At 66.6% G+C, this 81,240-nt stretch carries 79 protein-coding genes and 1 tRNA gene (1 of these 80 cut by a window edge); 38 read left to right on the top strand and 42 right to left on the bottom strand.

The features are described from left to right. Positions 1–484: PadR family transcriptional regulator (locus HTS88_RS08505; RefSeq protein WP_174177329.1), on the top strand; the 484-nt coding region annotated here is incomplete at its 5' end. A 45-nt stretch (positions 485–529) separates the two neighbouring features. Here the strand turns inward: HTS88_RS08505 and HTS88_RS08500 are convergent. The 3 genes from HTS88_RS08500 to HTS88_RS08490 all read right to left on the bottom strand — a co-directional run bounded on the left by HTS88_RS08500 (position 530) and on the right by HTS88_RS08490 (position 3,364). Next, positions 530–1,870: an ammonium transporter gene (locus tag HTS88_RS08500; RefSeq protein ID WP_174177327.1), complete on the bottom strand. Its 1,341-nt coding sequence runs from the start codon at positions 1,868–1,870 to the stop codon at positions 530–532. Between the two features lie 439 nt (positions 1,871–2,309). Then, positions 2,310–3,104, bottom strand: coding sequence for a carbon-nitrogen hydrolase family protein (locus HTS88_RS08495; RefSeq protein WP_174177325.1), 795 nt, complete (start codon positions 3,102–3,104; stop codon positions 2,310–2,312). A gap of 23 nt (positions 3,105–3,127) precedes the next feature. After that, positions 3,128–3,364 (bottom strand): DUF2630 family protein, encoded by a 237-nt coding sequence (locus HTS88_RS08490; protein ID WP_174177323.1) that lies wholly within the window; start codon positions 3,362–3,364, stop codon positions 3,128–3,130. 57 nt (positions 3,365–3,421) lie between these two features. Between HTS88_RS08490 and HTS88_RS08485 the strand changes: the two genes are divergently transcribed. Further along, positions 3,422–3,820, top strand: coding sequence for a DUF3592 domain-containing protein (locus HTS88_RS08485; RefSeq protein WP_174177321.1), 399 nt, complete (start codon positions 3,422–3,424; stop codon positions 3,818–3,820). A gap of 20 nt (positions 3,821–3,840) precedes the next feature. Here the strand turns inward: HTS88_RS08485 and HTS88_RS08480 are convergent, their stop codons facing one another. Genes HTS88_RS08480 through HTS88_RS08470 form a run of 3 tightly spaced genes read right to left on the bottom strand, consistent with a single transcriptional unit; the run spans position 3,841 to position 4,913 of the window. Next, positions 3,841–4,179: a DUF202 domain-containing protein gene (locus tag HTS88_RS08480; protein ID WP_174177319.1), complete on the bottom strand. Its 339-nt coding sequence runs from the start codon at positions 4,177–4,179 to the stop codon at positions 3,841–3,843. A 3-nt stretch (positions 4,180–4,182) separates the two neighbouring features. Further along, a complete protein-coding gene (locus HTS88_RS08475) occupies positions 4,183–4,587 on the bottom strand; it encodes a DUF202 domain-containing protein (protein ID WP_174177317.1) in 405 nt (134 codons plus the stop codon). A gap of 56 nt (positions 4,588–4,643) precedes the next feature. Beyond that, on the bottom strand, positions 4,644–4,913 hold the full coding sequence (locus HTS88_RS08470; protein WP_281359023.1) for a YnfA family protein: 270 nt from the start codon (positions 4,911–4,913) through the stop codon (positions 4,644–4,646). Here HTS88_RS08470 and HTS88_RS08465 point away from each other — a divergent pair. The 5 genes from HTS88_RS08465 (at position 4,889) to HTS88_RS08445 (ending at position 9,851) form a co-directional block, all read left to right on the top strand. Continuing rightward, positions 4,889–5,920 carry an LLM class flavin-dependent oxidoreductase gene (locus tag HTS88_RS08465; protein WP_174177315.1) on the top strand — a complete coding sequence of 344 codons (1,032 nt, stop codon included), beginning with the start codon at positions 4,889–4,891 and terminating at the stop codon, positions 5,918–5,920. The two genes, HTS88_RS08470 and HTS88_RS08465, sit on opposite strands and share 25 nt — an antisense overlap. A gap of 225 nt (positions 5,921–6,145) precedes the next feature. Then, the gene (locus HTS88_RS08460; protein ID WP_141002268.1) at positions 6,146–7,243 is read left to right on the top strand and encodes a ferredoxin reductase; all 1,098 of its coding nucleotides are present in this window, start codon (positions 6,146–6,148) and stop codon (positions 7,241–7,243) included. A gap of 13 nt (positions 7,244–7,256) precedes the next feature. Continuing rightward, positions 7,257–8,444: a fatty acid desaturase family protein gene (locus HTS88_RS08455; RefSeq protein ID WP_174177313.1), complete on the top strand. Its 1,188-nt coding sequence runs from the start codon at positions 7,257–7,259 to the stop codon at positions 8,442–8,444. Between the two features lie 239 nt (positions 8,445–8,683). Beyond that, a complete protein-coding gene (locus HTS88_RS08450) occupies positions 8,684–8,881 on the top strand; it encodes a hypothetical protein (RefSeq protein WP_174177311.1) in 198 nt (65 codons plus the stop codon). A gap of 133 nt (positions 8,882–9,014) precedes the next feature. Beyond that, positions 9,015–9,851: an alpha/beta fold hydrolase gene (locus HTS88_RS08445; protein ID WP_174177309.1), complete on the top strand. Its 837-nt coding sequence runs from the start codon at positions 9,015–9,017 to the stop codon at positions 9,849–9,851. Between the two features lie 174 nt (positions 9,852–10,025). On the opposite strand, the gene HTS88_RS08440 is transcribed toward HTS88_RS08445, so the two are convergent. From HTS88_RS08440 to HTS88_RS08415, 6 genes are all read right to left on the bottom strand, one after another. Then, entirely contained in the window at positions 10,026–11,645 is a 1,620-nt protein-coding gene (locus HTS88_RS08440; RefSeq protein WP_174177306.1) for a carbohydrate-binding domain-containing protein, read from the bottom strand. Between the two features lie 38 nt (positions 11,646–11,683). After that, entirely contained in the window at positions 11,684–12,472 is a 789-nt protein-coding gene (locus HTS88_RS08435) for a polyphosphate polymerase domain-containing protein (RefSeq protein WP_174177304.1), read from the bottom strand. Continuing rightward, complete coding sequence (locus HTS88_RS08430) at positions 12,469–13,137, bottom strand: DUF4956 domain-containing protein (protein WP_174177302.1); 669 nt, start codon at positions 13,135–13,137, stop codon at positions 12,469–12,471. The genes HTS88_RS08435 and HTS88_RS08430 overlap by 4 nt, the downstream gene beginning before the upstream one ends. Positions 13,138–13,212: 75 nt before the next feature. Next, positions 13,213–14,325 carry a GtrA family protein gene (locus HTS88_RS08425; RefSeq protein ID WP_174177300.1) on the bottom strand — a complete coding sequence of 371 codons (1,113 nt, stop codon included), beginning with the start codon at positions 14,323–14,325 and terminating at the stop codon, positions 13,213–13,215. 9 nt (positions 14,326–14,334) lie between these two features. Beyond that, positions 14,335–15,318 (bottom strand): phosphodiester glycosidase family protein, encoded by a 984-nt coding sequence (locus HTS88_RS08420; protein ID WP_174177298.1) that lies wholly within the window; start codon positions 15,316–15,318, stop codon positions 14,335–14,337. Between the two features lie 64 nt (positions 15,319–15,382). Beyond that, the gene (locus tag HTS88_RS08415) at positions 15,383–16,126 is read right to left on the bottom strand and encodes a GAF and ANTAR domain-containing protein (protein ID WP_174177296.1); all 744 of its coding nucleotides are present in this window, start codon (positions 16,124–16,126) and stop codon (positions 15,383–15,385) included. A gap of 300 nt (positions 16,127–16,426) precedes the next feature. Here HTS88_RS08415 and HTS88_RS08410 point away from each other — a divergent pair, with 300 nt between their 5' ends. Next, positions 16,427–17,020 carry an adenylate kinase gene (locus tag HTS88_RS08410; RefSeq protein ID WP_174177294.1) on the top strand — a complete coding sequence of 198 codons (594 nt, stop codon included), beginning with the start codon at positions 16,427–16,429 and terminating at the stop codon, positions 17,018–17,020. 34 nt (positions 17,021–17,054) lie between these two features. After that, complete coding sequence (locus HTS88_RS08405; protein WP_174177292.1) at positions 17,055–17,927, top strand: NAD-dependent epimerase/dehydratase family protein; 873 nt, start codon at positions 17,055–17,057, stop codon at positions 17,925–17,927. A gap of 3 nt (positions 17,928–17,930) precedes the next feature. Here the strand turns inward: HTS88_RS08405 and HTS88_RS08400 are convergent, their stop codons facing one another. Beyond that, a complete protein-coding gene (locus tag HTS88_RS08400; RefSeq protein ID WP_174177290.1) occupies positions 17,931–19,052 on the bottom strand; it encodes a DNA alkylation repair protein in 1,122 nt (373 codons plus the stop codon). 78 nt (positions 19,053–19,130) lie between these two features. Between HTS88_RS08400 and HTS88_RS08395 the strand changes: the two genes are divergently transcribed. After that, positions 19,131–19,931 (top strand): phosphatase PAP2 family protein, encoded by an 801-nt coding sequence (locus tag HTS88_RS08395; RefSeq protein WP_174177289.1) that lies wholly within the window; start codon positions 19,131–19,133, stop codon positions 19,929–19,931. A gap of 32 nt (positions 19,932–19,963) precedes the next feature. Here the strand turns inward: HTS88_RS08395 and HTS88_RS08390 are convergent, their stop codons facing one another. Further along, positions 19,964–20,284, bottom strand: coding sequence for a MerR family transcriptional regulator (locus HTS88_RS08390; RefSeq protein ID WP_174177288.1), 321 nt, complete (start codon positions 20,282–20,284; stop codon positions 19,964–19,966). Positions 20,285–20,420: 136 nt separating this feature from the next. On the opposite strand from HTS88_RS08390, the gene HTS88_RS08385 reads away from it, so the two are divergent. The 3 genes from HTS88_RS08385 to HTS88_RS08375 all read left to right on the top strand — a co-directional run bounded on the left by HTS88_RS08385 (position 20,421) and on the right by HTS88_RS08375 (position 21,751). Continuing rightward, on the top strand, positions 20,421–20,846 hold the full coding sequence (locus HTS88_RS08385; RefSeq protein WP_174177346.1) for an Hsp20/alpha crystallin family protein: 426 nt from the start codon (positions 20,421–20,423) through the stop codon (positions 20,844–20,846). A gap of 109 nt (positions 20,847–20,955) precedes the next feature. Continuing rightward, positions 20,956–21,279, top strand: coding sequence for a J domain-containing protein (locus HTS88_RS08380; RefSeq protein WP_174177287.1), 324 nt, complete (start codon positions 20,956–20,958; stop codon positions 21,277–21,279). A gap of 94 nt (positions 21,280–21,373) precedes the next feature. Further along, the gene (locus tag HTS88_RS08375; protein ID WP_174177286.1) at positions 21,374–21,751 is read left to right on the top strand and encodes a hypothetical protein; all 378 of its coding nucleotides are present in this window, start codon (positions 21,374–21,376) and stop codon (positions 21,749–21,751) included. 28 nt (positions 21,752–21,779) lie between these two features. Here HTS88_RS08375 and HTS88_RS08370 read toward each other — a convergent pair whose 3' ends face one another. Then, positions 21,780–23,189: an AAA family ATPase gene (locus HTS88_RS08370; protein WP_174177285.1), complete on the bottom strand. Its 1,410-nt coding sequence runs from the start codon at positions 23,187–23,189 to the stop codon at positions 21,780–21,782. A 147-nt stretch (positions 23,190–23,336) separates the two neighbouring features. Between HTS88_RS08370 and HTS88_RS08365 the strand changes: the two genes are divergently transcribed. After that, the gene (locus tag HTS88_RS08365) at positions 23,337–24,914 is read left to right on the top strand and encodes a glycoside hydrolase family 1 protein (RefSeq protein ID WP_174177284.1); all 1,578 of its coding nucleotides are present in this window, start codon (positions 23,337–23,339) and stop codon (positions 24,912–24,914) included. On the opposite strand, the gene HTS88_RS08360 is transcribed toward HTS88_RS08365, so the two are convergent. Both HTS88_RS08360 and HTS88_RS08355 read right to left on the bottom strand, forming a co-directional pair. Beyond that, positions 24,911–26,011 carry an App1 family protein phosphatidate phosphatase gene (locus tag HTS88_RS08360; protein ID WP_174177283.1) on the bottom strand — a complete coding sequence of 367 codons (1,101 nt, stop codon included), beginning with the start codon at positions 26,009–26,011 and terminating at the stop codon, positions 24,911–24,913. The genes HTS88_RS08365 and HTS88_RS08360 overlap by 4 nt on opposite strands. Positions 26,012–26,076: 65 nt before the next feature. Continuing rightward, positions 26,077–26,808 carry a DUF72 domain-containing protein gene (locus tag HTS88_RS08355; protein ID WP_174177281.1) on the bottom strand — a complete coding sequence of 244 codons (732 nt, stop codon included), beginning with the start codon at positions 26,806–26,808 and terminating at the stop codon, positions 26,077–26,079. 61 nt (positions 26,809–26,869) lie between these two features. On the opposite strand from HTS88_RS08355, the gene HTS88_RS08350 reads away from it, so the two are divergent. The 3 genes from HTS88_RS08350 (at position 26,870) to HTS88_RS08340 (ending at position 29,798) form a co-directional block, all read left to right on the top strand. After that, entirely contained in the window at positions 26,870–28,720 is a 1,851-nt protein-coding gene (locus HTS88_RS08350) for a glycoside hydrolase family 15 protein (protein ID WP_174177279.1), read from the top strand. Between the two features lie 68 nt (positions 28,721–28,788). Continuing rightward, the gene (locus HTS88_RS08345; protein WP_174177277.1) at positions 28,789–29,079 is read left to right on the top strand and encodes a hypothetical protein; all 291 of its coding nucleotides are present in this window, start codon (positions 28,789–28,791) and stop codon (positions 29,077–29,079) included. Further along, positions 29,079–29,798 (top strand): HAD family hydrolase, encoded by a 720-nt coding sequence (locus HTS88_RS08340; protein ID WP_174177275.1) that lies wholly within the window; start codon positions 29,079–29,081, stop codon positions 29,796–29,798. The genes HTS88_RS08345 and HTS88_RS08340 overlap by 1 nt, the downstream gene beginning before the upstream one ends. 55 nt (positions 29,799–29,853) lie before the next feature. Here the strand turns inward: HTS88_RS08340 and HTS88_RS08335 are convergent, their stop codons facing one another. Next, a complete protein-coding gene (locus tag HTS88_RS08335) occupies positions 29,854–30,102 on the bottom strand; it encodes a hypothetical protein (RefSeq protein WP_174177272.1) in 249 nt (82 codons plus the stop codon). A gap of 169 nt (positions 30,103–30,271) precedes the next feature. Here HTS88_RS08335 and HTS88_RS08330 point away from each other — a divergent pair, with 169 nt between their 5' ends. After that, positions 30,272–31,453, top strand: coding sequence for a zinc-dependent alcohol dehydrogenase (locus HTS88_RS08330; RefSeq protein WP_174177270.1), 1,182 nt, complete (start codon positions 30,272–30,274; stop codon positions 31,451–31,453). Between the two features lie 27 nt (positions 31,454–31,480). On the opposite strand, the gene HTS88_RS08325 is transcribed toward HTS88_RS08330, so the two are convergent. The 5 genes from HTS88_RS08325 to HTS88_RS08305 form a co-directional block, all read right to left on the bottom strand. After that, positions 31,481–32,626: a serine hydrolase domain-containing protein gene (locus HTS88_RS08325; RefSeq protein ID WP_174177268.1), complete on the bottom strand. Its 1,146-nt coding sequence runs from the start codon at positions 32,624–32,626 to the stop codon at positions 31,481–31,483. Positions 32,627–32,713: 87 nt separating this feature from the next. Continuing rightward, entirely contained in the window at positions 32,714–33,526 is an 813-nt protein-coding gene (locus HTS88_RS08320; RefSeq protein ID WP_174177266.1) for a bifunctional allantoicase/(S)-ureidoglycine aminohydrolase, read from the bottom strand. Between the two features lie 16 nt (positions 33,527–33,542). Continuing rightward, on the bottom strand, positions 33,543–34,820 hold the full coding sequence (locus HTS88_RS08315) for a DUF6986 family protein (protein ID WP_174177264.1): 1,278 nt from the start codon (positions 34,818–34,820) through the stop codon (positions 33,543–33,545). 3 nt (positions 34,821–34,823) lie between these two features. Further along, a complete protein-coding gene (aceB, locus tag HTS88_RS08310; RefSeq protein WP_174177262.1) occupies positions 34,824–36,422 on the bottom strand; it encodes a malate synthase A in 1,599 nt (532 codons plus the stop codon). Positions 36,423–36,461: 39 nt separating this feature from the next. Beyond that, a complete protein-coding gene (locus HTS88_RS08305) occupies positions 36,462–37,910 on the bottom strand; it encodes an NAD-dependent malic enzyme (protein ID WP_174177260.1) in 1,449 nt (482 codons plus the stop codon). 210 nt (positions 37,911–38,120) lie between these two features. Here HTS88_RS08305 and HTS88_RS08300 point away from each other — a divergent pair, with 210 nt between their 5' ends. Next, positions 38,121–38,876 carry an IclR family transcriptional regulator gene (locus HTS88_RS08300; RefSeq protein ID WP_104189556.1) on the top strand — a complete coding sequence of 252 codons (756 nt, stop codon included), beginning with the start codon at positions 38,121–38,123 and terminating at the stop codon, positions 38,874–38,876. Between the two features lie 108 nt (positions 38,877–38,984). Here the strand turns inward: HTS88_RS08300 and HTS88_RS08295 are convergent, their stop codons facing one another. Further along, positions 38,985–40,496 (bottom strand): nucleobase:cation symporter-2 family protein, encoded by a 1,512-nt coding sequence (locus HTS88_RS08295; RefSeq protein ID WP_174177258.1) that lies wholly within the window; start codon positions 40,494–40,496, stop codon positions 38,985–38,987. A gap of 182 nt (positions 40,497–40,678) precedes the next feature. Then, positions 40,679–41,587 carry a factor-independent urate hydroxylase gene (gene pucL, locus HTS88_RS08290; protein ID WP_174177256.1) on the bottom strand — a complete coding sequence of 303 codons (909 nt, stop codon included), beginning with the start codon at positions 41,585–41,587 and terminating at the stop codon, positions 40,679–40,681. Between the two features lie 359 nt (positions 41,588–41,946). On the opposite strand from pucL, the gene HTS88_RS08285 reads away from it, so the two are divergent. Continuing rightward, positions 41,947–42,135 carry a hypothetical protein gene (locus tag HTS88_RS08285; protein ID WP_174177254.1) on the top strand — a complete coding sequence of 63 codons (189 nt, stop codon included), beginning with the start codon at positions 41,947–41,949 and terminating at the stop codon, positions 42,133–42,135. Here the strand turns inward: HTS88_RS08285 and HTS88_RS08280 are convergent. After that, positions 42,132–43,499: an 8-oxoguanine deaminase gene (locus tag HTS88_RS08280; protein ID WP_174177252.1), complete on the bottom strand. Its 1,368-nt coding sequence runs from the start codon at positions 43,497–43,499 to the stop codon at positions 42,132–42,134. The genes HTS88_RS08285 and HTS88_RS08280 overlap by 4 nt on opposite strands. Before the next feature lie 402 nt (positions 43,500–43,901). On the opposite strand from HTS88_RS08280, the gene HTS88_RS08275 reads away from it, so the two are divergent. From HTS88_RS08275 to HTS88_RS08245, 7 genes are all read left to right on the top strand, one after another. Then, complete coding sequence (locus HTS88_RS08275) at positions 43,902–44,396, top strand: nucleoside deaminase (RefSeq protein WP_174177249.1); 495 nt, start codon at positions 43,902–43,904, stop codon at positions 44,394–44,396. A gap of 15 nt (positions 44,397–44,411) precedes the next feature. Next, the gene (locus HTS88_RS08270) at positions 44,412–45,932 is read left to right on the top strand and encodes an NCS2 family permease (RefSeq protein WP_174177247.1); all 1,521 of its coding nucleotides are present in this window, start codon (positions 44,412–44,414) and stop codon (positions 45,930–45,932) included. 161 nt (positions 45,933–46,093) lie between these two features. Further along, a complete protein-coding gene (locus HTS88_RS08265) occupies positions 46,094–47,335 on the top strand; it encodes an XdhC family protein (protein WP_174177245.1) in 1,242 nt (413 codons plus the stop codon). Further along, positions 47,326–48,246, top strand: a complete 921-nt coding sequence (locus tag HTS88_RS08260; RefSeq protein ID WP_174177243.1) for an FAD binding domain-containing protein — start codon at positions 47,326–47,328, stop codon at positions 48,244–48,246. The genes HTS88_RS08265 and HTS88_RS08260 overlap by 10 nt, the downstream gene beginning before the upstream one ends. Before the next feature lie 3 nt (positions 48,247–48,249). Next, on the top strand, positions 48,250–51,081 hold the full coding sequence (locus HTS88_RS08255) for a molybdopterin cofactor-binding domain-containing protein (RefSeq protein WP_174177241.1): 2,832 nt from the start codon (positions 48,250–48,252) through the stop codon (positions 51,079–51,081). A gap of 76 nt (positions 51,082–51,157) precedes the next feature. Further along, on the top strand, positions 51,158–52,138 hold the full coding sequence (locus tag HTS88_RS08250) for an aldo/keto reductase (RefSeq protein ID WP_174177239.1): 981 nt from the start codon (positions 51,158–51,160) through the stop codon (positions 52,136–52,138). 21 nt (positions 52,139–52,159) lie between these two features. Then, positions 52,160–52,828, top strand: a complete 669-nt coding sequence (locus HTS88_RS08245) for a uracil-DNA glycosylase (protein WP_174177237.1) — start codon at positions 52,160–52,162, stop codon at positions 52,826–52,828. Here HTS88_RS08245 and nboR read toward each other — a convergent pair. Both nboR and HTS88_RS08235 read right to left on the bottom strand, forming a co-directional pair. Continuing rightward, on the bottom strand, positions 52,825–53,454 hold the full coding sequence (nboR, locus tag HTS88_RS08240; RefSeq protein WP_174177235.1) for a nicotine blue oxidoreductase: 630 nt from the start codon (positions 53,452–53,454) through the stop codon (positions 52,825–52,827). The two genes, HTS88_RS08245 and nboR, sit on opposite strands and share 4 nt — an antisense overlap. 24 nt (positions 53,455–53,478) lie before the next feature. Then, the gene (locus HTS88_RS08235) at positions 53,479–55,269 is read right to left on the bottom strand and encodes a transketolase-like TK C-terminal-containing protein (protein WP_343044904.1); all 1,791 of its coding nucleotides are present in this window, start codon (positions 55,267–55,269) and stop codon (positions 53,479–53,481) included. A gap of 54 nt (positions 55,270–55,323) precedes the next feature. On the opposite strand from HTS88_RS08235, the gene HTS88_RS08230 reads away from it, so the two are divergent. The 3 genes from HTS88_RS08230 to HTS88_RS08220 are packed head-to-tail and all read left to right on the top strand — an operon-like array spanning position 55,324 to position 58,383. Beyond that, positions 55,324–56,844, top strand: coding sequence for an NCS1 family nucleobase:cation symporter-1 (locus HTS88_RS08230; RefSeq protein WP_174177233.1), 1,521 nt, complete (start codon positions 55,324–55,326; stop codon positions 56,842–56,844). 10 nt (positions 56,845–56,854) lie between these two features. Next, a complete protein-coding gene (locus HTS88_RS08225) occupies positions 56,855–57,598 on the top strand; it encodes an aspartate/glutamate racemase family protein (protein ID WP_174177231.1) in 744 nt (247 codons plus the stop codon). 23 nt (positions 57,599–57,621) lie between these two features. Further along, positions 57,622–58,383 carry an SDR family oxidoreductase gene (locus tag HTS88_RS08220; RefSeq protein ID WP_174177229.1) on the top strand — a complete coding sequence of 254 codons (762 nt, stop codon included), beginning with the start codon at positions 57,622–57,624 and terminating at the stop codon, positions 58,381–58,383. A 28-nt stretch (positions 58,384–58,411) separates the two neighbouring features. Here HTS88_RS08220 and HTS88_RS08215 read toward each other — a convergent pair whose 3' ends face one another. After that, positions 58,412–58,789, bottom strand: coding sequence for a sterol carrier family protein (locus HTS88_RS08215; protein ID WP_174177227.1), 378 nt, complete (start codon positions 58,787–58,789; stop codon positions 58,412–58,414). A 122-nt stretch (positions 58,790–58,911) separates the two neighbouring features. On the opposite strand from HTS88_RS08215, the gene HTS88_RS08210 reads away from it, so the two are divergent. Further along, entirely contained in the window at positions 58,912–59,283 is a 372-nt protein-coding gene (locus HTS88_RS08210) for a VOC family protein (protein ID WP_174177225.1), read from the top strand. A 48-nt stretch (positions 59,284–59,331) separates the two neighbouring features. Here the strand turns inward: HTS88_RS08210 and HTS88_RS08205 are convergent, their stop codons facing one another. Continuing rightward, the gene (locus HTS88_RS08205; RefSeq protein WP_174177223.1) at positions 59,332–60,348 is read right to left on the bottom strand and encodes an asparaginase; all 1,017 of its coding nucleotides are present in this window, start codon (positions 60,346–60,348) and stop codon (positions 59,332–59,334) included. 36 nt (positions 60,349–60,384) lie between these two features. Continuing rightward, on the bottom strand, positions 60,385–61,992 hold the full coding sequence (locus tag HTS88_RS08200; protein ID WP_174177221.1) for a molybdopterin-dependent oxidoreductase: 1,608 nt from the start codon (positions 61,990–61,992) through the stop codon (positions 60,385–60,387). 111 nt (positions 61,993–62,103) lie between these two features. Between HTS88_RS08200 and purD the strand changes: the two genes are divergently transcribed. Together purD and HTS88_RS08190 are read left to right on the top strand one after the other, a co-directional pair. Further along, positions 62,104–63,420: a phosphoribosylamine--glycine ligase gene (purD, locus tag HTS88_RS08195; RefSeq protein WP_174177219.1), complete on the top strand. Its 1,317-nt coding sequence runs from the start codon at positions 62,104–62,106 to the stop codon at positions 63,418–63,420. Between the two features lies 1 nt (position 63,421). Beyond that, the gene (locus tag HTS88_RS08190) at positions 63,422–64,360 is read left to right on the top strand and encodes a phosphoribosylaminoimidazolesuccinocarboxamide synthase (protein WP_174177217.1); all 939 of its coding nucleotides are present in this window, start codon (positions 63,422–63,424) and stop codon (positions 64,358–64,360) included. Between the two features lie 35 nt (positions 64,361–64,395). Here the strand turns inward: HTS88_RS08190 and HTS88_RS08185 are convergent, their stop codons facing one another. Continuing rightward, on the bottom strand, positions 64,396–65,661 hold the full coding sequence (locus HTS88_RS08185) for a helix-turn-helix domain-containing protein (RefSeq protein WP_174177215.1): 1,266 nt from the start codon (positions 65,659–65,661) through the stop codon (positions 64,396–64,398). 133 nt (positions 65,662–65,794) lie between these two features. On the opposite strand from HTS88_RS08185, the gene HTS88_RS08180 reads away from it, so the two are divergent. Beyond that, entirely contained in the window at positions 65,795–66,010 is a 216-nt protein-coding gene (locus HTS88_RS08180; protein ID WP_174177214.1) for a hypothetical protein, read from the top strand. 104 nt (positions 66,011–66,114) lie between these two features. On the opposite strand, the gene HTS88_RS08175 is transcribed toward HTS88_RS08180, so the two are convergent. The 5 genes from HTS88_RS08175 to HTS88_RS08155 all read right to left on the bottom strand — a co-directional run bounded on the left by HTS88_RS08175 (position 66,115) and on the right by HTS88_RS08155 (position 73,334). Further along, positions 66,115–66,191 (bottom strand) — tRNA-Pro (locus HTS88_RS08175). A gap of 55 nt (positions 66,192–66,246) precedes the next feature. Continuing rightward, the gene (locus HTS88_RS08170; RefSeq protein ID WP_174177212.1) at positions 66,247–68,073 is read right to left on the bottom strand and encodes an ABC transporter ATP-binding protein; all 1,827 of its coding nucleotides are present in this window, start codon (positions 68,071–68,073) and stop codon (positions 66,247–66,249) included. After that, the gene (locus HTS88_RS08165) at positions 68,070–69,890 is read right to left on the bottom strand and encodes an ABC transporter ATP-binding protein (protein WP_174177210.1); all 1,821 of its coding nucleotides are present in this window, start codon (positions 69,888–69,890) and stop codon (positions 68,070–68,072) included. The genes HTS88_RS08170 and HTS88_RS08165 overlap by 4 nt, the downstream gene beginning before the upstream one ends. Positions 69,891–70,043: 153 nt before the next feature. Continuing rightward, on the bottom strand, positions 70,044–70,991 hold the full coding sequence (locus HTS88_RS08160; RefSeq protein ID WP_174177208.1) for a metallophosphoesterase: 948 nt from the start codon (positions 70,989–70,991) through the stop codon (positions 70,044–70,046). A gap of 6 nt (positions 70,992–70,997) precedes the next feature. Next, the gene (locus HTS88_RS08155; protein WP_174177206.1) at positions 70,998–73,334 is read right to left on the bottom strand and encodes a transglycosylase domain-containing protein; all 2,337 of its coding nucleotides are present in this window, start codon (positions 73,332–73,334) and stop codon (positions 70,998–71,000) included. Positions 73,335–73,371: 37 nt separating this feature from the next. Between HTS88_RS08155 and sp36 the strand changes: the two genes are divergently transcribed. Genes sp36 through HTS88_RS08140 form a run of 3 tightly spaced genes read left to right on the top strand, consistent with a single transcriptional unit; the run spans position 73,372 to position 74,989 of the window. Then, positions 73,372–73,527 carry a Sp36 family protein gene (sp36, locus tag HTS88_RS08150; RefSeq protein ID WP_003797879.1) on the top strand — a complete coding sequence of 52 codons (156 nt, stop codon included), beginning with the start codon at positions 73,372–73,374 and terminating at the stop codon, positions 73,525–73,527. Position 73,528: 1 nt separating this feature from the next. Next, positions 73,529–74,062, top strand: a complete 534-nt coding sequence (locus HTS88_RS08145; protein ID WP_174177204.1) for a RidA family protein — start codon at positions 73,529–73,531, stop codon at positions 74,060–74,062. Between the two features lie 15 nt (positions 74,063–74,077). Then, the gene (locus HTS88_RS08140) at positions 74,078–74,989 is read left to right on the top strand and encodes an NUDIX hydrolase (RefSeq protein ID WP_174177202.1); all 912 of its coding nucleotides are present in this window, start codon (positions 74,078–74,080) and stop codon (positions 74,987–74,989) included. Here HTS88_RS08140 and HTS88_RS08135 read toward each other — a convergent pair. Next, positions 74,986–75,174, bottom strand: a complete 189-nt coding sequence (locus HTS88_RS08135; protein WP_174177200.1) for a hypothetical protein — start codon at positions 75,172–75,174, stop codon at positions 74,986–74,988. The two genes, HTS88_RS08140 and HTS88_RS08135, sit on opposite strands and share 4 nt — an antisense overlap. 271 nt (positions 75,175–75,445) lie before the next feature. Beyond that, on the bottom strand, positions 75,446–76,123 hold the full coding sequence (locus tag HTS88_RS08130; RefSeq protein ID WP_013602309.1) for a Crp/Fnr family transcriptional regulator: 678 nt from the start codon (positions 76,121–76,123) through the stop codon (positions 75,446–75,448). A 263-nt stretch (positions 76,124–76,386) separates the two neighbouring features. Here HTS88_RS08130 and HTS88_RS08125 point away from each other — a divergent pair, with 263 nt between their 5' ends. Beyond that, the gene (locus HTS88_RS08125; RefSeq protein WP_174177198.1) at positions 76,387–77,571 is read left to right on the top strand and encodes a MarP family serine protease; all 1,185 of its coding nucleotides are present in this window, start codon (positions 76,387–76,389) and stop codon (positions 77,569–77,571) included. Positions 77,572–77,574: 3 nt separating this feature from the next. On the opposite strand, the gene aroQ is transcribed toward HTS88_RS08125, so the two are convergent. The 3 genes from aroQ to HTS88_RS08110 form a co-directional block, all read right to left on the bottom strand. Further along, the gene (gene aroQ / locus HTS88_RS08120) at positions 77,575–78,036 is read right to left on the bottom strand and encodes a type II 3-dehydroquinate dehydratase (protein ID WP_174177190.1); all 462 of its coding nucleotides are present in this window, start codon (positions 78,034–78,036) and stop codon (positions 77,575–77,577) included. A 122-nt stretch (positions 78,037–78,158) separates the two neighbouring features. Continuing rightward, positions 78,159–80,351: an alpha-galactosidase gene (locus HTS88_RS08115; protein WP_174177188.1), complete on the bottom strand. Its 2,193-nt coding sequence runs from the start codon at positions 80,349–80,351 to the stop codon at positions 78,159–78,161. Positions 80,352–80,521: 170 nt separating this feature from the next. Further along, positions 80,522–81,240: the 3' portion of an ABC transporter substrate-binding protein gene (locus HTS88_RS08110; RefSeq protein WP_174177186.1), read on the bottom strand. The gene runs 625 nt beyond the window's last position; the window shows 719 of its 1,344 coding nt (coding positions 626–1,344); its start codon lies off the right edge, out of view — the gene reads right to left on this strand; its stop codon occupies positions 80,522–80,524.

The raw sequence follows: 81,240 nt of genomic DNA, 5'->3' as shown, positions 1-81,240 counted from the left end.
CGCGCCGGGCTTTGGCCCCGGGTTCGGTCCAGGGTTTGGCCGTGGCCCACGGCGGGCGAGCAGGGGGGATGTCCGGGCAGCTATCCTCTCGCTCCTGGCCGAGGCGCCTTCCAACGGTTACGGATTGATCAAGACGATTGCCGAAAGGACGGAGGGCGCGTGGCGGCCCAGTCCCGGATCCATCTACCCCACGCTGCAGCAACTCGTTGACGAGGACCTGATCTCAGCCCTCAGCGAGGGCCGCGGGACGGAGTTCACGCTCACGGACCAGGGCCGGGCCTATGTGGCCGAGCACGGTGAAGAAATGGACAATGCCTGGAATGCCGGGCCGGACAGCTCCGACCGTGAGTTCCACCAGAGCATCGGCAAACTGATGGGAGCCATCCATCAGTTCCGCAGTGGTGTCAGCGAGGAGCAGCGCGCCGCAGCCATCGAAAAAATGGATGAGACCCGGCGGGCGCTGTACAAAATCCTGGCGGACTGACGCGGCGCTTAGTGCACGACGTTCCGGCCCTTACCGCCGCGCCGGTCAGGCAAAGGAGTCTTCTTTAGTCCGCGTGGCGCTCTTGCTGGGCCGGTCGGCGGCAGCTGCCACCCCCGCCGCGGGGGAGGGGGAGGCGGGATGCAGCGGATTGAAGCCCGCGCCGATTTCCCCGAACGCGTAGGCGCTCTCAGCGTGTTCAGCCAGATCCACGCCAGCGGTTTCCGCCTCAAGGCTGACCCGGAACCCGATGGTCTTGTTGATGGCGCGGCCAATGACAAAGGTTCCTGCGCCGGAGAGCAGCAGGGTGATCACCACAGCCGCCGTCTGGGCAATCAGTTGCTGCGCACCGCCGCCGTAGAAGAGTCCGCCGCCCTGGCCATCCACCGGAAGGGCGATGAAGCCGAGGGCAAGGGTGCCGATGAGTCCGGCGCCAAGGTGCACGCCCACAACGTCCAGCGAGTCGTCCAGGCCGAAGCGGTACTTCAGGTCAACGAAGACGGCGCAGGCGGCTCCGGCCACGAAGCCCAGGCCGATAGCGGCCACCGGGCTGATGTTGGCGCAGGACGGCGTGATGGCCACAAGCCCGGCAACCACACCCGAGGCGGCACCGAGGGACGTCGGATGCCCGTGGCGGATCTTTTCGGTGACCAGCCAGCTCAGCATCGCCGCGGCGGGAGTCACCAGGGTGTTCACCCAGATCAGGCCGGCCTGCTCAGCCGTTGTGGCCGCGCCGCCATTGAAGCCGAACCAGCCGAACCACAGGATCGCGGCACCCAGCATGATGAAGGGGACGTTGTGCGGGCGGTGGTTGGGGTCCTTGGCGAAGCCGTGGCGCTGCCCCACGATCAGGGCCAGGACAAGGGCTGCGGTCCCGGAACTGATCTCCACCACTGCACCGCCGGCGAAGTCGATGACCTGGCCGAATACGGCGGTGACTGCTCCGCCGGCGCTCATCAGCCCGCCGCCCCAGACCATGTAGGCGAGGGGGCAGTAGACCACGGTGATCCAGAGCGGTACGAACAGTGCCCACGCGCCGAACTTTGCGCGGTCAGCGATGGCTCCACTGATCAGCGCCACCGTGATGATCGCAAACGTGGCGCTGTAGCCGGCTTTGATCAGGTCAGGGGAGCCCATCAGGCTCTGCAGGCCGAAATTGGTGAAGGGATTGCCGAAGATGCCCAGCACGCCGTCGCCCGTTGTCATGGAGTAGCCCCACAGGACCCACACCACGCCGACGATCCCGGCGGAGATGAAGCTCATCATGATCATGTTGAGGGCTGCCTTGGCGCGGGTCATGCCGCCGTAGAAGAGGCCCAGCCCGGGCGTCATCAGCAAAACCATCGCGGCTGAAATCATCAGCCAGACATGTTGGGCAGAAATTTCCACCTGCGGGTCCCTTCGCGTTGCGCCAGCGGGGCGCTCTTTGCCGGCCCTCGCACTTCCCCCGGCGTCTATGGTTGTCCTCCGGTGTTTCAGGAAGGGCGCGCAAAAGTTGCGGCTGCGTTACACAATCCGCTCCTACGTGAAGTTCACGCGTCGATCATGTTTCAAGCTTGTTAACCGCCGCCCTCCACGCGGCGGCACCGATACGGCATAGGGCCCCAGGCCAGCGCAACGGCGCGTGACGGACTGGGCGGAAGGTGAGAACCGCCGTCGGACGCGAAGAACGCATAGGTTTCCTGTGCGTAACCGGCGGCTCACCCTCCCGGCGCTGGGTTTCACAGCCTTAAGGACCGACGACGGCGCGCCGCTGGGAAAGTGCGGTGCGCCGTCGTCGTGCGCTGCCAAAGGTGGGAGGCCCAGCAGGATGGCAGCAGCGAAGGTGTCAGAACTGCCGGGCGTTGGCCAGTACGGGAAGTTTGCTGCGAACCTCATCCACCATGGACGGGTCGATATCCACGACGGCGAGTTCCGGCCTTCCGCCCAGCGCCACGACGGCGGAGCCCAGGGGGTCGATCACCGCGCTGTGCCCTATGCCCGTTGGGGCGCTGCCTGCCGGACCTGCGCCGACGGTTTCCGGGTCCCCCTGGCCGCAGGCCACCACGAACGTGGTGCTGTCCAGCGCGCGCGCCCGCACCAGGAGGTCCCACTGTTCAGCCTTGCCCTCGCCCGCTCCCCAGGACGCACACAGGATGTTGACCTGCGCCCCGGCCCGGGCGTTGGCGGTGAAAAGGGCAGGGAAGCGGACGTCGTAGCAGGTGGCGAGGCCGAAGACCGTGCGGTTGAGCTCGAAAGTCACGGGAGTTTCGCCCGCGTCCACAGTCTTCGACTCTGTAAAACCGAAAGCGTCGAAGAGATGGACCTTGTCGTAGGAGGTATCGACGCCGGGGCCAGTGACCAGCAGGGTGTTGCGGACCCGTCCGTCCTTCCCGGGAGTGAACATGCCTGCCACGATCACAATGCCCTGGTCCCTCGCGATGGCCCGGACTTCGCCGGCCCAGGGGCCGTCCAGTGGCTCTGCGACGTCGCGGAGGGAATGGCCGAAGGCCCGCATGGCAGCCTCGGGAAACACCACCAGCTCCGCACCAGCGGCCTTCGCCTGCGCCGCGTAGTCCCGGATCAGTTCCAGGTTTTCTGCGGGGTCTGCACTGCTGATGATCTGGGCTACAGCCAGACGCATGAACGCTCCAATCTGGGGGGCCGCTACTGTTTGTAGCCTTCGACTTCGCTGACGGGCCGGGCTTCGGCATCGTTGGGGTTCTCGCCGGAGTCCGACTTGGCCCGCCGCTGCCGCAGCAGGTCCCAGCACTGGTCCAGGCTTTCCTCCACCTGCTTCAGCCGCGCCTTGTCCGGCACCTGCCCGTCCCCGGGGGCCTCCCGCAGTGAGTGCTCCTCCTCAACGAGGGCCTGGATGCGCGTCAAAATATCCTGATCATTCATGGCTTCCCCTTACTCCCCGGACCGGTCTCCCCAGCGTACGCCTGTACCATCTGAATCATGCCCACTGTGCTTGATATGGCAGGTCCAATCCTGGAAATGCTGACCTGGATGTGCCTGCCCGCCGGGCTCGCGCTGCTCTTCTACATAGGCTTCCTCCGCCGCTTCGTTCATCCGTGGGCTGTGGCTGAAGCGGTGGTGTATTCCGACAGCACGGGCGTGGGCTTCCGCTGGTTCGACCGCAAATACCAGGTGCACCACGCGCCTATGTCACCCCACGACATCAGGGACCTGGCTGTGGGCGACACCCTCCCCATCTACTACCACCCCAAACGCCCCACCCAGTGGCAGACCGCTGCACCGGAAGAGGCAGGCAAAACCGCATCGGTGCTGGGCCGGTGCCTGACGGGCATTGGCGCCGTGGCCTTCCTTGCCGGCTTTATCCTGCCGATGTTCTAGGGCTGCCCTGGACGGCTGCCCTATCCAATAAGCACCACGCCAATGCCGAGGGCGCCCAGGATTACCCCGGCGGAAGCCGTCCAGAGCACGGCGGTGATGTCGGCGTCGTGCCTTTCCTTGCGGATACCGTGCGAGCTCACGCGGTAGCGGCGCCGCTGCGTGAAGTAGATGCCGGCGGCCGTCCCGGCGGACACCGTGAACAGGAGCAGGATCGGAAGGCCGTGCTGCGGCAGCCAGCGCAGGAAGATCGCGCTGACCGTCACCAGGGCCAGCATGGTCCTGCCCCACGCGAGCGTGGTCCGTTCAGGCTGCAGTCCGGGATCCCCATGCAGTGGTGCGGGGCCGCGGGATGGCGCCACGGGTCAGCGCCAGAGAATGAAGATCAGTACGACGGCGGCCGCCAGGGCACCGGCCGCAGCCAGCAGTGGCACGATGAGGGGCACCGGCAGCGGCGCCTTGTTGCGCATGCTGCGTTCCACCCGGAGCCACCGGACAGCGGAGCCTGCGCTCAACAGCATGCCGAGCAGTAGCAGGACCACCGCCAGGCCCTTGCGGACCGGTTCCAGGAAGAGGTCCGAGGTGAAGGCTTCAATGGCGATGCCGCCGGCCAGCAGCGCGAGGGAGGTACGGATCCAGGCCAGGAACGTGCGCTCATTGGCCAGCGTGAACCGCGGGTCCGGTTCCTCCCCGCCAGGCAGCAGGCGTTCGGCGATTCTCCCGCGCGACGGCGGGACGGGGGCGCTGGCGGGCTGCTCGCGGTTGGTCACGGTGCCAGTTTAGCTATGCGGCTGGGCGCATCCTCCGCTGCGCTGTCCTCGCAGCGCTATGCCCCGCTGCGAGGGGCGAACATGATCACTGCCACGCCCAGCAGGCAGATCAGTGAACCAGCGATGTCCCAGCGGTCTGGCCGGAAGCCGTCAAAGATCATTCCCCAGACCAGCGATCCGGCCACAAACACCCCGCCGTAGGCCGCCAGGATCCGGCCGAAGTGGGGGTCAGGCTGGAAGGTGGCTACAAAGCCGTAAGCCCCCAGGGAATGCCGGGGGCCAGGCCGGGGTTGGGCCGTGTATGGAGCGCATCGGATTTCTCTCATTTGGCCATTGGGGTCCCGGGCAGGGCTCCCGCACCAGGACAGCCGGTGATGCCCTCCTCCAGGCCATCGACTTGTCGGTGGCGGCGGAGGAACTCGGGCTGGACGGCGCGTTCTTCCGGGTGCACCACTTCGCCCGGCAGCAGGCCTCGCCATTCCCGCTTCTGTCCGCCATCGCCGCGCGCACCACCAGGATCGAGATCGGCACGGGTGTCATCGACATGCGGTACGAAAACCCGCTCTACATGGCCGAGGAAGCCGCGGCAGCGGACCTGATCAGCGGCGGCCGGCTGCAGCTCGGCATCAGTCGCGGGTCACCCGAGCCGGCCCGCCAGGGAGCGGCAGCCTTCGGGTACGTGCCCGGCCCCGGAGAAACCGACGCGGACATGGCCCGCCGGCACACCGACCTCTTCCGGAAGGCGATCACCGGTGCGGGGGTCGCGGAAGCAGACCCGCGGTACGCAGGCGGAGCCACCGGACTCCTGCCGGTCCAGCCGCAGTCGCCCGGGCTCGCCGAGCGAATCTGGTGGGGAGCCGGGACCCGGAAGACAGCGGTCTGGGCCGCGGAACTCGGCATGAACCTGATGAGCTCCACGCTGCTGACCGAGGATACCGGCGTGCCCTTCCATGAACTCCAGGCCGAGCAGATCCAGTTGTTCCGGGATGCCTGGGCTGCAGCAGGCCACGAGTACACGCCGCGGGTATCGGTAAGCCGCAGTGTCCTTCCCATCGTGGATGAGGAAGACAGCCGCTTCTTTGCCGGTGCCGCCCTTCGGGACGGACGGGACCAGGTGGGCATCATTGACGGGCTCACTGCAAGGTTCGGGAAGAGCTACGCGGGCGCCCCGGACGTGCTGGCGGAACAGCTCGCCGCGGACACCGCCGTCCAGGCCGCCGACACCCTCCTGCTGACCATCCCCAACCAGTTGGGCGTCGACTTCAACGCGAAGCTGCTGGGCACTATCTCCCGGCACATCGCGCCCTCGCTGGGATGGAATCCCGGCTCCTGAACAGCCGCGGCGAAAGAGTGCTGACCTAAAATTTCTCCCCGCCAGCAGCAATACGGCGATATAATAAGTAGGCTTATGGAAGGGTGGGGGAACTTTACGCGTTGCCGAACCGTTACTCTTAGAGTGCGGCTTGGGGGCTTTGCGCCACTTACTACAGCGTGACTGCGGAACGGTCATATGACGGAGAGAGAGAAATATGGCTCGCGCCGCTCTAGGCTTAATAGCATGATCCGGTTACGCCAGCTGGCCCAGGCGGCCACTGTCCTCACCACGCCCTTGTCGCCGGAGGACATCCTCGCGCTGTTCAACCCCGTCTACTCCGCACGGCAGCTCCGTGGTGTCGTCACGCGCGTTGTCCAGGAGACGGCCCAGTCCGCAACGATCTTTTTCCGGCCCGGCCGCGGCTGGCACTCGCACCTGGCGGGCCAGTGGGCGCGCATCGGCGTCGAACTCGACGGCGTCCGCCACTGGCGCTCCTACTCCCTCAGCGCCCCTGCCGGCAAGGACCCCGCCATCACCGTCACGGATGTTGGCGCCGTGTCCGGCACCCTGGTGCGCACCACCAAGCCCGGCGATGTCCTGTTCCTGGCTCCTCCACAGGGCGACTTCGTCCTCCCCGAGCACCCGCGGCCCCTGCTGATGGTAACCGCGGGCAGCGGCATCACTCCCGTCATGTCCATGATCCGTACGCTCGTCCCGCGGCGTCCGGATGCCGACGTCGTGCTTGTTCATTCGGCCCGCACTCCCGGCGACAGCCTCTTCCGCGAGGAACTTGCCGAGTTGGCGGACCAGTTCCCCAACTTCCGCCTGGCCCACTGGTTCACCGGTGAGCAGGGCCGCATGGACCTGACCAACACCTCCCAGCTGGACGAGATCTGCCCTGACTGGAAGGAACGCGCGGCGTATGCCTGCGGTCCGGACAGCTTCCTGGACGACGCCGAGGCGCTGTGGAAGCGCGCGGCGCTCACCACTGCAGCCCCCGGCTCGGACGTGGCGGTGGCCGGCAGTGCCGGCAACCTCATGATCGAGCGCTTCAACACCACCTTTGAAGGCGGTGTGGGGCACGACGGCGGGCTGGTCACCTTCGAAGCCTCGGACAGGGAAGTGGAAGCCGACGGCGACACCCCCATCCTCGACGTCGGCGAAGACGCAGGAGTCCTCATGCCCAGCGGGTGCCGGATGGGCATCTGCCACAGCTGCCTGACCCCACTCCTGTCCGGCCAGGTCCGCGACCTCCGCACCGGCGAAGTCCACGGCGAACCCGGACAATTGATCCAAACGTGTGTCTCGGCAGCCGCCGGACCCGTCAACCTCGAAATCTGAGGAGCACCACGGTATGACTGTAGTAACACCGAGCAAGACCACATCCGCCGAAGGCAAGCCGACCGGAGGGTCAAGGACGCGCCCCGGAAAGCTCGCCGAGTCCGGCAGCCCCACCGTCCGGCCGCCGGCCGCCGCGCACCTGAGCGATGAGCAGGTGGCGGAACTTGGGCGTGAACTGGACGCCATCCGCGACGAGATTCTCGCCAAGCGCGGGGCGGCAGACGCCGCCTACATCCGCCGCGTGATCAAGGTCCAGCGTGGCCTGGAGATCTCCGGGCGTGCCGCGTTGCTGGTCAGCAAGAACAAGGCTGCCTGGGTTACCGGAACCACGCTGCTGAGCCTGGCCAAGATCCTGGAGAACATGGAAATCGGGCACAACGTCCTGCACGGCCAGTGGGACTGGATGCGGGACCCGGACATCCACTCCACCACCTGGGAGTGGGACTTCGTCACGCCCTCACGCTCGTGGCAGCACACCCACAACGACCTCCACCACCGCTGGACCAACGTGGTGGGCAAGGACAACGACGTCGGATACAACCTCCTGCGGATGGACGAACAGCAGCCGTGGAAGCCCATTAACCTGGCCAACCCGCTGTTCAACGCCATCCTGGCGCCCCTCTTCGAGTGGGGTATCGCCATCTACGACCTTGAGCTCACGGAGTTCAAGGAAGGCAAGAAGTCCAAGGAAGCGCTGCTCAAGGACCTCAGGGCCCTCGGCAAGAAGGTTGTCACCCAGTTCACCAAGGACTACGCCGCAACCCCGGCCGTCGCCATGCTGACCGGCTCCGGCAAGCAGGCCCTTTACGGCACCCTGACTGCCAACGCCGTTCGCAACGTGTGGGCCCACGCCGTGATCTTCTGCGGCCACTTCCCCGAAGGCACGGACACCTTCACGGAGGAAATGGCGGAAGGCGAAACCCGCGGTGACTGGTACATCCGCCAGATGATCGGCTCCGCCAACATCTCCGGGTCGAAGTTCATGCACATCATGACCGGCAACCTCTCGCACCAGATCGAGCACCACCTGTTCCCGGACCTGCCGTCCAACCGGTACGCCGAGGTGGCGCCCAAGGTCCGTGAGATCTGCCAGCGCTACGGTTTGAAGTACACCACCGGGCCGCTGCTGAAGCAGGTCGGATCCACCTGGGGCAAGATCTTCAGGCTGGCATTGCCCGGCAAGACGGCAGCCACGGCCTAACCGCCGCACCGCCTGCCCAAAGCACTGAAAGCACCTCCGGCTCCGGGATTATCCCCGGGACCGGAGGTGCTTTTCTGTCCCCACCGACGCTCTCTCACTCCCTGCCCGTTTCCGGCGGACGCTCTCTCACTTAACGCAAGGTTTCCCCGGACGCTCTCTCACTTTCCTTGGAACCCTCTCCCATACCCGCGGCAGGCGCGCATAATTGATCCCACAGCGCGGCGCCCAGTGGAGGAATCATGCGGATTGTCGGAGCACTCATCGTTATCTGGCTCATTGTTGGCGGTGTGGCCGCCTGGCAGCGCGGCTATTTCGGCGCCGCGCCCGGAAACTGCGCGGAGGCCGGAACCATTGCCATCACCATCGTTGCGGGACCGCTGAACTACATGGGAGCGAATCCGCAGATTACCTGCGAGCTTCCGCAACCCTCCCCGTAGCAGGGCGTGCCTGGCAGGAAGCCACGCGCGGGAAGGGCTGGACTGGACGGTGGACCGCCCTAGAGTAGGTACTGCGCGGCCGCGGCACCCTCCCGGCCGCATCGATCCCACAGTCTCGAAAGGACCCGCCGCGATGGCCTTCATTACCGTTGGAACCGAAAACAGCACTGATATCGAGCTTTACTACGAAGACCACGGCTCCGGCCAGCCCGTCGTGCTGATCCACGGGTACCCCCTGGACGGTTCCTCCTGGGAAAAGCAGACAGCGGCCCTCCTTGACGCGGGCTACCGTGTCATAACCTACGACCGCCGCGGTTTCGGCCAATCAAGCAAGACCACCGAGGGCTACGACTACGACACCTTCGCAGCAGACCTCAACACTGTGCTGACAGCCCTGGACCTCAACGATGTTGTACTGGTGGGCTTCTCCATGGGCACCGGCGAGGTGGGCCGTTACCTGGGCACCTACGGCTCCGCCCGGGTGGCGCGGGCAGCCTTCCTCGGCTCCCTGGAACCTTTCCTGCTCAAGACCGATGACAACCCGGACGGCGTCCCGCAGGAGGTTTTCGATGGGCTGAACGAGGCCGTCACTGCGGACCGGTACGCCTTCTTCACCGAGTTCTTCAAGAACTTCTACAACTCGGACACGTTCCTGGGCACGCCCCGACTGAGCCAGGAGGCAGTCAACGCCAGCTGGAACCTGGCCGCGAATGCGGGTGCCACGGCATCAGTGGCAGCCCAGCCAACGTGGCTTACGGATTTCCGGGCCGACATCCCCAAGATCGACGTTCCCGCGCTCATCCTCCACGGCACCGCGGACAATATCCTGCCCATCGACTCCACCGGCCGGCTGTTCGCCAAGGCCTTGCCCACTGCCGACTATGTGGAAATAGAAGGTGCCCCGCACGGCCTGCTGTGGACACACGCCGCCGAAGTCAACGAAGCGCTCCTGCGTTTCCTCGCCAAGTAGCAGCTTCCCTCCCCGCGCATGCAAAACGTCCGACGGCGGCATGACTGCCGCCGTCGGACGTGGGAGAGCGTTTGGGGAAACGTTGCGTTAAGTGGGAGAGCGTTTGGGGAAACGTTGCGTTAGGTGAGAGAGCGTTTGAGGATACGTTGCGTTAGGTGAGCGAGGGTTGGGGGTTTACCAGCGGGGGCCGCCTCCGCCGCCGGGGCCCTGCGCTGCGCTGTATTCCCCGGCCGTGACCGTACCCTGCTCCGAGGCGCCGTCGAGCGACCCTTCACCGATGCCCGCGCTGACCGTTGCCGTTCCGCCGGTGTACACCGTGTATTCCGCGCCGTCGCTGATGGCCGCGGAGGAGAACACCAGCGAGGCTGCGGCCTTGGTGGTGACGAATGCAGCCACCACGGTGCCGGAGGAGTCGGCGATCTGGACTACGGTGCCGGCGGGAATGGACGAATCAAGGGTCACCTGCACGCCGGACTGCGTGGAGGAGGCTCCCGGTGTGACAGCCATGCCCGCGCTGCCCGCGGCGGCCACTGTTCCGCCCGTGACCACCAGTTCACCGTTGACGTCAAGCGCCCCGTTGCCGTCGTTCGTGGGGCCGTTGACCACCACGGTGCCGCCGGAGATGCTGGCGTTGCCGTTGGAGTCCAGGCCGTCGCCCTGTGAGTTGATGGTCAGCAGGCCGCCGCTGATGTCCACGGTGTAGTCGCCCACGGCCATCTCCCCGCGACCCATGCCGCCGCCCATTCCGCCTTCGGCGGTGGTGCTGGAACTTGTGCTGCCGCCTGAGGCGTTCACGCCGTCGTCGTTGGCGGTGACGGTGGCGGTGCCGCCGGTCATGATGATGTGCTGGGCCTCGAGGCCTTCCTCCGACTCCTCCACCGTGGTGGTGCCTGCCGCGATGGTGAGCGTGTTGTAGGCCTTGATGCCGTCGTCGCCGGCGCTGACGTTCAGGGTGCCGCCGTTGACCAGTACCCAGCCGCGCCCCTCGTCCTCCTCGTTGTCGGACTTGAAGCCGTCGTCGCCTGCTGTCACCTGGTAGGCGCCGTCCAGGAGCACCGCGTAGTCCTTGCCGACGATGCCGTCGTCCTCAGCGTCCACCGTCACGGTGCCTCCGGCGAGGTCAAGGCCGTCCTTCGAGGAGATGCCGTCGTTGAAGTTGCCGTCTACGGTGAGGGACCCGGTCCCGGCGATCGTGAGGTCGGCCATGGAGTACAAGGCTGCGTCGGGGGCATCCGTGCCCTGGCCGGCGTAGGTGGCGGCGTCGCTGAGGGAATTGGTGGTTCCGTCCTCGAGGTACACGATCGCCTCGTTCGCGCCCTGCACCACGAACGGGGACCCCGTGGAGCTGGTGATGGCTGCCCCGTCAAGGATGATCCGGACCACGTCTTCCTCACTGGCAGCCACCACCACCTGCCCGTCGGACAGTGAGCCGCTGAGGCGGTAGGTGCCGGCGGCGGTGATGGTGACGGTATCGCCGTCGACCTTGACAGCGGACGACGACGTTCCGGCGGCAGCAGCGCTGGCACCGTCCGCCATGGTCACGGCTACTTCGGAGGCGGCGTCCCAAGTGAGGTCGTCGGCGTCGTAGTGGGTGTCGTCAGCGAGGGCGTCCAACGAGACGGCCCCCGCAGTGCCGGTGGAGGCAGTGGAGGCGGCAGAGCCCGCGCTGGTGGTGGAGGCCTGGCTGCTGACGGCCGAGACCCCGGTGGGAGTCGTGCCGCCCACGGAGCAGCCCGCCAGGCCGAGGGCCAGGGCAAGCGCGGTGACGGACAGATGTGTGCGGAAGCGTTTCATGGTTTTTCCTTCAGGTGAAAGCGTGGGGGAGATGGGGGTCAGGCTACGGGCCGGAGGGAGAGGCTGCGGCGCAGCGTCCGGTTCCAGCGGTTTGCGGGTAGGTCCGGGCACAGGGCGGCCATGCCGGTGGCGAATTTCGAGATCCGGGAGGGGCGGACGCCGTGTGCCCACAAATGCCGGTCCAGCGGCCCGGCCGTGGAGCCCGACTTGGTCTCCAGGATCACCGCATCGTCGAGCACCCAAGCAGCCTGGCCGGGACGCTGCCAGGTCACGTCCGTGTCGATGGTGGCGCGGCTCCCGGACTCCGGCAGGTAGAGCGTGGTCCGGTGGTAGCGGGTTTCGAGGACCGGGTGGAGGCGGCCGGGGGGTATTGAACCCACGGCCGCGGTGAGCGTTTCGCGGACGTACTCCAGGCCTTCGGCCGTGAGCCGGGCGCGGTCCTCGGGCAGGTACGGGATGCGTTCCTTGACCGTCGCTTCCCGGGCGCCTTCGGTTTTCACCTCCAGGAAGCTCACCGCGCTGTCCACATAGGTCCGGGTGCGGATCTTATAACGGCGCCGGCGGCCGCGGGCAGCCAGGAGGTAACTGTCCAGGCCGGCGGTGTCGAAGTAGACGGAGTCGTAGGCGAAGCTGCGGGAGCCGTCCATCTCCAGGACGCGGACGTCGGCGCGGAAAGTGGCGAGGAGCTGGCCTGCAAACCGGGCCGGGACCACGTACTTGCGGTCCACACGGGTCTGCAGTGCGGCCTCGGAGTTGAGCTCCTCCAGCCCAACGGGGCGGAGGGAGCCGAGGTTGCTGACGACGACGGCTGTTGCGGGTGTGCTCATGCGGCACCTGCAGGGGTTGTCAGGCGGGCGGTGGCTGGTTCTCCGGCGGCAGGTTGAAGGGAGGCAGGTTCCATGGGGGCAGGTTCCGCGTGCCGCGGCGCCGGCAGGGCCGAGACAGCTGCGGGGGAGTAGGCGTACCGGACATCCACGATGGTCTTGTCGTTCACCAGGTCCAGTTCCTGGATGGTGGCGGAGTGGACCTTGCCGTGGAGGACCTCCTCCAGCCGGGCGTAGAGTTCGCCGTCCTCGGCAATGGCGCGGTCCAGGATGACGGTCTGGTGGCGGTGGGCCGGCAGGACCCGTGGGTGGTCTCCCACGAACATCACCAGCAGGATCAGTGCCATCAGTGAACCTGTCAGCCAGAGGGGCTCAATCCCCAGGCCGGCGATCAGGCCAAGGGCCAGGGCCGAGAAGTAGTAGGCCACCTCGTGCTGGGCCAGCTCGGTGGAGCGCAGCCGGATGATGGACAGGACCCCGAACAGGCCCAGTCCCAGGCCAAGGCCGGCGGCCGAACCCGAGAGCGCTGTGGCCACGGCCAGGACGCCCACGTTCATGCCCAGGTAGGACACCACCAGGTCGCGGCGGCGGTGGCGGCGGAGGTACAGGACAAAGGTCAGGATGCTGATGGCTGCCAGGTCGGCGAGGGTGAAAATAAGGGGGTTCATGGGATTCTCCGGGATGTTTTTGGTGGGCTGGTATTCACGGTGCCCGCCCAAACTGTGCGGGTGCTGTGACGGAACCTAGCCGGGTATATGAGTGCTGGCTGACGGTTCCCTGGGGCCGGTGCGGGAGGATTTGCTGGCTGCTTTTCCGCGTGCCTGTGCCGTGAAGAGGAAGCGTTGCTGCACCACAAAACTGATCCCCAGCAGGATGGCCTCAGCCAGGATCTTGGCCGGAAGCGCCAGCAGCCCGGCGCCTTCCAGGGCCCAGATGAGGCCGAAGTTGGCAGCAAGCAGCAGGGCGGCGAGGCTGAAGTAGCGGATTCCGGTGGTGCCGGCGGGCTTGTCCCTGCCATGGTCAAAGACGATGCGCCGGTTCACCATGAAGTTCACGGCGGAACTCACCGCCCTGGCCCCCAGCACAGCAAGGAGCAGGGAGTCGGCCAGCAGCGTGAGCAGCACGAACAGCACGGTGTCCACCAGGAACGCAGTGAAGGACGAAGCCAGGAACTTCAGCAGCGGGGCGTAGATCCGCACCGAGTCGGCCAGCGGACGGAAGTGCGAACCGGAATTGTGGTCCAGGTACACCGTGGCGATGTCCACCGAACGGATGGCATAGCCGGCGTTCCGCGCTTCCAGCAGCAGGTTCAGCTCGTATTCGTACCGGTCGCCGCGGACGGACCGGAGCCAGGGGATCATAGCGGCGGGGTAGCCGCGGAGGCCGGTCTGGGTATCGGAAATGCGCTCGCCGGTGGCCAGGGTGAAGAGCATCTTCGTTGCGGTGTTGCCAAACCGGCTGCGCGCCGGGACGTCGCCGGTGAACTTCCGGCTGCCCAGCACCATCGTGGACCAGCCCTGCCCCGCCCGGTCCTCCTCCCGGAGGGAATCGGCCACCCTGAGGATGTCCGCCGTCCGGTGCTGGCCGTCGCTGTCGGCGCACACCACGTCGTGGCCGGGCAGGTTGTCCGCAATGAAGCCCAGCCCGGACTTGAGGGCGAAGCCCTTTCCCCTGTTGCGCCCATAGCTGATCACATGGCACCCAAGGTCCCTGACGGCGTCGAACACATCCCGGTACTCCGGGCCGCTGCCGTCATCCACCACCACGATGGGAAGCCACGGTTCCGCCTGGCGGATGGAGCGGACCAGGGCGGGAAGCTGCAGGTCCGGCTCATAGGCAGGGATCAGGATGATCATGTCCGGGCCCTACCCGCCGATGTAGAGGATGTCGGAGGTGCCGCGTTCTTTGTTGGCGCCCAGCGGGTTGTTCACCAGAGAACCGTTGAAGTACATGGTGGAGGAGCCTCCGCCGTCGATGTTGTACGCCGTGGTGGCACCGAGGCCCTGCATGATGTCCGCCAGGCCGGTCATGGTGACCCCGGCGCTGTAGCCGGGGCTGCGGCCGTCCACCACCACGAACACCAGGTGGTTGTCGTCGATGATGCCGACGGCGGTGCGGGGCTGTTCGCCCTGGATAGAGTGGTTGCCAAAGTTGGTGTCCACTTCCACGTCCTCGATGCCGTCGGCCACTTCGCCGTTGTCCAGCAGGGACGGGCCGAAGGAGAGGGTGTTCCAGACGCCCTCGGCCACCAGCTGCCCGGCCGCGGTGGTGGTTTCGTCGTAGACCTTGACGGTGCCGTCGCGGTAGAACGCCAGGCCCTGCCGCGCCCCCTCGTCGCGGAACACCACGCCGTTGCGGATCACGATGCCGGTGTCCCGGAAGCCGTAATAGTCGCCGTTGATGGCGAACACTGCGTTGTTGGCCTCGGCAATGGCGGACGTGGTTTCGGTGATGTTCTCGCCGAAGCTGTCGTTGGCGAAGGCGGACTGGAGGGTGGTGGCGTCATCGAGCACGACGTCGGCAACGTAGTACGTGACGGTGTCGTCGCCGCTGCCGGTGGTCACCGTGGAGATGCTGATGTTGGACGAGCCGGAGACGTGGGAAGTATCCGTGGTGACGGCGGTGGAGGACGTGGAATCGGTGGCGGTTTCAGCCGTCGTTCCGGTGGAGTTTCCTGCCTGGCTGGCTTCGTAGGCCGAGACGTCGGCGATCTCGACGTGCTGGACCACGAACCGGTCCAGTGCCCAGGCCGTGGCGCCCCCGGCGGAAAGGGTGAGGGCCACGGCCCCGGCGATGATGGCCCGCCGGGCGCGGCCGGGTTTACGTTCTCTGGTCTGTTGCGGAGTCATGCCTCATTTCTAGGGAGGCAAGCTGGCAGGGGGATTTACCGGATATATAAGGGGCCTGTGAAAACTAGCCGTCGTAGTGCGTGCGTGCCGGCCCTTGGCCCAGCGAATTCACCACGGCCGCGGCAACGTCATGAAGCTTCGAGTTGCGGGTGCTGGAGGCCGTTTTCAGGATCTCGAAGGCGTCCTGCTGGCTGCACCGGTTCTGGGCCATGATGATGCCCACGGCCATGTCGATCACCGTCCGGGACTCCAACGTGGCGCGGAGGTTCGCCGCAGTCTCGCTGTAGTGGGCAAAGCGCACCGCCAGGCGCAGGGCCAGGGACGTCTGGCCCACGAAGTCCTCGGCAAATTCAAGGATGCGCGGCTCGAAACGGTGTGGCCGGCGCGAGTACAGCAGCAGGGCAGCCTTCGTCCCGCCCTCCAGCTGGAAGGGCAGCGCGAGGACGGAGCGGATGCCCTGGGCCAGCACGGCCGAGGAGTATTCGGGCCAGCGGCCGTCGTCGCGGGCGTCGGGGACGTGGATGCTTTCCTGGGCGGCAGAGGCCGTCAGGCTCGGCGTCTCGCTGAACTCATACTCAAGGTGCGCAATGGCCTTCGCATCCGGGCTGCTGCTCGCCACGGTCGCGGCCTTGCGCTGCCGCAGGAGGGTGATGGCGCACATGATCTCATCGCCGGGCTCGGAAAGGTTGCGTGCGGATACCTGTGCCAGCTCGTTAAGGAAGTCCTCAACATCAGAGCTGTTGAGGACCAGCTCATGCAGGTGCTCGGTAATGGATGTATCAGTTTTTGCTGTTGACTCGCTGGCCACGGTTTTCTGGTGCCATTCGCTCAGGACAACCCGGTGACTTCCAGCATCCCCCCGGCGGAGCGGGCAGGCTGTGAAGGTCGCTGGATCGAGGAACTTTCCAACGGCCTGCTGCTAAACCGATATCCAGAAGTATATACATCCTCCGGCGGGGGAAATGGTCACCTTGACACATACGGTGCAGGCTCTCTGGCGCCGGCCGGGGAGTTACCGGCAGAATGAAGCAGGCGCCGGTGCTCCCGGCGGCAGACCCCCGGAACCGGCGGCTGGCAGGCCCCGCTGGGGCAGGAAGAGGGACAGGACATGACCAGGCTGCTCATCATCGGTCCGCCGGGCTCCGGCAAGGGAACGCAGGCGGAACACCTGGCCCGGCACTTCGGCGTTCCCACGCTTTCCACCGGAGAAATTTTCCGGACCAACGTCAACGAGGAAACGGAGCTGGGAAACCAGGCTGCCGGCTATCTCGACGACGGCGATTTTGTCCCGGACCACCTCACCAACGCGATGGTCAAGGACCGCCTGCAGGACAGCGACCTGCAGGCGGGCTTCCTGCTGGACGGCTATCCGCGCACGGCTCCGCAGGTGGCGGAGCTGGACAACATGCTCGTGTCCCAGGGGTTTGCGCTGGATGCGGTCATTGAGCTGACCGCCCCCGACTCCGTCCTGGAGCAGCGGATGCTCCGGCGTGCCGCGGAGCAGGGCCGCACGGATGACACGGTGGACGTGTTCCGGCGCCGCCTGGATCTCTACCACCGTGAGACGCATGAAGTAGTCTCGGTCTACGCCGGCCGTGGAATGCTCGTTTCCGTGGACGGCAGCGGAGATCCCGGCGACATCACCAGACAGGCGATCGCCGCCGTCGAAAAGTTCCTGGCTTCCCCGCGCCCCGGCGCCTGAACCGGCGCAAGCCACCAACGTAAAGGACAACCTGATGAGAATTGCGGTCACCGGCGGTAGCGGCAAACTTGGACGGCACGTGGTCCGCAGGCTCACGGAGGACGGCCACCAGGTCCTCAACCTGGACCGCGAAGGCAGCCGCAGTCCCGGCCTGGTCGTGGTGGACCTGCGGAACTACGGCCAGGTCCTGGACGTGCTGCTGGGAGTGGACGACAGGCATGACGGTTTTGACGCCGTGGTGCACCTCGGTGCCATCCCGGCCCCGGGCATCATTCCCGATGCCGCCACCTTCGAAAACAACATGCTGTCCACCTACAACGTGTTCCAGGCGGCGCGCCGCGCGGGCATCAAGAAGGTGGTGTACGCCTCCAGCGAGACGGTGCTGGGACTGCCGTTCGACGTCGACCCGCCCTACATCCCCGTGGACGAGGAGTACCCCGCCCGGCCCGAAAGCACCTACTCCCTGGTGAAGCACCTGGAAGAGCAGATGGCCGCTGAGCTGACGCGCTGGGACCCGGAACTGAGCATCGTCGGGCTGCGGTTCTCCAACGTCATGGACGTGGAGGACTACGAAAAGTTCCCCTCCTTCGACTCCGACGCAACCCTCCGGAAATGGAACCTGTGGGGCTATATCGACGGCCGGGACGGGGCCCAGGCGGTGGTCCGCGCCCTCGACAACGGGAAGCCGGGATTCGAGGCGTTCATCATCGCCAACGCGGATACCGTCATGAGCCGGTCCAGTGCCAGCCTGGCCGCGGAAGTGTTCCCCGGCGTCAAGGTGGTCAAGGAGCTGGGCGAACACGAAACCATGCTGTCCATCGACAAGGCGCGCCGGCTGCTGGGCTTTGAGCCTGAGCACACCTGGCGGGACCACTGGCAGAACCCCGCGGGCGGCCCGCCGCGCTAGGTGCTAGCCGGCGTTGCCGGTTTCGAGCAGGAACTCGGCGCGCCCATGCACCGCACCATTGATCTGCAGCTCCAGGGCGTGCAGGCCAGGGTGGTGCACCCTGGTGGTCATCTGCCTGAAGGCATGGCGTTTGGAGAGCCTCCTGCTCTCACCCGGGGCAAGGGTAAGCGTTGACACCTTGAAAACCTTGGCGGACTGGCTCCCATTGGCCTTGCGGTAGTGGACGAGGTAGTCCACGGCCAGGCGCACGTCGTGCGCGCCGGTGTTGGCTATCTCGAAGGAGAACGTCAGTTCACCGGGCAGGGTCAGGACCTCCCGGTCCAGGTGGGGCCCGGCCACCGCCACCTGCGCCGGCGAAAAACCAAGCAGTTCCAGTGCCTCCGGATGCCCTTTCTTGATGAGCGTGCGGAGCCCGTGCCGGACCACCCACCCCGTGTTGCCGTCAGCTGCGGAGAGCCACTCCCTTGCCGTGGCCACCACGGGGCCGGGTGCGTGCCGGGCAAGGTCATTGAGGTGATTGGCCACGGACCGCCGCACGTACTCCGAGGAGTCCCGATACAGCGCGGCCAGGACGGGAAGGGTGGCTTCGGGCCGCTCCACGAGGCCGGGCACGCGCACCGCCCACGGCAGGTAGGGGCGGGTTCCCTCACTCGCCAGGCGGCGGACATGCTCATCCGGGTGGGACGTCCACTCCAGGGCAGCGTCCAGTGCCCGGTCCAGGTTGTGGCGCAGCAGGCGGCGGACGGCAAACTCGCTGGTGAGCCGGGGCGTCAGTTCCGCCAGCAGGGCCAAGGCGTCGTCAAAGTCCTCCCCGGTGCCGGAATCCACGGCAAGGCTGGCAGCAGCCTCTGACACCGGCCACAGGATCCAGCCCGTGAACTCCGGAAACCGCAGGGCTGCACGGAAGCTGACCGCCGCCGTCGGATATCCGGCACCGGAGGCGCTCAGGACATCCTCCCGCAGCGCCTGCGCCACAAGATCTGTCCGGGCGCGCAGGTTCAGGTCGCCCAGCAGGGAGGCGGCGGCGCGGGTCCGGGCCCACTGCACATCGGGAGCGGCCTCCGTGAGGACCGCCGCGGCAGAATGAACGGCGGCAGCGTCAATCAGTTCATTCATTGCACCCATGGAGTCAGGCTACCGCCAGTGCTGAACGCGATACTCTTCCCCTAGGAAAATCTCAACGGCGCAGGGACGGGCATCACAGTGGGACATCAGGATTCAGCAGGCTCCGCAACTACCAGCCGGAGCCGCGGCAGGTGGCGGGCCTTCCACGACAAGTTCGTGGTGGAGGAGCGCTACATGGACCCCGCCGACCGGCGGGGACTGTACCGGGCGGCCATCATCCTGGTGGTGACGGGGGTTGCGCTGTTCATCGCCACACTGGTCAGCGTGCTGCAGGCCGATGGCCTCTCTGCCGCAGATGTGCCGGTCCGTGACTGGCTCCTGGGGATAAGGTCCGACGCCGGCACGGCCTTCATGATTTTCCTCGCCGTGGTCTTTGGCCCGATCGCCCTGCCCATCATCGTCCTGGTGGTTATTCTGTGGTGGGGCTTCGCCGCGAAACATGCCTGGCGCCCCATCCTGCTGGCGTCGGCGATGGTCACCGGGGTCATCATCTCCCAGATCATCCTGCGGATCGTCCAGCGCTCGCGGCCGCCCGTGGAGCAGATGCTGTTCGGGATCGACCACACGTTTTCGTTCCCGTCGGGGCATGTCCTGGGGGCGTGCGACTTCCTCCTGGTTGGAGCCTTCCTGGTGTTCTCCCGGCACAGCAACACCAAAGCAGCCGTTCTTGGTTTTGTGGGGGCGGGGATTGGCATCGTGCTTGCCGCCGTGAGCAGGTTGTACCTGGGATACCACTGGCTCAGCGACGCCCTCGCGTCGCTGTCCCTCTCCCTGGTCATCCTGGGCGGGGTCATTGCACTGGATACATGGCGCACCGCCCGTGTTCCCGGGGAGCGGATCACCGGTGAGCTGTCCAAGGCGGATTCGCCCCGCGACTGACTGGTCCGGGGGGTGAACTGTTGTCCGGCCCCTCAGCCTGGCGGCCTGGACCTGGCCCGCTTGAGGGCGCGGTGCAGTTTGTTGTTGGCGGCCTCAAGCTCCAGCACCTTGGCCACGCCCGCGAGGTTGAGGCCCTGTTCCAGGAGTTCGCCGATCCGCAGCAGCACGGCGATGTCGTCATCACTGTACTGGCGGGTGCCGCCGGACGTCCGCGACGGCGTCAGCAGGCCCCTGGTCTCGTAGAGCCGGATGTTCTGCTGTCCTGTTCCAGCCAGCTTCGCTGCCACCGAGATGGCGTACAGCGCGCGGCTGCTGCTCGGGCCGGTCTCCCGTCCCGCGTCCTGTTCCGCCATCAGTTCTCCAGTATCCGTCCGGGGTCTTGCTTCAGTTTCCCACGGGTGCTATAAAAAATCTATATCCATCACCATAGATTAACCGGTGGATATGGCCCAGGTGGAACACCTACTGAAGCTGAAGGAGTGGGAAATGATGTTGATGCGCACGGACCCGTTCCGTGAGCTGGACCGGCTCACGCAGCAGGTCTTCGGAACCGCCGCCCGCCCGGCTGCCATGCCCATGGACGCCTGGCAGGAAGACGGCGAGTTTGTAGTGGCCTTCGACCTGCCTGGCGTGAAGATGGATTCCCTGGACCTGAACGTTGAACGCAACGTCCTGACGGTCCGGGCGGAGCGCAAGGACCCCACCCAGCCCAATGTGGAACTGGTGGCCTCCGAACGTCCCCGCGGTGTCTTCAGCCGGCAACTGATCCTCGGTGACACGCTGGATACTGACAACATCAAGGCCAGCTACGACCAGGGCGTCCTGACCCTGCGGATACCGGTGGCTGAAAAGGCAAAGCCTCGCAGGATCGAGATCCATACCCAGCAGAGCGAAAAGCACCAGATCGGAACCTAGCCACAGCCGGCAGGCGCGGGGGACCTCTTCACGGTTGCCCGCGCCTGGCGTTCTTGTCCGCCGGCGTCCGCGCCGCTCGCGGACGCCGGCGGAGCGGAAAAGGGCCACCATGACAACAAGCCCCGACTACTACGACACCCTGCGGGTCCAGCCGCACGCCACGCAACAGGAAATTTCGCGCGCCTACCGGGCCCTGATGCGCAGCCACCATCCGGACGTCGACGGCGGTACCTCCCCGGAAGGTGTGCTTCTGATGATCATGCAGGCCTACAACGTCCTCAGGGATCCTGAGCGGCGCGCCGCATATGACAAGCAGCGGGCCGCCGCTGCCGGACAGTCCGTTCCCGTCCGGAAGGTGCGCAGCCCCGGCCGATCCCAGGACCCCCTCATCAGGGTCACCCCGGTGCGGTGGGAAAGCGGGCCCTGGGCCTGACGATGATCCTGGCAGGGCCCCGGCAACGTACCCGGCGGGGAACGGAACGGGGAACGGAACACAACAACAACACCGCGAGGAGGCGGAGAACCGGATGAGCGACTGGCGCCGATACGATTCACACCTGATTCCGGCATTCCACGAGCGCTTTGAACAGCGCTGGGGAGCCGGAACTGCTCCCTTCCTGGACCCTGAAGCGCATGAGCAGCCGCTGCCCCGTGCGCAATGGATCAACCCTGCCACGGGCGCAGCGCTGGCCGTTGTGCCGGTGTGGACGGCAGACGAGAAGCAGCAGCGGTCCTTTGGCGTGTTCTACCTTCCGCCCGGGGGCGACATCTGGGTCCTGCGGCCCGGCTACACGGGCTACCTCGAACCCGCTGACGGCGAAACAGAGCACCTGGTGACGCTCCGGAACGATGCCTTCCGGAAGGCGGTGGCCCACGCCAAGGAGTTCCTGTTCGGCTCCCAGTAGCCGCAGGGGCGGACCGGCAGCCCACGGGTTACTGCGGCCCGTGGCTGTGGGACGGCAACGTCCCGGCAGCGCTTCCGAGCAGGCTGCGGGTCAGGGTCTCGGCGTCCGCCATGAGCTCGTCCACTGCGGCATTCAGGTGGGCGTCAGCCACAGCCTCACCCGCTGCGGCAGCGGTCAACACCGCGCGTCGGACCAGCTCCCGTGCGAAGGACGCCGTGGTACCCGCGGTCCGTTCCGCGGCAGACTGCAGGGCCTCGGGACTGAAACGAGCATGCCTGCTGTAAAGCCGGAGAAGGCCGGTGCGTTCGGCGAGGGCGGGAAGGGGGATCTCCACGGCCAGGTCCACGCGGCCGGGACGCTGGGCCAGTGCCCGTTCAAGCAGGTCCGGCCGGTTCGTGGTGAGCACAAAGGCGACATCCGCGTCCTCGTCCAGCCCGTCCATGGCATCCAGTACCTCGAACAGCAGCGGCTGGGGGCCGTGGCCGAAGCTGCGGTCCTCCGCAATGAGGTCGCAGTCCTCCAGGACGACCATGGAGGGCTGCAGTGCCCTGGCTATCCGGGCCGCCTCGGAAATTCGGGCGAGTGAACCGCCCGAGAGCAGGATAGCCGTGGTGCCCGCGCCCTGGCCCAGGAGGTAACGGACGGTGTGGGTCTTGCCCGTTCCAGGCGGCCCGTAGAGCAGGACCCCGCGCTTGAGGTGCTGCCCATGTTCCCTGAGTGACTGCCGGTGGCCGGCAATGCCGACCACATGGCCGGCCACCTTCTGCAGCAGCCCGGACGGAAGGACCACCTCCTGTTCCTTGAGCCGGGGCCTGTGGTGGAAGGTCACCCCGCCGCTGCTGGGTCCGTACTCGCCCATGGTCAATGAAATGACCTGGCCCTGGAGGACGCTCTGGCTGTCCATTCGCCGGCGGTACTCCGCCAGGAACGCGGCGCCGGTCTCCGCGGTTCCAGCCACCAGCTCAAGTACCGCGGACTGCCGCCCGGAGCGCGGGTCCGCGGCCCGCTGCAGGACCGCAAGGCTGCCGCCGTCGTACGAAAAAAGCCGCAACCCGAATGCCACGGCCTGGCGCAGCGTGCCAGGGCCCACTGCCATGTTCACGAAGTCCGGCTGGGCGAGCGGAAACTGGGGGAAAAGCTGCGACTGCTGCACCATGTCGCTGAGGGATGCATGGTGGCGCTGGCCTCCGCCGCCGATGCCCACCAGCCTGCCTTGGGGATCCGTGGCGGTGAGTTCAGCCAGGACGATGTCCGCATCCACGAACCGGTGCGGCGGAATCTGTTCTTCCACCACGGCGAGTTTTTCGGCCGGCAGGCCCAGATGCTCCGTCAGCGCGTCAAGCAGTTGCGTACCCGCTGTTGCCTTATGGTTGCCAGCCTGTGCCAGCTGCACAAGTGCAGCGAAATCGTCGATGAACTTCCCCAGTTTTTCATCCATCCACAGACCCTAGCAGGGCCCAACGGGCTGCCCTCCGGCCCGGCGGGCTGCCGGGACACCGGCCGGGAACCGCCGTGCTCGTCAGGCGCCCACAGCTGTGCGATCCTGTTACGTACTTACAAACGCTCCGTTACAAAAGGCCCGCAGATGCACATCACCGCCAAAGAACTCGCTGCCCTTATCCCGTCCGGATTTACGCTCGGCGTGGCCACGGCTGCCTTCCAAATTGAGGGCGCGCTGGATGAGGACGGGCGGGGCCCGGCGGGCTGGGACGTCTTCGCGGCCAAGGACGGAGCCATCGTGGAAAACCACAGCCCCGTCATTGCCACGGACCACTACCACCGCATGCCGCAGGATGTTGCGCTCATGAAGCAACTCGGCGTGGACTCCTACCGTTTCTCCTTCGCGTGGCCGCGCATCCAGCCGACCGGGCGCGGGCCGGCCAACCGCGCCGGCCTGGCCTTCTACGATAGGCTCCTGGACGAGCTGCTGGCCAACGGCATTTCCCCCATGGCCACGATCTACCACTGGGACACCCCGCTGACGCTGGACGAAGCCGGCGGCTGGATGAACCGGGACACCGCCTACCGGCTGGGCGAATACGCTGCCATCCTCGCGGAGGAATTCGGCGACAGGGTGGCGCGCTGGGTGACCATCAACGAACCTGCCACGGTCAGCACCAACGGCTACACGCTCGGCCTGCACTCACCCGGCAAGGAACTGATGCTGGGGGCATTCCCGACGGTGCACCACCAGCTGCTGGGGCACGGCCTCGCCGTCCAGGCCCTGCGCGCCGCCAAGGTGCCGGGGGAGATCGGCATGACCAACGTCTACTCGCCCATGGTGCCCAATTCCATCAACCCGCTGGACAGGATCAGCGCCGGGCTGATGGACCTGGCCCAGAACCGGCTCTATGCGGACCCCGTGCTGACCGGCAAATACCCGGACCTGATCCGGGCGGCCAAGTTCTTCAGCTCCTTCGAGCACCCGGACGAGGATATGGAACTGATCTCCCAGCCGCTGGACTTCTACGGGCTCAACTACTACATGCCCACCAAAGTGGCGGTAGGGCCGGGCGGCGGAGCAGTGCCCGCCAGCATGGCCGAAGCCATGGGCAGCGACCTGAGCGCGGCCGGTAACGGTGGAACACCGTTCCACGTCGAGACCTGGCCCGAGGCGGACATCACCGCCTACGGCTGGCCGGTGAAGCCGGAGTACATGGCCGTGGCCCTGAAGGAGATGGGCGAACGATACCCCAACCTTCCGCCGGTCATACTCACGGAGGGCGGTGCCAGCTTCGAGGACATCATCGTCCGGGACAAGTCCACCAACACCAGGTTCATCCCGGACGAGCGGCGGCTCAAGTACCTCTCGGACCACCTCGAGGCCGCCCTGAAAGCTACCGCCCCGGGCGGGGATGCCGCATCGGTTGACCTTCGGGGCTACTACGTGTGGTCGCTCCTGGACAACTTCGAATGGTCCGCCGGGTACAACCAGCCCTTCGGCCTCCTGCACGTGGACTTCGAAACACTGGAACGGACGCCAAAAGCCTCCTACTTCTGGCTCCAGGAGCTCATCGAGGAGCGTGACCTGGCTGCCGCGGCAGGCACAGCCATCGCAGGCGCCATGGCGGGTGACACCCTGGACGTCGAGGTCATGGGCGCCGGGGCGATGGGCAGTGATGTGCCCGACGACGACGTTCCCGCCCTGGGTGCCAGCGCCTAGAGCAGGTCCAGGGCCGTGAGCTGCTTGGCGATGCCGGCGCCGTCCGGGGAGTAGATCCACGGCACCTGCGACGCGGTATGGTCCCCGTCCTCGGAGTGGCCACCGGCGAACACCGATTCGCTGACGGACAGCTGGCGGATGGCGATCGCGGCTACCTTGTCCGGGTGCTCCTGCGAGAAGCCGGAATAGATGGCTTCGTCATGCTGGCCGTTGTCACCGATGAGGAGCCACTGCATGTCCGGGAATTCCTTGGCGAGCCGCTCCAGGTTCCGGTGTTTGTGGTCCTGGCCGCTGCGGAACCACCGGTCCTGCGTGAGGCCCCAGTCGGTCAGCAGCAGCGCCCCGGACGGATACATGTTGCGGGTCAGGAAGCGTGCCAGCGTGGGCGCGGCGTTCCAGGGTCCCGTGGAAAGGTAGATCACCGGCGCGTCCGGATGCTCCACCGTGAGCCGGTCCAGCAGGACAGCCATGCCGGGTGTTGCCATGCGTGCCCGCTCGCTCAACACGAAGGTGTTCCACAGGGCCAGGAACGGCCGGGGCAGGGCAGTCACCATGACGGTGTCATCGATATCTGACACGATCCCGAACTTCACGTCCGGCGCGATGACCCGGATCCTGGCCTCGACGGGCTCCGTGCCCTCGGCGCGCAGCACCGCGGTATGCCAGCCGGGCTCCAGCTGGACGCTGACTTCCGTATCGATCAGCCCGCCCCTGTCCGCCCGGACATGGGTGACAACATCGCCGATGGTGATCTCGACGTCGGTGAACTGCAAAGGAACGCTGGTGAAGGCCCGCCAGCCGCGCACGTTCTGGTTGCCGTTCTGCGCTGCGTGCTCCGCCTTGCTTCCGGGCATCGGCTTCTGGGTCAGCAGGACCCGTCCCAGGACGCGCACCAGGCTGGTTGATCCGTAGCCCTGGTACGCGATGGTCTGCGGCACGAACTTCCAGCGCTTGGCCAGCTGGATGCGCACACCGTTGACGCCGTCGGAAATCCGGTGGGCAAGCTTGAAAACCGTGTTGCCCGAAAGGCCGGACTTCCTGTCCGGGTCCGGCGGTGTTGCTGCGTTCTGGGGCGGGGTCTGGGGGGCCGTGTCCATGGGACCACTCTGCCACAGGCTGAAGCGCGCCGAGCTACCCTGGTCCTTGCCGTTCCTCCATGACGTCACCCTTCCCCCAGGATCCAGCGCAGGGTCTCGGCGTTGCGCACTGCGTTGCCGCCGCCGTCGTTATTGAAATAGGCGTAGACGTCCAGGCCGCTGCCCGACCACTCGCGGATCCGGTCGGCCCACCAGTGAAGGTCGGCGTCCGAATAGGAGCCTGCGTAGAGGTGCTGGTGGTCGGGGCCGTGCAGCCGCACATACGTGAACGGTGCAGTAGTGCGCAGGATGCAGGGGAGGTTGGCGCCGCTCATGATGCAGTAGGCGGCCTGGTGCCGCTCCAGCAGAGCGTAGACGTCGTCGCAGTCCCAGCTGGGATGCCGGAACTCCACAGCCACCCGGATCCATCCCGGAATCCTGGCCAGGAAGTAGTCCAGCCGGGCGTCGTCGCGTTCCATCCCGGGCGGCAGCTGCACCAGGAGGACTGCCCGCTTATCGCCGAGCTCGTGCCAGCACCGCTGAATCCGTTCCACCCATATCTCCGGCTGGTAAAGCTTCCGGGCGTGGGTCAGTCCGCGGGGAGCCTTGACCGACATGCTGAAGCCCGCAGGCAAACGCCGGTTCCAGCCCGCAAACGTGGTGTCCCGGGGCCACCGGTAGAAGCTGGCATTAAGCTCAACGGTGCTGAACCGGGCAACGTAATGCTTGAGCCGGTCCCTCGCCGGGAGCCCCGGCGGATAGAGGACGTTCTCCCAATGGTCGTAGCTCCAGCCGGAGGTGCCGATGTGGACTGCCATGACTGCAGGCTACATCGAATCGTGCCCATCACCACGGGGCGGACTGTGGCAGTGTAAGCACATGGCGCGCATCGAGGATTATGCAGTTGTTGGCGACCTTCAAACGGGGGCCTTGATCAGCAAGGAAGGCTCCATCGACTGGCTGTGCCTGCCACGGTTCGATTCCCCGGCATGCTTCAATTCCCTGCTGGACAGTCCTGACGCGGGGCGCTGGCTGCTGGCGCCGGAGGGTGGCGGCCCCTGCACCCGCCGGGGTTACCGGGACGGCACCCTGGTGCTGGAGACGGAGTGGGAAACACCTGAAGGAACGGTGCGCGTCATCGACTTCATGCCGCCCCGCGACTCCGTGGCGGACATCGTCCGCATTGTGGTGGGCGTCAGCGGAACCGTGCGGATGCACAGCGAGCTGGTGCTCCGCTTCGACTATGGCCACATCATCCCCTGGGTCCGCAGTGACAACCTGGGCCTGCACGCCATCGCCGGCCCCGACGCCGTCTACCTGGTGACACCGGCACCCCTCCGCGGCGAGAACATGCACACCCTCAGCGACTTCACCGTCAGCGCGGGGGAGCGCGTCCCGTTTGTCCTCACCTGGGCGCCAAGCCACGTGGGCCGGCCGCACAGCGTGGACGCTGAAGAAGTCCTGGGCACCACCTCCGCCTTTTGGCGCGGCTGGGCATCCCAGTGCACCGTCAAGGGGAAGTACCAGGACGCGGTGATGCGGTCCCTGGTGACCCTGAAGGCACTGACCTACGCCCCCACCGGCGGCATCGTGGCAGCCGTGACCACGTCCCTTCCCGAGCAGCTGGGCGGTCCGCGCAACTGGGACTACCGGTACTGCTGGCTGCGGGACGCCACCATGACGCTGCAGGCCCTCATGGCAGCCGGCTACACGGCCGAGGCGGCGGCCTGGCGGGACTGGCTGCTCCGCGCGGTGGCCGGCGACCCCGCCGACCTGCAGATCATGTACGGCATCCACGGCGAGCGCCGCCTGCCGGAGATGGAACTGCCGTGGCTGAAGGGCTACGAGAACTCTTCCCCGGTGCGCATCGGCAACGGAGCAGCCGAGCAGCTGCAGCTCGACGTATGGGGCGAGGTGCTGGACTGCCTCGCCCTGACCCGGAACTCCCTGCTGACGCATCCGGATGAATCATGGGACGTCCAGCTTTCCCTGATGGAGCACCTCGAGAAGATCTGGGACCAGCCGGACAACGGGCTGTGGGAGATGCGCGGGCCCCGCCGCCATTTCACGCACTCGAAGGTGATGGCCTGGGTAGCCGCGGACCGGATGGTCAAAGGCGTGCGCGAGTCCGGGCTGCCGGGACCGGTGGAGCGGTGGGAGCGGCTGCGGGACACCATCCACCGGGACGTTATGGCCAACGGGTTTGACGCCGCCCGCAACACGTTCGTCCAGTCCTACGGCCGGCCGGAGCTCGATGCCAGCCTCCTCCTGATCCCGCGCGTCGGCTTCCTGCCTCCGGACGATCCGCGGGTGATCGGGACCATCGACGCCATCCAGCGCGATCTCACCGAGGACGGGTTCGTCCTCCGCTACCGTCCTGAAGAGAGCGACGACGGCCTGCCGGGGGACGAGGGCGTCTTCCTCGCCTGCTCCTTCTGGCTGGTGGAGGCGCTCCTGGGTGCGGGCCGGCACCAGGAATCACGGGACCTCTTCGAGCGGCTGCTGGAACTGCGGAACGACGTGGGGCTGCTGAGCGAGGAATGGGCGGTGAAGGCCGGCCGGCAGCTGGGCAATACCCCGCAGGCCTTCAGCCACTTCGCGCTTGTGACTAGCGCCCTGGAGCTGCATCAGGATACGGTTCGGCGAAGTGACACCCCCATTCCGCCGGAGACGGCGGGACGTGCTGAGGCGGCGCGGCCAGGGGTGGCTTCTCCTTCGCAGAATAGATAAGTATACTTACTAACACCTCAGTGCTCCTGACAAAGCACAACGCGGTGACTGATGGAGGAGTGATACGAATGGCCGGGTATTTTGAGCTCGTGGATGCGCCTGACGGCGGCTACAGGGTGCGGATGCTGGATGGAGCCGGGAGCCTCATGGCCATCTCGGTCACCTTCCCCACGAAAAGGGCTGCTGTTGCCGGCGTGGCGATGGCACGGGAAATTGCAGGGACCGGGCTGATCAGGGACAAGAGCCACGACGGCGCAGGCACGGTCCTCCGGGAACGCGTCCGCCCCGTAAGTTCTGCCAAGGAAGACGCGGCCCGCCAGAAGAAGGCGCCGGCTGCAAAGCGGGCAGCGGTCAGCTGATGGCGCCCCAAGGCCCTGTACCCCCTGGCGGACGACGCCGGGGGGTTCTTTTTGACGTTGACGGCACCCTCATCGACTCGTCCTACATCCACACGGTCGCCTGGTGGGGAGCCTTCCGGCAGCAGGGCTACGACATTCCGATGGCCGCCATCCACCATCATGTGGGCATGGGCGGCGACCGCCTGGTGGACAGCCTCCTGCCCGAGGGCCGCGACCGGTCCCTCGATCCGGAGGTCATGGCCAGCCACGGGGCGCTGTACGCCTCCCACTGGCCGTCGCTGCGGGCCTTTGACGGGGCAAGGGACCTGCTGGCCCGGTGCCATGCCGGAGGCCTGGCCGTTGCGCTGGCCTCCTCGGCGCGCAGGAAAGACCTGGACGTGATGAAGTCCATCCTGGACGCCGACGCCTTTATCGACGGCGCCACCAGCGCCAACGACGCAAAGAACAGCAAGCCCGCCCCGGACATCCTCGTGGCCGCACTCGAGGCCATCGGCGTCCAGGCCGCCGACGCCGTCTACATCGGGGACGCCGTGTGGGACATGAAGGCCGCGGCAGCCCTGGGAATCCCGGCGATTGCCGTGACATGCGGGGGAACGGGCGCGGGTGAACTCCGCGAGGCGGGCGCTGTGGAGGTCTACGAAGGGCCGCGGGACCTCCTGCGGAACCTGTCCTCAAGCGTCCTTGGCCGGCTGCTCGCCAGTACGGAAGGGCCGCGCTGAGGCGCGTGGCAGGGTGGCCTGGCTGGGGCGTTTGCCGTTCGGCCGGCCAGCCGGTTCAGACGCTTTGGCCGCCGGTGACGGCATCCTCGTCGCCCGCGTTAGCGGGTTTGTTCCACACCACCGCCACCCTGACTGAACCGTCATCGCTCCGCTCGATGTCCGTGCTCACTTCCGCCATGTTGGCACCCATCTCCATGATCCTGGTGCGGTAGGTGCCCACGAGTTCCTCCAGGCTCTCTTCCGTCCATTCGCCTGGCCGTATGCGGGTGGAGATCTCAACCGGTTCCGGCTGGTAGAGCGTCATGGCGTTCCTCTTTCGCGCGTGTCCTGGGATCTGGCCCTTCCTACGCTAGAAGCCCCGGGGTCCCGCGACAAGACTTTAGTCAGCTTACTTACTTTTTTCTGCCGGAACCGATACCGTCGGTTGATGGGCTCCGCCCGGACTGAAGGCAAAACCTGCGGAAAGGCGAATCGTGAAAGCACTGACCTGGCAAGGAAAACGCTCGGTAAGCGTGGCAGAAGTACCCGACCCCGTCATCCAGGATCCGACGGACGCCATTGTGCGGATCACGTCGACGGCGATCTGCGGCTCGGACCTGCACCTGTACGAGGTGCTCGGCGCGTACATGCACAAGGGCGACGTCATGGGCCATGAGCCGATGGGCATCGTCGAGGAGGTGGGCAGCGCCGTCACCAACCTCCGCAAGGGCGACCGCGTGGTGATACCTTTCAACATCTCCTGCGGCCACTGCTTCATGTGTGCCCAAGGACTGCAGTCGCAGTGTGAAACCACTCAGGTCAGGAGCAAGGGTTCCGGCGCCGCGCTTTTCGGCTTCTCCGAACTTTACGGCTCGGTTCCGGGCGGGCAGGCGGAGTACCTGCGTGTGCCCCACGCGGACTACGGGCCGGTGAAGGTGGGCAGCGAACTTCCGGATGACAGGTACTTGTTCCTTTCCGACATCCTTCCCACCGCCTGGCAGGGCGTCGAATACGCGGACGTCCCGCCCGGAGGTACCCTCGCGGTCTTTGGGCTCGGGCCCGTGGGACAGTTCGCGAGCCGTATCGGCGTGCAGCGCGGGCTTAGGGTCGTCGGCGTGGATCCGGTCCCCGAGCGCCGCGCGATGGCGGAGCGGCACGGCGTGGAAACCCTCGACTACGGCAAGGACGTGGCGGACCAGTTGCGGGAGATGACCGCCGGGCGGGGACCGGACGCGGTCATTGACGCCGTCGGGATGGAAGCCCACGGTTCCCCTGTTGCGGGTTTCGCCCACCAGGCGCTCGCACTGCTGCCCGACAAGCTCGCCCAGAAGGCGATGGAAACTGCCGGCGTGGACCGCCTGGCCGTGCTCCACACCTCGATCGACGCAGTACGGCGCGGCGGCACGCTGTCCCTGAGCGGCGTGTACGGCGGCCAGGCCAGCCCCATGCCCCTGCTGACCATGTTCGACAAGCAGATCCAGGTCCGGATGGGCCAGTGCAACGTCCGGCGCTGGACCGATGACATCCTGCCCCTGGTGGAGGACGACGCCGATCCGCTGGGTGTGATGGACCTGGTCACCCACCGCTCGGGGCTGGAAGGGGCGCCTGCCCTGTACGAAAAGTTCCAGAAGAAAGAGGACGGCTGCATCAAGGTGGTCCTGAACCCGGGGGCCTGACCCCGCACGAAGCTCGACAGGAAGCCCTCAGCACAGGCTGTTGAGGGCTTCCTGTGCCACGTCCTGCATCTCATGGATCAGCGGGTGGGCCTCAAGGGTGGGCGGTGCCGGAGGGTAGGCGAGGGACATTGCCAGCTGGATCCTGCCGTCCTCGCTGGTCATGGCGATCATTCCGTATCCGTCGGTGTCACCGGGCAGGCCGTAGTAGAAGCGGTTGTTGCAGGTGTTGTTCCAGCGCCGCAGGGCAAAGCCGTAGTACTGCGAGTAGCCGCCCTTCATGGCCGTCACGCTGTCCGGGGGCAGCAGCCTGCCCTGCAGCAGCGCGGCGTAGAACGTGTTCACTTCTTCCACAGTTGAGAGGGCCCCGGTGGAGGCCGATTCCGCCTGCCAGGCCGGCATGCTGGCATCCGTGCGCCTGCCCTCCAGGGTGATGTACCCGTGGACCATGCCGGTGGGCGGGGGGCCGCCCATCCGGGTCGCCTCCAGGCGCAGGGGGCGGGCGATGTCCTCAGCCAGGACCTCATCGATACCCCGGCCGCGGAGCCGTTCAACAATGAGGGCAAGCGCCGCGTAGTTCGAACGGGAGTAGTCGAAGATCCGTGCCAGCCGGCCGTCCCACGGCTCGGTGGCCGCCAGGGCCAGCTGCTGTTCGAGGCTGAGCGGCCGGTTCATCGTTTCTGCCCAGCTTCCGGACGCCAGCAGGGGGACGGAAAAATCGGGGATCCCGGATTCGTGGGTCAGGAGCTGCCGCACGCTCACAGGGCCGGGCGGATGGAGGACGCTGCCGAACTCGGGCAGGTAGCGGCTGGCCTGGCTGTCCAGGTCCAGCCTGCCCTCCGCCGCAAGTTTCATCACCGAGACGGCGATCAGGGATTCGGTAATGCCGCCCACACGGACGGTATCGGATACCGTGGCGGGCTCGGCCGAGTCCAGGCTCCGCACTCCGGCGGCGTGGCTCCAGGTGCCGGTTCCGGTCCTGACGGCGATCAGGACGGCGGGGGCGCCCTCCGCAAGCATCCGGGCGCTGAAGGCCTCCAGCAGCGCAAAGGCGGCGGGCGGCTCCGGCTTCGGGGGATCGGGTTCCCGGATGCAGCCGGCAGAGGCTCCCGCCAGCAGGGCCACGCACAGGGCTGCCGCCGTGCGCTTCCACCCGCGGACCCGGATTGTGCCCATGCCACCATTTTTCCCCCAACCAGGCAGCAGCACATGTCCTTTTGGTGGCCCACTACGGCATGTGCTGCTACGTGGCTGGGAAGAGGGTCAGGTGAGGCGGACCTGCCGGTTCATGTCCTTGTAGAGCAGGTAGCGGAACTCGCCCGGCCCGCCGGCATAGCAGGCCTGCGGGCAGAAGGCGCGCAGCCACATGAAGTCGCCTGCCTCCACCTCCACCCAGTCGTTGTTCAGCAGGTACATGGCCTTGCCCTCGAGGACGTAGAGGCCGTGTTCCATGACGTGGGTTTCGGGGAACGGGATGACGCCGCCGGGCTGGAACGTCACGATGTTCACCTGCATGTCGTGGGCGAGGTCGCTGGAATCCGTGAAGCGGGTGGTCTTCCAGGCGCCGTCGGTGTCCGGCATCGCCGTCGGCTCTACGTCCTTTTCGTTGGTGACGAAGGACTTGGCCTCGTAGCCCTCAAGGCGTTCGTAGGCCTTGCGGATCCAGTGGAAGGACACAACGTCGTCGGATACGTTCTCCAGGCCCCACTCCGAACCGGCCGCCAGGTAGGCGTAGCCGCCTTCCTCCAGCTGGTGCAGTTCACCGTCGAGGGTGAGGCTGACCTTGCCGCGGGTCACGAAGATGACGCCTTCCACCCCGGCCTCGAACTCGGCCTTGGGGGCGCCGCCGCCCGGGCCGATCTCCACGATGAGCTGCGAGAACGTGGTGGCGAAGCCGGAGATGGGGCGGGCGATGATCCAGGACCGGGTGTTCGAGAAACCGGGCAGGTTGGACGTGACGATGTCCGTCATGACGCCCTTCGGGATTACCGTGTACGCCTCGGTCACGATGGCGCGCTCGGTGGTCAGGTGGGTCTGCGGCGGCAGTCCGCCGGTGGGGGAATAGTACTTGCCCATGAAAATTGATCCTTACCTAGGAGTTGGACGTGGTGGCGAGCCGCGGGTGCGCCAGCACTGTGAGCTGCGGAATTCCGACGCCGGCCAGCGCCTGGACTTCCTCGGCACCGACGGCGCCGCACTGGACGCCGCGGAGGACGAAGGCGGCCAGGGCGCGGGCCGTGGCGGGTTCATCCATGACGCCGCCTTCGGTCTGTTCCACGTAGTTCCGCAGCCGGGCCGCGGCAGCGGGGAGTCCTTGCCGGTAGAAGGCATAGGTGGCGGCGAACCGGCTGGGCAGCTGGGCCGGGTGCAGGTCCCAGCCCTGGTAGAAGCCGCGTTCCAGCGACCGCCGGACCAGGCGGCCGTGCAGCTGCCAGGCGTTTTCCACGTTGTCGCCCACGGGGATGATGTTGGTGGACCCGTCCGAGAGACGGATGCCGGTGCCGGCCACTGCCAGCTGCATGACTTCCTTGGCGAAGTCCGCCACCGGGTGCTCCATGGACTGGTACTCGGCAGAGATCTGCAGGGAGGCGGAATAGTCGTAGGTTCCGTAGTGCAGGCCGCTGATCCGGCCGGGGACGGCGTGCGGCAACTGCGCCACCGGAGAGGTGCCGTCCGGACCCAGGATGAGCTGCGGGGTTTCCACCTGGACCTCGAAGCGGAGTCGGCCGGCGGGGAGGGAGTGGACCTCTTCCAGCCGGGACACGGCATAGTCCATGGCCTGGACCTGGGCCACGGTGGTGACCTTGGGCAGGGTCAGGACCAGTCCCTCGGGAAGTTCGCCAGCCGCTGCGAGCCCGGAGACAAAGAGGTCCAGCGTCCGGAGCCCGCGGGCCCTCGTGGGCGCCTCGAAGCACTTGAACCGGATGCCGAAGAACGGGGGAGCGGACCCGGCCGCGACGGCGGCGGCCACCGCTGCTGCTGCAGCCACGGCGGCGGCGTCCTCGGCGTCGTCGCCCCTGTCCCCGAACCCGTCCTCGAAATCGAGCCGCAGGTCCTCGACCGGCTCACTGTCCAGCTTCGCTTCCACGCGGGCCGCGACGGCCCCAGCCAGCGCGTCATCCTGGCCCAGCAGCGTGCCCAGGCGTTCCAGCCCGCCGTGGCCGGCCGCCGTCGCCATCGCCTGCGCGCCCCAGTCAGCTGCGAACGACGGCGTAAACCGGTCTGCGGGGACGTACACGGTGTGGACGGGCTGGCGGGAGCCGTCGTCGCCCGGGTAGTTCCGCTCCAGCAGGCGGTCCGTCGCGGCGAGCTGCGCGTCGATGGCCGCCAGGTCGCCCACTGACAAGGACGGTTTGGGTGTTTCCGCCATGCCTCAGCCCACCAGTTCGTAGGCCGGGGTGGTGAGGAAGTCCGTGTAGTCCTCCGAGAGGCAGATGTCGGCGATCAGTTCGCTGGCGGGCTGGTAGTAGCGGCGGAAGGCTTCGTCGCCGAATTCGGTCCGCAGCCGCTCGGTTTCTTCGCCCAGGATCCGTTCCACCAGCTCACGGGTCACGGTGTTGCCCGTGTCCGCCAGGACGGACTTGTTGCGGATCTGCTGCCAGACCTGTGAGCGGGAGATTTCCGCCGTGGCAGCATCCTCCATGAGGTTGTGGATGGCAACCGCGCCGTTTCCGGACAGCCATACCGCGGTGTAGGCCACGGCGACATACAGGTTCAGGCGCAGTCCGGACTCCGTCACCTGGCCCTCGGCGGACGAAACGTCCAGCAGCTGCTCCGCTGTGACGTTGACCTCCGGCCGCTGCTTGTCCAGCTGGTTGGGCCTGCTGCCCAGGACGGAGTCGAAGACCTCGCGGCAGGTGGGCACCAGGTCGGGGTGGGCAACCCAGGAGCCGTCGAAGCCGTCGTTGGCCTCACGCGTCTTGTCCGCGCGGACCTTGGCGAAGGCAGCCTCGGTCACCTCAGGGTGGCGGCGGTTGGGGATGACGGCGGCCATGCCGCCCATCGCGAAGGCCCCGCGCTTGTGGCAGGTCTTGACCAGCAGTTCGGTGTAGGCGCGCATGAACGGTGCCGTCATGGCCACCGAGGCGCGGTCCGGCAGCACAAACTCCTCGCCGGCGTCCCGGAAGTACTTGATGATGCTGAACAGGTAGTCCCAGCGGCCTGCATTCAGGCCGGAAGCGTGGTCCCGCAGTTCGTAGAGGATCTCGTCCATCTCGAACGCGGCCGGGATGGTCTCGATCAGCACGGTGGCGCGGACGGTCCCCTGGCCCAGGCCCAGGTAGTCCTGCGCGAAGACAAAGACGTCATTCCACAGCCGCGCCTCAAGGTGGCTTTCCATCTTGGGCAGGTAGTAGTACGGTCCCTGGCCGTTGAGGACCAGCTGCTTGGCCACGTGGAAGAAGTGCAGGCCAAAGTCCACCAGGGCGCCCACCGTGGGTTCACCGTTGATGAGCAGGTGCTTTTCGGGCATGTGCCAGCCGCGGGGGCGGGCCACCACGACGGCGAGCGGCGCGTCCGTGCGGAGCCTGTACTCTTTGCCCTCGTCCGAGGTGTAGCTCAGGGTGCCCTGGGCGGCGTCGCGGAGGTTGAGGATGGCGTCGATGACGTTGCCCCAGGTGGGGGTGCTGGCATCCTCGAGGTCCGCGAGCCACACCTTGGCGCCGGAGTTCAGGGCATTGATGGCCATCTTCGCCGGGGAGGCGGGCCCGGTCATTTCGACCCGGCGGTCCTGCAGCGGTGCGGGGGCGGGCGCAACTTTCCAGTCGCCGTCGCGCACGTCCTGCGTCTCCGGCAGGAAGTCCAGCTTTCCGGTCTCGGCCACCCGCTGGCGCTTGGCGGCCCTGGCCGCCAGGAGCTCGTTGCGGGTGCCGGCGAAGCGGGAGTGAAGCTCCTCGATGAATGCCAGCGCCTTGGGGGTGAGGATCTCCTCCGCGCGGTCGATCGGCCGGGGATCTGTGACAGTGATGGCCATTTCTGGTCCTTTCCTTGTGGCTTGCAGTCAGGCAGTGAATCAGGCGCTGGCCAGGGCGGCTTCGGGAGCCGGGGCTGCTTCGGCGGGGGCCGCGGTGGCCACGTTCGCTGCGTGGGCGGCCGCGGCAACAGCTGAGGCAACATCGGCGGCAACATGGGGATCGAAGACGCTGGGGATAATGTAGCTGGCATTGAGCTCTTCGTCAGCTACCCGGTTGGCAATGGCGTCCGCGGCGGCCACCAGCATCTCCGGCGTGATGTCCGAGGCTCCGGCGTCCAGCAGCCCCCGGAAGAAGCCGGGGAATGCCAGCACGTTGTTGATCTGGTTGGGGAAGTCGCTGCGTCCTGTGGCCACCACGGCGGCGTGCTTCGCCGCGAGCACCGGATCGATCTCCGGCGTCGGGTTGGCCATGGCAAACACGATCGCGTCGTCCGCCATCGCGGCGACCTGCTCCTCACCGATCACGTGCGGGGCGCTGACGCCGATGAACACGTCCGCACCCACGAGGGCCTCGTGCAGGGTGCCGTCGAAGCCTTCCTGGTTGGTGTTCGCGGCGATCCAGCTGCGGTGCTCGTCCCCATACTCCTGGCCCGAGTGGATGGCACCGGAGCGGCCCGCTGCAATGATGTGCTGCGCGCCCTGGGCCTTGAGGAGCTGGATGATGGCGGAGCCGGCTGCGCCCACGCCGGAGACCACAATGCGGACCTCGGAGAGCTTCTTGCCCACCACGCGGAGTGCATTGACAAGGGCGGCAAGGGTGACGATCGCGGTGCCGTGCTGGTCGTCGTGGAACACCGGGATGTCCAGTTCCTCGCGGAGGCGGTTCTCGATTTCGAAGCAGCGCGGGGCCGCGATGTCCTCGAGGTTCACGCCGCCGTAGACGGGGGCCAGGGCCTTGACGATGCTGATGATTTCCTCGGTGTCCTGGGTGTCCAGGCAGACCGGCCAGGCATCCACGTTGGCGAACTGCTTGAACAGCGCGGCCTTGCCCTCCATGACGGGCAGGGCGGCTGCCGGGCCGATGTTGCCCAGGCCCAGGACGGCCGAGCCGTCCGTGACAACCGCGATGGTGTTGCGCTTGACCGTCAGGTTGCGGGCCGCCGCGGGGTCCTCGGCAATGGCGAGGCAGACGCGGGCGACGCCGGGCGTATAGGCGCGGGAGAGGTCGTCACGGTTGCGCAGGGCCACCTTGGGGACAACTTCGAGCTTGCCGCCCAGGTGCATCAGGAAGGTGCGGTCCGAGACGTGCTGGACCGTGACGCCGTCGAGCGCGTTGAGGGCGTCCTTGACGCGGCCTGCGTGCTCATCGTCGGTGGTGTTGCAGGTGACGTCCACAACCAGGGTCTCGTGGTGGGACTCGCTGACGTCCAGGGCAGTGATGGCAGCGCCGGCTGCACCCACTGCCGCAGCGAGCTCGCTGGTGGCGCTGAAGCTTGACGGCGCTTCCACGCGCAGGGTGATGGAATTTCCGGGGCTCGGGTTCGCCATTGAATGTCCTCCTGTTGGGCCCAGTGGGCTGCTGTTCCATATCCGAATGTTTTCGTATTATGGATATTATTATCTACTTTGTGGAAACACAAGCCCACAGCGCCCTTCATCGCGCCTGCAGGGGTTGTGCTGTATCTTGGGACTTCTAGGGCAATTCTTTTCACGATGCGGATAAGACTTGTCGGAATCCGAGTCCACAGGAGCCTGGCCATGGCTGAAAAAGCCGCAGGAGGCGTGCAGTCCGTTGAACGCGTCTTCGAACTGCTCGAACTGATCACTGATGCCGGCGGCGACGTTACCCTCAGCGAGTTGTCGTCATCCACCGACCTGCCGCTGCCCACCATCCACCGCCTGCTGCGCACCCTGGTATCGCTTGGCTATATCCGCCAGCTGCCCAACCGGCGCTACGCCCTGGGCCCGCGGCTGATCCGGCTGGGCGAAGGAGCCAACAAGCAGCTTGGCGCCGTGGCACGGCCGCAGCTGAAAACCCTGGTGGACCGCCTGGGGGAGACGTCCAACATGGCCGTGCTCGATTCGGACATGGTCATCTACGTTGCCCAGGTTCCCTCGCTCCACGCCATGCGCATGTTCACCGAGGTGGGCCGGCGCGCCCATACCCATGCCACCGGCGTCGGCAAGGCCATCCTGGCCCAGCTGGACGACGACGTGGTCCGCGGCATCGTCACCCGTGCCGGTATGCCCACCCCCACGCCCAAGAGCATCGGGGACATTGACGACCTCCTGGCCGACCTCAAGCTCATCCGGGAACGCGGCTACTCCATCGACGAGGAGGAGCAGGAACTGGGCGTCCGCTGCTTCGCGATGGCTGTGCCCAACGCCCCCACCCCCACCGCCATTTCGGTGTCCGGCCCCGTGTCCCGCGTGGACGAGCACTTCGCCGACAAGGCGGTGCCCGTCCTCCGCGAGGCTGCGGAAGCCATCTCCCTGGAGATGAACCGCACCTGATCCGCCCCCGCGCCGACGCCGGCGGCGGCCTGCCCTTTCCGGGACGGGCCGCCGCCGCTTTTTTATGCCGTGTTCCTGGTGCGCAGGCGTTCCTGTGCTCAGGCGTTCCTAGTGGTCCGATGCCTTTTCGGAGGACTGGACCGGAACTTCCTTGCCGTCGCAGTCGATGAGCTTGCCGCCTTCGAAGCGGTCGCCGTCGGCCAGGCACTTGAGGTCTTCCTCCCGGACCACCCGTCCGGTGCCGGCCACGAAGACAGACTGGTTTTCGGAGTTGCCTGCCTGAAGGTGGTTGAACAACAGGTTCAGCAGGATGGCCATGACGGCGGCCGAGCTGATGCCGGAATGGAAGATGGTGCTGAACCAGGACGGAAACTGGTCATAGAAGGTGGGCGCGGCGATGGGGATCATGCCAAAGCCGATGGACGCCGCCACGATGATGAGGTTCATGTTGTTCTTGTACTCCACCTTGGCGAGCGTCCGGATGCCGCTGGCGGCCACCGTGCCGAACAGGACAATTCCTGCCCCGCCGAGAACCGCGGTGGGGACTGCTGCGACAACGCGGCCCATGACGGGCAGCAGGCCGAGAATCACCAGAATGACGCCGCCTGCGGCCACAACGTAGCGGCTCTTGATTTTGGTGACAGCCACCAGGCCGACGTTTTGTGCGAACGCGCTCTGGGTGAACGAGCCGAAGATCGGGGCGATCAGGCTGGATCCCATATCTGCACGGAGTCCTGCGGCGATCCGCTTGGAATCGACTTTGGTCCCGACGATTTCACCGACTGCCAGGATGTCTGCCATCGTCTCCGTGAGGATGACCAGCACCACGATCACCATGGAGATGATGGCGGCGATTTCGAAGGTGGGGGCGCCGAGATGGAACGGGGTGGGGAAGGCCGCGATGGGTCCCTGGCCCACCTTGGAGAAGTCCGCCATGCCGGTCACGACGGCGATGACGGTGCCGCCCACCATGGCGAGGAGGATGGACAGGCGGGAAATGGTGGCGCTGCCGACCTTGCTCAGGAGCAGGACGAGGGCCAGTGTTACGCCGGCGAGGCCGATGTTGGCCATACTGCCGTAATTCTCTGCGGTCCGGTTGCCGCCCATGGCCCAGTTGGCGGCGACGGGCATCAGCGTAAGGCCGATGGTGGTGATGACGGTCCCGGTTACTACCGGCGGGAAGAACCGCACGATTTTGGAAAAGACCGGGGCGATCAGCAGGCCGATGGCCGCGGATACGATCACCGCGCCGAAGACGGCCGGCAATCCGCCTCCGCCGCTGACGATGGCCACCATGGTGGCGACACTGGCGAAGGACACACCCTGCACCAGGGGAAGCTGGGAGCCAAAGAACGGAACGCCGATGGTCTGCAGCAGGGTGGCCAGGCCGCCCATGAAGAGCGCCGCGGCAATGAGGATGCCGATGTCGGCAGGGGAGAGGCCCGCGGCCTGGCCCACAATCAGGGGGACGGCGATGATGCCGCCGTACATGGTGAGGACGTGCTGGAACCCGTAGGCAAAGCTGCTCCCGACGGACAACCGTTCGTCCTCCGGCCGGTGGGAGGCGGGGCGCTTGCCGTGCTTCTTGGCGTCGGCTTTGAGGGTGTTCTTGATGTTCATGGCAGACTTTCTGGTTCATGGCAGACGTCATCGTCTGGCTAACGTTGTCTGGCTAACAGGGTTCTAAAGGCGAGGGGTGCGGGTCCGGAGTTTTTGTCCACCTATGCGGACTTCAGAGGCTCAGAAGCCGTCTTGTCTGGAACAAAAACTCCGGACCGGATGGTGTTAGTGGGGCTGCGTGCCTAGCAGAAGCCGGCGATGCCGGACCAGGCGATGGCCGCCGGGGCGGCGTCCTCGCGCTGGACGGTGGCCTCGATCAGGCCGTAGGGCCGGTCCGCCGCGTAGAAGACCTCGTTGGGGTTGTCGAGGCCGAACGGGGAGAGGTCCACGAGGAAGTGGTGCTTGTTGGGCATCGAGAACTTGATCTCGTCGATCTCGCTGTGGGCTTCAAGCACCTTGGTTCCCATATCGAAGAGGGTCTGCTGGAGGGCGTGGGAGTACTTCTCCGTGAAGCCCTCGAGCAGGAGCCCCTTGACGTCGTCGTAGTTCTTGTTGAAGTCCAAGGCGCTGAAGTCCGTTCCGGTCTTGAAGCGCCAGCGGGCCGAGACGTCGGTGGCCAGGATGCGGTCGGTGGTTTCCTGGAGGGTTGTGTACCTGTCCTTCGGGTAGCCCACGAAGCCGGACTGGGTGGACTTCAGCACGGTGAGGTCCTTGAGTCCGGAAATGAGGTGCGTGGTGGCGCCGTCACGGACCAGGACCGCGGTGCGGACCTCCTGGCCGTTGCGCACGAAGGAGTGGTCGTGCTCAGCGCCGTGGGCCTGGATGCGGTTCCAGCTGTAGGACTCGGCTTCCCAGCGGCCGCCGGTCACCCAGTCGAAGCTGGAGGTGAAGTGCTCGCCGAGGCGCAGCAGGAAGGCTTCGGGGGACCCCACGCCGTCGCGGGCAAAGGCGTAGATGGTGTTTTTCTGGGTATCCGTGGCCACCACGTGGGCGTTGTCGCCCTCAAGGTGGGCCGCGGCGAAATCCCCCCGCAGCTGCGAGGTGACGTTGAGGTCTTCGATCTCGTGGCGGTCGCTGTCGCGGGTGATCTTGACGACCCGGACCTCGGCCTTTCCGTACTGGTTCTCGCCGAGGATGATGTTGCTGCTCATGGTCTGTTCCCAACTTCCGGTAAGTGGAACCTAGGTTCCATCACTGAAATTAAGCGCGCATTTCAAGCGCGTTTCCGGTGGAGCCGACCCAACAAAAAAGAGCCGGCATCCATTGATGCCAGCTCATTACGACCCTGCCTGCTGCTCCCAGGTTACGTGACATGCGCCACGAATTGACAACCAGCGTACCCCCGCCAGGCCGGTGGTGTACATCACAAGTTGAAAATTCGTTTTGTGACCGCCGGGGCCGCGGCCTCTTGACCTCCCCGAAGCCCGACCCTAGAGTATTCCGTATAGCAAAACTTTATTTCCGCTAAGCGGAATCAGAGTACTAGCGAACTACCTCGGAGGAGGATCAGATGTACCAGCAGGACACAACGCCGGTTGCACCGGCACAGGCGGCGGCGCCGGCAGTTCCGGAGTTCTACCTTCCCCTCGGGGGCGGCACGGATCCCGATTTCAACCTTCCGGCCGACCGGGAACACGTTCCCGGCAGGATTTCCCGCTGGATCCACGCCCTGCCGGGCTTCGGCGGCCGGCGGTCCTAGCCCCCCGCCAGCCGGCGGGCTGCCGCTGAGTGTTCGGCGATAAGGCCGGCGACGTCGAGTCCCGGAATCGTGCCGTCCACCACGCGCCACCGGCCGCCGACCATCACGCGGTCCGCCCGGTCCGCGGCGCACAGCAGCAGCGCGGCAACGGGATCGTGGCTGCCGGAAAAGCGCAGGCCGTCCAGCCGGAACAAGGCCAGGTCCGCCTGCATTCCTGGCGCCAGCTGGCCCAGTCCGGGGCGGCCCAGCACGGCAGCCGATCCCCGGGTGGCCCAGCCCAGCGCCCGCTCCACCGGAACGTCCGCCCCATACCGAAGCCGCTGGAGATACAGCGCCTGCCGCGCCTCCAGGATCATGTTCGAGGCATCGTTCGACGCCGATCCGTCCACTCCCAGCCCCACCGGCACTCCCGCGTCCTCCAGTTCCAGCACTCGGGCGGTCCCCGAGGCCAGGCGCATGTTCGACGTGGGGCAGTGGGCGACGGCGATGCCCGCTGCTCCCAGCCGGATGATCTCGGCGTCGCTGAAGTGGATGCCGTGGCCCAGCCAGGTGCGGTCGGTCAGCCAGCCCACGCTGTCCAGATAGTCCACGGTGCGCAGCCCGAACATCTCCCGGCAGAAGTCCTCCTCATCCAGGGTTTCCGCCAGGTGGGTGTGGAGGCGCACGTCCAGGCGCTCCGCAAGGGCTGCGCTCCCGGCCATGATCTCCTTGGTCACCGAAAAGGGCGAGCATGGGGCGAGTGCTATCTGGATCACGGCGTCGTCGCCGCGCTCGTGGTACTGCTGCACCAGCCGCTCGCTGTCCGCCAGGACCACCTCCGGCGCCTGCACCGTTGACTGGGGCGGCAGGCCGCCGTCGTCCGCTCCCAGGGTCATGGACCCGCGGGTGAGGGTGGCCCGCATTCCCAGCCGCCGGACGGTTTCCACCTGGATGTCGATGGCGTCCTCCAGCCCGGCCGGAAAGAGGTAGTGGTGGTCGGCCGCCGTGGTGCACCCCGAGAGCAGGAGCTCGGCCAGTGCCACGGTCGACGCCAGCTCGAGGTCCCGCGGCGTCAGCCGGGCCCACACCGGATACAGGTTCTGCAGCCAGGGAAACAGCGGAACGTTCGCTGCGGGACCCCATGCCCGGGTGAGGGTCTGGTAGAAGTGGTGGTGCGTGTTGATGAGGCCAGGCAGCAGCACGTGGCTGCCGGCGTCGAAGGTTTCCTGGCAGGGTTCGGAGGGGCTTTGCCCGGCAGCCAGTACTTCCGCGATGAGCCCGGCACTGACCACCAGGCCGCCGGAGGCATCCAGGCCGTTGGCGGTGAAGGCGGCCTGCGGGTTCCTGATCCACAGCCGGGGAGCGGGGGCGGGGGAAGGGTTCATGGGTTGTCCTTGCCTGAGCGCAGTTGGAATTAATCCAGCTCAGTGAACCCCTGTCTGCTGATCCAGGGCCCGCCGTCCGGGGGAGTGCGGGTGGGATCAGAGTAGGGTGCTGCCCGGGACGCGTCAACGCCGGCGGATTGTGACTACGCGCCGGCCGGGCGGCTGTGAACTGCAGGAAACATGGATTTCACATTGCGGAATAAAGTTTTCAGAAAACTATGGCGCGGACCACAATCCGGTGCTAACCTCGATCTTGCCAAAGGCGGGCACCCGGTTCCCGGGAAGCTATCTACCAGGCGCAACTTAACCTTCACAGCACATGCTGAAGCCTGGTAACCGTCGCACCTGGTTCTACTGGTCCTGCAAGCGGCATCAGGCTTCCCGGCAAAAGGAAGTCGCATCATGAGTACCACCGTCACGGCCGAACAGTTTCTGGCCAGATCCATCAGGTTGGCCACGGCCAACGTCCTCAACAGCGGCGGACCCTTCGGGGCGATGATCGTCACGGCCGACGGCCAAACGTTCGACGGCGTCAACCGCGTCACCGCGGACAACGATCCCACCGCCCACGCCGAGGTCACCGCCATCCGCACGGCCTGCCGCGAACTCGGCACCTTCGACCTCACCGGCGCCACCCTCTACACCAGCTGCGAGCCGTGCCCCATGTGCCTGGCCTCCGCGCTCTGGGCCCGGGTGGAGCGGGTCGTGTTCGCCGCAGACCGGCACGACGCCGCCTCCGTGGGTTTTGACGACGCCGTCTTCTATGAATACTTCGAGAACCAGGACAGGAACTCCCTGATGCCGGTCTCGAAGCTGGAGCTGGACGATCCGCAGGCACCCGCCCCGCTGGAGCCGTTCACCACCTGGAACACGCTCGAGTCCAGGATCGACTACTAGGCCCGGCGGCTCACCATGACCATCCTGGACAATTCCCACGAGGAGCATTCGGCTCCAAGCCCCCGCACCCCAAAGCCCGCAACGCGCGGCCCCAGGCCGCCGGCACCGGACTCTTTCCTGGACCGGTTCTTCCAGATCACCCAGCGCGGCTCCACGCTTGCGCGGGAGTTCCGCGGAGGCCTGGTCACCTTCTTCACCATGGCGTACATCGTCATCCTCAACCCCCTGATCCTGGGCGGCTTCAGCGCGGACAACGCGCCCACCGACGTCGCCGGCGGCTGGCTCTCCGCCGCGCAGGTGGGCGCCGTCACCGGACTGACAGCCGGCGTCATGACCATCCTCTTCGGACTCGTCGCCAACCTGCCGTTCGGACTCGCAGCCGGGCTCGGCATCAACTCCTTCCTGGCCGTCTCGGTGATCCAGGAGGTCACCTGGGCAGAAGCCATGGGGCTGGTGGTGATCAACGGCTTCCTGATCGTCCTGTTCGGCATCACCGGCGCCCGGACCGCCATCTTCCGGGCCGTCCCCCGGGAACTGAAGGCCGCCATCACCGTGGGCATCGGCCTGTTCATTGCCTTCATCGGCTTCGTGGACTCCGGCTTCGTCAAGGCGACGACGGGCGGCCCGCCCGTCCAGCTGGGCACCGGCGGCTCCATCACCTCCGTCCCCACCCTGGTGTTCGTGGTCGGCCTGCTGGCCATGGGCATCCTGGTGGCCCGCAAGGTCCAGGGCGGCCTGCTGATCGGCATCGTGGCCACCACCGTCCTCGCGGCCATTGTGGAGGCTGTCCTGAAGATCGGCCCGGCCAGCGCCGCCAACCCCGGCGGCTGGCACCTGAACACCCCCGTGCTCTCCGGCCAGCTGGTGTCCGCCCCGGACCTGGGCCTGGTGGGCCAGTTCGACCTGTTCGGCGCCTTCGGCCGGATCGGCGCGCTTGCCGCCACCATGCTGGTGTTCACCCTGGTGTTCACCAACTTCTTCGACGCCATGGGCACCATGACCGGCCTCGCCAAAAGCGCCGGCGTCGCCCACAAGGACGGCACGTTCCCGCGGCTGAAGTCCGCCTTCATCGTGGAAGGCTTCGGCGCCGTGGCCGGCGGGGCAACATCGGGCTCCTCCAACACGGTATATATCGACTCCGCCGCCGGCATCGGCGAAGGCGCCCGCACGGGCCTGGCCTCCGTGGTCACGGGCGTGCTGTTCCTCGGCTCGATGTTCCTCACCCCGCTGACCAGCGTGGTTCCGCTGGAGGTCGCCGCTGCCGCCCTGGTGGTGGTTGGCGCCATGATGATGGCGCAGATCCGCGAGATCAAATTCAGCAAGTTCTCCGTGGCCCTGCCCGCCTTCCTCACCATCGTGACCATGCCGCTGAGCTATTCGATTGCCAACGGCATCGGCGTGGGCTTCATCAGCTGGGCCATCATCGGCGCGGCGTCCGGGAAAGCCAAGAAAGTCCATCCGCTGATGTGGGTGGTCAGCGCCGGATTCCTGGTGTACTTCGCCCGCGGACCCATCAACCTGCTGCTCGGCGCCTGAGCGCACCGGTTCCGGGCATCCGCCCCCGCGACCCGGGAGCGGATGTCCGGAACTGCAGCGCATTTTCCGACCCACACGCTTCCAGGACCACATGCTTTCCGAACCAGCCCGCAGCAACGACAATATGGACACCACCGCAGCGCGGAAGAAGGAGTGCAGCCATGCTTGACTTGATCCCGTCACTGGGAACCTGGGCGCCGGCCCTGGCCGGACAGCCCTTCGCAGTGGCCACCATCGTGCGCGCCAGCGGTTCCGTCCCCCGGCCCGTGGGCACCTCCATGCTGGTGTCCGCGGACGGTGCAATCCTGGGCAGCCTCTCCGGAGGCTGCGTCGAAGGCGCCGTCGTGGCGGCAGCGCTGGAAGCAATGGACGACGGCGCCACGCGCCTTGAGGCGTTCGGCTTCAGCTCCGACGACGCCTTCGCAGCCGGGCTCACCTGCGGCGGAGAACTGGAGGTCCATATCGAGCCTGCCAACAGGAACCGCGGGTGCGCGCTGGGAGAAGCCGTCCGGCAGCTGGCGGGGTACGGGCCGGATGAACCCGTGGCGCTTGTCCGCAGGCTGGACGTCCGCCCTGATGCCGGCGGCAGCGGCGCCGTCGTTCTTCCGGACCCCGGCGCCATCAAGGCAGCCGGACACCGCGGACTGGCCACGCTGCTTGAAAGCAGCGACGGTACCGGCGGCAGCGAACCAACCTGGCGGGCCAGCGCCGCGCAGCTCGAGTCCATGCTCCGTGCCGGCACCACCGGTGTCCTGGACCTGGGCGGAGCAGGGCTGTGCACCAGTGACGCCGCCGTCCTGGTGGAAGCCAGGCTCGCACCGCCGCGCCTGCTCGTCTTCGGTGCCAATGACTTCAGCGCAGCGCTGCTGCCGGCCGCCAAACCGCTCGGCTACCTGGTCACCCTGTTGGATGCCCGCCCGGCTTTTGCCTCCCAGGCACGGTTCAGTGCGGCGGACGAGGTGGTCACCGCGTGGCCGCACCAGTACCTCGCAGCAGAGGCCGCCGCGGGCCGCGTGGATTCCCGGACCGTGATCTGCGTCCTCACCCACGACCCCAAGTTCGACATTCCGCTGCTGGAAGCCGCGCTGACACTGGATGTCGCGTTCATCGGAGCACTCGGCTCACGGCGCAGCCACGCCCAGCGGGTGGGCGCCCTCCTGGACCGGGGGATACTCCCCGGCCGGATCGCCCAGCTCCACTCACCGCTGGGCCTGGACCTCGGCGCGGCAACCCCGGCGGAAGTGGCGGTGTCCGTCCTCGCAGAAGTCATCGCCGCCAGGAACCCGGCGGCCTCCCACCAGCCGTTGAGGGAAACCTCCGGCCCCATCCACCAGCCGGCCGCGCCACCGGCCACCGCGCCGGCACCCACCAACGTTTTGCAGCAGGAGATCGCATGGACATGAACACCATCGAGGCGGTAGTCCCCACCACCGACCCCGCACAATGGCGTGACGGCGACGCATGGCTGGCCGGGGGCACCGTGCTGTTTTCCTACGGCAGCCTTGCGTTCGGGCCGCAGCCGTTGAAGCGGCTGCTCGACCTCGGCAGCGCAGGCTGGACCCCGGTGGCCATGAGTGACGCAGGAATCGAACTCGCCGCCACCTGCACCGTCGCCGAGCTGTATGGACTCCCCGGTTCAGCGGAGGCAGCAGGCCGTGCCTGGCCGGCCCTGGACCTGGTCCGGCCCTGCTGCGACTCCTTCGTGGCATCCTTCAAGGTCTGGAACATGTCCACCGTGGGCGGCAACCTGTGCACGTCCCTGCCCGCCGGTCCGGTCATTTCGCTCTGCGCCGGTTTGGACGGAACAGCCACAGTCCTCGCGCCCGGCGGGACCAGCCGCAGCGTGCCGGTGGCGGACTTCGTCACCGGCGACGCCCGGAACTGCCTGGCACCCGGCGAGCTTCTCCGCAGCGTCTTCCTCCCGGCGTCGGCCCTTGAATCCAGGGTGGCATTCCGCCGCCTGTCCCTCAGCAACCTGGGCAGGTCGGGGGTGCTGCTGGTTGGAAGGCTCGACGGCGGACACCGCCTGGTCCTCACCGTCACCGCCGCCACCAAGCGACCTGTGCAGCTGCGCTTCGACGAGGTCCCGGAGACCGGGGACTTGGCCGCGGCCATCCGGGAGGCCATCCCTGACGACCTCTACCACAACGACATCCACGGCCTGCCGGCCTGGCGCCGGGACATGACCTACCGCCTTGCGGAAGAGATCCGCGCAGAACTCGCTGCACCCGAAGGGGCCCCCGGACTCCGGGCATCGGGCGACTTCTGGCCGCCGAACCACCGCAGGCTTGACGCACAGCAGGAAGGGGCCTGAAACGTGGCCATCGAAATCAACGGAAAACAGGCGGACGCCGCACCCCGTCCGGGGCAGTGCTTGCGCACCTTCCTGCGGGAACAGGGCAACTTCGGCGTGAAGAAGGGCTGCGACGGCGGAGACTGCGGTGCCTGCACGGTGCACGTGGACGGAACCCCGGTCCACAGCTGCATCTACCCAGCGGTCCGCGCGGAGGGCCGTGCCGTCACCACCATCGAAGGGCTGGCCTTAACTGCCGGCGGGGCTGCGGACCTGCATCCGGTGCAGCAGCAGTTCATGGAGCGGCAGGGGTTCCAGTGCGGTTTCTGCACGGCGGGCATGGTGATGACGGCAGCCACCTTCGACGACGCGCAGAAAGAGAACCTGCCCCGGAACCTCAAGGGAAACCTCTGCCGCTGCACCGGCTACCGCGCCATCTCCGACGCCGTCTGCGGCCATGCCGGGCACCCCGACCCCCGGGGCCAGGGTTCCGGAATCGCGGGGGCAGGCCAGCCGGACCCCGAGCCCGGGCGGCTGGGCGACGACGTCCCGGCCCCCGCCAGCCGCGCAGTGGTCACCGGCACCGCCCGCTACACCCTGGACGTGCCGGCCGACGAGCTGCAGGGCCTTCTGCACCTCAAGCTCCTGCGCTCGCCGCACGCCCACGCGCGGGTGCTGTCCATTAACACCGGGGCCGCCCTGGAGGTGCCGGGCGTCGTGGCGGTCTTCACCCACCAGGACGCGCCGGAGCAGCTGTTCTCCACAGCCCAGCATGAACTGTTCACCGATGACCCGGACGATACCCGGGTGCTGGACGACGTGGTCCGGTTCCGGGGCCAGCGCGTGGCCGCGGTGGTGGCTGAGACGGTGGCCGCCGCCGAGGCCGGGGTGCGGGCCCTGGACGTTGAGTACCAGGAACTCCCGGCTGTCTTCTCACCGCAGGAGGCCCTGCAGCCCGGCGCGCCCCTGGTGCACGGGGAGAAGGACGGAACGGTGTCCCGTATCTCGCGGCCCGGGCAGAACGTGGTGGCCGAGCTCCATTCCGAGCTGGGGAGCGTCGCCGAGGGGTTCGCCGCTGCGGACTTCATCCACGAACAGACCTACCAGACCCAGCGCGTGCAGCACGTGGCCCTGGAAACGCATGCGGCCATCGCCTCCGTGGACAGCGAAGGCCGCCTGCAGGTCCGGACCTCCAGCCAGGTTCCCTTCCTGGTCCGGCGGACCCTGTGCCGGGTCTTCGGGCTCCCGGAGGAGCAGGTGCACGTGTTGGCAGGCCGGGTGGGCGGCGGTTTCGGCGGCAAGCAGGAAGTCCTCACCGAGGACATCGTGGCGCTCGCGGCCCTGAAACTGGGGCGCCCCGTCCAGCTGGAACTGACACGCACGGAGCAGTTCACCGCCACCACCACACGGCACCCGTTCACCATCAGGCTCAAGGCCGGCGCCAGCGTGGACGGCAGGCTGACAGCCCTGGAACTTGATGTCCTGACCAACACCGGGGCCTACGGCAACCACGGGCCCGGCGTGATGTTCCACGGCTGCGGCGAGTCCCTGGCGGTTTACAGGTGCGGGAACAAAAAAGTGGACGCCCACGCGATGTACACCAACACCGTCCCGGCCGGCGCGTTCCGGGGCTATGGACTGAGCCAGATGATCTTCGCCATTGAATCCGCCATGGACGAGCTCGCGGCCGGCATCGGCATGGACCCCTTTGAGTTCCGCCGCCGGAACATGGTGCGCGAAGGCGACCAGATGCTGTCCACGCAGCCTGATCCCGAGGAAGACGTCCACTACGGCAGCTACGGCCTGGACCAGTGCCTGGGCCTGGTCCGCGATGCCCTTGCCCGCGGCCGGGAGCGTTACCGCGCCGCCGGCCTGGATGAGCTGGGACCGGAGTGGCTGACCGGCGAGGGAACCGCCCTGTCCATGATCGACACCGTGCCCCCGCGCGGGCACTTTGCCCACTCCCGGCTCCGGCTCCTGCCGGACGGGACGTACCAGGCCGACGTCGGAACCGCAGAGTTCGGCAACGGCACCACCACCGTCCACGCCCAGCTGGCCGCCACCGCCCTGTCCACGGAGGCCGCAAAAGTTGCCGTGCGGCAGTCCGATACGGACCTGGTGGAGCACGATACCGGCGCCTTCGGCTCCGCGGGAACGGTGGTTGCCGGAAAGGCCACGCTTGCGGCAACCGAGGAACTCGCCGTCCGGATCCGCGCCTTCGCCGCCGGCATCCGCCAGACCCAGGCCTCCGCCTGCGTCCTCGCCGGGGACGCCGTGGTGTGCGACGGAACGTCCGTGCCGCTCGCTGAACTGGCGCAGGCGGCTGCGGACGCTGGCGTCGAACTGGCCGCAGAGGGGCGCTGGGGCGGGACGCCGCGGTCCGTTGCCTTCAACGTGCACGGCTTCCGGGTGGCGGTGAACCGCGGCACGGGGGAACTGAAGATCCTGCAGAGCGTGCAGGCGGCGGACGCGGGCGTGGTGGTGAACCCGCGCCAGTGCCGCGGCCAGATCGAAGGAGGCATCGCCCAGGCGATCGGCGCGGCGCTGTATGAGGAGGTGGTGGTGGACGACGCCGGCCGGGTCACCACGGACATCCTTCGGCAGTACCACATCCCCACCTTCGCGGACGTGCCGCGGAGCGAGGTGTACTTCGCGGACACCAACGACAAACTGGGGCCCCTGGGCGCAAAATCCATGAGTGAAAGCCCGTTTAACCCGGTGGCCCCGGCGCTCGCGAACGCCATCCGCAATGCCACCGGAGTGCGGTTCGCCTCGCTGCCCATAGCCCGCGACAAGGTGTACCTGGGACTCAAGGAAGCCGGGCTGGTTCCCAATCTGCAGCGCTCGGCCACCTGAAGATCCGGCGCGGCGCGGCGGGGGCAGCGACCCGTAAAATTCCGGCGTCCCACGGGGCACCCCATATAGTCGAGGGATGGAACAGCGGATTTTAGGCAAGACCGGACGAAATGTCTCCGTCGTGGGGCTCGGCACCTGGCAGCTTGGCGCGGACTGGGGCAACGTTGACCCGGCGCAGGCGCAGGCCATCCTGGCGGCGTCCGCGGAAGCCGGCGTGAACTTCTTCGACACCGCGGACGTCTACGGCGACGGCAAGAGCGAGCAGGCCATCGGGAAGTTCCTCGCGGACAACCCAGGCCTGGACATCACGGTTGCCACCAAGATGGGCCGCCGGATGGACCAGCAGCCGGAGAACTACACCCTGGCCAACTTCCGCCAGTGGGTGGACCGGTCCCGGAAGAACCTGGGCACCGACACCCTGGACCTGGTCCAGCTGCACTGCCCGCCCACCCCGGTGTACAGCAGCGCCGAGGTCTACGACGCTTTGGATACCCTGGTGTCCGAGGGCGCCATCCGCAACTACGGCGTCAGCGTGGAGCGCACGGATGAGGCCCTGGAAGCGATCCGGCACCCTGGCACCGCCTCCGTCCAGATCATCCTGAACGCTTTCCGCCTCAAGCCCCTGGACGAGGTCCTTCCCGCAGCCAAGGCGGCCAACGTGGGCATCATCGCCCGTGTCCCGCTCGCGTCCGGCCTCCTGTCCGGCAAGTACTCGAAGGAAACCACGTTCGCGGAGAACGACCACCGGAACTACAACCGCCAGGGTGACAAGTTCGACGTGGGCGAGACCTTCTCCGGCGTGGACTACGAGCTCGGGCTCAAGGCCGTGGCCGAGTTTGAGCAGCTGGTTCCGTCCGGAGCCACCACCGCCCAGGCGGCCATCGCCTGGATAGCGGCCCAGGATGGTGTCACCACGGTGATCCCCGGCGCGCGCAACGTGGACCAGGCAACGGCCAACGCCGCGGCTGCTGCCGTGCAGGTCAACGAAGAGTTCGAGGCCGGCGTCCGCTGGATCTACGACCACTACTTCCGCGAAGCCATCCACCCGCGCTGGTAGCCGTTCGCTGGGAGCACGCCGGTGACAGACCGTTCCATTGCCTCTTTTGTGGACGGGCTCGCGGCCGTGCCCACGGTGCCGGGCCGCAACAACTTCCTTGACCACAGCCACCCCGGCAATGCTGTGCGCCGGCGCAACCTGGAGCTGTACCTCTCCGAAATGCTGGACCGTTCGCCGAGGGTGCTGCTGCTGGGCGAGGCCCCCGGTTTCAGGGGCATGCGGATCACGGGCGTGCCCTTCACCAACCGCACGATGTTCCAGGGACCGGCCAATATCTTCGGGCTATTCGGGCCGGGCAAAGGCTACGCCCTGCCCGCCGAGGCGGAGGGAGTGGCTGCCGAGCCGACGGCGACGGTGATGTGGGAGGTCCTGGCGGAACTGGACTTCCTGCCTTTGCTGTGGAGTGCCTGCCCCTGGCACACCCATGTCCCGGGAGAACCGCAGTCCAACCGGACGCCGCGGATCACGGAAGCAAAGCTGGGCATGCCCTACTGGCAGTCGCTGGTGGAGCTGTTCAGCATTGAGGCAGTGGTTGCCGTGGGAAACATCGCCCACCGAAGCCTGCAGGCCAGCGGCGTGGATGCGCCCAAGGTCCGGCATCCGGCCCACGGCGGGCGCTCGGGCTTCAAGCGCGGCCTGGAGGAGTTGCTCGCCGGAAGCATCACCACGCAGCCCAACAGGCAGAGCTAGTCCAGGAGGTAGAGCTGCTCCGGCGTGTCAACATCCAGGCCGCTGGAGAGATCACTGCAATCCACCTCGTCCACCAGTTCCGGGTGGCTGCGCAGGAAGGCGCGCGCCCCGGCATCGCCCATCACGGTTGCAGCCACTGACTGGCGCAGGGAAGCATCGATCACCAGGGGGTGGCCGCGGCGGAGCCCGCCGTCCCCACCCTGCGCTGCGGCAGCGCCGTCGTCGTACGCCGCAGCGGTGACCCGGCCCGGACGGTGGGACGAAAGCAGCCGCGCCACCGCCAGGGAGGACAGGCCGGGCTGGTCCACGAGCGCAATCATCACGTGATCCCGGGGATCGGCGGCGGCGTTGCCCAGCAGCAGGGAACTCCCCATCCCTGACTGCCACTCATGGTTCACCACCGTGCGGCAGCCGTCCAGCCTTGCGGCGGCCAGGACGTCCCGGGCGCCTGCGCCGAGCACCACCACAACCTCGCGGCAGCCTCCGTCGAGCAGCGCTTCAGCGACCGCTTCCACCAGGGGCCGGTCACGGTAGGGGAGCAGCGCCTTGGGACCGCGTCCCAATCTGGCGCCGCCGCCGGCCGCGAGCACAACGCCGGTGGTGCCCGCCGCCTCCGTGTTCCGCATAGCCACACCCTAACTCTTGTTGTCTCAGGCGTCGCCGCCGGCCCCTCCTGTGGTTCCGGCGTTCACGTCCAGGAGTTTGTAGCGGTCCAGGGCGTACGACGGCGCCCCCTCCTCGACTTCGCCCCTCGCCGCGAGCATCTGCAAGGCTTTCACCACGATGGAGTGGGTGTCGTTCTTGAAGTAGCGGCGGGCGGCGGCGCGGGTGTCGGAGAAGCCGAAGCCGTCCGCGCCGAGCGAGGCGAACTGGTTCGGGAGGAACTGGCGGATCTGGTCGGGGACGGCCTTCATGTAGTCCGAGACCGCAACGACCGGCCCTTGCGCATCAGCCAATTGCTGGGTGACGAAGGGGACGCGGGCGGGTTCGCCGGGGTTGAGGAAGGCTTCCTCCTCGGCGGCGAGTCCGTCGCGGCGCAGTTCGTTCCAGGAGGTCACGGACCAGACGTCCGCGGAGACTGACCAGTCTTCGGCGAGGATCCGCTGGGCTTCGAGGGCCCAGGGGACGGAGACGCCGGAGGCGAGGATCTGGGTCTTCGGTCCTGCAAGGTCCGACGCCGACACCCGGTAGATGCCTTTCAGCACACCTTCCACATCGAGGTTCTCCGGTTCGGCGGGCTGGGTGATCGGCTCGTTGTAGACGGTCAGGTAGTACATCAGGTTCCGGTCCTGTGAACCTGCCGCGCCGCCGTCGGACTTTTCCCCGTACATGCGTTCGAGGCCGTCGCGGATGATGTGGCCCATTTCGTAGCCGTAGGCGGGGTCGTAGGTGACGACGGCGGGGTTGGTGGAGGCCAGGAGGGGGGAGTGGCCGTCGGCGTGCTGGAGGCCTTCGCCGGTGAGGGTGGTCCGTCCTGCGGTGGCGCCGATGATGAAGCCGCGGGTCATTTGGTCTGCTGCGGCCCAGAAGGCGTCGCCGGTGCGCTGGAAGCCGAACATGGAGTAGAACACGTAGACCGGGACCAGGGGCACGCCGTGGGTGGCGTAGGCGGTGCCGGCGGCGGTGAAGGCTGCCACGGCGCCGGCTTCGTTGATGCCGGGGTGGATCAGCTGGCCCTGGGCGGATTCCTTGTACGCCAGGACCAGGTCGCGGTCCACGGAGAGGTAGTTCTGGCCCGTGGGGTTGTAGATCTTCGCGGTGGGGAAGAAGGCGTCCATGCCGAACGTCCTCGATTCGTCCGGGACGATGGGCACAATCCGGTGCCCGAAGTTCTTGTCCCGGATGAGGTCTTTCAGGAGCCTGACAAAGGCCATGGTGGTGGCGGCCTGCTGTTTTCCCGAGCCGCGTTTGGCAACGTCAAACGTCTTGGGATCCGGCAACGCAACGGCATCATGGGACGACCGGCGTTCAGGAACGGCACCGCCCAGCGCCTTCCGCCGTTCGTGGAGGTAGGCGATCTCCGGTGCATCATGCCCGGGGTGGAAGTACGGCGGGGCATAGGGATCCGCTTCCAGTTGCGCATCGGTAATGGGGATCCGCAGGTAGTCCCGAAACTCCTTGAGGTCCTCGACAGTCAGCTTTTTCATCTGGTGCGTGGCATTCCTGCCTTCAAACCTCGGTCCGAGGCCGTAGCCTTTGACGGTTTTGGCGAGGATGACGGTGGGTTTGCCCTTGAATTCGGTGGCGGCCTTGTATGCGGCGTAGACCTTGCGGTAGTCGTGGCCGCCGCGTTTGAGGTTCCAGATCTGGTCATCGGTGAGGTCCGCGACGAGGTCCTTGGTGGCCGGGTCCTTGCCGAAGAAGTGTTCGCGGACGAACCCGCCGGATTCTGCCTTGTAGGTCTGGTAGTCGCCGTCGGGGGTTTCGTTCATGATCTTCACCAGTGACCCGTCGGTGTCCTTCCGGTCGGCGTCGAAAAGGCTCCAGACCTGACAATGCCGTCAGACTCTTCAGCCCACTCCGCCACAGGCGTCGAAGCTCTTTGTGAATCAGCCAGCGCAGCTTCAGGCCAGGCCATCAGCCCCACCCTTTACAACGTCGATCTCGCCCCCACCAAGCGCGCCGGCCGAAGCTGGTCCGGCTACAGCATCTTCACCCTCTGGGCCAACGATGTCCACAGCCTCGGCAACTACGCCTTCGCCATCGGACTGTTCGCCCTGGGACTGGGCGGCTGGCAGATCCTGCTGGCACTCGGCATCGGAGCTGCCCTGCTCTTCGGCCTCCTGAATCTCTCAGGATTCATGGGCGTCAAAACCGGGGTCCCCTTCCCGGTAATGAGCAGGATCAGCTTCGGCATCCGCGGCGCCCAAATCGCCAGCCTGCTCCGAGGCGCTGTCGCCGTCGCGTGGTTCGGCATCCAGACCTACCTCGCATCCGTCGTCTTCCGCGTGATGCTCGTGGCCATGTTCCCGGGCCTCGGAGCGCTGGACAAGGACTCCATCCTGGGGCTGTCCACCCTGGGATGGATCGCCTTCGTCATCCTCTGGGTTGTCCAACTGGTCATCGTGAGCTTCGGCATGGAGATGATCCGCAAGTATGAGGCCTTCGCAGGACCGATCATCCTGGTCACCATGGCCGCCATCGCCGTCTGGATCTTCATGGAAGCCGGCGGCGCCATCGCCTGGTCCTCGGACAACGCCCTCGAAGGGCCGCAAATGTGGCTGACAATCTTCGCAGGCGGCGCGCTCTGGGTCTCCATCTACGGCACGTTCGTCCTGAACTTCTGCGACTTCACCCGGTCCGCCGTCTCCAAGAAGGCCGTGGTCAGCGGAAACTTCTGGGGGATTCCCATCAACATGCTCGTCTTCGGCGCCATCGTCGTCGTGATGGCGGGAGGTCAGTTCAAAATCAACGGCACCATCATCGAGAGCCCCTCGGACATCGTCCAGACCATCCCCAACACGCTCTTCCTGGTCCTGGCATGCCTGGCCCTGCTGATCCTGACCATCGCGGTCAACCTCATGGCCAACTTCGTGGCTCCGGTCTACGCCCTTACCAACCTGTTCCCCAAACACCTGGACTTCCGCAAGGCCGCCATCGTCAGCGCCGTCATTGGCCTGGTCATCCTGCCCTGGAACCTCTACAACAACCCGCTGGTCATCGTGTACTTCCTCGGCGGCCTCGGAGCCCTCCTCGGCCCGCTGTTCGGCGTCGTCATGGCTGACTACTGGCTGATCCGCCGCGGCAAGGTCAACGTCCCCGAGCTGTACACAGCCTCGCCGGAGGGCACCTACTACTACAAGAACGGCGTCAACCCCAGGGCCATCATCGCCATGGTGCCGGCCGCCGTCCTTGCTCTCCTCATCGCCTTCGTCCCGGCGCTGGCCGCGGCAGCACCCTTCGCCTGGTTCTTCGCCGCCGGCATCGCAGCCGTTGTGTACTTCTTCATCGCCGACCGCTCACAGCGGCTCGAAGACCGCGACGGCGAGGCCATCGCCGTCGCCAGCAAACACTAAGGATCCCCTGATGCGCATACTCGTTGCGAACGTCAACACCACCCAGTCCATGACGGATTCCATCGCCGCTTCGGCACGCAGCATCGCCGCGCCGGGCACGGAGATCGTGGGAATCACACCCCGGTTCGGGGCCGACTCCTGCGAAGGGAACTTCGAAAGCTACCTGGCCGCCATTGCCGTGATGGACGCCGTCACCTCCTACCCGGAGCCGTTCGACGCCGTTGTGCAGGCCGGCTACGGCGAGCACGGACGGGAAGGGCTGCAGGAGCTCCTGGATGTCCCGGTGGTGGACATCACCGAGGCCGCCGCCAGCACCGCCATGTTCCTGGGGCACAAGTACTCGGTGGTCACCACGCTGGACCGCACCGTTCCGCTCATCGAGGACCGGCTCAAGCTCGCCGGACTCGACGCGCGCTGCGCCTCCGTCCGGGCCAGCGGCATGGCCGTCCTTGAACTTGAGGAGGAACCGGAGCGCGCCGTCGAAGCCATCATCAACCAGGCGATGCTGGCCGTCAGCCAGGACAAGGCCGAGGTGATTGTGCTCGGTTGCGGCGGAATGGCAGGACTGGACGAGCAGATCAGGCTGCGGTCCGGAGTGCCCGTGGTGGACGGCGTGGCCTCCGCCGTGGCCATCGCTGAATCCCTGGTCCGCATGCGACTGTCCACCTCCAAGGTGCGGACCTACGCTGCGCCGCGGCCCAAGACCGTCATAGGCTGGCCGCTGAACAGCACTGGCGTGCCCGCCGCCCTTTAGCAGCAGATCCCGAGGAGAACAGCGTGAACACTACCCCTTCCGCCGCGCGGGTTGCCGTCGTTACCGGAGCAGGTTCCGGCATCGGGCGGGAGGTGGCCCGGCAGATGCTGGCCGCCGGATACCGGGTAGCGCTGGCGGGCCGCCGGGAAGCGCAGTTGAAAGAGACGGCGGACGATCACCCCGAAGCGCTGGTGGTGCCGTGCGACGTCACCCGGCAGGACGACGTCGAGCATCTTTTCGACGCCGTCCGCCGGCGGTGGGGCCGGGTGGACCTGCTGTTCAACAACGCCGGCGTGTTCGGCCCGGCAGCCAGCGTGGATGAGATTTCGCTGGAGGACTGGAACGCCACCCTCGCGGTCAACCTGACGGGTTCCATGCTGTGCGCCGCGGCCGCGGTCCGGGCCATGAAGGCGCAGGACCCGAAGGGCGGGCGGATCATCAACAACGGCTCCATCTCCGCGCACTCGCCCCGGCCCCGGACGGTGGCCTACGCCGTCACCAAGCACGCCATGTCCGGCCTGACCAAAAGCATTGAGCTGGACGGGCGGGGCTATGGGATCACGTGCGGGCAGATCGATATCGGCAATACGGCCACGGACATCATGGACACCATCGGCGTGGGCGCGGGGGCGCTGCAGGCGGACGGCAGCCGCAGGGTGGAGCCGACCTTCCCGGTTGCGGACGCCGCCCGTGCGGTCCTGATGATGGCAGGCATGCCGCCGTCGGCCAGCGTCGGATCTGTGGTCATCACCGCCGCGGGGATGCCGTTCATCGGCCGCGGCTGACCCCCGGGCTGACCCAAAAACTCTGGTACTAGAGGGGGAGCAGCGCGGAGAGGTCCGCGCGGAGGCCGGAGGCGGCCACCTTGTGCGCGGCCACCGCGTCCGCCCAGCCCAACTGGCCGGTCACCATCGCAAGCCAGGTGGCGGCGTCGCACTCAATCACATTGGGAGGCGTGCCGCGCGTGTGCCGCGGGCCTTCCACGCACTGGGTGACGCCGAACGGCGGCACCCGCACCTCCACCGAATTTCCCGGCGCCCGCGCAGTGACTTCCTCGAGCGTATAGCGCACCGCCGTTGCAAGGATGGTCCGCGGGACAGGAACGTCCGACGACGGTCCGGCGGCTTTGCGCCATGCCTCCACCGCTGCGGCGCCTTCCTTCGGGTCGATCCGGCGACGGGCTACAGCCATGTTTCGGGCCCCTTTCGTGGGGATGCAGCGGCAAAGGCAACCAGAGTACCGCGGATGCCTAACAGGGAGGAATCGGGGGAGTACGATCGGTAGCACCCGCCACAGAGGGAAAGGAACGGCCCGTGCAGCTCGGCGCTTTCTCAGTAAGCCTCAACGTCAAGGACATCGCCGCTTCAACGGCTTTCTACGAAAAACTTGGGTTCACGCGTTTTGCCGGTGACATCGGGCAGAACTGGCTGATCCTGAAAAATGGCCAGGCGGTGGTGGGACTTTTCCAGGGGATGTTGGAGAGGAACGCGCTGACCTTCAACCCTGGCTGGGACCAGGACGCCCAGCCGCTGGAGTCCTTTACGGATATCCGTGACCTTCAGCGGGAACTGCGGGGCCAGGGAGTCACTTTCGCCAGCGAAGCGGAGGAAGGAACAGCAGGGCCGGCGAGCTTCATTATTGTTGACCCGGACGGCAACCCGATTATCGTGGACCAGCACGTGTGAGGCGTCCAGCCGTGCCTGCCCTGTCCAAGAGCGCCCAGTCACAAGCACCTAGTCCAGAAGCGCGGAGACCGCCGGGCCGAGCCGGATCTTGCCGACCGGCCTGCCGCCGCCCAGCACCGGATCAACCACTCTTTCCAGGACGCTGGCAACACCGGGGATCTCCACCGCGCCGGCCGCGGCCAGGAGGGTCAGGGCCACCAGCGACGTGGCACGCACGTTCCCGTCCAGGATTTTGACTGCCACCGAGACACCCTGGGCCGTAGCCATGGCCAGGACGCCTTCCGCGCCAATTTTGGCAATAACCCCCAGCTCATCCATGACCAGCGTGTTGGCCTCGCCGATGCCCTGGACGGCCCAGGGGTAGTCCAGCATCGACGTGGCGATGGTGGCGGCGCGGGCGCTAAAGCTCTGGTCGCCCGGTGCTTTTGCCAGCTGCGAGTACCCCCGGGCAAGCCCCTTGAGGGACACCGCTGCCACGGGTGCACCGCAGCCGTCGATGCCCAGGTGGGCAATTTTCTCGCCCGTGTATTCCTCCACCACAGTGCGGACCCGCTGCTGGAGCGGATGGTTGGGCTCCAGGTAGCTGTGCGTGTCCCACCCGTTTTCCGTGCAGGCCCACAGGAACGCGGCGTGCTTGCCGGAGCAGTTGAAGGCCAGGCGCGACTTCCCCTTTTCGGAGCGCACCAGCCAGTTCCGGGCCGTCTCATCCTGCGGCCATGCCTCCGGGCACTGCAGCTGGTCCTCACGGACTCCGGCGGCCTTGAGCATCCCCGCCACCACGTCCATATGGTCCAGGGACCCGGTGTGGCTTCCACAGGCAACAGCCACCTGGGCGCCCCGCAGCGGGACGCCGGACTGCATGGACGCCAAAGCCTGGAACGGCTTGAGCGTGGACCTGGCCAGGATGGGCGTGTTGATGTCGCCCAGCTCAGTGACCACGGATCCGTCCGCTGCCAGGAGGACGGCAGACCCGATGTGCCGGGATTCCACAAAACCGCTGCGTTCGACGACGGCCAGTTCCACGGCGGAGTCCACGGTAAAGGTGGCATGGGGGTTGTGGGGCATGGTGCCAGTCTATGGGTCGCCCCTCCGAATGCCGCGCTATTCCACGGTGACCATCACGGACTGCCACCCGGACGCGCCATCGGGAACAGGGTCGGCGCGCTGGTCTGTCTGCACCTCGCCGGAGCCGTCGGTGGCCCGGACCTTGATGTAGTGCGGCCCGGGAGCGGCGTCCCACTGGTAGGACCATTGCCGCCAGGTGACCAGCGACGCCTCCGTGGAAAGCTCGGCTTCCATCCACTCGCCGTCGTCCACCTGGATTTCCACTTTGCTGATGCCCCGTGTCTGTGCCCAGGCGGTGCCCCCCACGGCAACCTTGCCGGCAGGCACCTTGGCGAAGGACTTGGGAACGTCCACCCGGGCCATGGTCTTGATGGGGCCGCGTTCGGACCAGCCCCGCTCCGTCCAGTACGCCTTGCTGTCGGCGAACCGGGTGACTTCCAGGTCCACCACCCACTTGGTGGCGGAGACAAAACCGTACAGGCCGGGGACCACCATCCGCACCGGGTAGCCGTGCTCCAGCGGGAGCGGCTCGCCGTTCATGCCGATGGCCAGCATTGCGTCCCGGTCGTCCTGCAGCACCTCCAGGGGCGTTGAGGCGCTGAAACCGTCGATGGACGTGGAGAGCACCATGTCTGCTCCATCCTTGGGCCGGGCCCGCTTGAGCACCTCGCGGAGGGGGAACCCCAGCCATTTGGCGTTGCCGGCAAGGTTGCCGCCCACGGGGTTGGACACACAGGTGAGCGTCACATGGGATTCGATCAGGTCGGCGTCGAGCAGGTCCTGGAACGTGAGGTGGATTTCCTCCTCAACCATGCCGTGGACCCGGAGTTCCCAGTCCGCCACGTCAATTTCCGGCACGCTAAGCGCGGTGTCGATGCGGTAGAACTCGCCGTTTGGCGTCACCCAGGGCGCCACCCCGGGCACCGGAGACTGGACGCCGGCGGGAACGGCCGGCGCTGCCTTGGCGGGTGCGGGCAGTTGCAGGGAATCCCGCGCCTGGAGGATGTTGCTGCGGGCGGCGCCCAGCAGCCGGCCTCCTGTTGCGGCCAGGCCGGCAGCGGCAGCGGTGATTCCGGCCGCCGCGAAAAAGCGGCGGCGGCTGGTTGCGGCGCGGGACGCTTGCCCCGGCCCGGCCACCACGTCCGGGAAATCAGCGACGGCGCTGCCGGCCGGCGCTTCCGGCCACGCCTTGGTTGCCGGCAGCTTTTTGACCAGGAACCGCAGCACCAGAAGGCCGGCCAGGGTTCCGGCCACTGACGGCAGCGCTTCAAAGGGCCCGACGCCGGCGCGGGTCACCACGCTGGCCACGATGACGGCACCCATGAACAGGACGCCAACGACGCCCAGCGCCCATCTGCGGTAGGCCACCACGCCCAGCACGCACGCCAGCAGGGTGATGGTGACGCCCATGCCCGCGAAGAGGGCAACCTTGTCATTGGTGCCGAACGTGGCGATGGCGAAGTCCTTCAGCCATGACGGGGTGAAGTCGATGAAAGTTGATCCCAGGGCTATCAGCGGCGTGGCGCGGGCGGTGAAGAATGCCCCGAGCAGTTCGGCCACGGCAAGGACGACGGCGGCCGCCACCACGCCTGCCAGCGCCGCCATTGCAGTGGGTCCCCGGAACCAGTTCTTCAGCTTCTCCATGACGGGTATTCGGAGCGGACAGGGTCCGGGATTGTCGCCCGGACGCCGATGCGGTATTGGCGGTGACACAGCTTAGGAGCACGCAGGGTGCACAAAGTACCCTTGGAGACTGTGAAGGTACTCGTCATTGGCCCCGGAGGCCGCGAACACGCCATTGTCCGCTCCCTGCTCGCCGACCCCAACGTGTCCGAGGTCCATGCAGCACCCGGCAACGCCGGCATCAGCAAGCTGGTCCCCACCCACAAAATCGACGGCAACGATCCCGACGCCGTCGCCGCCCTGGCCACTCGGCTGACGGTGGACCTAGTGGTGGTTGGCCCCGAGGCGCCGCTGGCCGCGGGTGTGTCCGACGCCGTCCGCGAGGCGGGCATCCCCGTGTTCGGACCCAGCAAGGCTGCAGCCCAGCTGGAAGCGTCCAAGGCGTTCGCCAAGGAAATCATGGCGGAAGCGGGAGTGCCCACGGCCATGGCCATGGTGGCCACGAACGCTGGGGAAGCCGAATCGGCCCTGGACACTTTCGGTGCACCCTACGTGGTGAAGGATGACGGCCTCGCCGCAGGCAAGGGCGTGGTGGTCACCAAGGACCGCGGGGAGGCCCTCGCCCACGCGCAGTCCTGTTTCGATGCCGGCGGCTCGGTGGTGATCGAGGAGTTCCTGGATGGTCCCGAGGTTTCGCTGTTCGTCCTGTGCGACGGCCACAACACCGTGGCGCTTTCACCCGCCCAGGACTTCAAGCGGATCTTCGACAACGACGAAGGCCCCAACACCGGCGGCATGGGTGCCTACACTCCGCTCGAGTGGGCACCGGAAGGCCTTGTCCAGGAAGTCATTGAGCGCGTGGCCCAGCCCACCGTCAACGAGATGGCCCGCCGCGGCACCCCGTTCGTCGGCGTGTTGTTCGTGGGGCTGGCCCTCACCTCGCGCGGCACCCGCGTCATCGAGTTCAATGTCCGCTTCGGCGATCCGGAAACACAGGCCGTGCTGGCACGGTTGAAGACCCCGCTCGGTGCCCTGCTGCTGGCAGCCGCCAAGGGCGAACTGGACAAGGCGGAAGAGCTGCGGTGGGCCAAGGAAACTGCCGTCGCCGTCGTCGTCGCGTCCGAAAACTACCCCGACACCCCCCGCACCGGGGACCGCATCCGCGGGCTCAAAAAGGTGGAGGAGCTCGAAGGCGTCCACGTCATCCACGCCGGCACGGCCTTCGACGAGGACGGCAAAGTGGTGTCCGCAGGAGGGCGCGTGCTCGCCGTCGTCGCCCTCGGCAGCGACCTCGTGGACGCGCGGGAAAAAGCGTACGACGGCGTGGAGCTGGTCCAGCTTGAGGGCTCGCAGTTCCGCACCGACATTGGCGGAAAAGCCGCCCGCGGGGAAATAAAGGTCCCCTCCACTGCCAGCGCATCCCTCCACGGGACCAAGACGAAGGCCTGACATGAGCAACGATCCAGCACCCCGCGGTTTCAACACCAAGACCCTGGACCTTCCCGGATGGACGCACGTCTACTCCGGCAAGGTCAGGGACCTCTACGAGCCGGCTGACGAGGCCGTCCTGCAGCGTATGGGCCAGGACTGCGTGCTGGTGGTGGCCAGCGACCGGATCAGCGCCTATGACCACGTCCTGTCCTCCCTGATTCCGGACAAGGGGCGCATCCTTACCCAGCTCAGCCTGTGGTGGTTCGACCAGCTGGACGTGGACCACCACGTCCTGGGCTCCACGGTGGAAGACGGCGTCCCGGCCGAGGTGGAAGGCCGGGCCATGATCTGCAAGAAGCTGGACATGTTCCCGGTGGAGTGCATCGCCCGCGGCTACCTCACAGGCTCCGGCCTGCAGGAATACAAAGCCTCGGGGACTGTGTGCAGCATTCCGCTGCCGGAGGGCCTGGTTGACGGGTCGCGGCTGGACCGTGCCATCTTCACGCCATCGGCCAAAGCCGAGGTGGGCGAGCACGACGAGAACATCACCTACGACGCCGTGGTGGTGATGGTTGGCGACGATATTGCCGGACGCCTCAGCGAGCTGACGCTCAAGATCTACAACACCGCCGAGAAAATCACCCGTGAGCGGGGCATCATCCTGGCCGATACAAAAGTCGAATTTGGCTATGACCCGGTGACGGGGCTCATCACCCTGGGGGATGAGGTGCTGACGCCGGATTCCTCGCGCTTCTGGGATGCCGCCACCTACCAGCCGGGCCAGGCACAGCCGTCCTACGACAAACAGTATGTGCGCGATTGGCTGATGTCTGCCGAATCAGGCTGGGACAGGTCCTCGGATACGCCGCCACCGGCGCTGCCCAACGAGGTTGTTGACCGTACCCGCGGCCGCTACGTCGAGGCCTACGAGAAACTGACGGGGAAAACCTTCGCCTGACGGAGCCCCAGCTGCTCCCGGCGGATGGTGCTTTGCTAGCTGGCTTTGGCAGCGGCCGCGGCGCGCTGCTGGGCCAGTTTTATTTCCAGGACCGCGTCCATCGCCTGCTGGACGCGGTCAGCCGCTCCTGCCGCACTGAAGGCTTTCTGGGCTTCCTCGAGGTGCACCAGGGCTTCCTCGGATTCACCCGCGGCCTTGAGGGACTTGCCCAGCAGCAGCGAGACTTCACCGGCGGTGTGCTTTGCCAGGCTGGCGCGTTCCGCATGGATTTCGCGGAGCTTCTCGACGGCGGCAACGATGTCACCGGTCAGGTACAGCCAGCGGGCGCGGATGAAGGCGACCTCCAGCTGGTCGGACTTGTTGCCACCCACGATGGACAGGGCCAGTTCGGCCCGTTCGATCGATGACAGCGTCTCCGGCTCAACGATCCCGGAGGACAGGCGAACGGCAGCCGAGGCTTTGTTGAACCGGGCCCACAGTTCGATGTCGTTGGCGGGGGAGAGCAGCCGGGCAGCCCGTTCGTGGTGCTTGATGCCCTCCTGGTAGTCGTGCCGCATGAAGGCCACGTTGCCGATCACCCACGCCACTTCGCCGGCGAGCTGGGACATGGAGTGCTCATCCACGTGGTCGATCATCGCCTGGCAGTATTTCCAGGCTTCGTCGAGCCGGCCGCTTTCGGCAAGTGCGCCGATCAGTGCCCGGTGCGCCCCGATGATGAGCGTGGAACCCTTCGGCAGCTGGGAACACAGCCGCACGGCCTCCATGGCGTGGTCCACCGCCGCGCTCAGCTGGCCCTGGCCCTGGGAGATGCCGGCGAGCATCTGGCGGGCCCGTACAGCGAGGCCGGCCGATTCCGTGGCCATGGGGTGCTCCAGCAGGTGCTGCATGATGCGCTGGCATTCCTGCCAGTTGCCCTGCTTGATGAGGCACTCGGCCTGCATGTACGTCATGTTCCACCAGGCGCTCGTGTTCCTGCCTTCGAGGGCTATCTTGGCAGCTGTGGCGGCGTGGCTTGCCGCGAGCTGATAGTCCCTCAGGTCCCACGCCTGCCTTGCGTACAATCCGGCGAGGACGTATTCGGCGTCGCTCACCGAGATGGGCTGGCTCCAGGCTTCCAGCGCCTTGGGTGCCAGTTCCAGCCTGCGTGCAAGTTCCTCGATCACCTCCGCCGTAGGTTCCCTGCGGCCGGTCTCAAGTAGTGAAATATAGCTGGGGGAATACAGGTCCTTTCCCAGTTCCGCCTGTGTCAGCCCCCGTTCGAGACGCTCCGCACGGAGCTTCTCCCCGAATCCGTTGCCCACGGGATTTCCTCCTTTTCCGGACGGTCTTCGTACAAAATGCTTGACAGTCCCTGTGGAAAACATTTTACAATGTATGTCAACAAGGACAGTGCTGGCTTTGTAACGAATCCGACTCGTATTGAGGAACCTATTTATGTTGAAGAAGATCGCAACCGCAGCCGTACTGGCAGGGGCACTTGCTTTTTCTGCTGCGGCTCCAGCTGTCCTGTCTGCCGGTTCCCTCGGGGACTCTGCCGGAACGTCGGTAGCCGTAGGAAACTGGCCGGACCCGATGTCCAAGAAGACCAAGGACAAGAGCACGGATACCTCGTACACCACGTACGTAGGCAACTGGCCCGACCCGATGTAATAGCTTCCTCACACATGGAGGCGAGGATGGCCCCGGAGCGCAAGCTTCGGGGCCATTCCTTTTAAGAAGGAAGAGGGCCTCCGCATGGAGACCCTCTTCCTTTTTGGTCGGGATGACAGGATTTGAACCTGCGACCTCTTCGTCCCGAACGAAGCGCGCTACCAAGCTGCGCTACATCCCGATCCGCTGCAAAAGCAACTTTACAAGGATAGCCGATGCCGGGTCCCGATGCGAAATCAGACCAGCGAATCCTTCCAGGCGCCGTGGAGGTCCGCAAAGCGGCCGCCCCCGCCAATGAGTTCAGCCGGGCTTCCGTCCTCCACGATCCGGCCGTCGTGCACCACCAGCACCCTGTCAGCGGTCTCCACCGTGGACAGGCGGTGGGCGATGATGAGGGCCGTCCTGCGGGCCGCTTCCGTGCCCGCCAGGAGCCGCGCAAGGCCCTGCTGCACCAGCCTCTCGGAGGGGATGTCCAGGGAGGACGTCGCCTCGTCCAGGATCAGTACGGCAGGTCGGGCCAGGAACGCCCGGGCAAAACTGATGAGCTGCCGCTGCCCGGACGAGACACGGCCGCCGCGCTTGTTGACGTCGGTGTCGTAGCCTTCGGGCAGTTCCATGATGAAGTCGTGGGCGCCTACGGCTTTGGCCGCTTCCTCGATCTCCGCCCGGGAAGCCTCCGGGCGGCCCAGGGCGATGTTGTCTGCCACCGAGCCGCTGAACAGGAAGGCCTCCTGGGTGACCATCACGATGTTCCGGCGGAGATCCGTGGTGCCCAGGTTGCGGACGTCGACCCCGTCGAGCGTGAGCGATCCGGCGGAGACGTCGTAGAAGCGTGCTATCAGCTTCGCCAGCGTGGACTTGCCGGCACCCGTCTGGCCCACCAGGGCAACAGTCTGGCCTGCGGGAATGTGCAGGTCCAGGGTGGGAACGATCAGCGGTCCGTCGCCGTAGCGGAACTCCACGCCGTTGAAGTCGATGGATCCTCTGGCCTGCTTCAGGGCGACCGGGTTCTTGGGCGGGCGGACCGTCGGCACCTCCTCCAGGAGCCCCGAGACCTTCTCGAGCGCCGCCTGCGCGCTCTGGAAGGAGTTGTAGAACATGGCCATCTGGTCCACCGGCTGGAAGAACCGCTTGGTGGAAAGGATGAGTGCCAGCAACACCCCGACCTCCAGGTCGCCGCCGAGGACGCGGAAGCCGCCGAAGAGCAGGACCACAGCCACACAGACGTTGCCGATCAGGACCAGCCCCGGCTGGAAGATGCCGTTGAGGTTGATGGAGCGTACGGTGACCCGCCGGTAGTCCTCGGCCAACTGGCCGTACCGGCCGGAGTTTTCCTGCTCCTTGCGGAACGCCTTGACGGCGCGGATGCCGGTCATGGTTTCCACGAAGTGCACAATGAGCCGGGCGGACACCACCCGGGATTCGCGGAAGGCGATCTGGGAGTGCTTCTGGTACCAGCGGGCCAGGAAGAACATGGGCACGCCGGCGGCCAGCACCAGCAGCCCGCTCCGCCAGTCCAGGGCAAACACGGTGATGGCAGTGAAGACCATGAACAGCATGCCTGACGCCAGCGAGCTGACACCGGAGTCCAGGAGTTCGCGAAGGGCTTCCAGGTCCGACGTCTGCCGGGCGATGATCCGTCCGGACGTGTACTTTTCGTGGAACTCGAGGCTCAGCCCCTGGGTCTGGCGGAAGACCCGCAGGCGCAGGTCCAGCAGCATGGCCTGGCTGAGCTTCGCGGTGGACGTGACGTACAAAGCCGTGAGCCCCGCCGTCGCAATGGCGGCAAGGAGGTAGGCGGCGCCGGTGAACACCAGGGGCGCGTTGTCTCCGGCCTGCAGGGCGGGCAGGGCGCGGTCGATGCCAAAGGCGATCAGCGCCGGCCCGGCCACCCTTGCAGCCTGGGAGAGGACCACCATGGCGATGGTCAGCCAGAACCGGAGCCGCACCGGCCGGATCAGTGACCGCAGGAGCGCCAGTGACCGCCGTCGGACGGCCCTGCTGTCATCCTTGCTGAGGTGGGCATTGTCTTCATTGGCAGTGCCGAAGGAGGCGGCGCTCATCGGGTGACCTCCGCTTCCTGGATAACTGCTTCTGCCTTGAGGTCCGAGAGTTCCGAGTCCAGGTCCCGGGGTTCCTGGTCCAGGCTCGCAATGACGTAGCGGTAATGGTCGTTGCCCGCCAGGAGTTCCGTGTGGGTTCCGACGGCGGTGATCCGGCCCTCTTCAAGCAGCGCCACCCGGTCCGCGAGGGCCACGGTGGACGGCCTGTGCGCGACGATCAGGGTGGTGGTGTCCTTCAGGACCGCACGGAGCCGGGTCTCCACCAGTTCCTCCGTATGGACGTCAAGGGCGGAGAGCGGGTCATCCAGCACCAGCACGCGGGGGCGGGCCGCGATGGCACGGGCCAGGGCAATCCGCTGGCGCTGCCCGCCGGACAGGCTCAGGCCTTCCTCGCCGATCAGGGTGTCCAGGCCCTGGGGCAGGGAGTACGCGAAGTGTGCCTGGGCAACATCCAGTGCTTCCTCCAGGACGGCGTCGCTGCGGACCGGGGCGCCGAGCAGCACATTGTCCCGGACGGAGTTGGAGAACAGGGTGGTGTCCTCGAAGGCCACCGCCACGATGCGGCGCAGCTCCTCCACGTCGAAGTCCCGCAGGTCCACGCCGTCGATGCTGATGAATCCGTCGGTGACGTCATACAGCCGGGGCACCAGCTGGATCAGCGCGCTCTTGCCGCTGCCCGTGATTCCCACCAGGGCCATGGTTTCACCGGGCCGGACGTCCAGGCTGACGTTCTTTAGGATGGGTTTGTCCCGGGCATCCTCGTAGGCGAAGGTGGCGTTGTGGAATTCGAGGGCGCCCGCGAGCTGGCGGGGCAGGCGCGGTTCCGGGGGACTGGTGATGGTGTTGGCGGAATCCATGACTTCGTAGTGGCGGTCGACGGCGGTCTTGGCGGTGAGTGCCATGGCCAGCAGCATGCCGGAGAATTCCACGGGTGAGGCAATAACGGCCGCGGTGGCAAAGAAGGCCACCAGCGCGCCGATGCTCAGTTGCCCGCTGGCGCAGAGCATGATGCCCACCACCAGGCCTGCCCCCAGTGCGAGTTCCGGCAAGAGTGTGACCACCATGGTGAACATGGCCTGGTGGCGTGCTTTGTCGATCTCTGTTTGGCGCAGCTCTTCGGCTTGTTCCTCGAAGTTTTCGAGTGCTTCCCGGCTGCGGCCGAAGGCCTTGAGCACACGGATGCCGTGCACCGACTCCTCCACCGTGGTGGCCAGGTCGCCGGCCTGGTCCTGGCTGCGGCGGGCCACCTTGCTGAACCGGGTGCGGAACCGGAAGCTGTAGGCCATGATGGGCACGGCTGCGGCCAGGAAGATCAGGGCGAGCTGCCAGCTCATTGCGAACATCACGGCAATGCCAATGATCACGGTGAGCGTGGTGACCACCAGCATGATGGCGCCAAACGCCATCCAGCGGCGCAGGAAGTTGAGGTCCGTCATGGCCCGGGACAGCAGCTGGCCGGAACCCCAGCGGTCGTGGAAGGAGACCGTGAGCTCCTGCAGGTGGTCATAAAGGGACACCCGCATCCGGGTTTCCACCGTAGTGGCCGGATTGATCACGAACTGGCGGCGGAGTGCCACCAGTCCCGCCTCAGCTATGCCCAGGACCAAAATGATGCCGGCCGAAACCCAGATGGCTTCGCTGGCGCCGCCCGGCTGCAGCGACTCGTTGACCAGCACCCGCAGGACCTGGGGGATCGACAGTGCAACGATGCTGGCCAGCAGCGCGCACACGAGTCCCAGCAGCAGCCGCGGAATGATGGGCCGGACATGGGGGTAGAGACGACTGATTGATCGAAAGAATGAAGATTGCTTGGCCATGCCCGCTTCTCAAGCTCTAAAACGAATGTAGTTTCCCGTAGCAACTACCCTATGCCATGGACGTGAGGCGGTTCACAGGAATTTCGGCGTGATAAAGAGCTTGGCCAGTTATTGCGTTGTGCAATGCAACATGATGCTGCACGCGCAGCGGGATCAGCTGGGTGAGGTCAGGGTCAGCAGGACTGCCTCGGGCTTGCAGGCGATCCTTACCGGAGCGAAGCGGGAGGTGCCGATGCCGCCGGACACGTTGACCGGCGTCGTACGTCCATTGCTCTGCCAGTCGTTGAGCCCCTTTGCCCGCCATGTGGGAAGGTCGCAGTTGGCCACCAGCGCGCCGTAGCCCGGGATGCAGATCTGGCCCCCGTGCGTGTGGCCGGCGAGGAGGAGGTCGGCGCCGTCCTCGGTGAAGTGGTCCAGCACCCGCTGGTAGGGCGCATGGATGACGGCTACTTTGAGGTGGTCGGCGGCGTCCTGGTTCACGGTTCCACGGGGCCAGCCGGCGTATTTTTCGCGCTTCAGGTGGGGATCGTCAACCCCGGAGAAGTCAAAGCGCATGCCGTTCAGCACCAAGGACTGGTGGCGGTTGGTCAGGTCCACCCAGCCGGCCATGCCGAAGCCTGAGCGCAGCCGGGGCCAGTCCAGCATCTTGGGTTTGGGCTTCACCTTGGAGGGCCCCAGCAGGTAGAGGGCAGGATTCTTCGGGCTCGGCGCAAAGTAGTCGTTGGAGCCTGGAACGAATACCCCGGGGAAGTCCATCAGCGGCCGCAGGGCGGCCAGCAGGGGGTCCACGGCTTTGGGATGGCTGAGGTTGTCGCCCGTGTTGGCCACCAGGTCCGGCTTGAGGTCGGCCAGGGACTGGAGCCAGGCCGCCTTCTTCTTCTGTCCGGTAATGAAGTGGATATCGCTCAGGTGGAGAATGCGGAACGGGCCGTGTCCCGGCGGCAGGATGGCCAGGGTTTCCTCGCGGAGGACGAACTGGTCCTTCTCCCACAGGCCATATCCGAAGGCGGCTGCCCCGGCGGCAACGCCGGCCCCTGCAGTGACGGCAAGGCCGCGTCCGATAGTCCGGGCGCGGCCTGCCAGCGTAGTGGTGGACGTCATCGGCGGCTAGCCGTTTCCGTTTCCGTTGCCATTACCGTTGCCGCTGTTGGTCGGCTGCGGAGCAGGCTCGGGGGCGGCAGGTGCTGAAGGCTCAGGGGCGGGCGCCTGGGTGGCCGGAGCCTGGGGTGCCTGGCTTGTGCGCGGCGCCGTGGTGGCGGGTGTGCGTGTGTTGCCGCCGCCGTTGATCATGGAGCTGGGCGGGGCGGGGAACGGCTCGGTGCCGTAGGCGGGCGCGATCCGGGACATGAAGTTCGAGAACATCGGCCCGGCAATCATGTAACCGTCAATGCCCGGGTAGAACTTTCCGTTCACGGTGATGTTCTGGCCGGAACGGTCCTGGGCACCAAGTGCGTCGCCAAACCAGGCGGCCGTGGCAAGGCCGGTGGTGTGGCCGACAACCCAGGTGGAACCGTTGTTGTTCGAGGTTCCGGTCTTGGCGCCGATGGGGAAGCTGGTCCGGGTGGAGATGCGGGGCTGGATCAGGGAGCCGGAGCCGCGGTTCAGGACTTCCTGGAGGGCGTAGTTCACGCCGCGGGCAACCTCGGGCTTGACCGCATCCCGGCAGCTGCTCGACTGGGCCGGCAGGGTGGCCCCGGTCTGGTCCGTAACCGCGGTGATGGCGATGGGCTCGCAGTACTTGCCGTCGTTCGCGAATGTGGCGAAGGCGCTGGCCATGGTCAGCGGCGCCGTCTGGGTGGACCCCAACAGGTTGCCGAGCGTGGACATGTTGATCTTCGGGTTGGGATCGCCGTCAGCCGGGAGCCCGCCATGGAGGCCCGTTGCGTCAACGATTTTCTGGATTCCGCAGAAGTCCAGCTGTGCTGCCGAAGCGAAGGTGACGGTGTTGATGGAGTTGTACAGGCCTTCGAGGACGGACAGCGGCCGGTACCACTGGGGTTCCGCGTTCTGCAGGTCGTCAGCGGCGCCCAGCGACTTTTCCGCAGTGTTGTAGGCACCGGTGACCTGACCGCAGGAGTTGCGCCACTTGAAGTTCAGCGGGTAGCGGCGCTGGGCGGCATTGACCACGGTATTCATGGACTTGCCCTCCTCAAGCCACTGGGCGAACGTGAAAGGCTTCATGGTGGAGCCGGGCTGCGCGCCGCCCAGGCCGTTGAGGTCGTTGCCGTCCTTGTCCAGCTTGTCCACGTTGAAGTTCACCTGCGAGTCGAAGGCACCCTCAGCCGGAAGGAAGGAGGTGTTCTGGGCCATCGAGACGATCTTGCCGGAGTTGGGCTGCACGGACACCATGGCAGCTCCCCACTTGTCCGGGTTGGCGCCGGCCGAGGCATTGACCTGTTCCTGGGCCACAGCCTGGGCGTTCGGGTCCAGCGTGGTGGTGATGGTCAGGCCGCCACCGTAGATGAGGCGAAGGCGTTCCTCGCGGTCCGCACCGTATGCCGGGTTGTTTTCCAGCAGGTGCAGCACGTAGTCGCAGAAGTACGGGGCGGTGGACGCGTAGGCGCAGCTCTGCCGGGCGGGCGTGACATTGGTTTCCACGGGGGTGGCGACGGCGGCGTCATGGTCTGCCTGCGTGATCTTGCCCTGGTTCAGCATCAGGCTCAGCACCAGGTCCCGGCGCTGCTTGGCGTTCTCGGGGTTGGTGATGGGGTCGAATGCGGACGGGCTGTTGACCAGGCCGGCCAGCAGCGCGGCCTGCGGAAGGGTGAGGTCCTTGGCGGTGGTGCTGAAGAAGAACCTGGACGCGGCTTCGATGCCGTAGGCGTCGCGGTTGAAGAACACGATGTTCAGGTAGCCCTCAAGGATCTGCTCCTTGCTGAACTCCTTTTCCAGGGCAATGGCGAGCTTCATCTCGCGGAGCTTGTCGCCCACGCCCTTGTTCACGCCGTTGAGCTTGATGTCCTCGTCCCTGCCCTCGGCGGCGAGGTTGGAGTTGAGGACGTTGTTGACGTACTGCTGGGTGATGGTGGAGGCACCCTGCCTGTTGCCGCGGGCCGTGCTGACCAGTGCACGCAGGATACCGGTGGTGTCCACGCCGCCGTGCTCGTAGAACCGGCTGTCCTCGACGGCGATGACGGCTTCCTTCATGAACGGCGAGATCTGGTCCAGGGCAACCTTGGTGCGGTTCTCCTTGTAGACGCTGGCGATCTCGCTGCCGTCCGCAGCCAAGATCCTGGTGGTCTGGTTGGGCGGATCGACCTTCAGCTCATCGGGGAGGGTGTCGAAGAACTCGATCGAACCGCTGGCTGCGCTGCCTGAAACGGCCGCGGCGGGAACCAGCAGGCCTGCTACCAGGACACCGCAGATCGCACTCACGCCAAGGAAAACGAGGATTTTTCCGAGGGTGGTGGCAGTGTCGAATAATGGGTTCGTACGAGTCGCCATGTTTTCCACTTTACCGGCAAGGACTAGTCTTTCTCTCATGACCAAATGGGAGTACGCCACGATTCCGCTCATTATTCACGCCACAAAGCAGATACTTGACCAGTGGGGAGACGACGGCTGGGAGCTGGTCCAAGTTGTCCCCGGACCTGACGGAAACGGCCTGGTTGCCTACCTCAAGAGGGAGAAGCAGTAGCATGAGCACCTCCGCACAGGCCCAGCCCGGCGCGGCTGACGCCCCGGTTTCGGCTGTTGAAAAGCGGCTCGCGGACCTTGGGCTGACCCTTCCGGAAGTGGCTGCGCCCGTAGCCGCCTACGTTCCGGCAGTGGTTTCCGGCAGCCACGTGTACACGTCCGGCCAGCTGCCTTTTGTCAACGGCAAACTTCCGGCAACAGGCAAGGTATCAGCAGGGACCGAAGGTTACGCCGACGAGCCCACCGTTTCACCCGAGGACGCACAGCGGTTCGCAGCCATTTGCGCCGTCAACGCCCTGGCGGCCGTCAAGAGCGTCATCGGCGATCTTGACCGGATCACCCGCATCGTCAAGGTTGTGGGATTCGTCTCCTCCGATCCTTCCTTCACAGGCCAGCCCGGCGTCATCAACGGAGCCTCGGAGCTGCTGGGACGTGTCCTCGGTGACGCAGGCCAGCACGCACGTTCCGCCGTCGGCGTCTCCGTGCTGCCCCTCGACTCTCCCGTCGAGGTCGAACTGATCGCCGAATTTAGCTAGGACCGGTCGTTTCCCTTGCCTCACCTCGCCCGACGGCTCTTCGCCCTTCCCCAGGACCTTGAAGGGGCGGCCCAGAGCTGGCTCGAACACGGCGAACGGACGCCGCGGGCAGCACGCCTTGCATCCTCGGTGGTGCTGCTGCGGGATTCCCCAACCGGCCTGGAGACCTGGCTGGCCTACCGGCCAGGCTCCTCGCCGCTTGGCGTCCTGGCGTTTCCCGGCGGCTCGCTGGACGCGGCCGACGACGATCCCGTCCCCTGGCTGGGGCCGTCACCACAGCATTGGGCTGAGCAGATGGGCACGGACGACGTCGGGCTGGCGCGCCGCCACCTGCTGGGCGCCATCCGCGAACTCTTCGAGGAAACCGGCCTGCTGCTGGCCGGACCTGACATGGCCGGCACCGTCGAAGCGACGTCAACCCCGGAATGGATGCGCGCCCGCGTTGCCGTTGCCGAGCAGGAAAAGACGTTTCCCGAGATCCTGGCCAAGCGTGGGCTGTCCGTCCGGACGGACCTGCTCAAGTCCCTGGTCAACTGGCGCAGCCCTGATTTCGCCCACCGCCGGTTCGACACCCGCTACTTTGCGGCCACCGTCCCCCTGAACCAGCAGCCCACCCTGCTGGAGGGCAAAGGCGTGTGGGGCCGGTGGGTCAATGCCGCTGATGTCATCGCCGAACGCCACACCACAGCTCTGGGCGACGAAGTGGGCCAGGAGAACACAGTGGGCCGTACCCTGGGGGAACTCCTGGTTCCCGGCTCGGAGATCATGCTTGAAAAGATGGCCGCGGCCAATGGCTGCATCGCCTACCTCAGCTACAAGCGCAAGGCCCATGTGTACCAGCCGGTCCTGGTTGAAGAGGACGGCAAGCTCATGCTTGAGGTAGAGGCCGCCAAGACTACCGCCGACGACCCCCAGCGCGAACGCTAGATCCTCCTGAGCGTTGCGTACGGGCGGCTGGGAAGGGTTCCCGCGGTCCAGTCCTTGGTGGGCGGTTCCAGCGGAACCCGGCCCAGGCCGTCACGGATTACCAGGACCACCGTGCCGGCTGTGGCGGCCAAACCCGCCAGGCCCAGCAGGATCAACAGGACACCCATAGCCACTGACATCGCCATGCACCTCGTGCCTTAATTTTACCGCCGCCCCACCTGTGACGCTCTCTCACTCAACGCAGGTTTTGGCGCGACGCTCTCTCACTTAACACAGCTTTTGGTGTGACGCTCTCTCACTCGGTCTGGCACGGTGAGCGAGGGTTTACAGAAAAGCTGCAGGAGATGAGCGAGGGTTTACGAAAAGGCTGCAGGGAGTGAGAGAGCGTTGGGCCGCGTTAAGGCAGAAAGGCCGCCCCCGTGATCAGTTCACGGGGGCGGCCTTCCTGTTTGGTGGCTAGCGGGAGCGCTGGCGGAGGCGCTGCATGTCCAGGATGACGACGGCGCGGGCTTCCAGCCGCAGCCAGCCGCGCTGGACGAACTCGGCGAGGGCCTTGTTGACGGTTTCGCGGGAGGCGCCAACCAGCTGGGCCAGCTCTTCCTGGGTGAGCTCGTGGGCTACCAGGACGCCGTCCGTTGCAGGGCGGCCGAAGCGGTCCGCGAGGTCCAGGAGTGCCTTGGCTACGCGGCCCGGAACGTCGGAGAAGACGAGGTCGGACAGCGAATCGTTGGTGCGGCGGAGCCGGCGGGCGAGGGCTTGCAGGAGCTGTGCTGAGACCTCGGGGCGGGTGCGGAGCAGCGTGTTGAGGCTTTCGTTCTTGAGGCCCGCCAGCCGGGTTTCCGAGACCGCGGTTGCGGTTGCGGTGCGGGGGCTCGGGTCGAAGAGGGCCATCTCGCCGAAGAGTTCACCCGGGCCCAGGATTGCCAGGAGGGATTCCCGGCCGTCAGGAGACGTCCGGCCGAGCTTCACCTTGCCGGAGACGATGAAGTAGAGCTGGTCACCCTGGTCGCCCTCGCGGAACACCGAAGCGCCGCGGGACAGGTCCACCTCGGTGAGCTCGTCCGTCAGCAGACGGAATGCGTCGTCGTCGAGCGTGGCGAAAAGGGGTGCTCGGCGCAGTACCTCGATGTCCATGAAATCTCCTGAATAAAAGTGTCGGCTGTGGCGCTTGTGCCATTGTTTCAGAATTTTCAAGGTTCTGTGACGAACTTGGCAGGCGAAACGCCCTGATCCGGGGCCGCAGCGCCACCAGCGGAGGTGGCGCGGGACGTCCCGGGGGCGGCTGGGAGGCAGTTGGGGAGGTGCCCCTGGCAGGCCTGCCAGGAGGGGTGGGCTGTCCAGAAAACTGTCAGTGACCACCACTAGAATGGGTGTTCAACTGTTTATAAGGAGCCTTTGTGGTCGGCTTGACTGTCCTGGACCTGATCCTGATCCTGGCGCTGCTGTCCTACCTGGTTTATGGCCTGCGCAACGGTTTCCTGGTGACGGCGGGCGGCATAGCGGGGTTTGCGGCGGGAGCCGTGGCGGCCTTTTTCGCGGTCCCCCTGGTGAGCGGCTTCGTTGAGGACTCCGGATGGAGGCTGACCGCCATCGTGGCGGCCGCCGTCGTGCTGGTGGTCCTGGGGCACGGCCTGGGGACGATGGCCGGCCGGCAAATCCGCGGCGCCGTGCGGATCCGGCCCCTCCGGGCAGTAGACCGCCTGGTGGGCGGAGCCGTGAACGTAGTGGTGTCGGCGCTGGTGATGTCCATGCTGGCCTTCAGCGTCAGCTCCCTGGGTGTGCCGTTCGTATCGCAGCAGCTGGCCGAGTCAAGGGTCATCCGCTTCATCGACGGACTAACGCCCGTCCCCGTCAAAGCCACCATGGCGCAGCTGCGCTCCACCGTGATCGGCAACGGCATCCCCACGCTGCTGGAGGGCCTGGAACAGGGGCCGGCGGTACCGGTGCCGAACGCGAGCACCGACACTCCCTCGCTGAACCGGGCCGCGGAGTCCGTGCTCCGGATCGCCGGGACCGCGTACCAGTGCGGCCAAAACCAGACGGGCACGGGGTTTGTGGTGTCAGAGGACCGGGTGGTCACCAATGCACATGTTGTGGCGGGCGTGTCGCAGCCGGTAGTGGAAATGCCCGACGGCGGAGCGATGCCAGGGCGGGTCGTCTACTTCGACACCAAACACGACCTCGCGGTGCTGGCTGTGGATGGACTGCAGGCAAGCCCGCTGGCGCTGGGCCGGGACCTGCCCGGCGGCAGTCCTGCAGCTTTCGCCGGCTATCCCCACGGCGGCCCCTTCCAGTCCAAGCCCGCCACGGTGCAGGACATCACCACTGTCCTGGTGCCGGACATCTACGGAAACAACGCGTCACCCGAGGAGATCTACCGCCTGGCCGGGGACGTGCAGCCGGGGAATTCGGGAGGGCCGCTGCTGACCATGGACGGCCAGGTGGCAGGAGTGATTTTCGCGAAAGCGACGGCGGATATGGAGATGGGATTCGCCATCACCATGGACGACCTCACTCCGGTGGCATCGCAGGCGGCGTCCCTCTCCGCGCCGGTGTCCTCTGGGCAGTGCATCCAGAAGTAGCGGTTAGAGGACCTCGGCAAGGTAGTCAATGGCCAGCCGGTACCCCGTAACGCCCGCGCCCACAATGACCGCAGAGCAGACGGGGGAGAGGTACGAATGGTGCCGGAATTCTTCGCGCTGGTGCACGTTGGTGATGTGGACCTCGACGGCGGGAAGCTGCACGGCGGCAAGGGCGTCCCGGAGGGCAACCGAGGTGTGGGTGAAGGCGCCCGCATTGATGACGATGCCCGCGGCGTTGTTCCGGGCGGCGTGGATGACATCGAGCAGGACGCCTTCGTGGTTGGACTGGACGCATTCGGCCGTGAAGCCGTGGGCCTCGGCGGCGGCCGCGGCCAGCTGCTCCACGTCGGCCAACGTCGAGGTGCCGTATTTTTCCGGCTCGCGGGTTCCCAACAGGTTCAGGTTTGGCCCGTTGATCACCAGGATGGTGCGGCCGGCGGCGGAGTCTGTGGAGGCGTCAGTCATGGATGACAATCTATCGGCTGGCGCTGGGCGCTGCTCATTCTTACGCCGGCACCCCCCATCGACCGCTCCGTAAATGCCGTTTTGAAGCGTGAAAACGACGTTTACGGAGCAATCTACGGTCACTAGAGGGCAGTGACCTTCAGCAGCAGCGCGTGCTCGGGGTTGAGGTTGGGCATGGGCAGGCCCACCTCGGCGAGGAAGCGTCCGTTGGCCACTGCCCCGTCTGCCAGCCAGGCCGGCGGCTGCACCTGGGTGTAGGTGTGGCCGTAGTCGGCGTCTTCGGGAGTGGGGAAGACCGCCTCCACCCGGTACGTGCGCCCGGCCTCCAGCCCGGGAATGCCGATCCGGCCCGGCTCCTCCGCCGCGGAGGTGCGGGTGCTGACCAGGGCGAACAGGCCCGCCGTCGTGCCAGAAACGGCGGGTGCATCGGTGACGACGCCGTGCAGCAGCAGGGCGTCACCGGCCACGTCCGCGTGGACGCGGCGGCCGCTGTGGAGGAGGCCGCGGTGTTCCTTGAACAGGGCGATGAAGCGCTTGAGCTCCTCCCGGTCCTTGCCCTGGACGCCGCGGATGTCCCACTCCATGCCGAAATGGCCGAACAGCGCGGTGACGGCCCGGAAGGAGAGGTCGTGGGTGCGGGCGGTGGTGTGCGAGGTGGTGGGGCCGATGTGGCTGCCCACCAGCTCCGGCGGGACCACGGCGCCGGTCCAGCGCTGGATGGTCTGGCGCTCCAGCGCATCGTTGCAGTCCGACCCCCAGATCCGGTCCGTGCGTTCCAGGATGCCCAGGTCAACGCGCGCGCCGCCTGAGGAGCAGGATTCAATCTCGACGCCGGGATGGGCCTTGCGGAGCGCGTCGAACAGCCTGTACGCGGCGAGGGTCTGCTCGTGGACGGAGGAGCGTCCGGCGTGGCCGTGCTCCAGCAGGTCCCGGTTCTGGTCCCACTTGAGGTAGCTGATGTTGTTCTCGCTCAGGAGCGCGTCGATGCGGCTGTAGATGTACTTCCACGCCTCGGGGTTGACCAGGTCGATGATGTGCTGGTTCCGCCATTCCAGGGGCAGGCGGCCGCCGTCCTTGTGCTGCACCGCTGACGGGCCAACAATCCAGTCCGGGTGCGCCCTTGCAATATCGGAATCAAGGTTGACCATTTCCGGCTCCACCCAGAGCCCGAACTCCATGCCGCGGGAGGTCACGGCCTCGATCAGCGGTGTCAGCCCCTTCGGCCACAGGGTCTCGTCGACGTACCAGTCGCCGAGGCCGGCGTGGTCGTCCCGGCGGCCGCGGAACCAGCCGTCGTCGAGCACGAAGCGCTCAACGCCAAGGTCGGCAGCGGACTCAGCCAGCTCGATCAGCGTGTCCAGGTTGTGGTCGAAGTACACGGCCTCCCAGGTGTTAAGCACAACGGGGCGCGGTTTTCCGGCGGGCAGGCCGGTGGAGGCGGCCGGGAGGACGTGGTGCGGGCGGGACCGGAACCAGCTGTAGAAGGCCTCGGTGATCCCGTCCAGCCCATGGTCGGAGTAGGCGGCGAACAGTGCCGGGGTGGTGTAGCTGCCGCCGGGTTCGAGGATGACCTCGGCGGGGCCCAGGAGTTCGGAGCCGCCGATCATGGTCCGGCCGTCGCCGATGGTGTCCGCGAACTGTTCGTGGTTGCCGCTCCAGGCCAGGTGGGTGGCCCAGACCTTGCCGTGGCGGTTGCCGAAACCGGTGGTGCCGGCGGCGAACAGAAGGGAGGAGTCGTGTCCGGTGCGCCCGTGCCGGCCGGTCCGGACCCAGGTGCCCTGCTGGATGGCGCGGCGCTGCGGGTGCCGTTCCCGGCACCAGCGGCCGGTGAGGTCAAGGAGTTCGACGGCGTCCGGCGCCACCGGGAGGACGGTCGCCAGTTCGTCGAGCCGGTACGGCGTGGTGCCGTCGTTGGTGACGGTGTGCCGCATCTCCAGCAGCCCGGCGTCGTGAAGGGTGAGGGTTGATTCGACCGTGAGCCCGGCGTCCGGGTCTGACTGGACGATCACTGCCGAGCCGCCGTCGGCACCTGCTGTCACAACGCGGAGGCGGGCCGAGAAATCAAGCCCGGAGACGCCGTCGGCCGTCCGGGAGCCGCGCAGGGCGGCCCGGCCGCGCCAGGAGGACGACGCCTGGGGGAGGAGCGCTGCGGGGACGCGTGCGTCGATGGCGGAGTGCGGGACCGGGGAGGTGAGGATGGCCAGGTCCGGCAGGTCCGCGCCCAGGTCTGCGCCCCAGTGGACCACCTCGGCCTCTCCGCTGTCGAAGCTGATCACCAGGCTGGTCCCGGCGGAACGGAGGTGGAGGGGGTCCATAGGGGAAATCTCTTTCGTCGTTGTGCTGTGCGTCTGGAGGGCTGGAGCGTCGTAGGCGCCTCAAGCCAGGGAGTGGGGAGGGGCTGGATGCCGCCGCCGCGAGGAGGGCACGGCGGCATCCAGCCCAGTGGCTGCGACCACAAACGCAGCCACTGTTTGGGGGCCAGGGCCTACTTGAAGAGGGCGTTGACCTGTTCGTTGGCCTGGGTCAGCGAGCTGGCGGGTGCCTTGCCGGAGACGACGGCGTCCATGGCCGGCTCCATGATGCCCTTGACCTTGGCGGTGTTGTCCGTGATGGGGTACAGGAAGGTGGTCTTGTTCTTGACGTGCTCGGTAAACGCGGTGACGTCAACACCCTTGGCCTGGAAGGCCTCGGCGGCCTTCTCCGAGGACGCCTTGAGGGCGGGGAACACCACGGCCTTGGAGGCTACGACGTCCTGGCAGTCGGCCGAAGCGAGGTATTCAACCCACTTGATGGCCGCGTCCTTCTTTTCGGTTCCGGCCCAAATGGAATCCGCCAGGCCGTTGAACATGGAGGCACGCTCGCCCTCGGGGCCCACCGGTGTGGGGGCGATGCCCACCTCGATGCCCTTGTAGCCGGTGTACTGGCCGATCATCCAGGAGCCGTGGGCGTTGATGGCGGACTTGCCGGCAGCGAAGGTGTCAGCCATGCTCGCGCCAACGGTGGTCTCGAGCTTGGGCATGTAGCCCTTGTCCGCCAGCCCGGCGAACCACTCCATGCTTTCCTGGAACTTGGGATCGTCGTAGTTGTACTTGGTGCCCCACGGGTTCTTGTCCGTGTGGGACCAGCCGGTGGTGTTGGTGAGGTAGCTCCATTCGGTCTGGCCGGAGGAGTCGCCGCCACCGTTCAGGCCCAGGCCGTAGACGT

This window comes from Pseudarthrobacter oxydans, assembly GCF_013314975.1.
Taxonomy (GTDB): Bacteria; Actinomycetota; Actinomycetes; order Actinomycetales; family Micrococcaceae; genus Arthrobacter; species Arthrobacter oxydans.
This window is presented reverse-complemented; position numbering and strand designations above follow the sequence as displayed.

Coding starts and splice junctions, on each gene's coding strand:
- HTS88_RS08495 (WP_174177325.1), bottom strand. CDS start 3,104: ATGCGTCTGGCTGTAGCCCAGATCATCAGCAGTGCAGACCCCGCAGAA.
- HTS88_RS08490 (WP_174177323.1), bottom strand. CDS start 3,364: ATGAATGATCAGGATATTTTGACGCGCATCCAGGCCCTCGTTGAGGAG.
- HTS88_RS08485 (WP_174177321.1), top strand. CDS start 3,422: ATGCCCACTGTGCTTGATATGGCAGGTCCAATCCTGGAAATGCTGACC.
- HTS88_RS08465 (WP_174177315.1), top strand. CDS start 4,889: ATGGAGCGCATCGGATTTCTCTCATTTGGCCATTGGGGTCCCGGGCAG.
- HTS88_RS08470 (WP_281359023.1), bottom strand. CDS start 4,913: ATGAGAGAAATCCGATGCGCTCCATACACGGCCCAACCCCGGCCTGGC.
- HTS88_RS08460 (WP_141002268.1), top strand. CDS start 6,146: ATGATCCGGTTACGCCAGCTGGCCCAGGCGGCCACTGTCCTCACCACG.
- HTS88_RS08455 (WP_174177313.1), top strand. CDS start 7,257: ATGACTGTAGTAACACCGAGCAAGACCACATCCGCCGAAGGCAAGCCG.
- HTS88_RS08450 (WP_174177311.1), top strand. CDS start 8,684: ATGCGGATTGTCGGAGCACTCATCGTTATCTGGCTCATTGTTGGCGGT.
- HTS88_RS08445 (WP_174177309.1), top strand. CDS start 9,015: ATGGCCTTCATTACCGTTGGAACCGAAAACAGCACTGATATCGAGCTT.
- HTS88_RS08440 (WP_174177306.1), bottom strand. CDS start 11,645: ATGAAACGCTTCCGCACACATCTGTCCGTCACCGCGCTTGCCCTGGCC.
- HTS88_RS08435 (WP_174177304.1), bottom strand. CDS start 12,472: ATGAGCACACCCGCAACAGCCGTCGTCGTCAGCAACCTCGGCTCCCTC.
- HTS88_RS08430 (WP_174177302.1), bottom strand. CDS start 13,137: ATGAACCCCCTTATTTTCACCCTCGCCGACCTGGCAGCCATCAGCATC.
- HTS88_RS08425 (WP_174177300.1), bottom strand. CDS start 14,325: ATGATCATCCTGATCCCTGCCTATGAGCCGGACCTGCAGCTTCCCGCC.
- HTS88_RS08420 (WP_174177298.1), bottom strand. CDS start 15,318: ATGACTCCGCAACAGACCAGAGAACGTAAACCCGGCCGCGCCCGGCGG.
- HTS88_RS08410 (WP_174177294.1), top strand. CDS start 16,427: ATGACCAGGCTGCTCATCATCGGTCCGCCGGGCTCCGGCAAGGGAACG.
- HTS88_RS08405 (WP_174177292.1), top strand. CDS start 17,055: ATGAGAATTGCGGTCACCGGCGGTAGCGGCAAACTTGGACGGCACGTG.
- HTS88_RS08400 (WP_174177290.1), bottom strand. CDS start 19,052: ATGGGTGCAATGAATGAACTGATTGACGCTGCCGCCGTTCATTCTGCC.
- HTS88_RS08390 (WP_174177288.1), bottom strand. CDS start 20,284: ATGGCGGAACAGGACGCGGGACGGGAGACCGGCCCGAGCAGCAGCCGC.
- HTS88_RS08385 (WP_174177346.1), top strand. CDS start 20,421: ATGTTGATGCGCACGGACCCGTTCCGTGAGCTGGACCGGCTCACGCAG.
- HTS88_RS08380 (WP_174177287.1), top strand. CDS start 20,956: ATGACAACAAGCCCCGACTACTACGACACCCTGCGGGTCCAGCCGCAC.
- HTS88_RS08375 (WP_174177286.1), top strand. CDS start 21,374: ATGAGCGACTGGCGCCGATACGATTCACACCTGATTCCGGCATTCCAC.
- HTS88_RS08370 (WP_174177285.1), bottom strand. CDS start 23,189: ATGGATGAAAAACTGGGGAAGTTCATCGACGATTTCGCTGCACTTGTG.
- HTS88_RS08365 (WP_174177284.1), top strand. CDS start 23,337: ATGCACATCACCGCCAAAGAACTCGCTGCCCTTATCCCGTCCGGATTT.
- HTS88_RS08360 (WP_174177283.1), bottom strand. CDS start 26,011: ATGGACACGGCCCCCCAGACCCCGCCCCAGAACGCAGCAACACCGCCG.
- HTS88_RS08355 (WP_174177281.1), bottom strand. CDS start 26,808: ATGGCAGTCCACATCGGCACCTCCGGCTGGAGCTACGACCATTGGGAG.
- HTS88_RS08350 (WP_174177279.1), top strand. CDS start 26,870: ATGGCGCGCATCGAGGATTATGCAGTTGTTGGCGACCTTCAAACGGGG.
- HTS88_RS08345 (WP_174177277.1), top strand. CDS start 28,789: ATGGCCGGGTATTTTGAGCTCGTGGATGCGCCTGACGGCGGCTACAGG.
- HTS88_RS08340 (WP_174177275.1), top strand. CDS start 29,079: ATGGCGCCCCAAGGCCCTGTACCCCCTGGCGGACGACGCCGGGGGGTT.
- HTS88_RS08335 (WP_174177272.1), bottom strand. CDS start 30,102: ATGACGCTCTACCAGCCGGAACCGGTTGAGATCTCCACCCGCATACGG.
- HTS88_RS08325 (WP_174177268.1), bottom strand. CDS start 32,626: ATGGGCACAATCCGGGTCCGCGGGTGGAAGCGCACGGCGGCAGCCCTG.
- HTS88_RS08320 (WP_174177266.1), bottom strand. CDS start 33,526: ATGGGCAAGTACTATTCCCCCACCGGCGGACTGCCGCCGCAGACCCAC.
- HTS88_RS08315 (WP_174177264.1), bottom strand. CDS start 34,820: ATGGCGGAAACACCCAAACCGTCCTTGTCAGTGGGCGACCTGGCGGCC.
- aceB (WP_174177262.1), bottom strand. CDS start 36,422: ATGGCCATCACTGTCACAGATCCCCGGCCGATCGACCGCGCGGAGGAG.
- HTS88_RS08305 (WP_174177260.1), bottom strand. CDS start 37,910: ATGGCGAACCCGAGCCCCGGAAATTCCATCACCCTGCGCGTGGAAGCG.
- HTS88_RS08300 (WP_104189556.1), top strand. CDS start 38,121: ATGGCTGAAAAAGCCGCAGGAGGCGTGCAGTCCGTTGAACGCGTCTTC.
- HTS88_RS08295 (WP_174177258.1), bottom strand. CDS start 40,496: ATGAACATCAAGAACACCCTCAAAGCCGACGCCAAGAAGCACGGCAAG.
- pucL (WP_174177256.1), bottom strand. CDS start 41,587: ATGAGCAGCAACATCATCCTCGGCGAGAACCAGTACGGAAAGGCCGAG.
- HTS88_RS08285 (WP_174177254.1), top strand. CDS start 41,947: ATGTACCAGCAGGACACAACGCCGGTTGCACCGGCACAGGCGGCGGCG.
- HTS88_RS08280 (WP_174177252.1), bottom strand. CDS start 43,499: ATGAACCCTTCCCCCGCCCCCGCTCCCCGGCTGTGGATCAGGAACCCG.
- HTS88_RS08275 (WP_174177249.1), top strand. CDS start 43,902: ATGAGTACCACCGTCACGGCCGAACAGTTTCTGGCCAGATCCATCAGG.
- HTS88_RS08270 (WP_174177247.1), top strand. CDS start 44,412: ATGACCATCCTGGACAATTCCCACGAGGAGCATTCGGCTCCAAGCCCC.
- HTS88_RS08265 (WP_174177245.1), top strand. CDS start 46,094: ATGCTTGACTTGATCCCGTCACTGGGAACCTGGGCGCCGGCCCTGGCC.
- HTS88_RS08260 (WP_174177243.1), top strand. CDS start 47,326: ATGGACATGAACACCATCGAGGCGGTAGTCCCCACCACCGACCCCGCA.
- HTS88_RS08250 (WP_174177239.1), top strand. CDS start 51,158: ATGGAACAGCGGATTTTAGGCAAGACCGGACGAAATGTCTCCGTCGTG.
- nboR (WP_174177235.1), bottom strand. CDS start 53,454: ATGCGGAACACGGAGGCGGCGGGCACCACCGGCGTTGTGCTCGCGGCC.
- HTS88_RS08230 (WP_174177233.1), top strand. CDS start 55,324: ATGCCGTCAGACTCTTCAGCCCACTCCGCCACAGGCGTCGAAGCTCTT.
- HTS88_RS08225 (WP_174177231.1), top strand. CDS start 56,855: ATGCGCATACTCGTTGCGAACGTCAACACCACCCAGTCCATGACGGAT.
- HTS88_RS08215 (WP_174177227.1), bottom strand. CDS start 58,789: ATGGCTGTAGCCCGTCGCCGGATCGACCCGAAGGAAGGCGCCGCAGCG.
- HTS88_RS08205 (WP_174177223.1), bottom strand. CDS start 60,348: ATGCCCCACAACCCCCATGCCACCTTTACCGTGGACTCCGCCGTGGAA.
- HTS88_RS08200 (WP_174177221.1), bottom strand. CDS start 61,992: ATGGAGAAGCTGAAGAACTGGTTCCGGGGACCCACTGCAATGGCGGCG.
- HTS88_RS08190 (WP_174177217.1), top strand. CDS start 63,422: ATGAGCAACGATCCAGCACCCCGCGGTTTCAACACCAAGACCCTGGAC.
- HTS88_RS08180 (WP_174177214.1), top strand. CDS start 65,795: ATGTTGAAGAAGATCGCAACCGCAGCCGTACTGGCAGGGGCACTTGCT.
- HTS88_RS08170 (WP_174177212.1), bottom strand. CDS start 68,073: ATGAGCGCCGCCTCCTTCGGCACTGCCAATGAAGACAATGCCCACCTC.
- HTS88_RS08165 (WP_174177210.1), bottom strand. CDS start 69,890: ATGGCCAAGCAATCTTCATTCTTTCGATCAATCAGTCGTCTCTACCCC.
- HTS88_RS08160 (WP_174177208.1), bottom strand. CDS start 70,991: ATGACGTCCACCACTACGCTGGCAGGCCGCGCCCGGACTATCGGACGC.
- HTS88_RS08155 (WP_174177206.1), bottom strand. CDS start 73,334: ATGGCGACTCGTACGAACCCATTATTCGACACTGCCACCACCCTCGGA.
- sp36 (WP_003797879.1), top strand. CDS start 73,372: ATGACCAAATGGGAGTACGCCACGATTCCGCTCATTATTCACGCCACA.
- HTS88_RS08145 (WP_174177204.1), top strand. CDS start 73,529: ATGAGCACCTCCGCACAGGCCCAGCCCGGCGCGGCTGACGCCCCGGTT.
- HTS88_RS08135 (WP_174177200.1), bottom strand. CDS start 75,174: ATGGCGATGTCAGTGGCTATGGGTGTCCTGTTGATCCTGCTGGGCCTG.
- HTS88_RS08130 (WP_013602309.1), bottom strand. CDS start 76,123: ATGGACATCGAGGTACTGCGCCGAGCACCCCTTTTCGCCACGCTCGAC.
- aroQ (WP_174177190.1), bottom strand. CDS start 78,036: ATGACTGACGCCTCCACAGACTCCGCCGCCGGCCGCACCATCCTGGTG.
- HTS88_RS08115 (WP_174177188.1), bottom strand. CDS start 80,351: ATGGACCCCCTCCACCTCCGTTCCGCCGGGACCAGCCTGGTGATCAGC.